Here is a 110274-nt window from a genome sequence, read left to right on the forward strand (position 1 = left end):
TCGGGTCGAGCCGGAGCCGGCCGCCCAGCTCGCGCTGGGCGGCGGCCCCGAAGTCGGCCAGCGTGGCCAGCACGGCGAACTCCCACAGGCTCAGCCCGGTCTCGTCCGCGAGCCGGGCCCCGAGAGTGCGGCGGCTGCCGGCTCCGACCTTGTGCAGCACGAAGGTGGTGGTCGCGAGGAGGGTGGGTGGCAGGTCCATGTCGCGTAAGTGTAGGTTGCTACCAATAGTTGGTAGTCACCCACTGATTTTCCAGGAGAAGCCCGATGGACGCCCTCCACCCCCGCCTGCTGGTGCGCGACTTCCCCGCCTGCGCCGCGTTCTATCAGGGCGTGCTGCGCGACCTGCTCGGCGCCGAGCCGGTGCGGGTCCTGCCCGGCTACGCCAGCTGGGACATCGCGGGGCAGACCGGGCTGGCCCTGTTCGCCCGGGACAGCCTCGCGGAAGCCGTCGGCACTGCCGACCTGCCCCAGGCCGCTCAGGACAGGGCCATGCTGGTCATGAAGGTGGACGACGTGGACAAGGCGGCCGACTGTCTCGCCCGCCACGGCGCCACGGTCGCCGCCCCGCCCCAGGACCGTCCCGACTGGGGACCGAGCCTGCGCACCGCGCACCTCCGTGACCCGGAGGGCAACCTCATCGAGGTGCAGTCATACTGAGCTCGGAACGGCCGGGGAGCTCGGTCGAGGCCGGCACCGGCACACCGGGGCAGGTGGCGGTGACCCGCCCGGTCTCGAAGTAGCCGACCACCTTCGCCAGGCAGCCCGGCACCCTGAGCGCGGAGCCGTGCACGTCGTCGTCGACGGTCACCACGTGCCCGCCGACGGCCGCCCTCGTCTCCAGCGTCCACTCGTACGGCGACGGGCTCTCGTGCAGGTGCCCCGACAGCACCAGCGAGCCGCCGGGGCGCAGGCGCGTGGCCTGCACGGGCAGCGGCCATCCGGCGCACGCCGGGAAGAACGCGGTGGCCTCGCCGGTCACCGGATAGCGCGCGAGGCGCTCGCGGTAGGCGTTCCAGGCCGAGTCGAACGTGCGCGGACCCTGGTCCTCGTTGCAGAAGAACGCGACATTGGCCGTCCGGTTCTGCCGCTCGGGCACGCCGGCGGGCGCGGGCGGCGGCCGGTCGCCGAAGATCCTCTTGATCGTCGGAGGAGCGGTGGGGCCGGTGGCGCCCACCAGCTCCTTAAGCACCTGGGCGACCTCCGGCCAGCCGGGGCTCGGCTGGCCCGCCGCGTCCGCGATCAACGGGCCGGTCACGGTGAGGTCGATGTCCGTGAAGGTCACGGGCTTGGCGTCGTACGCCTTGCGCAGCTCGGTCAGCGCCGACACCACCTGGGCCTTCGTGGTGCCGAACCCGTACACGTCGTCCCGGTCGGCGATCCACTCGGCCATCCGCTGGAAGTCGCGGTCGGTGGCCATCGCGCGTACCTCGGTGAAGACGTCCATCCGGGGGACGGGCAGCGCCACGCTGTCCAGCCACATGCGGTGCACCTTGGTGGGGAACAGGCTGCGCAGGACCGTGCCGAGCCAGGTGCCCCACGAGACGCCGAGGAAGCTGATCTTCGACTCGCCGAGCGCGGCGCGGACGCGGTCGATGTCGCGGGCCACGTTGGCGGTCGTGAGCTGGCCGATGAAGCCGGGGTCCGACCGGCCACAGGCCCGGTTGTCCTCGACCGTCTGGTCGTAGACCTTCCTGGCCAGCTCCTCGGTGACGGGACCCGGCGGCATCGGCTCCGCCTTGCCGCCTGGACACTTGGCCTTGGTGCTGTAGCCGACTCCGCGCGGGTCGAAGCCGATCAGGTCGTAGCGGGCGTTCAGCCTCGCGTCGGTCATGGCGAGCTCGATCGGCATCAGGTAGCCGCTGCCGCCCGGGCCTCCCGGGTTGACCGCCAGGCTGCCCAGGCGGTGTTCCTGGTCGGCGGCCTTGAGCCTGGTCAGGGCGATGGTGATCTGCTTTCCGCCCGGGTCGGCGTAGTTCTGGGGGACGGCGAGCGTGCCGCACTCCGTCCTGCCGAACAGCTTCCTGAACTGGGGGAGCCGCTGGTCGTCGAGGCCCATCCAGCGCAGCACGTCGTCGGAGTAGGCCGGGCATTCCTGCCAGGCGACGGCGGGCCGCTCGGCGGCGGATGCGAGTGTGGCCGCGGGTGCGGGTGTGGGTGCGGCCAGCAGGCCGAACGTGAGCAGAGTCCGTAAGATCATGCCCCTCAGGCTCGCTTCGCCCCGGCCCGGTCACATCACCCGATCGGGGGAGCCGCCGGCTCTCCTTCAGGGGAGGCTTTCAGGGGAGGCCTTCAGGCGAGGCCTTCAGGGGAGGATCGAGTCCACGTAGCCGCCGTCGACCCGCACCGCGGCGCCCGTGGTCGCGGAGGCGAAGGGCGAGCTGAGGTAGACGACCATGTTCGCGATCTCCTCGGGCTCGATCAGGCGCTGCAGCAGCGACTGCGACCGGTGCTGGATCATGAACGCCCGCTGCGCCTCCTCCCACGGCAGGTCCTTGCCTATGAGGTCGTACACGAACTTCTCGACGCCCCCGGTGTGCGTCGGCCCCGCGATCACCGAGTTGACCGTCACCCCGCTGCCCGCCGCCTCCTTGGCGAACCCCCTGGACACGGCGAGCAGCGCGGTCTTCGTCATGCCGTAATGGATCATCTCGATGGGGATGACCACGGCGGAGTCGCTCGCGATGTACTGGATCCGGCCCCAGTCGCGCTCGATCATGCCGGGCAGGTAGGCGCGCGTGAGCCGGACCGCGGCCAGCACGTTGACCTCGAAGTAGCGCCGCCACTCGTCGTCGGTGATCTCCAGCGCGGGTGTGGCGCCGAAGATGCCCAGGTTGTTGATGAGGATGTCCACCTGGGGCAGCGCGCGCAGCACCGCAGCGCAGCCCTCTTCCGTGGTGACGTCGCCGGGCGCCGGGATCAGGTCGCCGAGCTCTATCTGCTCGATGGCCATCGCGACGGAGCCCTCGCTGCGGCCGTTGATCCCGACGTGGGCCCCCGCCTGCGCCAGCCCTTCGGCGATCGCCGCCCCGATGCCCTGAGTCGACCCGGTGACCAGCGCGGTCTTGCCGCTGAGATCGATACGCACGATGTCCACCCCCTGCCGCCATTCTCCGTGGTCGATGCGCGGAGGCTCGCGTTGGGGTGGCGCTCGGTCCGCGCGGCTCGTGGACCCACGGACTCCTGCGTAGGCTGGTGGTGGCGTGGAAGGGGCGTGGGTGCACCGGATCATCCTGTGGCTGGTCGTGGCGGTCGCCTTCATGGTGAGCCTGGTCGTGCCCGACCGGCCCGAGGTCGAGGCGTGCCAGTCGCGTGACACCCGCGTCGTCGCCCCGTACGCCGTCACCGGCTACTGGGTCATGCCCCGGGCCGATCCGTGCGTGACGCGGCGCATGGTCGAGGCGATCCACGCGATCGGCGGCGACACGCTGATCACGTTCGGCCCGAGGTTCAGCGCCCGCCCGGACCCCGAGTTCGCCGACTGCCTCGTGGACGGGCGGCCGTGCGCCGAGGTCCCCGGGGTCCGCCGGGTCTACACCTACGTGACCAGCGAGGAGTTCGGGAAAGGGCTGCTGCGGTGTCCCGGGCTGGACCGGCGGATCGAGAGCCGGGGCCGGATCTTCTACCGGGTCTCGCTGGCCGCGTCCTGCCAGGACCCCGTACATGATCTCGTCCTCGTCTCCACGGACGGCGACGGGCTCGGCAACCTGATGACCGAGGCGGCCGCGTACGGGATGACGGTCTTCCCGGGGCTGCCCGCCGCGCCGCAGCTCGCGGGCAAGCCGTGGGAGCCCGACCCCGCGCACACCGCCGCGCTGACCGCCTTCACCACGCGGGTGCTCGCCGACTACCGGGAGCGGTTCGGGAGGTCTCCCGCGTTCGGAGGGGTCTACCAGTCGTTCGAGCTGGCCATGCGGACGCGGGCGGCCAAGGACCCGATCATCGGGCTGTACGCGGCCCAGCACGCGGCCGTCGCCGCCGCCCTGCCGGGGAAGAAGATCCTGGTCAGCCCGTACATCGACGCCCGGAGGGGGCGCGGGTTCCCGCCCGGGCAGGTGGCGGCGGGGTTCGCGGCCATCGCCGCGACCCGGGCGGGCGCGCCCATGGCCGTCGCCGTGCAGGACGGGCGGGGGACGGGCAAGGTGCCCGTCTACGGGGTCCACGAGGCGGAGGCCAAGGTGGCGCCGCGCCTGGTGCCGGTCGTCGGGGACGTGAGCAACGCGCAGGCATACTACGGGGCCACCCGCGACTACATCGAGGCGGCGGCGCGGCAGGTGCCGGCCGGGGTGGAGCTGTGGGTGAACGTGGAGGGGTTCGAGCCGACGCCGGTGGACGGGGAGTGCGGGAGGGTCGATCCGCTGCCGTTGCGCGGGCGGACCACGAAGAGCCGGATCGACCAGCAGGTGATGGCTGCCGGGTCATTTGCCGGAAAAATCATCTCTTACGGCTGGGACCCCTTCTTCACCTGCCAGGCCCGCTACGACACGCCCGCACTGGCGGACGACATCGTGAACGGATGGCAGCAGCCGATCATCGTCGCCGCCTCGCGCAAGGAGATGAACGGGCGGGCCGGCATCCTCGTCGAGGGCTACAACCTGCGCGGCGGCACGCTCCGTTTCGACCCGCCGGGGGTGGTGGTGAAACAGGAGTGGTACGGGAAGGGGCGGCTGGAGTCGGCGTGGGCCCCGTACGCCCCCTCGGGCCCCTGGACCTCGATCACGGCCACCAACGAGGCCGGTCTGTCCAGCTCGAGCGGCTACGTGATCCGTTAGCTGAGGGCCGACACGAGGAGGTCGGCGAGCACGGCGGCCTGCGTGCCGTCCTCGTCCAGGTCGGGGTCGAAGATCGTCACCTCCAGCCCGGCGGCCCCCGGCAGACCGACGAGCCCGCGGAGCAGCTCGACGAACTGCGCGGCGTCGAGCCCGCCGGGCGTGGGGGAGTCGACGGCGGACAGCACGGACGGGTCCAGCACGTCGGCGTCCACGTGGATCCAGAACCCGTCGAGCTCGTCACGGACGAGCACCTTCCGCGCATCGTCGAGGGAGATGTCGCTGCCGGGCACGCACGCGATGCCGGTCTCGGCGAAGTCGCGGAGATCCTCCTCGTCCCGCGCGCCCAGCACGATCACGTCCTCGTCCCTGACGTACGGCCGCAGCCCGTCGATGTCCGTCAGGTAGTCGTCACCGCGCCCGGTGGCCAGGGCCAGGTCCTCCCCGGCCGCCGCCCCGACATGGGGGGAGTTGCCGAGGTGCCGGAAGTCGGAGTGCGCGTCCAGGTACGCCACCCCGTACCGGCCGCTCCTGCGCAGGGCCAGCGCGGGCCCGAGCAGGATCGAGCAGTCGCCGCCGAGCAGCACGGGAAACCCGCCATCGCCTCTGATCGCGCTCACCCGGTCGGCCAGCCTGCGGGCGTAGGCGGCGATCGCGGGCCCGTTGCGCACGCCGCTTCCAGGTGTCCACGTGGACACGTAACGGGGCGGGACGAGCGCGCCGGCGTCGGCCGCGCCGAGCCGCTGGACGAGGCCGGCGTTCCGCAGTGCCCAGGGGGCTTTGTAGCAGCCGGGGACGGTGTCGGGGGCGGGCGGGCGCAGGCCGAGATTGGAGGGGGCGTCGAGGACGACGAGATCTCTGTCAGGAGTTATTGTGTTCATAGTCGTGACGGTAACAGAGGGGGCAGCGAATGCGCCAGTTCGTCGAGACGGGGCTTGTGGCGCTCGATCTCGCCAACACGTGGGACGAGTACCTGGCGGAGCCGGAGCGCCTGCCGGACGTGGGGGCCTTGCGCGCCTTCTGCGAGGAGCTGGCGGAGCCTTTCCCTTCGCCCTCGCCATCCCCTTCGTCTTCGTCTTCGTCTTTGCCGTCGCCGTCGCCGTCGCCGTCGCCCTCGCCGAGCCGCGTACTGGCCGGAAGGGGGCCGAGCGAGGACGACCTGGAGGCGGTCCGCGCCGTACGCGACCGGCTGCGCGCGGTGCTTTCCCGCGAGCCCGCTGAGCGGACGCGCGCCCTGGCCCGGTGGGCGGAAGAGCTGCCGATACGGGTGACCATTGACGAGGCGGACGGGGCGCCGCGACAGCGGCTCAGCGCGGCCGAGGGAGTCACCCTGGCCGAGCGGCTGGCCGTGCGATCCGTCGCCGAGCTGCTGGACATCGCCGCCTCAGGTGACTGGGACCGGCTCCGGCTCTGCGCGGCCGGTCCCTGCAAGGACGCGTTCGTGGATCGCAGCCGCCCGGGCAAGCGCCAGTTCTGCTCGACCCGCTGCGCCAACCGCGCCCACGCCGCCACCTCCCGCGCCCGCCGCCGTTGACACTCCCAGACGGCGCCTCCCGTGCCCGCTGCCGTTGGCGCTTCCGGAAGGCGCCTTTCGCGCCTGCCCCAGTTGACGTAGGGGACGCTCCCTCTCGCGCGCGCCGCGGTTGACGCCTTCGGACGTCGCCTCCCGTGGCCGCCGCGGTCGACGTGCGGACGGCGCTCGCCGTGCTACGACGGTGAAGTCGCCGGCCCGGGAATTGTCGGTCGCGGCCGATAGCTTCCGATCATCCCCCCGATGATGGAGGTTGGTCGATGTACCGACAGGGCGACATCCTGATCATGCCCGTGCCGGAGGAGTCCGCGCCGCGCACGCTACGGCCCGAGCCGCGTGACGCTCGCGGGCGGCTGATCCTGGCCCATGGCGAGGCCACCGGCCACTGCCACGCGATCCCCGGTCCCGGCACGCTCTCCGGCGGCTTCCTGCACCTGCCCGAAGGCGGGCGGCTCGTGCACGAGGAGCACGCCGCGATCTCGCTGCCGAAGGGCTGGTACCGCGTGATCCGGCAGCGCGAGTACGTGCCGGGCTCCCACCGGGTGGTGGCCGACTGATGGCGACCCTGACGTGGGAGCGGGTCGCCATGGCCACCGGGCCGGGCGAGGACCCGGAGGCCGCCGTCCGGCAGGCGTACCGCGAGGCCGGGCTGGCCGAGCCCGAACACGTGCTCGTGCTGCCGTCGCCCGCGGCCGGAGCCGTCGCGGCGGCCTGGCTGACGGGCGGCGACACAGTGCGGCGGGCACTGGAGGAAGCGGGGCTCGGAGCCTCGCAGGAGGCGCGTGACCAGGGCGCGGTCGCGTTGCGCCGGTCGGTGGGTGCGGCGCTCAGGTCATGGGAGGCGCTCGGGGATCCAGGCCGGTCGGTGCGGGACGCGGTCCGCACGGTGCCGTGGGAGCGCGCCAGGTCGGCGGCCTATGCCGAGCTCGGACCCGTCGGCTGGGCGGCGTGGTGGGAGGAGACCGGCGGGCGGCTCTGGCCGCAGGTCAACCGGCTGGTCAACGACATCCGCCGCGGCATCGCCGAGCTCGGCGGCGAGGCGTTGCGGCAGGCGACCATCGACGCGGTGCTGGGGCAGCACGACGCCCCCTGGCTGTCGGCGTTCGAGGGGCTCGACGGGCTCAAGCGGACGGCCGAGCGCGCGGGCTGGTGGTGGCCGTTCGAGCGGCTGGCGATCGTCACTGAGCGGCCCGTCGAGCTGCACCTCGACGACCTGGGGCGGCTGCACCGGGCGGACGGTCCGGCCATGTCCTACTCCGACGGCTTCACCCTGCACGCCTGGCACGGCATGCCCGTTCCCGCCGACTTCGGGGCCGCGATGAGCGACCTCACCGTCGAGCGGATCCGCGAAGAGGAGAACGCGGAGCTGCGCCGGGCCATGCTGGAGCACTTCGGCCTCGACCGCTACGTGGCCGAGTCGGGGGCCAAGCGGATGCAATCCGACGAGACGGGTGTCCTGTGGCGGGTCGAGATGCCTGATGACGAGCCGCTGGTCCTGGTGGAGGTCGTCAACTCCACGCCCGAGCCCGACGGCACCAGCCGCACCTACTTCCTGCGGGTGCCGCCGTGGGTGAGGCGGGCCCGGGAGGGGGTCGCGTGGACGTTCGGGGTCGCCGAGGAGGAGTACCGGCCCAAGCAGGAGACCTGAGGTCAGGGCCAGGCCGCCGGGATACGTTCCAGGATGCCGCCGGTGAAGACGTCGTAGAGGCCGAGCGGCTCCAGGTGGACGTAGCCGATGTGGCAGTCGCAGGCCGTGGCGGGGCAGCTGCGGGGGCGCAGCGCCGCCCGGTATGAGCCGTCGTACAGGTTGCCCAGCACCTCCGGGACGAAGTGGCAGCGGCGCACCGTGCCGTCGCCGTTCACCGAGATCACGCTGTCCCCCGTGCGGCACGGCGCGCCGGCGCTCCGATGCGGAAAGCGGCTGAAGTGGAAGAGAGGGTCGATCCCCGACCATTCGGCCGCCTCCTCATCGGTGTAGAGGCGGCCCTCCTCGGCGTTGACCCATAGGTACGTCTCCGCCGGCAGATCCGACCTCAGCCGCCGCGCGTCCGGCAGGTGCGCGGGATCGCCGACGATGCCGACGCTGTGGCGCACCGGCAGCGAGCGGATCTTGCCCAGGAAGCGGTCATACGAGACCTGCGTCGGGTGGTACGTCACCCACAGCGCGGCCCGGTCCGACGCTTCGGAGAGCCAGTCGGTACGGCAGCTCAGGTTCGTCTGGATGGCGACCTTGGCGACATTGGGCAGCCAGGAGAGCTCCACGAGGGCCCGGCGGTACCACGACCTGACCAGGCCCTCACCCCATGGCGTGAACAGGATCGACACCTCGAACGGCTGCTCGCCCACCCAGCCCGCGAACCGCGACAGCGCCTCCCGGTCCGCCCGAAGCTGCTCGGGACTGTCGCGCCGCTTGGCGAACGGGCAGTACGCGCAGTCGTAGTCGCAGCTCGCCAGGGGCCCGCGATAGAGGATGGTCAGCACGCCGCGTACTCCTCCATGAGCCGCCTGACCTCCGGCGAGAACAGCGCGGGCCCGATCGCGTCGGAATATGCCAGCCCCTCCGCCGTGAGCCGGATCGCCTCCGGGTCCGCCAGCAGCCAGTCACCGAACTCGTCCAGCGCGAAGTCGGTGAGCACGTCGGTGCCGAACCGCTCCGCGTAGAGCCGCCGCGAGAGCCCTTCTCCCTGAAGCAGCGACTGGATGAGATGCCGCCGCTTGCGCTCCTCGAGCGAGAGCGAGAAGCCCACGTTGGCCACGTCGAACTCGTCCCGCCGCACGTAGTCGTCGATGATCGAGCGCACGTGCCGGGCTCCGACGGCGTACTCGAACGAGTAGTGCAGCTCGCTCGTGTACGACCGCGCCCCGCACCCCAGCCCGACCATCCCGTCGGTCTGGCAGCAGTATTCGGTGGACGAACCCGTGCCGGGCAGCCGGAACATCCGCATCGAAACCTGCTCGTACCCGGCGGCCAGCAGGCGCTCGCGCCCCACCCAGTACAGCTCGAGCCGCTGGTCGTCCCACGCCCGCCCCTGTTTGCCGAGGCCCGTCAGCGGCCGGACGTAGAGCGGGTACAGATACAGCTCCTCGGGCCGCCACCCGAGCGCGGTGTCCAGCGAGTACAGCCACGACTGCGGCGTCTGCCCGTCGATGCCGTAGATCAGGTCGATGTTGAGCACCGGCACGCCCGAGGCCCTGATCGCGTCGAGTGCCGCGTCCACCTCCGCGCGCTGCTGCGGGCGTACGGCGGAGCGGGCCTCGGCGTCGACGAAGCTCTGCACGCCGATCGAGATCCGGGACGTGCCACGCTCGGCCAGGACGGACAGGCGGTCGGGCGTGGCGGTGGCGGGGGAGGTCTCCACCGACAGCGGGATCCGGGTGAGATCCACCCCCATCGTGCGCTCCGTCAGGTCGAACAGCCGGGTCAGCTCGCGTGCGTCGAGGTACGTCGGCGTCCCACCACCGAACGCGGCCGTGGCGAACCCGGCTGTGTCGGATCCGGTCGTGTCGGACCCGGTCGTGTCGGACCCGGCCGTGTCGGACCCGGCCGTGGCGAATCCGGCCGTGGCGGACGTGCTCTCCTCCAGCGCGTCCCGCACCTGGCGGGCCTGCCGCTCCAGGGCGTCCAGGTAAGCCGTGACCAGCTCCCCCGGGGCGCCGGTGCGGGTGAAGAGGTTGCAGAAGCCGCAGCGCATCTCGCAGAACGGGATGTGCACGTACAGCGCGCCCGGCCGTTCCCCGGCCCAGACCTCCTTCAGCCGCGGTCGCGGATCGAGCGGCCGATAGGCGGTCTTGTGCGGATAGGCGTAGACGTAACCCTCATAGGGCCGCATGGCTCTCCAGAACGAACTCGGTGTACGGAACCGTCCAGACCACCTCGTGGCCGATCCGGTGGCCGACGTGACCGCCCTCGCCGTACGCCGTGCCGTGGTCGGAGCAGACGATCACCAGGCAGGGCCGGCGGCGGCGCATCAGTGAGTAGAGGCGACCGATGTGCCGGTCGACATACCGCAGTGCCGCCGCGTGGCTCTCCAGCGAGTCGCCGGCGGCTCCGGGCAGGAAGAAATGGTTCGGCTGGTGCAGGGCCGACACGTTGACGAACAGGAAGACCGGTTGGCGCCGGTCGCGCAGCACCTCTTCGGCGCGGTCGATCTGACGCTCCAGCGACGACGGGCTGGTCACGCCGAACTCCGGCTCCCAGTGGCTCTCGGCGAACAGGCTCGGTAGCACGGACCCGAGCGGGGTCAGCTTGTTGAAGAACCCCACGCCACCGACGCACACCGTGTGGTACCCGGCCCGCGCGAGCCCGGTGGGCAGGTCGGGCGCGTCGAACACCCAGGTGCGCTCCGCCGTGGTCTCGCTGCCGGGGAACGTGGCCGCGAACAGCCGGGTATGCGGCCCCGGGGCCACGGGAGTGGGCAGGAAGCCGGCGAAGATGGCGGCATGGGCGGCGTACGTGAAGCTGCCGGGGCTGTGCCTACGCTCCCAGGACGCGCCGGGCGGCAGGAGGTTCGGCAGCGCCCCTGCCTCCTCCAGCGCGACCGCGACGTCGTAGCGGAGCGTGTCGAGCGTGACGAGGAGGATGTCGTGGCTGCCCACGATCTCGTTCATGTCGCCCGGGCTCGCCGCGCCCGCGTTCACCGCGCCCCCGCCAGGACCGCCCGCACCTGCTCGGCATACGTGTCCCGCCCGTTCCCCGTCAGATCCCCCAACCCGGGCAGCAGATCCCCGAACGCGTTCACCTCGGCCACCGCCACCGACCGCCAATCCGCCCCGACCATGATGTCCACGCCCGTACTGAGGCTCCCGGGGAAGCAGGCCGCCGCCCGAGAGCAGGCCTCCAGCACCTGCTCCCACAGGCCCGGCCGTGACCGCACCACGTCCAGATCGCCCCGCGACCCGCCGAGATGCAGGTTCGTCATCGGGCTGCGGCCGGCCCGCAGCACCGCGTGGGTCGGAACCCCGGCCACCGTCACCACCCGCAGGTCGAACGGCCTCCCACCGGTGGACGCCTTGGGAAACCACTGCTCGACGTGGAGCCCGTCAGGGGCGAGGAAGTCCACGATCCGCCGCACCTCGCCGGAGGAGGTGTACGTACGCACCCGCAGCGAGTTGCAGAGCACACCCTCGACCCAGGCCGCCGACGTGACGGCCTGCACCCGATCGCCGTGCGCCTGGAAGGCGATCACGCCGGACGCCGACGAGCCGTGCGCGGGCTTGACGAACACCCGGGACCAGCCCCGGCGCGCCATCTCCGCCCGCAGCCCGTCGTACGAGGTGGCCTCGAACGCGGGCGGCACCGGCACCCCCGCCCCGGCCAGCACGGCGTGGCAGCGCCGCTTGTCGAACATCACCGAGATCTCCCCGACGTCACCCAGCAGCCGCACCCCCGGAATGGCGGCCACCCGCGAAAGCCCCGCCGTGAACGCTGCGTACCAGGCCGCCCCGCCGCCGACGCGCGCGGGATCACCCGGCCCGCGCAGCTGCGCGTCGACATCGCCGTCCTCGCCCGGCGAGTCCACGCGCAGCAGCGCGCCCTCGGGCGCGCCGATCTCCCGCCCGGCCAGCACGTCCCGCCACGAGATCACATGTGGCTCGGCCAGCCCGGCGGCGACCGCGGCGTCGCGGAACATCGTCACCCGCCGATCCCCAGGCGTCCCCACCACGGCGAACCGCACATCACTCACTTACGGCCACATACGTCTCGTCCGGGCTGGACAGGTCGATGTCGACGCCGGGCAGCGCCGCGGTGAGGCGGGCCCTCATCGCGGCGCTGATGCCGTGATAGGAGAGGTCCAGGCGTCGCAGGTGGGTGAGCGGCTGGCCGCTGAGCAGCGCCTCCACCCCGGCGTCGGTGATGCCGCCCATCGACAGGCTCAGCGTCTCGAGCCCGGCCACGATGGGCGCGGACGCCACGGCGGCGGCGAGGTCGTCCTGGATCTCGCTGTTCTGCAGGCCCAGATGGCGCAGCCGGGGCAACCGCGCGCCGCCCAGGATCCCGGCGACGTCGCCGACCGTGGCGTCACCGCCGTACGTGCCGACCCCGAACCACAGGTCGAGGTGCTCCAGCGCGGGCAGCTCGCACGCGCCGACCCCACGGACCGCCTCTCCCGGCAGCCCTCCCGTCTCGAACCGCAGCACCTTCAGCGACTCGTGCCGGACGGGGGAGAGCCGCAGCTCGGAGCCGCCGCGCACCTCCAGCCGCTCCAGCTTCGGGTACGCCTCCAGCAGCGGCGCGATGTCCGACTGCTGGATCCAGGAGATCTCGCAGTCCTCCGGCGACATCGCGCCCAGGAAGAGCGAGCGCAGCTCGGGCAGCCTGCCGGCCTCGTCGGCCAGGCGCTGGACGATGGGGCTGCTGTCGTCCTCGTAGGAGTCCTCCCACCCGCCGATCACGATGGCCGTGACCTTCGCGGTGTCGACGTGCTCGAAGAACCAGTCGAAGCACTCGGCGATCTCGTCGGGGAGGTCGTCGTCGAAGGTGCTGGCGTTGAGGCGCCAGGCCGCGGATCCGGCCTCGGGCGGCTCCCCGTCCTCCTGCCACGGCACCTCGGCCACCGGCAGGCCGGCGTAGCGCTGGTCATAGCGCTCATATTGGCTGGGCTGCTCGTCGAACTCCCGCATCACTCATCCACCGCCACGTAACGCCACGCCTCGCCGCCGTCCTCGTCGACGTCAGCCTTCTCCTGCTCCGACACATCGACCCGCACCCCGGGCAGGGCCTGGATCACCCGCTGCACCATCGCCTCGGACAGGTAGTGGTGGTGCAGGTCGAGCGCGCGCAGGTGGGTCAGCGGCTGGCCGCTGAGCAGCGCCTCCGCCCCGGCGTCGCTGAGCGCGCCCATCGACAGGCTCAGCGTCTCGAGCCTGGCCACGATCGGCGCGGTGGCCACGGCGGCGGCGAGGTCGTCCTGGATCTCGCTGTCCTGCAGCCCCAGGTGTCGCAGCGCGGGCAGCCGCTCGCCCCGGAGGATGGGGCCGACGTCGGAGACGCCGCTGTCGCCGCCGTACTCGGGGACGCCCAGCCAGAGCTCCAGATGCTCCAGCGCGGGCAGGTCGCTCGCGGCGACGGCGCGGACCACCTCTCCCGGCAGCCCTCCGCTCTCGAACCGCAGCACCTTCAGCGACTCGTGCCGGACGGGGGAGAGCCGCAGCTCGGAGCCGCCGCGCACCTCCAGCCGCTCCAGCTTCGGGTACGCCTCCAGCAGCGGCGTGATGTCGGACTGCTGGATCCAGGAGATCTCGCACTCCTCCGGCGAGATCGCGCCGAAGAAGAGCGAGCGCAACTCGGGCAGCCGCCCGGCCTCCTCGGCCAGCCGGCGGACGACGGGCGCACTGCTCTGGGTGTCGCAGTCTTCCCACAGGCCGATAACGACGGCCGTGACCTTCGCGGTGTCGACGTGCTCGAAGAGCCAGTCGAGGTGTTCCCCGATGGCTTCGCCGTCAGGGCCGTAGGCGCTGAGCCGCCACGCCACGGACCCGGCGTCGGGTTGCGGTCCGTTCTCCTCGTCCCAGGGGACCATGGCTGTGGGCAGGCCGGCGTAGGTCCTGTGGTAGCGGTCCCAGTGGCTCGGGTAGTCGTCGTCGGTCACGGATGATCCTCGTGTCGGGGGGTTGACGCGTCCTGTCCTACCAGACCCTGGCGACACTTCCGTCACTCGTAGACCGCGAGTAAGGCACAGCCCCGCTCCTCACAGGAGCGTTTCGGCGAACGTCTCTATGATGCGGGCGACTGTCCTGCCACGGCGTGCTGCGGTCGCCGCCGAGCAGCAAGGTGAGTGAGCTGATCCGGGAGTAGGCGTCGAGGCGGACGCCCAGCCGATCCACGGCCTCGAGGTCGTCGAGGCGGACGCCCAGCCGATCCACGGCCTCGAGGTCGTCGATCCGGCACGACACGACACCAGCCTGCGGTGGCGCGGGACGAGGGCGCAGAACACGCCGGCCGCCCATGCCTGCCAGCCCGGCAGGCCGACGGAAGGCGATCGCCATTGCCTTGCCCGGCCTGCCCGCGGGCGCTCGCGGCCATGCCTGTGCGATGACCTCGCCACCGTCCTTCAGCACTGCTAAGGATGACTTAGCGCTGCTAAAGTGTCAGCCGATGTGCGCGGCCACCCGGCCTGGCCTGACCAGGCAGACGTTGATCGAGACGGCGCTACGGCTCCTGGACGAGGTCGGGCTTGAGGGGCTCACGGTGCGCCGGCTGGCCGCCGAGCTCGGCGTCCAGTCACCGGCGCTGTACTGGCACATCCGCAGCAAGCAGGAGCTCCTGGACGGCATGGCGGACGCGGTGATCCTGGCCGCCGGCATGGGCCCGCCGCACCACGGCGAGGCCTGGCAGGACTGGCTGGCCCGCCGTGCCCGCGCCTTCCGGCAGTCGCTGCTCGCCCACCGCGACGGCGCCCGCATCGTCGCCGACGCCACCTGGCTCGGCCCCGCCACGGTCAGGACGTTCAACGACGAACTGGCCGCCATGGTGGAGCGCGGCTTCACCCCCGTGCTGGCACTGCGTACCATCACCGCCGTCTCCCAGTACGTCACTGGATTCGTCCTCCAGGAGCAGGCCCGGCGGCCGGGCAGGCAGGCCGACCAGCCTTCGGACCCGCTGGCGGCGCTGACCGACCTCCTGGACGGCGACACCGACGCACCCCTGCTCGCGGCGATCCGCGACGGCGCCAGGACGACCGGCGACGATGCCTTCGAACACGGCCTCCAGGCGCTCATCGACGGCACCACCGCCGCCCTCGCCGCCCACCGCACCTGACGGCCTGGCGACCGCCGGTGCTGCTCGACCGTTGCGCCAATCGCGCCCGCTCGGGGTGCGCAGCGGCAGGGTCGGCGTCGTGAATCCCTCCACCGTAGGCCGGTTCGCAATGGTGGCTGATTGCAACAGTGCTCAGCCACGTAGCCGAAGGAGCGGGCATCGGGGATTGGCTGCCGTTGACCGATCATGACGAAAGAAGCGCCGTCCCGCACTTCGATAATGGCGACTTCTCTGCTCGAGAGGACGACGGGGACGACGTCAAACTCTTGGGCGTGTACTCCACGCCGGATCGCGTCAAACAACGCATCAGCACGGCTCGAAACCTTCCTGGATTTCGAGATGAGCCTGATTGCTTCTGGTACGCCGAATATGAAGTCGACGAAGACGCATGGGTGTCCGGTTACGTGACGGAAAGGTAGGAGACCGCCACCGGCGCCTCGTATGCGACCGTGGTGCCGAGCGTTGCCGTCGGGGTTGCCGGCGGCATTCAGCGAGGAACCACCTGAGCGCGCACGCCGGGGAGATCGTCGAACGCTGCCGACGCGTCCATCGTGATCACGGTCCTGGCGGTGGCCGCGGCCGTCGCTGCGATCAGAAGATCGTACGCACCCCGCGACTTGCCCTCTCGTCGGACATGCGCCATGAGGCGGGCATGAACCCTGGCGACGTCCGTCGTGTACTCCTCAACGGGGATCAACGCAAGAACCTCATCCACGAAGGCCTGTCGATTGGGCCGCCGGGCCGCATCGGCCAGCTCGACACCGACGAGCAACTCGGCCACAGTGATCGCCGCGATCGCACCTTGCGGCATCAGAAGTGTCAGTGGTCGCTGGCATACTCCGGCCCATGACAGTGGAGACGGTGGTCCTGACCGGTGCGGCCGGGCGGGTGGGGTCCGTCCTGCGGGAGCCGTTGCGGCGTCGGCTGCGCCGGCTGATCTCGGTTGATCGCGCACCGCTGGTCGCCGCGGGAGCCGACGAGGAGGTCCGCCAAGCCGAGTTGGCGAGCATCGAGGACGTGGCGGCCGTCATCGACGGGGCCGACGCGGTCGTGCACCTGTCCGGCGTTCCGGACGAGGCGCCGCTCGCCCTCCTCCTGGACGCCAACGTCCTGGGCGCCCACCACGTGCTGGAGGCCGCACGGCGCACGGGAGTCAAGCGCGTGGTGCTGGCCAGCAGCAATCGGCTGACCGGCTGCTACCCGGCCGCGCAGCCGGTCTCGGCCGAGCTGCCGCCCCGTCCCGACGGGCTGTACGGCGTGAGCAAGGTCGCCGTGGAGGCCCTGGGCCGGCTGTATGCGGACAAGTTCGGGCTGCAGGTGGTGTGCCTGCGCATCGGCAGCCTGGAGCCGGAGCCGAGCGAGCCGCGGCACCTGGCCACCTGGCTGAGCCCGGACGACTGTGCCGGTTTCGTCTGGGCCGCGTTGACCCAGCCTGATATCACGTTCACCGCCGCGTACGCGGTCTCGGCCAATACCCGCCGGTTCTGGGAGCTGGACGACCGGCTCGGCTACCATCCCCGCGATGACGCCGAGGCCTACGCGGACCGGATCCCTGGAGCGGCACGTTACTTCGCCGATGACCCGCTACAGGGCGGCGACTACGCCACGGCCGACTACACCCTCCGTCACGCTTTCTGACCAGCGCTCGACCGCCGCTTGGTGCTGAAGCTCATCCACCGGATCCCAATCGTCATCGCTACACGCAGGTGACGGCTGGGTTCAGGGGCGGGAGCCTCTTGCGCGCCGTAGGCGGAGGCGTTTCGTACGAACATACTGGTGGCGCGTCCACCTCGTCGCAGGGCTGGCCTGGCTCGTCCGCGAAGTCCCGCCGACCGTCGTGTGATGGAACTACGGCTGCTCGTACTTCAGCGGGTCGGCCGGTCTGGTCACCTCATCGAGAAGGCTGTCGAGCGGGACTCGGCGTTCGGTGTGGTCGTTGATCGCCATGAGAGCCACGCTCAGGTCGAGGTCGGGTACTCGGGCGTGCAGGGCGCGCAGGCCGACCCAGCCTCCTCCGTGTCGATAGACGCGGTGCCCGGCGTGTGATCGGACGCCGACGCCCCAGGCGTAGTCGATCGGCGTTCCGTCATCGAGGCGTCCTGGGGTCTGCATGAGCTCCGAGATGCCGAGTTCGTCGGCGTTGAGTGCCTGGCTCCAGCGCAGCAGATCGCTGAGAGTCGTCCATACCCCTCCGTCACCCAGGGACAGTGGAGCTGGACGGAGACGGGCGAGCGGCGCGGCGCCCGGCGGCGTAGGGTCAGGTCCGTCCCAGTAGCGGGTGTCTGCCATCCCGAGTGGGACAAAGAGGTGGCGCTGGGCGAAATCTGGCAGCGACATGTCCGCGGCGCGCTCCACCACGGCGGCCAGGCAGACGTATCCGGCGTTGGAATAGACGTGTGCGGTGCCCGGCCGGCGTTCCAGAGCCGGGAAGCAGGTGAGTGCCTGGATGATGCCTGAGGTCGTCCGGTCGGCGTCGCCGGCGAGGATGGCGTCGACCTTGGAGTCGGCAGGCAAGGCTGCTGTGTGATGGACGAGGTGCCGGAGCCGGATGGCGCCGGCCCACGCCGGTAACCGGGGCAGCCAGTGCGACAGGGGCGACTCCATGTCCAGCGTGCCACGTCGGGCGAGCAGCGCCGCGCAGGCCGCGGTCATCTGCTTCGACAGCGACGCCGCGTACGCGAGCGTCGTGGCGGTCACCGGCTCACTGGCGGAGGTCATCCCTTGGGCCAGGAGGACGGGCGGCGCGCCGCGCTGCTGTATCCCGACCATGACCGGTTCGTCACTGCGGTAGCCGGCTTCGGGGAGAAGGGCGGTCAGTCGTTGGTGCAGCTGGGACACACAATCATCCTTCCTATGCCTCGGTCGTCACCATTCCCTTGCGTTCATGGTCGTGCCGTCCCGCCGAGGGCGAGCAGCAGCGTGGTGTGCAGCGCCCGCCTCGATTCCTCCTGAGTCATGCGTCCGGAGCGGGTCTCCTCGCTCGCGGCGTGGGCGAGCTTGACGGTGACCGTGGCCAGCCAGCCGGGCGGGAGCCGGTCGTCGAACTCGCCGGCCTGCTGCCCGCGCCGGATCACCCGTGCCAGCAGCTCGCTGATCGGCTCGTGGCGCTCGCGGTCGGCTCGCGTGCCGGTGGGCAGCGATCCGGCCAGTCGTGCCAGTACGGGATAGCGCCCGACCGTGCGCTCACCGGCATCGAGCACACGCAGCAGCGCTTCGGCGGCCGAGCCCGTGTCAGGGTCCGTGGCGTTCATCGCGGCGGCAGTTTCTTCGGTGAGCCGGTCGACGACGGCCGTCAGGAGCTGATCGCGTGAGCGGAAGTGGGCGTAGACGGTCTGGCGCGTCACCTCGGCGGCAGCGGCGACGGCGTCGAGGCTGGCGTCGGGCCGGGCTTCGAGGACCTGGAGCGCCGCATCCAGGATGGCGGCCCTGCTGCGCAGCGCGTCGGCGCGAAGGTTGCGAGTCGGGGGCGGAGTCATCTCTTACACCTTGCCAAAGTTAGCGGGCGCCTCATATCTTACGGCGTGTAAGAGATATTACCGCTCTCGCACGATAGGACCCACTGTGAACCCCTTTCATGACGACGACCCGAAGCGGTTCATCGCCGACTTCTTCACCTCGTTCACCAAGGAACTGCTGCACAGCGACGACGATCCGGCCCTGATCGTCGATCGCTACCACACGCCGGACATCGTCCAGGTGGCCGACGGCAACCGCATGGACCGCGACAAGCTCATCGCGCACACCCGCCCGCTGCGCAAGACCCGGCCGGAGGGCCGCATGGACGTCCACGAGGCGGTGGCCGACGGCGATCAGCTGGCCGCCCGATACACCCTGTACGTGCACACCCGCAACCGGGATCTGGCCATGGAGGTGTGCTTCTTCGGCCGCTTCGCCCCCGATGGGCGGATGCGGCAGGCCCACATCCTCACCCGCACCGTCCCTGGAGACACCACCTCCGGCGCAAAGGTGCCGGCATGACCGAGACCACCTACGGCGTGAGCGGCATGGCCTGCGGCCACTGCGCGGCCTTCGTCACCGAGGAGATCGAGCGCATCCCCGGTGTCGGCGCCGTGGCAGTGGACGTGGAGGGCGGCACGGTCACCGTCACCAGCGACCGGGACCTCGATGTCGCGGAGGTGCGCGCGGCGGTCGAGGAGGCCGGCTACGAGCTCACCCCGTGACGCCGGGCCGGCCGAGGGAGGACCGCGGCTGAGCCGACCGGCCGAGGGCGGACCGCGGCTGAGCCGACCGGCCGAGAGCGCATAGGGGACCAAGAGTGAAGCCGCTGGTTCAGCCGGTGATCGCGGGCGCCTTCGACTTGGCCTCGCGCACGCCGCGCAGCGCGCCGGACCAGGCGATGACCTGGTCGAGCATGCCGCGGACCGCGGCGTCGAGGCCCTCCGCCGGGGCGAAGGCGCCGGTCGAGAACGCGGGGATCAGCGGGACGGCGGGCTGTGCGCGGACCGTTGCCACCTGGAGCTCGGCGAGCACCAGGCGCAGCGCCTCGGCGGCCCGGACGCCCGCGGCCCATCCGCCGTAGCTGACGATGCCGGCGGCCTTGTCGTTCCACTCGCGGTAGACGTAGTCCAGCGCGTTCTTGAGCGCGCCGGGAAAGGAGTGGTTGTACTCCGGGGTGAGGAACACGAAGCCGTCGAAGCCGTCGATCAGCGCCGACCAGTCGCGGGTGTGCGGGTGCTCGTACTGCTGGTGCGTCGGATTCCCGCCCTCGTCGAGGTTGTCGAGGCCGTGGTCGGCGAGATCGATCAGCTCGTAGTCGGCGCCGCCGTGGGCGCGCGCGGTGTCGAGCACCCAGGAGGCGATCTGCTCGCCCCGGCGGCCGGGGCGCGTGCTTCCGAGGATGATGCCGATGCGGAGTGCCATGGTGTCCCTTCGGGGGTGAGTTGTCGCGTCAACTCTAAACACAAGAGAGTTGACGCGACAACTCACCTGACCGATATGATTTCCGCCATGGCGGAGACCCGTACGCTGGAGCCCGAGGAGTGGGAGCTCTGGGACAGCTGGATGCGTGCGCAGCGCCTGCTCGTCCGGGAGCTCGAGCGTGGCCTGCAGCGCGACTGCGGCATCTCGAAGGCCGAGTTCAGCGTGCTGGTGACGCTCTGGCAGGCGCCCGGCCGCGAAATGCGCGTCGGCGAGCTCTCCGAATCGCTCGACTGGGCGAAGAGCCGCGTCTCCCACCAGCTGACGCGCATGGAGAACCGCGGCTTCGTGGAGCGGACCCCGTACGGGGCCGACGGCCGCCGCGCGGGGATCGGGCTGACCGACCAGGGGCGCCGCGCTGTGCAGAGCGCCATCCTCGTGCACGCCGGCAACATCCGCCGCTACTTCTTCGACTCGCTCACGCCCCAGCAGGCTGCGGAGTTCCGGGCGTGGAGCGGGCAGATGATCGAGCGCATCGAGCCGCGCCCCAGCGAGAGCACAGGCGACGACGCCGCCCAATAGGCCTCCCTCATCAGCAGGCGTCTCTGACCAGCGGCACGCGTACGGGTCAGCTCGCGATCAGGCAGTCGGCCGGCAGCGGAAACCAGCGCAGCCGCTCGAAGTCGTCCGGCAGGTCGGGCGGGCGCAGGTCGATCTCGTCGGAGCGGGCCGCCAGGATGGTCCGGGCCTCCTCCAGGTAGCCGGGCAGGGCGTCCTCGCCGGCGCGGACGTGGGCGACGGGCTCCGCGCCGAGGTCGTCGAAGCGCAGGTCGGACAGGTGCAGGGGTGGCTCGGCGGAGCCGCGGTGGTGCCGCCACAGCCCGGTGCGGGGGTCGAAGCGGTAATCGGGCAACAGCCGGTTGCCGTGCAGGGCGACCAGTTCGACGGCTTCGATGAGGTAGTCGCAGACGGCGTCGGAGATGAAGTAGTTGAAGTTGATGCGTACCCAGCCCGGTTTGATGCCCTGGCAGCCATGCCCGATCTCCTCCTCGAAGGCCCGCGAGTGCGCGGCGTCGATGGCCAGCAGGCGGTGACCGTAGGGGCCGGCGCAGGAGCAGCCGCCGCGCGCCTGGATGCCGAACAGGTCGTTCAGCACCGCCACCACGTAGTTGTGGTGCAGGAACAGCTCTCCGGACCGGATGCGGACCGACACGATCGACAGCCGGCGAGAGTGCCGGTCGCCGAGGATCTCGATGTTCGGATTGCTCTCCCACCGCCGCAAAGCCCGCTGCCAGAAGCGTTCCTCACGGGCCTGGATGAGGTCGGTGCCGATGGCCTGCTTGAGCCGGAAGACCAGCCCGGCGCGGATCGACTCCACGATGGCCGGTGTGCCGCCCTCCTCACGGGCGATCACGTCGTCGAGGTAACGGTGCCCGGTGGGATCCACGAACAGCACGGTGCCGCCGCCCGGCGCGGTGGGCACCCGGTTGCGGACCAGTTCGCGCTTCACCACCAGGACACCGGGCGTCTGCGGCCCGCCGACGAACTTGTGCGGCGACAGGAAGATCGCATCCTTGTGGTCGTTCGCCCCGGGCGCGCGGGCGGCCATCCGGATCGGCACGTACGGCCCGGCCGCCGCGTAGTCCCAGAACGACAGCGCGCCGTGCTCGTGGAGCAGCGCCGCGATGCGGTCGGTGTCGGACAGGATGCCGGTCACGTTCGAAGCGGCCGAGAAGCTGCCGATCAGCAGCGGCCGGTCGGCGTGGCGGGCCAGCTGGGCACGCAGGTCGTCGCAGTCGATCTGGCCGTAGCGGTCCTCGCCGATGGCGACGGTGTCGGCGATGGACTCGCGCCAGGGCAGCTCGTTGGAGTGGTGCTCGTAGGGACCGACGAACACCACCGGCCGTTCCTCCTCGGGGAGCACCGGCGCGTACCGGCCGGGGACACGCAGCTCCAGGATGCCGACGAGCTTGTTGATCGCCGAGGTCGCGCCCGAACCACAGAAGATCACCACATCGTCCGGGCCCCCGCCGACGGCGTCGTGAACGGCGCGCCGGGCCTCCTCTCGTAATCGGCTGGTCTGCAGCCCGGTCCCGGAGCTCTCGGTGTGCGTGTTGGCGTAGCGCGGCAGGACGTGGCCGCGGATGAAGTCCTCGATGAAGCCGAGCGACCTGCCGGAGGCGGTGTAGTCGGCGTAGATGATGCGGCGCAGCCCGTACGGGCCCTGCAACACCTCGTCGTCGCCGATGACGCCCTCCCGGATGCGCTCCAGCAGCGGCGAGGTGGGTAAGGCGGGGATGGATCGTTTTATCGGCATTCATCCAGGATCCCCCGCCCACCGGATCAGGCAACAGGGCGCTGGCCGCGCCGGTCGCCGAACGGGTCGTGGACAACGAGAACCTATGGTGGCCGGCGCTTACCGATGGCTGGCCATGATGACCAAGAGAGCGATGATGCCGATGATGGAGACGATGACCCCAAATGGGCCCATGTCCTCCCATGCAGTGGGCGTGTGACCCCTATCAGACCTTTCGGTTGTCCTCCGGACCATCTGCTGGTGCTCATAATCCCGCTGGCGCTTGCGCATCCTGTCGATGTCATCGAAGGGCACTGGACTGTCCCCGCTTCCGCTCGATGCCACTGGATGTAGCAACCATGGCACAGTAAGTCGTCACTTGGGGGTGATGTCACCGTTCCATTCCCCCGTCGCCCGCCGTGTGCCGCCGGAACCCGCGAACGCACTGCCATCGAACAGCTCCGTTCGAAGAGCACGCCGGGCAGCGGGCTGCGCTGCGTGCCCCGCTGGTCCGCCGGCACGCCTCAGCGGCTGGTCAGAATTCGTCGGAACCCGAGACCTGGCCGATGGGGAAGATGTGCCGGTCGGCAGCGCAAATCGGCTCGAGAACGTGGACGGGTGTGTCCTCGGTCGAGTAGCCGGCGCGGAGCACTTGGACGATCCACTCGCCGGCCGGCTCCGGGCCGACGTAGAGCATCCGGCGATCGGCCTTGGGCCCTTGCCGTTCCCCTCCGCCAGGAACAGGGACTTGGAGCCCCGTACCGCAGGCTCGGTCGGCAATGCCCGCTGCACCAGCACGCGCGGGGCTGGTGAGGCAGGCCCTTCCGGCGCGTGAGCGGCTGGTCCCTTCCTCGTTTGCGAGATTCGACCCGGCGAGACCCCCAACCGCCCGGCGATCTCCTCCAGGCTCATGCCGGATTCCCGTGCCCCGCGAAGGTGAGGCGGTCAAACTGCATGCGCAGGCGGCGCCTGAGCTCCCGTGCGCGAAGCGCCCCTTGGCGAAGACCTTGCGCGCCGGAAGGCGCCCGAGCGGTGGCGAGGACCGCTCGGGGCGGGGGCCGGCAGGCCCAGCCGGTAACCAGGCAACGGGTGGGTGCAGTGGCGTGACCTACTCGAAGAGTGAGCGGCCCCAGTAGTCTCCCGCGTCGCGGACTCCGGGCGGGCAGGCGAACAAGCCGCTCGATACATGCTTGATGTACTCGTTGAGCGAGTCGTTCTTGGCCAGGTTCATCTGGACGGGCACGAACTGCTTGCGTGGATCCCGCTGGTAGGCGATGAAGAAGAGCCCGGCGTCCAGGCGGCCGAGCCCGTCCGAGCCGTCCACGAAGTTGTAGCCGCGGCGGAGCAGGTGCGCGTTGCCGTTGGAGGTCGGGTGCGCCAGCCGCACGTGGGCGTTGGCCTTGATGTGCGGTTGCCCGTCCGCGCCCTTGGCCGCGAAGTCCACCGCGTCGAACTCCGCCTGCTTGCCCAGCGGGGCGCCCTCGCCCTTGTTCCGTCCGAAGATCTGCTCCTGCTCGGCGAGCGACGTGCGGTCCCAGGTCTCGATCGCCATGCGGATCTTCCTGGTCACCATGTACGTGCCGCCCGCCATCCAGGCGCTGCCGTCCTGCGCGGAGGCCCACAGCTGGTCGCGGAGCAGGTCGGCGTCCTCGAGCTTGAGGTTGTTGGTGCCGTCCTTGAAGCCCATCAGGTTCCGGGGGGTCGCCTGGGCCCGGGACGTGGACGACGTACGGCCGAAACCGAGCTGCGACCAGCGTACGGACACCTTGCCGAAGCCGATCCTGGCCAGGTTGCGGATGGCGTGCACGGCGACCTGGGGGTCGTGGGCGCAGGCCTGCACGCAGATGTCCCCGCCGGAAATTTCGGGAATGAGCTGCTCTCCCGGGAACTTCGGCAGGTCGGCGAGGGCCGCGGGACGCTTGCCCGCCAGCCCGAACCGCTCGTCGAACAGCGACGCCCCGAACCCGATCGTCAGCGTCAGCCCGGAGGCCGGCAGCCCGAGCGCCTCGCCCGTGTCGTCCGGCGCGGCCTCGGGCGCGCCGCCCACCGCCCCGAACGACCCCGCCTCCTTGCCCTGCGTCAGCCGCGCCGCGGCGGCCGTCCACTCCTGCAGCAGTTCGACCAGTTCGGCCCGGTTCTTCGTGATGACGTCGAACGCCACGAAGTGCAGCCGGTCCTGCGCGGGCGTGACGATGCCCGCCTGGTGCTCGCCGTAGAAGGGGAAGGGGTCGGAGATCGAGGCGGCGTGCGCGACCGGGGCCTCGTCGAGCAGCGTGTTCGCACCCACGACCCCGGCCCCGACCACCGCGGCGCCCGCCGCGCCCAGCCCGAACAGCCCCCTACGGCTCATCCGCGCGCCACGTGAAGAGCTCATCGCCGCCACCCCCTACTTCGCGATGGCCGGAGCGATCTTGCTGATCGGCTCGGCCAGCGCGTTGATCGCGTCCGACAGGGTCTTCAGCTCGGCCTTGGACAGCTCGTTGTGCAGCTTCCAGCCGTCGCCCTTCTGGTGCGCGTCGAGCGCCGCCTCGGCCGCGGCGAACTTCTGGTCCAGCGTCTCGACCAGGTCGGGAGCCCGCTCCTCCAGCACCGGCCGGAGCGCCTGCACCGCCGCCTTGGAGCCCTCGAGGTTGGCGTCGAAGTCCCACAGGTCGGTGTGCGACCAGATGTCCTCCTCGCCGGTGATCTTCCCGGTGGCCACCTCGTCGAGCAGCCCCTTGGCGCCGTTGGCGAGGTTCAGGGGGGTCAGCTGGGCGGCGTTCGCCTTGTCCACGATCGTCTTGACGTCGGCGATCAGCTTGTCGGCGATCGGGCCGTCCTTGCTGACGTCCTTCTTGATCCACAGATCCTTCTCGATCTTGTGGAAGCCGGTCCACTCCTCGCCGCCGGCCAGGTCCGCCTCGCGGGCGTCGATGGCCGGGTCGAGGTCGCCGAAGATCTCCGCCACCGGCTCGATGCGCTCCCAGTACGTCCGCGCGACCGGGTACAGCTCCTTGGCCTTGTCGACCTTCTCCGCCTTGACCGCGTCCACGAACTCCTGCGTCTTGACCAGCAGCGTGTCGCTCTGCGACTTGATGTACCGCTTGTAGCCGGCGACGGCCTCGGCGAGCTTGGCGTCCGCGTTGAGCGCCTTGTGCTCGCCGGTCACTTTGAGCGCGTTGCGGATGCCCTTGCCGATCATGCCGGGCTTGCACACCGTCTCGTACGCGCCCGCCGGCAGCTCGGCGATGAGCTCCCTGGTCAGTCCGGGCACGATGTTCTCGAGCTCGGCCATGACCCGGTCGCCGGGGGCGTACACGTAGAACTCGGTCACCTTGCTGCCGCCGTTCGTGATCGCGAACGTCGTGGTGCCCGCGCTCACCTCGGAGGCGGCGACCTTGCACTCGGTGTCGGACGCCGCCACGGTGACCTTCCCGGGCGCGGCCGATCCGGAGGGGGCGGCGGCGCCGCTCCCTCCGGACCCGCAGGCGGTCATTGTCGTGAGGGCGAGCGCGCCGAAGGACAGGCGGATTGCGGTACGCATGATGCTCCTGTTCAGGCCGCGGAGGAGGCGGGCGTCGGCGTGGTCTTCACTCGCGAGTCGCGCAGGAAGAAGAAGAGTGTCGGCACGAGGTAGCAGACCCAGGCGATGACCTCGGCGACGCTGGGCTGCGGCGTGATGTTCAGCATGCCTGACAGCAGCGCGCCGTACCAGGACGTGGGGGGCAGGACGGAGCTGATGTCGAAGGCGTACGTGCTCAGGCCCGGCAGGAGGTTCGCCTCCTGGAGGTCGTGCACCCCGTACTTGAAGATGCCCGCGGCCACCAGGATCAGCAGCAGCCCCGTCCAGGTGAAGAACCTGGTGAGGTTGATCTTCACGGCGCTGCGGTAGAGACCCCAGCCGAGGAGTACGGAGGTGAGCAGCCCCAGGCTGATGCCCTTCAGCGGGTCCGGCGAGGCGGTGGCGCCCTGCACGGAGGCGAAGAAGAGGATGGCCGTCTCCAGCCCCTCGCGGGCGACGGCGAGGAAGGCCATCACGATGACCGCGAACGAGCCCATCTCCAGCGCCTCGGAGAGCTTGCCGCGCAGCTCACCGGAGAGCGCGCGGGCCGCCCGCCGCATCCAGAAGATCATCCAGGTGACGAACACGACGGCGAGCAGCGAGGTGATGGCGTCGAACAGCTCCTGTCCGGTGTGTCCGAGGTTCGCGGCGGTGAACGTCAGCAGCGCCCCGAACCCCACGGACAGCGCGACGGCCGCACCCACTCCCGTCCAGACCTGCGGGAGCTTGTCCTTCCGGTCGCTTTTGACGAGGAATGCGACCAGGACCGAGACGACGAGTGTCGCCTCGAGACCTTCGCGCAGTCCGATGAGGTAACTGGCGAACACCGTCACTCCCGGTAGCTGATGATTTGCTGAGCTAAGCCTTACCTAAATTAGGGCAGGCGAAGCATACCTAGCGCAAGAGCTGGAAGCGACAGTGTGCGGGGTATCACGTCACAGGCGCGGTCATCCCTTCGTCGCACCCGCGGTGAGGCCACCGACCAGGTGACGTTCGGCGACGGCGTAGAACCCGAGTGCGGGCAGCATGGCCAGGACGAGGTAGGCCAGGATGCGGGCCGTGTCGGAGGCGTACTGGCCCTGGAACTGCTGGATGCCCAGCGGCAGTGTCCAGCTCGACTCCTCGTTGAAGACCACGAGCGGCAGCATGAACTGGTTCCAGCTGCCCACGAGCGCGAGGACCGAGACGGTGGCGATGGCGGGCCTGGCCATCGGCAGCAGGATCCGCCAGAAGAACCCGAACGGGCTGCATCCGTCGATGATGGCCGCCTCCTCGACCTCGCCCGGGATGCTGCGGAAGAAGCCGCGCAGAATGATGATCGTCAGTGGCAGGCCGAAGGCCGCCTGCGTGAGGATCACGCCGAACGGGTTGCCCAGCAGGCCGAACGAGCGCAGCAGCACGAAGATCGGCAGGATGGCCACCGCGAACGGGAACATCAGCCCGGCCGTGAACAACGTGAAGAACAGCTCCCTGCCGCGGAAGGCGAACCTGGCGAAGACGAACCCCGCCAGCGCCGACACCCCCACGGTCAGCACGGTCGTCAGCACCGCGATGAACGTGCTGTTCCACAGCTGCAGCCAGAACGAGTGCGAGCCGAGCACGTCGGTGTAGTTGGCCGTCATCCACGTTCTCGGCAGCCCGAGCGGGTTCTGCGAGAGCTCGTTCGTGGGCTTGAACCCGCCGATCACCGCGTAGATCACCGGGACGATGACGAACGCGCCGACGATCCACGCGACCACGTGCAGCGGCAGGGTGTTCCGCCGCGGCGTGGACTTCTTGCGGCGCATCATCGGCGGCCTCCCATCGAGGTGGTCGCGCCCGCCAGGTCGCGGCGCATCACGAGACGCTGGTAGACGAGCGCGAAGACGAGGCTGAGCAGGAACATCACGACGCTGATGGCGCTGGCGTAGCCGACCTGGGAGCGCTTGAAGCCCCAGTCCATCATGGTGACGGCCATCGTCTCGGAGGAGTGCGAAGGTCCGCCTTGGGTGAGGATCCAGACCAGGTCGAAGAGCTGGATGGTGTAGATGACGGACAGGAAGACGCTGATCCGGATCGTCGGCCCGAGCAGTGGCAGCGTGATGTGCCTGAACGTCTTCCAGCTCGTGGCGCCGTCGATCTGGGCCGCCTCGATCAGCTCGTTCGGGATGTTCTGCCGCCCGGCGAGATAGATCATCATGTGGAAGCCGAAATATTTCCACGTCATGACGAGGAACAGGGACGGCATCACGGTGGCGGGGTCGGCCAGCCACTCCGACTCGATCCCGAACACCGACAGGATGTGGTTCGCCAGGCCCGACCCGGGCGAGAGGATCAGCGAGAACAGCACGCCGGTGATGACCTCGGAGAGCACGTACGGCGCGAAGAACACCACCCGGTAGAGCGCCCGCCCCCGGATGCGCTGGTTCAGCAGCATCGCGATGGCCAGTGAGAACGGCAGCTGGACGACGACCGAGAAGAGCACGAGGACCAGCAGGTGCCACAGGTCCTGGGCGAAGATCTCGGTCTTGAACAGCCGGGTGAAGTTGTCCAGCCCGATGAAGTTGGTCGGCAGGCCGCCGAACCCGTTCCACCTGAACGCGCTGGCGTAGAACGCCACCAGGATGGGCGCGACGACCAGGAGCAGGAAGAGGACCAGGGCGGGCAGCAGGAACAGGGCGATGGTCACCCAGCGGCCGCGCCCCCTGGCAGCAGGGGCGGGGGCCGGAAGCTTGATCGCCTCCGGCCCTGTGATGAGTGTCGTCATCCTTCGCTCTTGGCCACTTCGGTGATGGCCTTGCCCACTTCCTCCGGCGTCTTCGTACCGGCGATGAGCTCGGCCACGCTGTCGTTGACCTGCTGGCCGACGGCGGGCGGGTAGGCCTGGTCCAGGTAGAGCTGGTAGCCGCCGGCCGAGGCGAGCAGGGTCGCCACCTGCTTGAGGTTGGGGTCCTTGACCGCGCTCTCCTCGCCCTTGAGCACCGGCAGCACGCCGCCGGCCTCCACGGCCTTGGAGTGGTTGCCCATCTCGGTCATGAACCTGACGAAGTCCACGGCCTCCGCGGGGGCGTCCGCGCCCACGGCCAGGCCGCCGCCACCGCCGAACGCGTCATTGATCGAGCCCTTGCCGCCCTCGACCGCGGGGAAGGGGAAGAAGCCGAGGTCGGCACCGAGTCCCTTGCCGTTGTCCTTCTGCACGGCGGGCGCCCACTGGCCCATCAGCTCCATGGCGGCCTTGCCGTTCGAGACCGTGGCGGACTGGCCGTCGGGGGTGGAGTACGCCGCACCGAGGAAGCCCTTCTGGAACGGCTGCAGGTCCGCCAGCGCCTTGACCTGCTGTCCGGCGGCGATGAAGTCGGGCTTGGTGAAGTCGTGGTCGGTCGCCGCCTGCTTGAGCGCGTCCAGGCCGGCGATGCGCATGGCGAGGTAGGCCCAGTAGTAGTGGCCGGGCCACTTCTCCTTGCCGGCCAGCGCGATCGGCGTGATGCCCGCCGCCTTGAGCTTCTTGACGTCCTCGAGATACGCCGACCACGTGGCGGGCGGCTGGGTGATGCCCGCCTTGGCGAAAAGTTTCTTGTTGTACCAGAAGCCGACCATGCCGATGTCGGTCGGCAGCCCGTACGTCTTGCCGTCGAACTGGTACGCGCTCAGCGCCGCCGGCGTGAAGGTGGGCAGGACGCCGGCGACGTCGGCGGAGATGTCCTTGACCAGCCCCGCCTCGATCTGCTGCTTGAGCACGCCGCCACCCCAGGTCGCGAAGATGTCGGGCGCCTTGCCCGACTGCGTGATCGTGGTGAGCTTGGCCTTGTACGCGTCGTTCTCCAGGACCGTGGCCTTGATGGTGACGTTGGGATGCTTGGCCATGTACTCCTTGGCCCGCTGCGCCCACAGCGACTTGAGCGGCTCGGCGGTCGACAGGTGCCACCATTCGAGCGTGACCTTGGCCGGGGAGCCGCCCTGCTGAGGGGCCGAACTGCCTCCCTTGTCGCCGCCACTGCCGCAGCCGGCTAAGAGCACTGCGGTCGCGATCAACGCCAGACTGCGTTTCATTCCGGGGTCCCTTCCTCAGAAGCGGCCCGGCGCTCGTTCACAGGTGTGAGCTTCGCCGGAAGAAAGTTTCGCAACTCCCCCGATAATTTCGCTGCCTGGATCGTAGGTAAGTGGCGCGCAAAGCGTCAACACCTCGAGTGGGAGCGATCCCAAACCGAAACTTTCGGCTAAACTCCCGAACGTGTCAGGAAAGCGGCGGGTGACGATCGCACTGATCGCGGAAGAGGCCGGAGTCTCCATCCCGACGGTGTCCAAGGTCATCAACGGACGTCCAGAGGTCGCTCCGGCGACCCGCCATCGAGTCGAACGACTCCTGCAGGAGCACGGTTACCAGCGGCGCATCAGCCAGGACGACACCCCGGCGGGCCTGGTCGACCTGGTGTTCGCCGAGATCGAGTCGCCGTGGGCCATGGAGATCGTGCGTGGCGCGGAGGGCGCGGCCCACGAGGCCGGGGCCAGCGTGGTCATCTCCGTCCTGCACACCCATGCGGGTCCGGGCCGCGACTGGCTCGAACGCCTGGCCGCCCGCAGGACCGACGGCGTGGTCATCGTCGCCTCCCGCCTGTCCACCGGCATCCAGGCGCAGCTCAGCGCGCGCTCGCTGCCGTTCGCGGTGGTGGACCCGGAGGGCGAGCCCGCCCCGGGCGTCGTCTCGGTGGGTGCCACCAACTGGAACGGCGGCCTGGCCGCCACCCGCCACCTGCTGGAGCTCGGCCACCGCCGGATCGGCATGATCAGCGGCCCGACCGACATGCTCTGCAGCCAGGCCAGGGTGGACGGCTACCGCGCGGCCCTGGAGACGGCGGGGGTGCCGATCGAGCCCGAGCTGATCCGGCGCGGCACGTTCCTGGTGGAGTCCGGCCACGACGAGGGCCACGCGCTCCTCTCGCTGGACCAGCCCCCGACGGCCATCTTCGCGGGCAGCGACCTGATGGCGTTCGGCGTGTTCGAGGCCGCCCGCCAGCGGGGGCTTCGCGTGCCGGAGGACCTGAGCGTGGTGGGCTTCGACGACCTCCCTCTGTCGAAGTCGGCCTGGCCACCCTTGACGACGGTACGCCAGCCGCTGCAGGAGATGGCGGCGCTGGCCACGCGTACGGTGCTGGCGATGGGGCGGGGAGAGGCGCCGGAGACGAAGCGCGTGGAACTGGCCACAGAACTGATCGTCCGGGACAGCACGGCCCGGTACGAGTAGGTGGGGCGGGGCTCACCCTCCCGTTGCCCTGTTACCGGCTTGGCCTGCTGGAGCCCGCCCCGAGCGGTCCTCGCTGCCGCTCGGCCCTCCTCTGACGTGGCGATTCGCTTGAGACTCAGGCCAGATGCCCCACCGGTTGCGGGACAACATCGCAATTTTCTCCGAACGTTGCCGGGCCCGAGGATCCGGGTCAGAAGTCATAGTGCTGGTAGTCGGCGGCCTTGGCCTCCTTCTCCGTGCAGAAGAACGTCCCGTCGAACGGCGTCACCGCGTAGTCCTCGTCCCCGGGGACGTTGTAGCTCATGGCGGCCGCGAAGCCGGTGGCGACGACGGGCAGGCCGCCGCACCTGATCACGTGGTACGGATAATGGCTCATCGTGCCGACCAACGGCGTGACCGACACGATCGCGTACACGGCCACGGCCGCCACCAGCGCGCGCAGCCAGTCCGGCCGGAAGCGCAGCAGGGCGAGCAGGATCAGGCCTGCGAGGTAGGCCAGCACGAACAGCACCAGGTACAGCACCGAGAACAGCACCCACGACCGCCCCCGCAACGCCACGATCACCGCGACCAAGCCCAGCGCGGGCAAGCCGATGACGAACGCGGCCAGCCACGCGCTCGCTCGTCGAAATGACCTCATGCGTGGTGTGATGATCAATTTTGTGAGTTGGTTCTCAGACCGGACCAGGATTCCCGGACCAGACAGGGGGGCGTCCTTCCGGGGATGGGCTGACGTTGTTCAGGTCTTTTTGCCAATGATGGGCTCGAACGCCCGGATTAGTGGGATCCGCCTACCGGGGCCGAGAGGCTCTGCGTGCTCGTCGCGGAACGCCTCATCACGTACAGGTAGGAGACCATGGCGCCGCCGGCGAGCGCGGTGAGCAAGGGGACGTGCCAGAGGGGCCGGATCTCGGCCGCCACCTCCGGGTACGGCCCGATTGGCCCCAGGGGGCCCGCAGTTGCGAGAATCGTCAGCCCCAGCATGTTGAACGGGGTCACCATAGCCGTAAGCACCCGCAATCGCGCGCTGCCGCGGCGCGCCGCCACGCCCATGGCAACAATCGCGGCGCTCATGACCGCCATGGTGATCGCGACAACGGGGAGCATGCTCCACGCGTCATGTACCAGGCCCTCCGGCATGCCGCCCCAGGCCACTTCGTCCGGAGTCGCGGGACGTGCCGTGACCGAGGTGAACCAGATATCGAACGAGCACACCGCGAGGTAGGCGGTATACCAGACCGGCTGCAGGAACAGCAGGCGGGCCACGTGCGGCGAGGGGGTGACCCCCAGACCGCGGGCCAGCCGCAGCACGCCCCAGATCTGTGCGATCGCCGCCGCTGCCAGGACCGCGGTGAGTGTGGGAGGGCTCCAGTCGAGGTCGAACTCCTCGGGGCGGACCTCACGGCCTGTGTAGGCATCGGGTTCGAGCCACATCAGGCGGTGCGCCGGATTGGCGTCGCCCACGAGATACAGGCCGAGCAGGTAGGGCGGCGTCAGCAGGCCCGCCACGAGCAGCACGCGGGCGGTGGGCCGAGCCGCGGCCAGGCGCCAGAAGGCGAGCGCCGACAGCGTGAAGAACACGCAGGCGAACGCGGTAGGTCCCGCCACGACCTCCGTGACGATGTTCAGGAACTCGGTGTCGTCCTCGCCCGGGAGGAACACGGTCGGAACAGTGACGAACCGCATCTGCCCGTAGCCGATCAGGTAGATGCCGACGACAGCGGCTCCGAAGACTGGAGTGAGCCTGAGCAACCTATTTCCCGCCATCGCCCCATGATCGACCATTTCTCGCGAAGCCGCCATGAGGGCGACGGGAACCGGCAGCCGAAGGCGGAATCCGACAACTCAAGCTGAACACCGACACGAGCATCGACAACAACACGCGGACACCGACAGCTTCATCTGCAACCGGTACGTCAGTAAGCGCGCGCTGATTCACGTACAAGATCGGCCGCGATGTACCTATGCATCTGCGATGTACGGGTCCGCCGAGTTGCCGAAAGATCTTGGGTTGAGGTTGGACGATCGGCAGACTTCGGTTCCGTTCTGGAGGGCCGGGCACCGAGCACGTCCAGGTCGCGAAGTTGCCGAAAGAATGCTCAGCCTCCCCGGCCCTGGCGACGCTGATGCGCTCGCCGGTCAACGACCGACTGCATCCGGGGTTGAGGAGCCTACGGACAGCCGTTGGCGGTACCCGGGAGTAACGTGGCCTCGCTTGACCTTGACACTGTGACAAGGCCTTCACTTGTGCCAAGGAGGTGGTCCCCATGGCCGCCGACGGCTATTTTCGCGAGCAGCGACCTGATGGCGTTCGGCGTGTTCGAGGCCGCCCCCAGCAGGGCTTCGGGTGCCGGAGGATCTGAGCGGGACGGGCTTTGACGAATTGCCTTGTCGAAGTCGGCCTGGCCGCGGTTGGCGACGGTACGTCAGCCGGTGCAACTTTCGCGCTTGTTGCGGCAGCATGCCCTTGGTGCGTTATCGTCGCCCGCGTCGGCCTACCCCCAAGTACGCAAACGGAGAATCCGTGGCGCAGGCACCACGTGCGGAGACGCGCCTCCACATCAGCGTCTTCCGCGTCGGGGCGGTCCTGGCCGCCTCCGCGCCGGTCATCCTGAAGACGTCCAAGATCAGTGCAGCCGAGCTGACCATCGGAGTCTGCAATGGAGTCACCGGAGCCGGCCCCTTCCTCCTGACGGTCGGCCCATGGGGGCAACTGCTGTCATGGGCCGAACTCCTGCTGCCCGCCGTACTGGCCGGCCTCCTGCTGACCGCCTCGCGCCGGACCACGACCCTGGGAGTCACGGCAATCTGCATCGTCATCGTGCTCCGGCTGTTCTCCGTCTTCTTTACGCCTGAGGCCCGCGATCCCGGGGCCGGCCAGCTCCTTCCCTTCGCTGAGCCCTGGCCGGCGATGGCTTGTTATGTGGTGGCCGTCATCGCGCTGCTCCTGACCGCACGTTCACCCCTTCGTCGGGCACGGTCAGCAGCTGTCCTCTGGGGGTTGGCCATGGCGGCGTCCGCGTGGACGGTCGGCCGACTGTCTCTCTTGAACGGCGACCCCATCTCCTTCGGATGGTCGGCCTACACGCAGTCCACGGAGTTGCTGTGGAAGCAACCCTGGGGCTGGTCATGCAAGGCTGAGGTGGACGGGGTGCTGATCGTGCTCATCGCCCTGGCCGCAGCGGCGAGCACCGTGCTGACGGACCGGATGCGGATCCTTGCCGCACTGGCCACCAGCATGCTCCTCGTCCTCGCCGCATTCGAAGGATTCCTGATGGCTCTCATCCTCTCGATCAATGATCGCCTGGAGACGGCGGTCCCGCGGATCCAGTGGCACCTGCTCGCCGCGGCAGTGCTCGTCACCGCGACCGCATGGCGCAAACGAGCACTGTCGACTACACCTGAACTGCCTCACCCGTCGTAGAGCTGGACCCAAGGATGTAGAGGTGCGCCTCAATCATGTGACGCCGTCCGGGACGATCAGGCTATGTGGACCGCTCGGTCTTGACCGGCAACCCTCGGTCGGGACACGACCGGTCCGCTATCGAGGACAGAAGCTGGCGTAACCAGTCGGACGTAGGCGGGGCAGGCTCCGGCGGCCGTGGGTATGAAGCGCAGGGACCACTCCAAGACCGGCAGCGGATAGACCGGCTTTCCGCAGAGACCTCCACCACCCTCTATGCCTCGCTGTTCCGCTACGACGACGACATCCTCGTCAACCCGCATGCGTACGGAGAACCGGCGTCGGCCAACCCCACCTTCCATTTCCGCCGCCTTGACGGTGGGACGACAGCCGACCACTACATGTCATCCTTCGAACGTGTCTGGGCCGGGGCCGCGCCCTGGTCGGGTGCGGAGATCTGAGAGGCGCCTCATGGGACGAGTCGAGTACTGGACCGACCCGGACGCCCCGAAGGCGAACAGCCTGGTGCCGGCCTGTGGCACGGTCACAGTGGACGACGCGGGGCGCATTCTCATGCAGCGCCGACGGGACACCGGCCAGTGGGCCTTGCCCATGGGCAAGATGGAGATCGGGGAGACGCCGTCCCAGTGCGCCGTGCGGGAGACCGAGGAGGAGACCGGCGTCCGCGTCGAGCCGGTGGGCATCCTGGGGATCTACTCCGACCCCGGTCACATCGTCGCCTACACCGACGGCGAGATCCGCCAGGGGTACGAGGTGATGCTGATCGCGCGCCCGATCGGCGGCCGGCCGGAGGCCAACGACGAAGCCAGCGACGTTCGCTGGGTCGACCCGGATGACCTTCGCTCTCTGGACATCCACCCCACGCAATGGCGGCAGCTCAATGACTACCTGGAGCGTACTTATCCCCACGTCGATTGACCGGACGTGGCTGTGCCGGGGCTCAGCGCAAGGCCATGATCTGCAAACGCTGCCAAAGCATGCCGGCCAGGGGATGGTGGAACTCATCCATCAGGCGGCTTAGCGCTGCAGTTCGGGGAAGCGGTCCAGCCACAGGACGCGGACCCGCGGAGGCAGGACCAACTCCGGCCAGAGGCGTCGTAGGAGTGAGGCGTTCAGGAAACGCCGCAAGTCGTCAGGCGTGGCGCTCTCCCGGATCACACGCATGTACATCAGCCGAGCCTCGGCAAGCTGTTTCAGGTCATAGCTACGCTTTGGTCCCCAGTCGAGGTGATGGGGGAGTGAGACGACACCCCTGATGGGCCCGGCGAGTTCCTCCAACGCCTCCGGCACGACGTAAGGACGGGCTGCTCCGTATCACCTGGAACCCATGTCACCAGTGTGATCCATCCGAGCCCTGATGCGCAGGTCGATCTCATTAACGGACAGAATAAGAACTACTACGGAAGTCATGAGCGGTCGCACATCGCGGCGATGAAGGCGTCGATCAGGCGCTGCCGCTTCTCAGCGGTGCCGGCGACACCGGTGACGTAGACGGTGCCCGCACGCCTGGCCCGGTCCCGCCCGCTGAGCACCGAGGCTCCCGGCATGTCGCCGCCGTGGAAATAGGCGTAGCCACAGCTCGACTTCATCCGGGCCACGCCGTAACCGTATCGAGCGCCTGCGGGCCAGCCGGCCTGCTCGACCGGCACCGTCCTGGCGATCATCTCGTCCAGCGGGGCCTTACGCCAGAACCGGTTGAGGTCTTCGGGGGTGGAGATGAGGCCGCCGCTGGGTCCGAACTCGTAGGTGGGCAGCTGGTCGGTCAGGTCCACCTCGCCGTCCCGCGGATGCCCGGGGTGCACTCCGTAGGTGTGGGCGTGCGGGCCACGGATGCCATAGTCGCCCTTGGCCGGCCAGTACGTGTCCCGCATCCCGTACGGCCTGAGGATGAGGTCACGGCTCGCCTGGCGGAAGTCCTTGCCCGTCACCGCGGTCACGATCATGCCGGCGACCAGGTAGTTGGTGTTGGCGTAGGCGAACGAGCCACGGATCGTGGGCTTGAGCGTCAGCGCAACCTGCAGATAGTCCGGGAACGGCTCCTTCCACGGGATCGCCTTGACGTACTCGGGCAGTCCGCTGGTCTGCTGCAGCAGCATCCGGACGGTGATCTTCCGGCCGTCGATCTCGGCGCCGTCGCCGGTGCCGCGCAGCACCCCGGGCAGGTAACGTTCCACCATGGCATCCAGGTCGATCTGCTTCTGGTCGACCAGCCGCAGCACGGTGGCGGCAATGATCGGCTTGCTCATGCTGGCGATCCTGAACCGGCCCTCGGGGCCGATCATCGGCTGCCCGGTGTCCCGTTCCGCAGTGCCGGAGCGCCGGGTCACGGTCGCGCCGCCCGGGCTCCGCACCTGGCTCAACGCGCCCGCCATGCCGTCCTCGGTGGTGAGCAGGTCAAGGCGGGACTGCGGCGAGGGCGTCGCGGCAGTGGCGAAGGCAGGGGCGACAGGGGCGAGTATCAGGGAGCCGGCGACAGCGGCAGCGAGCAATTTCGTCATGCCTCCACTGTCGCGAGAAGATCATTCAAGATCAGTCACGCCCGCCAGCCTGTTGGGGTGGGGTCTTCCCTACCATCGAGCCCCACCGGCGCCCCGATGAGAGGGCGTTAGGCAAATCGATGTTACCTTCCTCCAACGTGAAGACCACCAACAGCGTCCAGAGAAGCGTCAGAGCCAAAATCGCGTAGTCCCATCACATGGCCGGGGGCCGCAGGCCGAGCCACTGCTCGGCGTCCCAGGCCTGGAACCGCTCGACCTCGGTGAACCCAGCTTTGCCGCGAGGCGCATCGAGCCAACGTTGGCGCTCTGGGTGGTGAGCACCACCGGCTCGCCGGGAAGGACGCCGTCGAGTCAGTCGAGTGCCGCCCCGCACGCCTCGGCGGCGTACCCTTGCCCCCAGGCCTTCGGCAGGAACAGGTAACCGAGATCGGCCTTCCCCACAGCAGCCGGGCGCGAGTGCTCGGCTGCTCTCCTGAGCAGGATCTGGCCGATCATCGCCCCGTCGAGCTCGACGACGAAACACCCGGGCCATCGCCCAGGCACCTCGGGCATCTCACGCTCAAGCTCGGCACGCGGGCGGGGACCGCCGAGGTAGGTGTGCACCTCTGGCGAGGCGAGCAGCTCGATGAACGTTGTACGGTCCCGCGCCTCGGACTCGGGGGTTGAGCAGCATGCGAACGAAAAGTCGCGTTAGACGACCCTCAAGACTCGGGTAAGCGTGGGTGACCGTTCCGGCACGTTTGACCTGCGGAATCATGCGGTTCACCGGGTCGCCTGAGCTGGTTGCTGGATCACAATTTGATCTTGCGCCTGGTCCGCGTTGGTGGATGAGTCCTACTTTCGGGCCCCATGCCAGTTGAGTTCTTGAGCGATGATGAGGCGGCCGCCTACGGCCGCTACACAGGGGCACCGACGCGGGCCGAGCTGGAGAAGATGTTCTTCCTCGACGACGCGGACCGGAAGCTGATCGGGCGCCGCCGTGGCGATCAGCACCGGCTCGGGTTCGCCCTGCAACTGACCACGGCCCGGTTCGTGGGCCGTTTCCTGCCGGACCCGCTGGAGGCCCCGGCCGAGGTGATCGACTACCTGGCCGACCAACTCGGCGTGGCCGACGTCTCGCAGATCAAGCAGTACACCGAGCGGCGCCAGACGCAGTTCGACCACCAGGACGAGATCAAGAAGGCGTACGGGCTGCGGGACTTCTCGGCGGTCGAGGCGGAGTTCACCGCGTGGGTGGACGCGCGGGCGTGGAACACCGGGGACGGTAAGAAGAGCATCTTCACCGACGGGGTGAGCTGGCTGCGCACCAACAAGGTGCTGCTGCCAGGGGTGACCACGCTGACCCGGCTGATTGCCCGGGTGCGCGATGAGGCGACCGAGCGGCTGCATGAAACGCTGCATGCGATCTTGTCGCCGCGGCAGCAGGCGATCCTGGCCCGGCTGCTGGAGGTGCCGGAAGGGGCGCGGGCCTCGGATCTGGAGCGCTGGCGCAAGGGCCCGTCGGTGCCCTCGGGCCGGAACATGGAAAAGGCGCTGGAGCGCGCCGGGGAGATTCTCAGCGTCGGGCTTGGGTCGATGGAGCTGCCGCCGGGAGTGCCGCACCGGCGGATGGTGGATCTTGCCCGGTACGGGATGACCGCCACGGCGACCACGCTGCGCCGGCACGGCCCCTCGCGTCAGCTGACCACGTTGCTGGCCACGGTCATCTACCTGGAGGGCAAATCGGTCGACGACTGCCTGGACCTGCTAGATCTGCTGATGACGACCGAGCTGATCGGCAAGGCCGAGACCGCCACCGACAAGGAGCGCGCCCGCCAGCACCCCAAGCTCGCCCGGCATTCGGCCACGCTCGCGGTCGCGGTGGAGACGCTGCTGGAGGTCACCGAGTACGGCGAGGAGCTGCGGCTGGAACAGGTGTGGCAGGCGATCGACGCGATCGTGCCACGCCGGGAGCTGAAGGAGGCGGTGGCCGCGGTGACCGGCATGGTGCCGCCGCCAAACGCCGACGCCGATGGGCAGATGCGGGCGCTGCTGGCCGAGCGGATCGCCACCGTGTCGGGGTTTCTCAAGACGCTGACCACGGTGATCGAGTTCGGCGCGAACGCCGAAGCGCAGCGGGTGCTGGCCGCGATGAAGACGCTGCCCCGCCTGCTCGACGGCCGCAAGAAGAAGGTGACCGAGGACGACATCGATGTCGCGCTGGTGACCGGCTCGTGGAAGCGGCTGGTGTTCCGGGCCGGATCGCACGGCAGCACGGTGGACAAGAACGCCTACACCATGTGCGTGCTGACCCAGTTCCACCGCTACCTCAAGCGGCGCGACGTCTACGCCGAGGCCTCGGCCCGCTGGCGGGACCCCCGCGGCCAGCTGCTGGACGGCGCGGACTGAGCTGCGGCCAAGGGGCCGGCGTTGACGGACCTGCAGTTGCCGGAGCATCCGGAGACGCTGCTGGCCGAGCACGCGCTGGTGCTGCATCTGGCGTTGCGTGACGTGGCCGCCCGGCTCGGCACCGACGGCGTGGACGTCACCGTCGATGAGGAGGGGCGGCTGCACGTGGCCAGGCTGAAGGCGATGCCCGAGCCGCCCTCGCTGGTGGATCTGCGCAAGCGGGTGGCCGGCATGCTGCCCCGGGTGGACCTGCCCGAGCTGCTGCTGGAGGTGATGGGCCGCGTCCCCGGATTCGAGGCGGCCTTCACCTCGGTGGCGGGCGGGGTGAGCAAGCTGGCTGACTTCCACGTCTCTGTGGCGGCCTGCCTGACCGCGAGTGCGCTGAACATCGGTTACGCGCCGGTCGTCAAGGCCGGCACCGCGGCACTGGAGCGCGCCCGGCTCAGCCACGTGGCCCAGAACTACCTGTCGGCCGAGACGTTCTCCCTGGCCAACGCGCCGCTGATCGAGGAACAGGCGAAGATCGGTTTTGCCCGGCAGCTCGGCGGCGGCCTAGTCGCCGCGATCGACGGCATGCGGTTCGTGGTGCCAGTGCCGTCCATCTACACCCGGCCCAACCGGAAATTTTTCGGCGGCAAGAGGGGCCTGACCTGGCTCAATATGATCAATGATCAGGGCGCGGGGCTGGGCGCGAAGGTGGTCACCGGAACCGTCCGGGACTCGCTGCACATGATCGATGTGCTGTTTCGGCGCGACGGCGGGCAGCGGCCGGACATCATCGTCACCGACACCGGCTCCTACAGCGACGTGGTCTTCGGACTCGTGCACCTGCTGGGCATGCAGTACCGGCCGGCGCTGGCCGACCTGCCGGATCAGAAGGGCTGGCGGATCCAGGACGCCGACTACGGGCCGCTGGCACGCTTCGCCCGCGGCAAGATCGACCTGGCCAAGGTCAAACGGCACTGGGACGACATCCTGCGGGTGGTGGTGTCGATCTACACCGGCCGGATCCGCGCCTACGACGTGATGAGAATGCTGCAGCGCGACGGCAACCCCACCCCGCTCGGGGACGCGATCGCCACCTACGGCCGCATTTTCAAGACGCTCCACATCCTCACCTACGCCGTGGAGGAGCCGTATCGGCGTGACATCAAGGGCATCCGCAACCTGCAAGAATCCCGGCACGCCCTGGCCGGGAAGATCTTCCACGGCCGTAAGGGCGAGGTCTACCAGCGCTACTACAAGGGCATGGAGGATCAGCTCGGCGCCTTGGGCTTGATGCTCAACTGCGTCACGCTGTGGAACACCTTCTACGTCGACAAGGCCCTGGGCCGTTTGCGGGAAGCGGGGTACCCGCTGGCTGAGGAGGAAGTCGCCCGTTTGTCGCCGTTCGGCCGCCGGCACATCAACGTGATCGGTACCTACACCTTCGCGCTGCCCGACCTCGGCCCCGCCGGCGTGCGGGCGCTGCGCGACCCGGACGAGCCCGACTGGGAGGACTGACGGCGGCCGGGCCGGCCCCGGGCCGGCCGGTCGGCGTGGTCACCTGGGTCGTGACTTGGTGCGTTGTGCGGTGTATGTCTCGGCCACCAGTGCGGCGTCTTCGCCGACCCAGCCCAGCAGGGCCGAGCCGCGGCAACGCTGGAAGGGCAGGCCGACATAGGTGAGGCCGGGTACCGGGCTGATCCCGCCGGTGTGGCGGGGTAGACCGTCGGCCAGGGCGCCGGGGATGCGCAGCCAGCGGTAGTCGGGGCGGTAGCCGGTCGCCCAGATCACACTTCGCGGGGCGAGGGTCTGGCCGGAGGCGGTGCGGAGCAGCAGGCCGCTGGCCGTGGTGCCGGTGGTGGTGACGCGGTCGACGATGCGCACCCCGAGCCGGCGCAGGCCGCGCGGGCCCAGGCCGATGAGGGGGTCGCGGTCGCGGACGAGGCGGCCCAGCCGGCTGGTGACCGGCGCGCGTACCAAGCCGAACGCCTGTAGCCAGGTGAAGACGTCGGTGCCGGCGATGCGCTGGGGCAGGACCGGTTGCCGCGCGCCGAGGGCGAGGGTGACCGGCCGGGTCGCGGCGAGCTCGGCGGCGATCTGCACGCCGGAGTTGCCGCCGCCGACCACCAGCACGGGGCCGTCGGGCAGCTGGGCGGGGTTGCGGTAGTCGGCGCTGTGCAGGGCGACGATCTCGGGCGGGAGCGGCAGGTCGGGGAGGCGAGGCTGCTGGAAGGGCCCGGTGGCCACCACGACGCCGTCGCCGGTGTAGGCGCCGGTGTCGGTGGCCGCCTCGAAGCCTCCGCCGGGGGCGGGGCGCAGCTCGGTCACGGTGGTGCCGAGCTGGATGGGCAGCTCGAAGCGGGCCGCGTACGCCTGCAGGTAGTCGGCCACCTCGTCCTTGCCGAGGTAGCGGTCGCCGCCGGGCAGGGGCAGGCCGGGCAGCGCGCTCAGGGAAGCCGGGGTGAACAGGCGCAGGGAGTCCCAGCGGCGCCGCCAGGACTCGCCCAGCCGCGGGTGGGCCTCCAGCAGCAGCACGTCGTGGCCGGCCAGGCGTAGCGCGCGGCCTGCCGCGAGCCCGGCCTGTCCGGCGCCGATCACGAGAATCATGAGATCCAAGCCTGGCCGAGCAGGTGGCGGTGGGGCTTGAACGAACCTGCTACGTCAGCCACCGCACGCCAGCCGTGAAGGTGGAGGGGGCCTGGCCCATCATCCGGCGGACCACCCTGGTCAGATGGGCGGCGTCGGCGAACCCGGCCGCGTGCGCGGCCTCGGTCAGCAAGGCGCCGCCGGCCAGCGCCGACAGCGCCACCCGCAGCCGCATCCACAGCACATACGGCCGGAACGGCAGCCCGAGTTCGCCGGTGAACAGGTGAGACAGCCTGCTGTCGGACAGGTGCACGGCGCGGGCCACCTCGGTGAGCCGGACGCGTGCGGGCAGCAGGGCCGCGATGACCTGGGTGGCGTGCGTCAGCGCGGGATGGCGGGCGCGTGGCGGGGCCGCACCGGTCAGCCGGTCGGCCAGGGTGTGCAGCGTGGGCAGGTCCCGGCTGGCGGGAACGTCCAGCTCGATGGGCCAGCCGTCCGCCGACCAGGGGTGGGGGTGAGCACGCGCGGGCCCGGCCTGGGCCGGGTCGATGAGGGCCAGCAGGCCGTCGGCCGCGCCGCGCACAATCGCATGGGGCGCGTTCGCCGGGATGAGCGCGGCCGTCATGACGTGCTCGCTGCCGTCGGCGTCGCGCAGGACGAACCCGTCGCCGATCAGGAGCTGGGCGGCGTGATGGGCGTGCAGGCCGGTGGCGCCGATCCGGCCGCCGTAGTAGAGCCGGCCAGCTGTGATCGCCGCCCAGCCCCGCCAGTCGGCCGCCGGGCGCACGCGGGCGGTCACCGGCGCTGCCGGGCGGATGGCCGGCAGCGCTGGTGCGGCCTGCGGGGTAGCGGGCTGGTGCCGAGCCGGGACGGAGAGCAGACGCTGATCATCTGGCCGGGTGCCTCGCGACGGTCGCGCTGTTGGACGGCGAGTCGGCGGGCGAGGAGGCGGCTGCGGCTGGCGTCCCTCCTCGCTGGCCTGTTCGAACAGATGGCGCCCGCCTGGGACACCGAGCACGCCACCGGCCGGTTGGACTTCCTCACCGACACCCTGACCCGCGGCGGCCCGACGCCGTCCGGGATCTGCCTGGAGCTCGGCTCGGGCACCGGCCAGCACACCCCCTCCTGGCCGACGCCTTCAATCACGTCATCGCCGTCGACCTGGCCCGGCAGATGCGCCCCCGCGCACCCGCGCACCCGGCGGCGGCGTAGATCGGCTCTTGACAGGCCATCTCGATCACCCTCTACTCTGCTCATATGAATAGATCTTCAGATGAAAGTACTTTGGCGTTGGACGGCTGTACCGTCAAGGTGGTCGACGCCGACCGGGTCGCGGCCGTGCACGAGCGCATGCCCGCGGCCGAGGACCTGTCCGACACCGCCGACGTCTTCGGCCTGCTGTCGGACCCGAATCGGCTGCGCCTGCTGGTGGCGCTGCTGGACGGCGAGCTGTGCGTGTGCGACCTGGCGGCGGTGACCGGGCAGAGCGAGTCGGCCGTCTCCCACGCCCTGCGCCTGCTGCGCGCGCACCGCATCGTCGCCGCCCGCCGCTCGGGCCGGATGGCCTACTACCGGCTGGAGGACCAGCACGTCCGCCTTCTGCTCGACCTGGCGCTGGCCCACACCGAGCACACCGAGGCCCTGCACCCCGAGCGCGAGGGGACTACCTGATGGGCGCCGGTCACGGGCACGGTCACGGGCATGCAGGCGGGAGGCATGGGCATGCGGCCGGCAAGCACCGGTGGCGGCTGACGGTCTCCTTCGCCCTGATCGGCTCCTTCTTCGTGGTCGAGCTGACCTTCGGGCTGCTGTCGGGCTCGCTGGCGCTGCTGTCGGACGCCGGGCACATGGCCGCCGACGTCGTCACCCTCGGCGCCGCGCTGATCGCCACCAAGATCGCTACCCGCCCCGACTCCACCGGCCGCCGCAGCTACGGCTCCTACCGGGCCGAGGTGTTCGCCTCGCTGCTGGCCGTCGTGCTGATGCTGGGCGTCGCGGTCTACGTCGTGGCCGAGGCGATCGGCCGCATCGGCGGGCCGGCGGAGGTGTCCACCGGGCCGATGCTGATCGTCGGCGCCCTCGGCCTGGCCGTCAATGTGGTCGCGCTGCTCCTGCTGCGCTCCGGCGCGAGCGAGAGCCTCAATGTCAAGGGCGCCTACCTCGAAGTCGTGGCCGACACCGCCGGATCGGTCGGCGTCATCGTGGCCGGCGCTATGGTGGCCGCCACCGGGCAGCCGCTGTGGGACACGGCGGTCGCCCTGGCCATCGGAGCGTTCGTTGCCGTCCGGGCGATCTCCCTCGGCCAGCAGGTCTTCGCCGTACTCGGCCAGCACGTGCCCGAAGGCATCGACGCCGCTGCCGTCGCCGCCGACCTGGCCGCCATCAACGGCGTCCGCGACGTGCACGACCTGCACCTGTGGACGCTCACCTCCGGCATGAACGTGGCCACCGCCCACCTGGTCACCGCCGACCAGGACAACCACCACGCCGTCCTGGACCAGGCCCGCGACCTGCTGCGCCACCGGCACGGCGTCGCCCACGCCACCCTGCAGGTCGAGCCAGCCGACCACCACGGCTGCGACGAACTGAACTGGTGAGCCACCCCCAGGACCGCCACCAGTCACCCTTATCCCCGACACCGATCCGCTTCTTCGGAGAATCACCCATGCCATCCCCCCTCACAGGCCCCGCCTCCGTCCGGACCGGTCCGGCCGCACCCGGCACCTGGCCGTTCCTGCTGCCCTTCGCCGTCTACGTGCTGCACACACTGGAAGAACTGCAGGGGTTCGCCGCCTGGGCCAGCCGCCACTTCGGCCCCGAGACCACCAGCATGTTCGCCGCCTACCACATCCCGCTGATGCTCCTGGTCCTGCTGGCCTCCTGGCGGGCCACGACAGCAGGCCGGAACGGCATCTGGGTGGTACTGGCCACCGCGTTCCAGTGGCAGTTCAGCGTCAACGCCCTGTTCCACCTCAGCACCTGGATCATCTTGGGTGAGTACTCACCCGGCGCCGTCACCGCGGCCGTGGTCTCCCTCCCGGCCACCGTCTACTACCTGGCCTGGATCCGCCGCGAGGATCGCGCCAGCTCCAGGGAGATCGCCCTGGCCATCGCGCTGGGCACCGTGATCGCCGCCCTGGCGATCAGCTTTCTGTTCCTCTAAAGGACCGCGCTGGCGGCAGGCCGTCCTGCACCAGGACCCTCCTGGCCTGCCGCCGGCCTCGGCCCATCAGCTCTGGCCCTCCTGACCCAGCACGCGATAGACGCTGGCCAGGGACGGGTTGCGGCCCTTGTTCTTCCCGGCCGGGATGACCAGCTTGCGGGCGATCTCCGGCACCGGCACGCCGCGGGCGCGCAGGCTGCGGGCGTAGGCGACCATGTCGTCGTCGAACACCTTGGGACGGCCACCGTGGCGGCCGCGCTCACGTGCCGAGGCCTGGCCTTCGAGGGACTTCTCCCGGATGTACTCCCGTTCCGACTCGGCCATCCCGGCGAAGAACGCGAACAGCGCCGCCCCGTGCCCGCTCGGGTCGTACACCCCCTGCAGCGGACCGGTCAGCAACTCCAACTGGATGTCGGCCCGGCGCAGCTCTTCGGCGATGGTGAGCAGCTCGGCCGCGCCGCGGCCCAGGCGCTTCATCTCGTGCACCGTGAAAATCACCCGCTGGAGCGGGACCGCTGTCTTGATGGTGCGGGCGTACTCCATGGCCTTGGCGAACTCCGGCCGTACCTTCACGCGCGTGCTGATCTTCTCGGAGAAGATCGGCTCGCAACCCGCCGCCTCCAAGGCGTCCAGCTGACTCTGCAGCTCCTGCTGTTCGGTGGAGCACCGGGCGTAGCCGACCCGGGTGGGTCTGGCCGCGGCATCGACGACAGCGGCCTCACGCGCCGGTCCCGCCGTCCAGGCCCGGCCCGGCCCGCGATCGACGGGCGTGCGCACCTCCAGCTCCGCCCGCAGCTGCGGCACCAGCATGAAGCGCGGCGTGTGGTACTTCGGGGCAACCTTCCCGCCCCGCGTACGGCAGGCGCTGCCCGCTGACGCCTGGCACATGGGACAGTCGAACGCCTCGACCGCGGCCGCCGGATCGGCGAGATCACTCATGTCGCAAAACCTATCGCGCCCAGTGTTGTGAGAACACAGTTTTGCGAGAGGTTATGAGAACGGCGCCCGAGGACAAACCGGACACGGCCGGGTGGCGCGCCGTGGTCTGTCAGAACTCCTCATTTCTGAGAACATGACCAGCTGGCTATGAACGGGAGCGTTGGCCCCAGTTGAACGAGATCTCTGGCCCTACCTGAGGAATCGGGTGGACCCGAACGGAATGTCACGCCAAGCCGCTTCAACCCCGCCCGCTAACGCGACTTTTCGTTCGCATGCTGCTCGACCCCCGACTCACGGAGCACGAGGCGCTCGGTCCGGATCGGCTCAGGCGGCCAAGCCACATGTCCCAGATCTGACATGCGCGCAGGCTAACAACCCTGTAGAACGACGTTCAACGTGGGCGTGAACGCGTGGCTCACCGGCCGAGCTGCGGGCGCGGCTGGGTGAACGATCCCGGCTGTGAGAATCTGCTGGTAGGCGGGTGATCGGGGACAGTTGGCGGCGCGGCCGGTTATGCCGGGGTGAGGCGACATCAATGGCATGGACTCGCGAACCGCACTCTGAGAGCCGCGGACGGCAGGACCGGTGACCCTGCCGTCCTGAGCCAGCCGGCGTTATGCGTCGTTTTCGGAGGTGGCGAGCATCTGGAACTGGTCCCACTGAACCCGGGGCCGGGTCAGGCCGCGCCGTTCCAGGTAGCGCGCCGTGGAGCGGCGGGCGGTGCGCAGGGTGCGGAACGCGTCGCTGGCGCGGCCGGATCCGCCCGGCTCGACCACCTTCCGCGGGATCATGGTCCATTGGTCGCCGTCGGCGCGGAGTTCGCCGCGGATCAGTGCGTTGTGCATGGCGTTGAGCTGCTCGTCGTGCCGGTGCACGAGCAGGCTGGCCTTGCCCGGCACGATGCCATCGGCGGCGTCCGTCGCGATGGTGAAGCCGTTGGTGGTGGCTCTTGGTCGCGTGCGCATCAGCAGCGGGGCCCCAGAGGCGTCCCGGGCGCCGAGTACGGCGCTCGGGAAGCGGGCGATCAGGTCAGCGCCAAGCAAGTCGGCCCCGGGCAGGTCCGTGCCGGGCAGGTCCGTGCCGGCCGGCGTGGCGGGCCCGGGCTGTTCGGCGGCGGTCAACTCGGTGAGCGGTGATCGCACCTCGACCCGGGTGGGCGTCACGGTGATGAAGAGCCGCAGGTAGTACCAGTCCATGAACCACCGGCCGGGCGCCCGGACATAGCCTCGGCTGTGCGGCTGCCGTTCGAAGAGCATGCGCCAGTAATCGGCCGCTTCGTCCGGCCCGGTCCGGATCTCATCGGGGCAGGTCGCGGTTCCGCTGACGAAGACCTGGGGCGCGTCGGTGCGGCCGCTGCCGGTCGGGTCGGAGAAGAGCAGTGCCACGCGTCCGTCCCGGCGGACGTTGAGCGCCTTCTGCGCGAAGGCCAGGCTGGTGGTGACCAGCAGCGTGCCATCCGTCCGGCGCCAGGCCGCGGTGGGCCAGGTCAGCGGGGTGCCGTCAGCCCCGAGAGTGGCGAACTCGCAGGTCCGGTAGGCATCGATGATGGCGCCGACCTCGAGGTCGATAGGTGTCGTGGTCACAGGGCGGCTCCGGGGCGGAGGCGGTGGCGTAAGCGCATGCGCGTGATCATCTCGTCATTTCGGCAAGGAACGGTGGAAAACCGAGAAAAGCGTCACGCGGCGGACATGGCCCCGGCCAGGTCGTGTTTGACAAGGCGTTGAGAGCCACTGGCAGTGCCGCGCGGGCGGCCCCAGCCGCCTGATCGGCCGACTCCTGCGCGCCCCCGCAGCGTCCGCACACGCCTGCAACGCCGACAGGATCCAGGCCGGAACTGCGGTTTTTGGGAGTTGCGGATGTTCTTCAACAAAACGCACCCCATCCCCGTCTGTGAGATGACAGACCAGGAAGAGGGCGGAGACGACAGGTGGAAGACGACTCCCGTTTCACGGAGTTCGTCGCCGAGCGGGCCAACGCGCTCATGCGTTACGGCTACGCGCTCAGCGGCAACCCCCACGACGCGGCGGACCTGACACAGGAGGCCCTGATCAGGCTGCACCGCGCATGGGCGCGGGTGCGCAGCAAGGAGGACCCGGAGCGCTACGCCAAGGTGACCATGGCCAGGCTGCACATCAGCCGGTGGCGGCTGAGGCGGCGCGAGCACCTGTCGTGGGCCGTACCGGAGGTCCCGCTCCACGACACGCTGCCCTCCGACGGCGATAAGGATCTCTGGCACGCCTTGGCCGGGCTGCCGCGCAAGCAGCGCGCTGTTCTCGTGCTCCGCTTCTACGAGCAGCTGTCCGACGCCGAGATCGCCGACCTGCTCAAGATCTCTCAGGGCACCGTTCGCAGCCATGCCTCGCTCGGACTGGCGAGGCTGCGTTCGGAGATGGCCGCGCGTCGCGCGTCGCCCGCGAAGGCCCGTCCCACACCCGCCGGCCACGACCGCGTGACGAGCCCACAGACCCGGACCACATCTGCTGAGAGGAACGTCCCGTGACGAAGGATCTGGAAGACGATCTCCACCGGGTCATCATGCGCGGGGCCGAGGGCGCGCCGCAGGCGCCGGCTGGGTTCCCGGCGCAGATCGTCAGCCGGTCGCGCCGTCGCCGGGGGCGTACCCATGCCGTGGCTGCGGCCCTCGCCGTCGTCGTGGTGGCGGGCGGCGTCGGATGGGCGGTGCGGGGGCAGGGCGACAACGCCCCGGTGGTGCTGGACCCGGTCGCCACGCCGTCGGCGTCTGCCGCGACCACCCGCGCCACCGCTCCCAGACCCATCGAGCAGGTGTGGCCGCAGGCCGTATGGAAGATCCCGGCGAAGCTGCCCGGCATCAAGAAGTACCAGCCGCGCATCTTCATCGACGACCACACCGTCCTCCTCGAAACCTGGGAGAGCTTCGAGAAGGCGAACGCGATCTACGCCTACGACCTCACCACCGGCGGCCATCGGAAGATCGCGGACATCCGCACCCCGAAGGGCGTGTACGCCTCCAACTACGTGGCAGGCCAGGACCGCATCGTCTGGCAGGCCATCGACGACATGCGGACCACGTTCTGGTCGGTGCCCATCGCGGGTGGGGAGCCTGCGCCCATTCCCACGGACGCCCCGGTCGAGGGCCGTGCCGACACCACGGTGGTCGTCGGCGACAGGCTGGCCTTCTCCGTCATGGAAGGCGGCGTCTTCACGCTCCCGCTGACAGGCGGCGCCGTGACCCCGGTCGCCCACGCCGAACGCCATCACATCCTGCGCTGGCCGTGGGTGGGGACCCCGGGCGACTACACACCGGAGAACGAGCCCAGTTTCGAGGAGATCCGCAACGTCGAGACGGGAGAGACGAGCAAGGCGCTGGTACGTCCCGGAGACCAGCACGTCCGCTGCGGTGTGACGACGTGCGTGGGCATGGCCGCGGACGGCAAGCCCTTCTATCGCCTGCGCGACGGCTCACACGAACGGGAGCTCCAGCAGCCGGCCATGACTGGCGTCGCCTTCGACCGCTTCCTGACCGTGCGGACTCTGGACGAGTCCGTACGACGGCAGCTGCTGCTGGACCTGGACACAGGCAAGTCCGGGGACCTGGGCCTGCACCTGACCCCCAACGGGAAGAGCGGTCGCAGCGTGGAGCCGGGCATCAGCGCGAACAATCTGGTCGCCTATCCCCTGGGCGACGACTACGTGATCATCGATCTCACCCGGATCACCTAGAGCGATGAAGATCTATGGCCAGTGGTGTCAGGTCGCATCCTGCCGGAGTTCCTTGGTGGCCGATCGGTATGCCCCCGCGACGCGGGCGAACATGTCCAGCAGCAGCGGCACCTGCTCCGCCCCGTAATGCATGGCGAGCGCGTCCAGGTGCCGCCTGGACGCCGCGCAGGCGGCGTCGTAGTCGTCCATCCCGCCCTCCACCAGCTCCACCGTGACCGTGCGCCGATCGCGTTCGCCACGCACCCGCCGGACATATCCGGCTTTCTCCAGCCTGTCGATCAGCCGGGTGGTCGAGGCGGACGGCAGGCCGAGCTCCTCGGAGATCGCGCCCACGGCGAGGGGCCCACGCGTCTCCAGCAGGATGGTGGCGGCGACGTCGACGGGTTGCAGGCCGAGCCGGTCGGCGACCGCCTCGTTGTGCAGCAGGATCGCCACCAGGAACTCGCGGAAAATCGCCTCTTCCGGATGCTTGTGGGCCACTTTCCTAACCTACTCCATCGCGATGTATCTTCGAATCGAAGACACTCCGCTTTGGAGGGGAAATGGACATTCTCGTCATCGGCGCCGGAGTGGGCGGACTGGCTGTCGCGCGCGGGTTACTGGCCGCCGGTCACCGGGTGCGGCTTTACGATCAGGCTCCAGCCAGGCGGACAGGCGGTAAGGCGCTGCTCGTCTGGAGCAACGGCAACGCCGTACTGAAGGATCTGGGCGTCAGCCTGGAGGGTGTCGGTGCCCGCATCGACCGGATCGACGCGCTGACCTCCGGCGGCCGGCTGCGTACCAGCATGGACATCGCCCACGCGGCCGACCGGTACGGCTTCCCGACCCAGGCGATTCCGCGCCGTTCCCTGCTGGAACGCCTGGCCGACGGGCTCCCCGGCGACATCGTCCACTACGGTCTGGCCTGCCGGAGTGTCGCACAGGACGGTGGCAAGGTGACGGCGACGTTCGCCGACGGGTCGACGGCCACGGGTGACGTGCTCATCGGAGCCGACGGTCACCACTCGGTCGTACGGCGCGCCCTGTGGGGCGACGGGACCGTGCGACCGGCCACCTTCGGCACCTGGCAGGGCCTGAGCCCGATCGACATCGAGATCACCGACACGACCCGGCATCTCATGATCAGCGGGCGGGAGGGAGCGTGCGGGCTCATGCCGGCGGGGGAGGGCCTGCTGCAGTGGTGGTTCGACGTGCGCTGGTCGCCCGGCGACCCGCGTCCCGCCGCGCCGCTGGCCGAGCTGCGGCGGCGCTTCGGGCACTGGGCCTCGCCCGTCCCCGAGGTGCTCGCCGCCGCCTCCGAGGAGGACCTCGAGTTCTTCGGCCACCACTGGAACAAGGTCCGCCAGGTGTGGGGCGAGGGCCGCATCACGCTGGTCGGCGACGCCGCCCACACCATGCCGCCCACCCTGGGGCAGGGCGCGAACCAGACCCTCGAGGACGCGTGGGTGCTGGGGCGCGAGCTCGCCGAGGAAGGAGACGATCCGGCGGTACGGCTGCGCGCCTACGAGGAGGCCCGCTACCCGCACATCTCCCTGGTCTCCCGGCTGGCCAGGCGCAATCCCGCCAACTGGCGAGTCCCGCCGCTGATCGCCCGGTTGGTCCCGGAAACGTACCAGACCGTCATGCTCGCCCGCTTCAGCAACCGCCTCACCGCGACCGCCGGATGATCCTTCTCGTAGGAGCCGCTCAGGCGAAGTCGCCCGCGTGATCGACCGCCCACTCGGCGAACGTGCGCGCGGCACGCCCCGTCACCTTCTCCACCACCGCCGACGTCTCCGCGGGGACGCCGTCGCGGGCCGCCCACTGCTTCATGATCACCTCGACGCCGATCGGCGGCATCGTACGGCCCAGCTCCTCCCGCGCCTCCTCGGCCGAGATCACCTCGATCGCTATCGTGCGGCCGATCGCCTCCCCAATCAGCTCGACCTGCCGCCGCAGCGTGAGCGACTCGGGCCCGTACACGGTGTAGGCCTGCCGCTCGTGCCCCGGCCCGCGCAGCGCCGTCACCGCGAGCGCCGCCAGGTCCTTCTCGTGCACGGGAGCGGTCTGCGACTCCGGGTACGGCAGGCGCACCGCCCCCTTGCCCCGGATCGGCTCACGCCACCACCACAGCGTGTTCGTCGCGAACATCCCCGGCCGGATGAACGTCCAGGCCGGCCCTGACTCCTCCAGGGCCGTCTCGACGGCGCGATGCTGCAGGGCGATCGGATTGTGCTCGGCGCCCTCGGCCACGACCGACGCCGACGACAGCAGCACCACCTGCCGCACCCCGGCCGACCTGGCCGCCTCGGCGAACCCCGCGACCCCGGCCGGCTTGGCGTACACGAACACCTTCTCGGCGCCCTCCAACGCGGCCGGCAACGTCTCGGGATGCTCCAGGTCGGCCGCCACGACCTCCGCGCCCGCCGGCAGGCCGCCCTGCTCCGGATCCCGGCTCGTCACCCTGACCCGCTCACCGGCCGCCAGCAGGCCGGCGGCGACATGGCGCCCCACATTGCCCCGCGCCCCGAAGACCACCATCACCATCGCGACAACACCCTCCCTCAGTCCTCGGCCTCGCCGAGGAGCTCGACCAGCTCGCCGTGCAGCCGGCGCCGCACCTCCGGCGACGGCGGATCGTCGCCGAAGACGTTCCGTACGCACACAAGCATCATTCAATTGGATGATCGATACGGGTGCGACGGCCCAGGGCAGGTCCCGGGCTGTGCCGGGGCGGTGATTCGGCTCGCTGCCGGCGTCGTCGGCGTCGTCGGCGTCGAACCGGTGGGCCGGCAGGGTGAGGACCCGCTCCAGGGTTGAACGCGCGACGACAGCGGGCTGCAAGCCTGACGACAGCCCCTTCTGCCAAGCTGGCGGAACATCGATCAAAAACGGGGGATCTGATGACTTTCTCTCCTCGGGATGCATGATTGCGGCCGATATCGCGTATCGCCTTGGTGTCCCTCGGGGGGTTCACGCTGGGAGCGTCAGCGGCATTCGGCGTCCTTGCCGTCCAGGCCGCCGGCGTCGTCGACGCGGAACTCCACGCAACGGCCAGGGCCATGGCCACGGTCCGGTTCATCGAGTTCGACGGCCAGGGCAATCCGGAGATGTTCCACCTGGACTGGTCCGACGGCAGGAACAGCCATCAGACGGTGATCCAGGCCGAGTCCGAGCGTTTCGTGCAAGGGTCGGTGCTCTCCATCCGCTACGACCCGGCGGACCCCGGCGGTCTGGTGTTCCCGGCAGAGGACGACGGCATACCGCCTCCCGGCGACATGCTCAGGCGGGCACCGTTCGTCGTCGCGGGCCTCTACGGGCTGGGGCTCGTCCTGGCGCTGGCCCGTTCTCTGCTCAACCGTCGGGCGGCCGGAGCGGCCGACGTGCGGTGGCGGGCCAGGTCGCTGACTCTGGGGTCCAGCAGGCGGGGGATTGTCTGGTTCAGTCAGTACCTGGAACTCATCCCAGAGCGCGGAGCGAGGCCGTACTACCAGCGCGTCTACTGGGATCCTGCCTTCGACCAGTTGGCAAAGGGCCCCAAGGCCCAGGTACGGATCGGCGGATGGCCGTTCAGGCGCGCCGTGGTGATCGCCGGTGACGGCACACGATTGTGGCCGGCGGCGCGGCTCAGGCGGCGTACGCCGAAGGGCTGGAAGAAGTGGGACAGGCCCATGGGCAGACCGTACTGGCACGGGCCGAGCCGGGTGCTGCTCGTGTCGATCATGGGGGTGACCGCCTCCGGCCTGTTCCGCCTCGACGCACTGCTCTACCTGCTGCCGGTCCTGGCCTTGCTCGCGGGATTCGTCTGTTTGCTGTGGGGCTGGTACGGAGGCCAGCCCTTGTACCGCTCGGACGTCGAGCCCAGGCGCGGCCCGCCGCCGCAGAACCTGCGCGGGTCGGGTGCACGACGCCCCCCTAGGAAGAAGACGCCCCCGCGGAACGGGTGAGGGCACGTCGCCCGCGTGGTCGCCTCAGGCGTCACGGGGACGTGGGAACGAACCGCTTCAGCGCCTCCTTGCCGTACTCGACCGCCGCGTTCCCGCGTGCCAGCATGTCCTCCTGGTATTCGGCCAGCGCCGAGCGGAGGTCCCGCTCGCCCCGATGGACCTCGGCCAGCCGGTCACTCAGCCGCAGGGCGTCCTGGATGGCGGTGTTGGCGCCGTTCCCCCCGCTGGCGAGGGTCAGGTGGGCGGCGTCGCCCAGGAGCGTGATGCGGCCCGCCGGCCAGGGCGGCACGGGACGGTCGTAGACCTGGGCGCGGCCCACGGCGCTCATGTCGGCCGAGCTCACCAGGTCCCGCAGGTCAGGGTGCCAGCCGTCGATGAGCTCCAGGACGAGCTCGCGGGCGTCCGGGAGAGCCTGCCGCGACCCCGGGTGCTCCGGCGGCACGAGCAGCACCCACCGTACGTAGCTCTCCCGGTACGGCATGTCGAGGCCGGGAACAAGCTCGGCGGCGGCCACGGAGGGCTCCCTGCCGAACTGCATGCGGCCCAGCATCAGCGTGATCCCCGGCCCCTTGACCATGGTGCCCCGGCCAGGCACCAACTCCAGGAAGCGGTCGGTGATCGGCGTGCGGCCCATCGCGCCGCACAGGTCGGTGTCGACGTAGCCCACCTCGGGGGCCAGGTGGCGGCGGACGACCGAGTTGCTGCCCTCGGCGCCCACCAGCACGGCCCCCGTGGCCTGCGTGCCGTCGGCGAACCGGGCCGTGACGGTCCCGTCGGACTCGTCGACGCCGGTCAGGCGCTTGCCATGGGTGACCCGGTCGCCGAGGCCGCTGAGCAGGATCCGCCGCAGCACCTGCCGGTCGACCGCCCTTGCCTCGTCAGGTCCGGGCAGGGCGCGGCTGAGCAGGGTGAGCTGCTCGTCGAAGAGCAGCCCCGGCCCGTCCAGGCCGCCGCTGGTCACCTCCGCCAGCTCGTACATCCGCTCCGGCAGGCATGCGCGCAGCCCTTCCCATCCGACCGGTGAGAGCCCGATCCGGTACCCCTGGAAGCGCTCGCCGCTGCCGTCGTCGGCCTCGTACACGTGTACGTCGATGCCCGCGCGTAAGAGCCCGTGCGCGAGCGTCAGCCCGCCGAGGCCCGCCCCCGCGATCAGCACCCGTTGTCGGTCCATGTCCATCCTCCCGTTCCGACGTGAACAACGTTCACGTGTACATTGTTCACGTATGCGGAGCCGGGTTGTCAAGGAGTTCTCATGGGGGAGCGGCGCGGGCAGGTCCTGCAGGCGGCGATCGAGCTGCTCGACGAGGTCGGCCTGGACGGGCTGACCATGCGCCGCCTGGCCGGCAGGCTCGGGGTGCAGGCCGGCGCGCTGTATCGGCATTACCCCAGCAAGCAGGCCCTGCTGGACGCCATGGTCACGCACCTGGTGACTCCGCCGGAGGGTGCCGCCCCGCCGCTCGAAGGCCCCTGGGACGATCGGCTGCGCATGATCGCCATCGGCGTCCGCGAGCTCATGCTGGCCCACCGGGACGGCGCGCGCCTGCTGTCGACGTTCCAGCAGCCGGGGGAGGAGGCCGTGGCCGCCTTCCACGGGCTCATCGCCGCCCTGGCCGCCGCGGGCATCCCGGCGGAGCTGGCTCCGGTGGCCGTGGACACCGTCATGGCCTACGTCAACGGCTACACGACCGAGGAGCAGGCCCGCAAGGTCGGCCACTGGCCCAAGGAGCAGCGCGACGCCGCCTTCCGCGCGGGCCTGGAGTTGATCATCGCTGGGATCGGCAGCTCGTCAGGGGCCCGGACGGCGGGGTAGCCCACTTCACCCCACGGACGAGGTCACCGTGTCCACGCCCGCCTGGGTGACGGCGCGGCCGGAGACCAGGACCAGCGCGAGGTTGCGCAGGTCGGCCAGGCGGGTGAGCGGGTCGCCCGCGACCGCGATGAGGTCGGCCCGCTTGCCCGCCTCCAGGCTGCCGGTCACCGCGCCCACCCCGCAGGCGTCGGCGGCGCGCACGGTGGCCAGCTCGACGATCTCCGCGTTGCCGTAGCCGACCTGCGCGAACACCTCCAGACCCCCGACGTACCCGTCGGTGGGATTGGCCACGCCGGCCGTGGCGAACCCGGCGTCGGTCCCCGCGATGAGCCGGATCCCGGCCTCCCGCATGGCGGCCACGCTGTGCAGCCAGGCGTCGAGCATCTCGGGGCCATGGCTCTCGCGCATCCGCCAGAGCACGCCGTGCACCGTGGGGCACACGTACGTGCCGCTCTCCGCGACCAGATCGGCCAGCTCGGCGTCGAACTCGTGCCCCGACGGCGTGAAGAACGTGCAGTGCTCGATGGTCGTCACGCCCGCCTCGACGCAGCCGCGGATCGACGCGTGCGCGTGGGCGTGCGCCGCGACGCCCTTGCCGCGTGACGCGGCCTCCTCCACGACGACCCTGAGCAGGTCGGTGCCGTACTGCTGCGTCCAGCTCGGCGGCGCGCCCGGCGTCATCAGCCCGCCGGAGGCCATCACCTTCAGGCAGTCGGCGCCCGCCCGGAGGTTCTCCCTGGCGACGCGGCGGATGGCGGGCTCGTCGTCGGCCTCGCCGCCCATGTACCAGCAGTGGCCGCCGGTGATGGTGATCGGCCTGGTCGCGGCCACGATGTGCGGGCCGACGGCCAGGCCCTCCTCGATGGCGTCGCGCAACGCCAGGTCGAGAAAGCCGCGCGAGCCGAGGTCGCGGCAGGTCGTGACGCCCGCCGAGACGAGCTTGCGCGCGTTCTCCGCCATGCGTAACAGCAGGTGGTGGTCGCTCTCGGGGCTGCGCCGCGTCACCGGGTCCACCTTGGCGTCGAACCCCAGGTGCACGTGCGCGTCGATCAGACCGGGCAGGACCGTGTGGCCCGGCAGGTCGACGACCTCGGCGGCGTCACCCCCGCTGCCGCGCGGCCCCACGGAGACGATCGTGGAGCCGTCGATGAGGACCTCGCCGTCCGCGATCACCTCCCCGGGACGCCCGGTGAGCACTTTCGTGGCGCGAACGATCCTCATGCGCCGACCTTAAGACCATGAGAAGAGGATCTGAAGACCGTTCCCGCACTCTGGGGACATGACGACACAGACCGCAGAGTACGAGATCACCCGCCACTTCGACGCCCCCCGCGAGCTGGTGTGGGCCGCCTGGACCGAGCCCGAGCGCTTCTCGCGGTGGTTCGGCCCCCGGATGCTGACCACGCCGGTCGGCCGGATCACCCTGGACGCCCGTCCGGGCGGCGTCTGGCAGGCCACGCTGGTCGGGGAAGAGGGGTTCGAGGCGACGCTGAACGGCACCTACCGCGAGGTGAAAGGGCCGGAGCGGCTGGTGTTCACCACGGGCGACCCGGACAATCCGGGCGACGGGCCGGCGTCGGTGGTCACGATCGACCTCACCGAGACGGACGGCAGGACGGAGATGCGCTTCCACCAGTACGGCGTCAACACCGACCCCCAGCACGCCGAGCAGGCCAAGGCCGGCTGGGTCGAGTTCTTCGACCGGCTGGCCGAGCACCTTGCGGCGTAGCCGTCACAGCAGGTCCGCGGCCTGGTCGAGCTTGAGGGCGGCGCCTTCCCGGTACGCGGCCGCGAAGGCGTCCTCGCCGAGCGCGTCGCGTACCCTCGCCGACACCCGCTCGATGTCCGCCCGCTCGGCCGCCCCCGCGGGAGTCTGGTTGCGCTCCCTGGCCGCGGCCGCCAGCCCCAGCAGCATGGCCGCCTTCTCGGTCGGCCCGGCGGCGGCGGCCACGCCCTCGACGGCCCACGCCATCGTCCTGGGGTCGCCGATCCTGTGGGCCGCGGCCAGCGCCTCGACGTGCAGGTCCATGGCCGCCTCCGGGTCGCCGCGCAGCTCCAGCAGGAAGCCCAGCTCGATGAGCGTGTCCGGCAGGTGCACGGCGGGCTCCACGTCCGGGCCGCGCGGCACCGCTTCGACCAGGAGGCGCAGGTGGGTCTCGGCCAGGTCCAGCCGGCCGGCCCGGCGCGCGGCGAAGGCGAGGCCCATCTGGCCCATGATCGTGCCCTCCATGTAGCCCTGGCTCTCGGCCAGCTTCATGGCCCGCTCGCAGAACTCCATGCCGCGCTCGTACTCGCCGCTCTGCAGCGCGATCCAGCCGAGCCAGGCGATGCGCGTGGAGACCTCCGGCCAGAGCCCCAGGTCCTCGGCCATCCGCAGCCCCTCGCCGAACAGCCGGGTGGCCCGCTCCGCGTCGGTCGCCATCTCGGCCAGCGACGCCAGCCACGCCGTGGCCTGCAGCAGCCCCCAGCGGTCGCCCAGCTCGGTGAAGAGCCGCGCGCTCTCCTCGCCGATCCGCTCCAGCGCCTCGATGTCCCGCGTCGTGAACGCGTCCCTGGCCTGTCTGGCGAGCGCCGCCGCGACGCCCCACCGGTCGCCGACCTCCCTGAACGTGACCAGCGCCCGGCGCGTCAGCTCCTGAGCCGCCGGCATGTCCGGTACGTGCATGCTCACGAACAGCTCGGCCCTGGCCCGTTCGCGCGGGTCCTCGACCGCCTTCAGCACGTGCTCCCACTCGACCTGCTCGCCCACCATGAGCGCGAACCCGGCCTCCCACGCCGCCGCCCTGGCCCTGACGGGGGAGGGGTCGCCCGGGACGGACAGGGCGGTCGCCATCGACCGCCTGCCCTCGGCCAGCCTGCCGCGCAGGAACCAGTACCAGGCGAGCGCGTTGACCAGCCGTGCCGCGCTGTCGGCGTCCTGGCGGGCGACCGCCGTGTCGAGCGCGGCCCGCATGTTCGCGGCCTCAGCGTCCAGGCGCAGCAGCCATTCGCGCTGCTCGTGCCCGTACAGCTCCGGCTCGGCCCGTACGGCCAGCGCCAGGTAGTGGTGGAGGTGCGCGAGGCGTACCCGATCGAGCTCGCCCGCGTCGGAGAGCCGGCCCCGGCAGTACTCGGAGACCGATTCGAGCAGCCGGTACCTGACGCCCGCGTGGGCGTCGGCGACGACCACGAGCGAGCGGTCGACCAGGCGGGCCAGCACATCGAGCACGTCGAGCTCGGACGCGTCGCACACGGACTCGGCGGCCTCCAGGGTGCAGCCGTCGGCGTGTACGGCGAGGCGGCGCAGGACGCGGCGCTCCTCGTCGGAGAGCAGGTCCCAGCTCCAGTCGATCACCGCGGTGAGCGTCTGCTGGCGGGCGGGCGCACCGCGCTGCCCCGAGGCCAGCAGCCGGAACCGGTCGTCCAGCCGTGCCACCACGCCGTGCACGCCCAGGGCCCGCACCCGGGTCGCGGCCAGCTCCAGCGCCAGCGGGATGCCGTCGAGCCGCCTGCAGAGCTGCGCGACGGCCTGCGCGTTGCCCGCGTCGAGCGCGAACCCGCGGGCGGAGGCGGCGGCCCTGGTCACGAAGAGCCTGACCGCGTCCGAACGCGCCATCACCGACAGGTCGGCGCTGCCCGGCACGTCGAGCGGGGGCACGCTCCACAGCACCTCGCCGGCCACGGCCAGCGGCTCCCTGCTCGTGGCCAGGATCCGCAGCTCGGGACAGGCCCGCAGCAGCGTCTCGGCCAGCTCGGCGACCTGCTCGACCACGTGCTCGCAGTTGTCCAGCACGAGCAGCATCCGCCTGGCCCTGAGCACCGCGGCGAGCCGCTCCGCGAGGGCGCGGTCGGCGTCGCCGGGGGAGGCCGTCGCGGTGGCGTCCTCGCGGATGTCCAACGCGGCCATGACGGCCTCCGCGGGGGAGCGGGACGCCTGGTCGAGCGCGACCAGCCAGGCGCCGTCCGCGAACCCGTCCACCAGCCTGTTCGCGGCCTCCAGTGCCAGCCTGGTCTTGCCCACCCCGCCGCTGCCGGTGAGCGTCACCAGCCGCTCCTCGTCCACCAGCGCGCACACCTCGGCCAGCGCCTCGTCCCTGCCGATGAGCTTGCTGACGGAGGCGGGCAGGTTCGTGACGGGGCGGCCGGCGGGCACGCTCAGTGCGGGGTCCTGCCCGAGTATCGCCTGGTGGAGCGCGACCAGCTCGGGGCCGGGATCGAGGCCGAGCTCGTCGGCCAGCCGCTCCCGCAGCTCGGCGTAGGAGGCCAGCGCCTCGCTCTGGCGGCCCGCGCGGTAGAGGGCACGCATGTGGACGGCGCGCAGCCGTTCCCTGAGCGGATGCCGGGCCACCAGGTCGCCCAGCTCGCCCACGAGCAGCCCGTGCTCGCCCAGCTCCAGGCGCGCCTCGGCGTGCTGCTCCAGCGCCGACAGCCGCTGCTCCTCCAGGCGGAGCACGGCCGACCTGGTGTACTCCTCGTCGGCGAAGTCGGCGTACGCCGGCCCCCGCCACAGTGCCAGCGCGTCGGCCAGCAGCCCCGCTCTGGTCCGCGGGCTGTCGGCGGCCTCGGCCCGGGCCAGCAGGGCGGTGAAGCGCGCGGCGTCCACGGCGCCGTCCTCGTTGCGCAGCAGGTAGCCGGGGGCCCGGGAGACGACGAGGTTCTTGCCGCCGGGCTCGGCGTCCTCGAACGCCTTGCGCAGCTGGGAGACCCGCACCTGCAGCGCGCCGGCCGGATTGCCCGGCGGCTCCGCGCCCCAGAGATCGTCGACCAGCCGGTCCACGGACACCGGGTGGCCCTCGTGGACGAGCAGGTCCACGAGGAGCGCGCGTACCTTGAGCCCCGGAATCGTGACGCTCTCGCCCGCATCCGTCCACACGGCCAGCGGGCCCAGCACCCCAAAACGCATGTTCGTCACCTTATGCGCGGCCTTAAGTCCGCGGAAAGAACACCGGAAGCCCCTCACCGCACTGTGGAGGCAACTGAAAGGGGAACGAGATGAACACCAGCACACTCACAGGCCCGCTCGCGGGCCGCCGGGAATGGACCGGTCTGGCCGTACTCGCCTCCGTGGCCCTGCTGCTCTCCATCGACGTCAGCGTGCTCTTCCTGGCGCTTCCGCACCTCAGCGCCGACCTCGGCGCCAGCGCGCCGCAGCAGCTCTGGATCATGGACGTCTACTCGTTCATGCTGGCCGGGTTCCTGGTCACCATGGGGACGCTGGGCGACAGGATCGGGCGGCGGAAGCTGCTGATGATCGGGGCGGCGGCCTTCGGGACCGCCTCCGTGGTGGCCGCGTACTCGGTCAGCGCCGAGATGCTGATCGCCGCGCGGGCCCTCCTCGGCATCGCCGGGGCCACGCTGCTGCCGTCGTCGATGGCGCTGATCAGGAACATGTTCCGGGACGGCAAGCAGATGGGGAGCGCGATCGCCCTCTGGTACGGCTGCTTCATGCTGGGCATGGCGGTCGGGCCGCTGGTGGGCGGGGTGCTGCTCGAGCACTTCTGGTGGGGGTCGGCGTTCCTGATGGGGGTGCCGTTCATGGTGCTGGTGCTGGTGGCCGCGCGGGCGCTGCTGCCCGAGTACCGCGACCCCGCCGCCGGGCGGCTGGACCTGGCCAGCGTGGCGCTGTCGCTCGCGACCATCCTGCCGGTCGTGTACGGGCTCAAGGAGATCGCCAGGAGCGGCTGGCACGTGCTGCCCGTGGCGGCGATCGTGGTGGGGGCCGCGTTCGGCGTGGTGTTCGTACGGCGGCAGCGCCGCCTCGCCGACCCCCTGCTGGACCTGCGGCTCTTCGCCAACCGGGCCTTCGCGACCACGCTCGGGACCATGCTGCTCGCCGGCGTCGTGATGGCCGGGACGACGTTGATGACCACCCAGTACCTGCAGACCGTCCAGGCGCTGTCCCCGTTGGAGGCCGGGCTCTGGCTCGTGCCGCAGAACCTGGCCATGATCGTCGCCCTGTCGCTGGCCCCGGCCCTCGCCCGCCGCCTCGGCGCGACGTACGTGATGGCCGGCGGGTTCGTGGTGGGCGCGGCCGGGCTGTTCCTGCACACGCAGGTGCCGAGCGTCGGAGGCACCGGGCTGGTCGTGGCCGGACTGGTGCTCGCCTCCGCGGGCGTCGCGCTGCCGATGGGCGTGGGCAACGGCGTCATCATGACGGCCGCGCCCGCGGAGAAGGCCGGCTCGGCGGCCTCGCTGTCGGAGACCAGCGGCGAGTTCGGCGTCGCGGTGGGCGTGGCCGCGCTGGGCAGCCTCGGCACCGCCATCTACCGTGGGCAGCTTCCCGAGCACCTGCCGGCGGAGGCGGCGCGGGAGAGCATCACCGCCGCGGTGACGGCCGCCAAGGACCTGCCCGACCTGCTCGACCTGGCGCGTGCCGCGTTCACCACGGGGCTCAACACGGTGGCGGCGATCAGCGCGGTCACCTTCCTCGGCCTGGCCGCCATCACGCTGGTGGCCCTCAGGCGGCACAACCCGACGACGTGACCCACTCAGACGCCATCGCCGGACCGGCCCCCACGGCCGGTCCGGCGGCGTTCGCGTGCACGGCGGGCGGTCTGCCCCGTCGCCCTTCAGTGACGGGCGTCTCCGGTCCGGCCCTCGTGCGGGAACGGCGGCGCCTTCTCGGCCGAGCCGCGGTAGCGGTCGGCGTCGTAGCGGCGGTCGTTCTCCTCCAGCTTGGCCTGCGCCGCCTCCACCAGGTCCACGCCGAGCACGTCGGCCAGCCGGATCAGGTAGAGGGTCACGTCCCCCAGCTCGGTACGCATCCTGGCGAGCGCGTCGGGGCCGGGGCTCCTCGACTCGTCGGCCGTCAGCCACTGGAACTCCGCCACCAGCTCCCCGACCTCGCCCGCGAGCGCCATCGCCAGGTTCTTCGGCGTGTGGAACTGCTCCCAGTCCCTGACCCTGGCGAACTCGCGCAGGCGTACGGCAAGGCGCTCCAACTCGGTCGTCACGTCGAACGACCTTACCGACGCCCGCCGGTATGTTGCTGCTCGTGAATGGGGTCGAGCTGTTCCTGTTGGGCCGGACACTGATGAAGATCGGCGAGGAGGCGATGCCGACCGAGGGCATCGGTGAGCACTCCACGAGCGTGCGTACCGTGCTGATCGTCGCGAGCGACCTGCGTGGGCACCCGGACACCACCGTGGGCGAGATCGCCGCCCGTACCGGCCTGCCGCAGAGCGCCGTGTCGGCGGCCGTCGCGCGGCTGCGCACCGCCGGCGCGGTGATCACCGAGACGGATCCCGCGGACCGGCGGCGGACGATCATCCGTGAGGCCCCCAAGGTGTCCGAGCGGGTGGCCGAGGTCCGGGACACCCCGATCGACGCCGCGCTGGCCGCCGCCTTGGGCACGGACGATCCCGAGCGCGTGAGCGCGACCGTGGCGATGCTGGAGGAGCTGGCCGGGCGGCTGATCCCGGAAATAATGCATCGAACTTGATGCATCTAATTTGATGGATTATTGTGGTCCGCATGAACGCAGACCTCCTGCACGTGCCGGGCGCCGAGCTCTACTACGAGACACGCGGCACCGGGCCGCTCCTGCTGATCTCCCAGAGCGGCGAGGGTGACGCGGGCCGCAGCGTCGACCTGGTCGATCGGCTGGTGGACGAGTACACGGTGATCACGTACGACCGGCGCGGGCTCAGCCGCAGCACGCTCCACGATCCGGCGGCGGGAGTGAGCGTCCGGCAGCACGCCGATGACGTGCACCGGCTCCTGGCCCACCTCACCGACCAGCCCGTGATCATGCTGGGCCAGAGCCTGGGCGCCTCCATCGGGCTCCACCTGGCCGTCGAGCACCCTGAGCAGCTCGGCCTGCTCATCGCGCACGAGCCCGTCTCGCCCTGGCTGCTGCCCGAGACCGAACGCGCCGAACACCGGGCGGAGCTGACCGAGCTCCAGGAGCTCTACCTCGAAGGCGGCCTGCCCGCCGCGATCGGCCAGGTCAAGCGGGTGCTCGGCATCACCGAGGACGCCGAGACCGACCTGACCCCGCAGCCCATGACGGCCCAGCGGCAGGCGAACTTCGACTTCTTCATCCGCCGCGACTTCACGGCCGTCGTGCAGGACGAGCTGGACCTGAGCGGCTGCCGCACGCGCATCCTGCCCGCGACCGGCCGCACCACCCCGCACCACGTCTTCGACCACCGGTGCGCGGTCGAGCTGGCCAAGCTGCTCGGCACCGAGCTGGTGGAGTTCCCGGGCGGCCACAACGGCAACACCAGCCACCCACGCGCGTACGCCGCCCGGCTCCGCGAGGTGCTCCAGGGCGTCAGCTGACGCTTCCCTCTGAAGGCCGGACTCCCGAACCTGTACGCTTCCGCGCGTGTCCGAATTAACGGTGCCCGGCTACGAGATCAAGGGCATTCTCGGCCAGGGCGGCTTCGGTGTGGTCTACCTCGCGCTGCAGTCGGCCGTGGGCCGCGAGGTCGCGCTCAAGGTCGACAACCGGGTGCTGCTGTCCGACCGCGACAAGCGCCGCTTCATGCGCGAGGTCACGGCCGCCGGAGCCCTGTCCGCCCATCCGCACGTGGTGCCCGTCTACGACGCGGGGCTGCTGCCGGACGGGCGGCCGTACATGGTGCTGGAGCTGTGCCCCGGCGGGTCGCTCGCGGGGCGGCGGCTCTCCCCGGCCGAGGCACGCGACGTGGGCGTGCGCATCGCCGACGCGCTGGCCGCCGCGCACGCGCAAGGGGTGCTCCACCGCGACGTGAAGCCGGGCAACATCCTGGTCAACCGGTACGGCCAGGTCGCACTGTCCGACTTCGGCCTGGCCACCATGCCCGCGTCCGGGCCCGAGGCCTCGGTGACCCGCGAGTCCCTGACGCCCTCGTACGCCCCGCCGGAGGCGTTCGAGCTGGCCGGGCCGACCCCGGCCGCTGATGTGTACGCACTGGCGGCCACCGTCTACGCGCTGCTGTCCGGCCGCCCGCCGCGCTTCCCGGAGAGCGGCGTGCCGAACCTGGCGATGATCCTGGCCCTGCACCGCCTGCCCGTTCCGGAGATCCCCGGCGTGCCGCCCGAGCTGACCGACGTGCTGCGCCGGGCGCTGGCGAGCGATCCGCGCGAGCGCACGCCCACCGCGGCGGCCTTCCGCGACGCCCTCGCCGCCGTCCCGCTCGGCCCTTCCTCGGTGCCGACGCCGCACGCGCTGTCGGGCCCTCCGGCCTCGGTGCCGCCGCCTCGCGTCCTGTCGGGCCCTCCGGCCTCGGCCGGCCCCATGGGGGACACGGGAGGCCGCCCGCCGTCGCACGCTCATCCGGACACCCGGCCGTCCGGCGGCGGCACCTCGAAGGCGCTGGTCGCGATCGTCGCCGCGCTGGCCCTGGCCATCTCGGTGGGCGTCGGCGTGGTCGTCTACACGTACGTCACCAAGGGGCCGGCCACCCACGACGAGGCCGCACCCGGCGCCACGACCACCACCCAGGCCACGGACCAACCGGCCAAGACGGTGTTCGGGAAGCTCGACACGTACACGGAGAACTGCCCGGCCGCCAAGGTGCGCGGCGCCGAGGCGGCCTGCGTGCGGGAGCCGGAGTGCTGGGGCGGCCTGGTCATCATCGTGGGCGACACGAAGGCCAGACGGCTCGGGTGCGAGGAGGAGCACTCATGGGAGACGTTCGCGGTGGCCCCGATCCCGTCCGACGCCGACACGTACGTGCAGCAGGACCTGGCCAGGCACCCGACGGTGAAGCGGGTCTGCAGCCGGGCGGTGCTCCTGCTCAGCAGGGCTGGCACGGCCAAGACCATCGCGGCCGCCAGGTGGCGGGCCGACGTCATGCCGCCGTCCCAGGCGCAGTTCGAGCAGGGCGTGCGCTTCTACCGCTGCATCGGCAGCCTGTCCGGTCAGGGGCCGCGCAGGTCGTTCTTCCATTAAGGGCGATTCGGGGTGATGATCTGCCCCAGATTTGAGCTCGCCGACGCCTGGTGGCGGCGCGATGCGTGGTCGCACCGGCGTTAGGCTTCCCCAATGGAGTTGAAGGATCAGGTGCGTGAGCTGCGGGCTCAGGGCCGCTCTCCGAAGGAGATCGCCAAGGCGCTGAAGGTGGCGCCGTCCGTGGTGGCGCCGCTCGTGCGGGCCATCGCCGCGGAGAGCCCCACCGTCGACCCCGAGGTGGTCGGGTGCTGGATCAACGTCGGCTGGAGCGAGGGGCTCACCGTCGATCCCGCCCGCGGGTGGGTGGACGAGGCGCCGGAGTCGGGCACGGGCGGCATGGTCTGCGTGCTGGTCGCCCGACGGCACACCTGGGACAAGATGACCGTCTGCGGCTATCTCGCCGACGTCTACTGCCTCGGGCTGAAGAACGCCATCGGCCCCGACGTCCTCGACGAGCGGGAGCTCGCGCGCTTCCGCCAGTACTTCTTCGGCGAGTACGCGGGCTGGCAGGAGGCGCCGCTCGAGCTGGCCAAGAACATCGTGTTCGGGTCGATCGACTACGCCCGCACGCTCGGGTTCGAGGCGCACGAGGACTTCGCGCCCCTGGCCGACGACATGCTGGGCAAGTGGGAGGGCGACTCGGCGATCACCTTCGGCCGCAACGGCAAGCCGTTCTACGTGCAGGGGCCGGACGACAAGCCCCAGCGGGTCCTGCAGATCCTGCGCCGCAAGCTCACCGACGACGAGTTCGACTACGTCATCGTAGACCCGTGACCCGCATCGTGATGTCGAGGCGGCCGGAGGCCGGCCCGGTGGCGGGATCGCCGGTGCCCGGATAGACCTTCGGCACGCCGTGGTAGGCGAAGCGCGACGGCCCCCCGGTGTGCCGGATCGGCACCGGACCCATGGCCCACTCGCGGCATGCCTGGACGAGGTGTCGCTGCTCGTCCAGCGTGAGCCACCCGGGCACGTGCACCGCGCCGGGCGCTGTCTCCCGCATCGTCCTCCCCTCACGGTCAGCGGGCGTCGTGGAAGACGAGCCCCAGCGTATGCCGCAGCCCCGACCGCACGGTGCTCACGCCGTGCCGCACAGGGGAGGCCGACCAGCCCCGCGACGACCGTACGGGCCGGTCGCGAGTGGTGAAGATCAGCCCGTGTCCCTGCGGCAACAGGGTGACCGTGCCCCGCGACTGGGCTCGCGGCCGCTGCTCCACCAGCAGGAACTCGCCCCCGGTGTAGTCCTCGCCCGGCCGGTCGAGCCCGATCACGACCTGCAACGGGAAGACCAGGTCGCCGTAGAGGTCGCGGTGCAGCGCGTTCCAGTCGTCCTGCCCGTACCGCAGCAGGATGGGTGTCGGCTTGGTCTGCCCGGCTCTGTGGCACATGTCGAGCCACTCGCCGAAGTCGTCCGGCCATGGCGCGGGCCGTCCCAGTTTGGCCGCCCAGTCGCGGGCGATCGGCAGCAGCCGCGGGTAGAGCTCCGCCCGCAGCCTCTCCACCAGCGGCGGGAACGGCCGGGCGAAGTACCGGTACTGCCCGGCCCCGAACCGGAACCGCTCCATGTCGATGGTGGACCGGAACAGCCCCACCTCGTCGTACAGGCCGGCGATCTCCTTGCACTCCTGCGGGGTGAGCAGCGGCGGCGTGAGGGCGCACCCGTAGGCGTTGACCTCCTCCGTCAGCTTCTCCCAGGTCATGCGCCCACGCTCCAGAGCTGCGGCTGCAGGGCGCCTTCGAGGGTGAGCAGCTCGTGCTTGCGCTCGAGGCCGCCCGCGTACCCGGTCAGCGTGCCGTCCGCGCCGACGACGCGGTGGCAGGGGCGGACGATGAGCAGCGGGTTCGCGCCGACGGCCGCGCCGACCGCGCGGACTCGGTCACGTGGCGCGCCGATGCCCGCGGCGAGCGCGCCGTAGGTCGTCGTGGTCCCGTACGGCAGCGCCGCCACCTCCGCCCACACCCGCTCCTGGAACGGGGTCCCGTGGGAGGCGAGCGGCAGGTCGAACGTCGTCCGCTCGCCCGCGAAGTACTCGGCGAACTGCCGCTCGGCCTCGGCGAACGCGGCCGGATCCCGCCGCAGGCCCTCTCGCGTGCCCACCTTGAACGACACGCGCGTCAGCGCCGAGCCGTCACCGGCGAGCAGGATCTCACCCAGCGGGCTGTCGATCGTGGTGTAGATGTCCATACCCTTTACAACACCGACGGGCGCCCGAAAGTCAGCGGTTTTCGGACATCGCAGCAGCGCCGTCCCCGTGGACGGCGTAGCCTCGGTGACCATGGCGGAGTCGCGCGAGCACACCTTCACCGGCACCAAGGGCCTCAACACGGTCCGCGAATGGCCCCATGACCGCCCCCGATACGTCGCCGTCCTCATCCACGGGTACGGCGAGCACATCGGCCGCTACGAGTACGTCGCCGACCGGCTCGTCCGGCACGGCGCCGCCGTCTACGGCCTCGACCACATGGGCCACGGCAGGTCGGCAGGGGACCGGGTGCTCGTCGCGGACTTCGAGGACGTGGTCACGGACGTGCACACCGTCGAGGAGCGCGCCAGGGCCGACCACCCCGGCCTCCCCGTCGTGGTGATCGGCCACTCCATGGGCGGCATGATCGCCGCCCGCCACGCCCAGCGTTACGGTGACGGCCTGGCCGCTCTTGTGCTGTCTGGGCCGGTGATCGGCGAATGGGAGGTCGTCCCGACGCTGCTGGCCTACGGCGAGCCGCCGGACACCCCCATCGACCCGGCCACCCTCTCCCGCGACCTCTCGGTGGGGGCCGCGTACGCCGCCGACCCGCTCGTGTGGCACGGTCCGTTCAAGCGGGCCACGCTGGAGGCGTTCGCCACGACGCTGGCCACGATCGCCAAGGGCGGCGGCCTCGGGTCGCTGCCCACGCTCTGGGTGCACGGGGCCGACGACGAGCTCGTCCCGCTGAGCGGCAGCCGTCCCGGCATCGAGGCGATCAAGGGTACGGACCTGACCGAGCGGATCTACGAGGGCGCCAGGCACGAGGTCTTCAACGAGACCAACAAGGACGAGGTCCTGGACGACGTGACGGCCTTCATCGACCGGGCCGTTCGACGGGCTATTTGACGGAGAGCCATACGTATCCTGAGCCCCGCGTGCGGGTGAGCTCGATCTTCCAGCAGCCGGGCCTGGGGAACACGAACCCCGTGCCCCATTCCTGGCCCGGCCGCTGCCAGTTGGATCCGCTGTGCTCCTCGGGGCCCCAGGCGAGCTTGGCCGGCGTGCCGTCGGCAAGCGACGCCCTGACCCGCAGCGGTCCCTCGCCGGTCATCCGCCACACGATCTTGATCTCTTCGCCGCTGGCGAGCGGTGGTCCGGGGGCGAACAGCAACCCCCACAGCTCCGCGTTCCGCGCCGTCCCGCGCACCTCCGGGAACCCGCCACCGAGGATCACCGAGGTCTCGTTGCACACCGCCCTGGTCGCCGTCGGACTCGGGGTGATGGCCGGGATATCAGAGCTCGGGACGGGGGACCTCGCCACGGGGGCAGAGGCAGAGGTGGGGGCAGGGGCGCCGGTCCCGGCCGAGCACCCGGCGACCAGCAGGAGCATCGCCACCATCAGCTGTTTCATCAAACCTCCTCGCTCTCTCTACTCGGGATCAGCGCAGGAGGTTCCGGCCGATGAGTTTTCTCCGGCAGCGGGGTCTGCATGGGGTGAGGAGGCGATATGTGCGAGCAGACATCGGCATCGGTCGCGGGGGTGGCACTGCTGGAGCGGGCGATCGACTACGCGCTGGGCAGCCTGCGCCTGGTCACGACGGCGACCCTCTGCCGGGCGACACCCTGCGCGGACTGGAACCTCCAGCGCCTGCTCGACCACATGGCCGACTCGCTCCAAACCCTGAACGACGCCGCCACCGGCCACATCGCCCTGTCACCGGTGGACGAGGTGTCAGAGGGCAGCTGCCACAACCCGGCGCTCCGCCTCCGGGACGGCGCCACCGAAGTGCTGGCCCTGTGGACGGGCACTCTCGCGAGCAACCGGATCGCGGGCACCCCTTCGGGCAACCAGCTGATCGCCATAGCCGACCACCATCTCACGAGCCCGGTGGTGGCCGCGGCGGGCGCGATCGAGATCACCGTGCACGGCTGGGACGTGGCCAGATCCTGCGGCGAGCACCGCCCGATCCCGTCCCTGATGGCCGACGAACTGCTGGACCTGGCCCAGCTGTTCGTCACCGGGCGGGACCGGCCGCACAGGTTCGCCCCGCGGGTGCCCGTGCCCCCGCACGCCCCCGCCGAGGACCGCCTCCTGGCCTACCTCGGCCGCGATCCGAATTGATCAACGAGCCCCTGACCAGCGCGGTCACCCCATCCTGAAGGACAGAACACCCAGCCCCGGGCACCATTTCCCGCTCACACGCCGTACGATCATCTTGTACGGCAAGTCAAAGGCGCTCGTCATCGCGAGCCCGACACGCGTCCGGCCGGTTGTCAGCGGGGCGGCGAGCTGATCGCCGCGACCAGGCCGACAACGTGGTGGCGACGACCGTTCTTCGTGCGGCCGTCGCCACCACCACGCCCGCCCTTATGCGCAGCAGAGGCGCGCCGCGCCCGCTCAGGTGTCCTCGCCGAGGACCTCAAGCAGCTGCTCCCCGTATTTCGCCAGCTTGTTCTCGCCGACTCCGTTGATCCCGCTCAGCTCGGCGACCGAGGACGGCCGGACGGTGGCGATCTCCCTCAACGTCGCGTCGTGGAAGATGACATAGGCGGGCACCCCCTGCTCCTTCGCGGTGGCGGCCCGCCACGAGCGGAGCCGTTCGAAGAGCGGGGCGGCCTCGGCGGACAGCTCGGCCACCGCCCTGTCCTTGGAAGAGGACGCCACCTTGGCCCGGGCCGGGCGCAGGGTGTCGCGGCGCAGCAGCACCTCGCGCTGCCCCCGCAGCACCGCCGTGCTGGCGTCGGTCAGCACCAGCGCCCCGTAGTCGGACTCCACCGCCAGCAGCCCCTGCGCGAGCAGCTGCCGCACCACGCCGTGCCACTCCGCGTTGCCCAGGTCCGCGCCCACCCCGAACACGGAGAGCGTCTCGTGGCCGTGCTGCAGCACCTTGGCGGTCTTCTTCCCGAGCAGGATGTCGACCACCTGCCCCACCCCGAACTTCTGCCGCCGCTCCCGCGCCAGCCGCAGCACCGTCGAGAGTACCTTCTGGGCGGCGATCGTGCCGTCCCACGACTCCGGCGCCGTCTGGCAGGTGTCGCAGTTTCCGCACGGCTCGGCGCCCTTCTGCCCGAAGTAGTCGAGCAGCATCACCCGGCGGCAGCCCACGGTCTCGCAGAGCGCCAGCATGGCGTCGAGATGGAGCACCTGGCGGCGACGGTGTGCCTCGTCGCCCTCCATGGCCATCCGGCGGTGCTGGACGACGTCCTGGAGGCCGTACGCCATCCACGCCGTGGCGGGCAGGCCGTCGCGCCCCGCGCGCCCGGTCTCCTGGTAGTAGCCCTCGACCGACTTCGGCAGGTCGAGGTGGGCGACGAAGCGCACGTCGGGCTTGTCGATGCCCATGCCGAACGCGATCGTGGCCACCACGATCAGCCCGTCCTCCCGCAGGAACCGGGCCTGGTGGGCGGCGCGGGTGCGGGCGTCGAGACCCGCGTGGTACGGCACCGCGGCGATGCCGTTGTCCGCCAGGAACTCGGCGATCTTCTCGACCGAGGAGCGCGACAGGCAGTAGACGATGCCCGACTCGCCGGGGTGCTCGGTGCGCAGGAACTCCAGCAGCTGCCGCTTGGGCTCGCTCTTGGGCGTGATGCGGTAGTGGATGTTGGGCCGGTCGAAGCCGGCGACGAAATGGCGGGCCTGGTCGAGGCCGAGCCGGGAGGAGATCTCGGCGTGGGTGGCCGGGGTGGCGGTGGCGGTCAGCGCGATGCGCGGCACCTCCGGCCAGCGCTCGCGCAGCGTGGACAGCTCGAGGTAGTCGGGGCGGAAGTCGTGTCCCCACTGCGCCACGCAGTGCGCCTCGTCGATGGCGAACACCGAGATCTCGCCCTTGGCCAGCAGCCGCTGCGTGGCGTCGACCCGCAGCCGCTCGGGGGCGAGGTAGAGCAGGTCGAGCTCGCCGGCCAGGAACTCGGACTCGACCAGCTGCCGTTCGTCGAAGTCCTGCGTCGAGTTGAGGAACCCCGCCCGCACGCCGAGTGCGCGCAGCGCGTCGACCTGGTCCTGCATCAACGCGATCAGTGGGGAGATGACCACGCCCACGCCACGCCGCACCAGCGCGGGGATCTGGTAGCAGAGCGATTTGCCGCCGCCGGTGGGCATGAGGACGAGCGCGTCGCCGCCGGCCACGACATGGTCGATGATCTCCTGCTGTCCCGCCCTGAACGAGTCGTAGCCGAACACGCGGTGCAGAACCTCGATGGGGGTATCCATGCGGCTACCTTACGTGTTCGGGGGAGGACGTTTCGTGAGTTCCGCCCACGGCGATCGGACCCGCCGGCGGCCTCCGGACGGCGTCCCACCAGTCTGCCCGACGATCCCGGTGACCGTGCCACCGCCGCGTTCCCCGCTCCACCCACTCCGGCCGTGTACTGCGAGGTCTTTGGCGCTTTCACCCTTACAGTGCGCGCCCCTGCCGGGCGTCGGCATGACGCGCGGCTGCGCAGAGGCGTGGACCTTCAAGGGGGCGGTCAGGCGGGGGCAGGACCCGGGCGGACGCCGCGGTCGTAGGCCACCAGGGAGAGGGCGCCGAGCGCGCACGCCGCCGCCACCGCCCCCATGACCGCGGGGTACCCGGCGAACTGGGCGATCCCCGCCGCCAGCAGCGGCGCGACCGCCTTGGCCACCGTGACGGGCAGCGCGAGCGCCCCGCTCAGCGACGCGTACGCTCCCGTGCCGTACCGGTCGGCCAGCAGCGCGGGCCGGGCGATGGTGGCCACCCCGAACCCCAGCCCGAACAGCACGACGGAGGCCACGGCCCCTGGCAGGCTCCGCCCCACCAGGGGCAGGAGCACCGCCGCCAGCCCCTGCAGCCCGAACATGACGGCAGTGATCAAGGCCACCGACCACCGCCCCTGCAGCCCCGTGGTGACGAGCCGCCCGGTCACCGACAGCACCCCGAGCAGCCCCGCCACACCGGCCGCGAACACGGGTGGATGCCCGAGGGCGATCAGGTACGTGACCAGCAGCATCCCCATGACCCCCACCGCGCCCGTCTGAGAGAGGAAGGCCGTCGCCAGCAGCCAGAAGGGCCGCTCGCGCAGCGCCGCCCCGACGATCTCGCGCCGGTCGGCGCGCGGCGGCGCCCCCCGGCTCCGCACGGCCAGGGCGTGCAGCGGGACCGAGGTCAACGCGTATCCGACGGCCAGGATGACCAGCGCCTGCCGCCATCCGTACAGCTCGACGAGAAGGCCCGTCAGCGGCAGGAAGATGCTGGAGGCGAAGCCCGCCACGACCGTCACCGCGAGTAACGCGCGCGCCCGCCTGGTCGCGTCGAACCAGGCCACGATCACCGCGAACGCCGCCTCGTACAGCACCATCGCCGACGCCACGCCCAGCACCCCGCACACCAGGTACAGCTGCGTGACAGAGCGCACCTGGGACCAGGCCAGCACCGCCAGGCCGCCGAGCACCGAGCCCACGGTCATCAGCCCGCGGCCGCCGTGGCGGTCCAGCCAGCGGCCGATGACCGGCGCCGCCACCCCCGACACCAGCACGGCCAGCGTGATGGCCCCGGTGAGCTGCGCGACGCCCGCGTGCAGTTCGCGGGACATCGGCGGGATGAACACAGAGAAAGCGTAATAGAGCACGCCGTAACCGGCGGTCTGCGTGATGGAGAGAGCGGCGACCATCCAAACATGGGACTTCGATCCGGCTGCGTGGATCACGCCGAGAATAGTTCCCGTTCACCGAGAGGAAATACGGTGATAAAAGTCACTTCATCTGACTTGTGCCAACGCATTGTGAAATCGGAATAACGTCGAGTCATGAGTTTTTCCTACGTGGTGACCGGTGGCGGACGCGGAATTGGAAAGGCTGTGGTGGAACGGCTGCTCGGCGGGGACGGGAAGGACACCGTCGTGGCCGTCGAACGCGACCCCGACGCGCTCTCCTGGGCCGGCCCCCGAGTCGTCCCCGTGATCGGTGACGCGGCCGACGAGGAGGTCGCCGCCTGGGCCGCCGACCTGGCCCAGGAGTCGGGCACTCTGCGCGGCTGGGTCAACAACGCGGCCGTGTTCCGGGACGCGTCCGTTCACTCCGATCCGATCTCCGAGGTCAGGGCTCTGATCGCGGCGAACCTCGACCTCGCCGTCGTCGGCTGCGCCACCGCCGTGCGCCACTTCCTCGCGGCCGGTACGCCCGGCGCCATCGTCAACGTCACCTCGCACCAGGCCACCAGGGCCGTGCCCGGCAGCCTCCCGTACGCGACCGCCAAGGCCGCCACGGAGGGCCTGACGAGGTCGCTGGCCGTCGAGTACGGCAGGCACGGCATCAGGGTCAACGCCGTGGCCCCCGGCTCGGTGGCCACGGAGCGGTACGAGGCGTTCCTGGCCTCCCGGACGCCCGAGGAGCGCCGGGCGGTCGAGGAGCAGCTCGCCAGGCTGCACCCCTTGGGCCGGGTGGCCACCCCGGCGGAGGTGGCCTCCGTCGTGGCGCACCTCCTGTCGGACGAGGCCGCGTTCGTCAACGGCGCCACCATCCCCGTGGACGGCGGGCGTACGGTGCTCGGACTCGACCCGGAAGCGCGGGAATGAAAACCGTTGTCGCCCGGTTGAGAGGGGCATGAAGAAGAACCTGCACCCCGCGTACCGGCCCGTCGTCTTCCGTGACCCCAGCGTCGGGTACGCCTTCCTCACCCGCTCCACCCTGGCCTCCGACCAGACCGTCGAGTGGGAGGACGGCGGCACGTACCCCGTCGTCGACGTGGACGTGTCGTCCGCCAGCCACCCCTTCTACACCGGTCGCGGCCGCATTCTCGATTCGGCCGGCCGCGTCGAGCGTTTCAACCAGCGTTATGGGAGGAAGTGACGTCTGTCCGGAACGGGCGGGCATGCCTGCGCTACTGGTGGGTAAAAGGGGGTCACCGGCATCGGAGCAGTGGTGATGGCGATGAGTCTCTCTGGAAAGGAACGCCGCATTCTCGCTGAGATCGAGCAGGCCCTTGAGCGAGAGGACCCCGAGCTGGCCAAGCGCGTCGCGGCGATCAACAAGATCGAGTCCGACGGGGACATCTTCCCCCAGGCGTACGGTGATCGCCTGCGCATGTGGGCGCTGGCACACGTCTGGATGATCTTCGCGGTCGGGGCTCTGATGATCGTGCTGCTCCTGCTGGCCGTGCTGACCACCTGAGCCCCGCCGCCCCGTGCCTGACCCCCGTTCCTCCGGTGGTCAGGCGAGGCACCTCAGGGCCGCGACGATGCGCGGCTCGATCCCGTGCGAGGCCGGCAGGCGTCCGACCGTGGCCTCCACGAACTCCGGATACGACAGCGAGGCGGTGACCCCGTTCACGGCGCCCCAGATCTCGTCGGCCGTCTGCTCCACCTGCACCTTGGCCTCCTGCTCCGCCAGCACGAACCGCCCCACGGCGACCCGCCAGAACGTCCTGTCGTCGGCCTCGGCGTCGGAGACGGGCGCGCCGACGTCGTCGGCGTGGGTGGCGTACTCGGAGGCGTAGTGGAAGGCCTGCAGGCCGCACGGATAGGGCCCGGCCATCGTGTCGATCAACGCGTCGGGCCCGAGCTCTCGCATGCGCCGCCGCGTCTCGCCGTTCTTGGCGCGCCACTCCTCCAGCACGTCCTCCACGGGCAGGTCGCGGCGCTGCCGCACGGACCACTCGTTGAAGTCGTTGTACCCGGCCACGCCGGACGTGGAGAGCCGGGTCAGCAGATCCTCTACGGTCCCGTCGAGACAGGCGTGGTTGTAGAGCTCCTCGCCGGCCAGGTGCGCCAGCACGTCCCGTACCGACCAGCCCTCGCAGCGGGACGGCCGCCGCCACCCGGCCTCGTCGAGCCCGCCGAAGAACCGGTCGAGCCGCGCCGCCTCGGCGTCGAAGATGTCGAACGGATTGAAGTCTTTGAGCAGGTCGTCGGCCATACTCGGACGCTACCCGCTATGTGCCTGCTTTCACGGCCATGGAACCGATGGCGGACCTGACCCGGTCGTACTCGTCCACGCACGAAGGCGCCCGCTCGGGCGGCACCCACCCGCCCTCGGCGATGCGGCGGTACTTGCCGGGGTCGGCGCCGTACAGCAGGCAGGCGAACGTGGCGGACTCGGCCGGCCCGGACAGCCCCTCGATGCCGGTGTGGCCGGCGAGCAGGTGACGGGCCTCGGCGGCGGCCACCACGCGCTCGGGCGCGTCGGCGAGGAGCGTCAGCGCCGCGAACCGGTCGGCCTGCCCGTCGCTCTCGGGCAGGCCGTTGAGCGTGGTCAGGGCCTGGCCGAGCTCGTGGTGGAAGAGCACGGACAGCGCCGCATCCACGCGGGCGGACCCGGTGCCGGCGTCGGCCTCCTCGGTCTCGGAGATGCCGTCCAGCACGCGCCGGGCCTGGTCGGCCAGCTGGTAGCAGATGGTGATCCGGCGCTCCTCGTGCTCCCAGGTGGCCCGCGCCGCGTCGCAGTCACGCGCGACCACCTCGACCGGCGCGGGCAGCCGGATCCCGGTCTCCAGTGCGCCGCTCTCCTCGAGGAGCTTCCTGGCCTGCTCGGCCCGGGGCGAGCCCGGCTGCTCGTAGCTCACCGACAGCTCCGGCGAGGGGGCCGCTCCCAGCGTGCTCGTCATGCTCAGGACGAGAGCGATGAGGGGATGCGGCATGCGGAGCTCCTTCGGGGGACGGTCGACACAATGCGACAGTCCATGCGCGGGACAGGAGATCGCTAAACCTGCATGCCGGTTCGGAAAAGCCGAAGGCCCGGCCCCGTGACGGGGCCGGGCCTCGGTGTCATGGACTAGCGACGCCACCAGGGGCCGTAGACCCGCACGTAGTCCGTGCGGCTCGTGGCGCCCTGCAGCTCGTCGTCACCGTCGAAGACGGCCCGGAACGTGCCGCTCTTGTAGGCGCGCGTCGAGGCGTAGAACTTGCCGCCCCACTTGGTCCTGGCGGAGGCGACCCACTTCCAGCCGCTGGAGCCGTTCGCGCGGAAGAAGACGTTCACCTTCTCGCCGCGGACGCCCTCCCAGCCCTCGTCATCCACCTGGAGACGGCCGGAGAACTCGATCCGCTTGCCCTTGCGGACCTTGTACGGGTCGGCGCTGAAGCCCGAGATGCGCGTCTCGGCCTTGCCCTTCTCGACCTCGACCGAGAAGTACGCCGTGTCCTTGGCGATCTGCTTGCCGGCGCCGTCGAAGGCCACGGCGGTGGCGCTCCACTTGCCGGTGGCGTCGCCCTCGGTGAAGCCGACGGCGAAACGCCAGCCCTCGAGGTCCCTGACGTCCTTGGCGCGCAGCGTCTGGACGCTCTCGGGCGAAACGCTGAGCTCGACCTTCTTGACGTCGGAGCTGGCGCCGATGTCGAAGTAGGCGGTCGTCTCGGCTCCGGCCTTGACCACGACCGGGTTGGGCGTGATGTCACGGATCTTGAGCTGCGTGTCGGTCTTGGTGGCGGCCGAGGCGGCCCCCGCGCCCGACAGCAGCATGGCTCCACCGACAATGGCGGAGGCGATACCCAGTGCGATCTTTCTCATGAGGGTGCTGATTCCTCTCCCCGTATTGACTCGGAGCCGGCTCGGGGTGGCCGGCTCCCCGTACTACTTTGAGCCACGGGATGGGGAAAAGGTTGGCTAAAATTTGAAAAAATATTTGATCACGGCGTTATCCAGCGGTTATGGGTAAAAAATCGGTCCAGAACCACCCGACCAAGTACAGTCTGGCCCATGACCGACGTCTACACGCTCGGCGAGCCCCTCGGCGTCGTCTCCAGCGGCCGGGTCCGCCACGAGAGCGAGGCCCGGCTGGACGTGTGCGGGCCCGAGTTCACGCTGGCCGTCGCGCTGGCCAGACTCGGACACCGGTCCGCTTACCTGGGCAAGGTGGGCGACGACGAGCTGGGCGCCAGGGTGCTCACCGCGCTCAAGGGCGAGGGCGTGGACGTCGCGGACATGCGCGTGTCCGAAGGGCTGCGTACGGGACTCATTCTCCGGGAGATCCGCGTCGGCCGCGAACTGAGAGTGACGCAGTACCGCGCCGGCTCGGCGGGCTCGCGGCTCGCGGCGGGCAACGTGCCCATCGACCGGATCGCCGCGTCGAAGATGCTCCACGTCACCGGCCTCACGGCGGGCCTCGGCCGGGACGCGCTGGAGGCGGTGCGCACCGCCGTGAGCGCCGCCCGGAACGCCGAGGTGATGATCTCCTTCTCCGTCGACTACGTCCCCGAGCTGTGGCCGTCCGTACGCGAGGCCGAGGACGTGCTCAGCGAGCTGGCCTGCGCCTCGCACCTGCTCTTCCTCCGCCAGGACGAGCTCGACCTGGTCAAGCCCGCGCTCACGCCGGAGCGCGAGGTCGTGGTGGACCGCGGCGCGAAGGGCGCGAGCGTGCGCGCCGACAGGATGCGGTACGACGTGCCGGGCTGGCAGGTGCCCATCGTGGACACGGCGGGCGCGGGGGAGGCGTTCGCGGCCGGCTACATCAGCGCCGCGCTCGACGGCCTCATCCCCCAGGAACGCCTGCACCGCGGGGCGCTGCTGAGCGCCGCCGCGGTGACCAGCGTGAGCGACTGGCAGGGGCTGCCCACCAGGTCGGAGCTCTAATTCGTGGTCAGGGTGAAGGTCGAGGTCGTGTTCCTGATGTTCTGGTAGTTGCCGCCGAACCTCAGGTTGTTCATCGTGGCCGACCCGACGGCCGGGCCCTGCCCCGGCTCGGGCAGCTCGTTGACCCAGATGCCGAACCCGGACTTGGCGTCGAACGCGTCGCCGCTCTTCTGCGCCCCGCTGATCGACACGTTCGTCATGACCGTGTCCTTGACGGGGTTCAGCGGCGCGCCGCCGGAGTAGCCGGTCTGGAACATGATCCCGCTGTACGTCGGGTCCACGATGTCCAGGTTGCTGACGCGGATGCCCTGGAACACCTTGGAGGAGGAGAACAGCCAGAGCGCCGGGAACGTCTGCTGCCCCCAGAAGTGCCCGCCGGCCCTGACCAGCGAGATGTTGTCGAAGGTCGTCGGCGGGCTGGCGCCGAACCCGTTCATCGGGATGCCGAAGTCCAGCGAGCTGATCGTGACGCCCGGGTACGTCAGCGTGTCGGCGACGTAGATGTTCCTGAACGTGTTGTCGTAGCCGCCGTACACGGCCACCCCTGATGCCCGCCAGGTGAGCAGCGAGGTCAGGTTCTCGAAGACGTTGCCGGTCTGCTCGCCGGGGTTGTTGTCGGTCGCCGAGAACAGCGCGAAGCTGTCGTCGCCGGTGGCCCTGGCCTCGACGTTGGTCACGTGGTTGCCGGTGCTGCCGTTGGTCATGTTCAGGCCGTCGGCGAACAGGTTGCGGATCCGCGAGTTCTTGATCGTGATGTTGTCCGTGTTCGAGCCCCAGTACAGGCACACCTGGTGCTCGGCCCAGACGTTGTCGATCGTCATGTTCGCCACGTTCGAGAAGTCGAACACCTTGCCCGGGCCGTCGATGCGCGAGGTGTAGTTGCCGAAGTAGGCGAAGTTCGCGAACGTCGAGCCGTTGGCCGAGGACTCCGTGCGGAAGCCCACGTCGGTGTTCTCCTGCCCGCTGGGGGAGCGGAACCGGGTGAACCAGGGCCCGGCGCCGACGATCCTGACGGGCTTGCCGTACACCTGGAACTTGCCGGACGTCTGGTAGTCGCCCTGAGGCAGGTAGACGCCGGCCAGGCCGGCGTCCATGCGGGCCTTGTCGAGCGCGTTCTGGACGTCCTGATGGGTGAATCCGGCCGGTACGGCGTACTTCGCCGGGTCCGGGTTGGCGATCGGGGTCGCCTGCTCGAAGTCCACGAAGTCGATCGCGTACGTCTGGCCGTTGGCCGCGTCCTTCTGCAGCCTGATCTTGCTGCCCTTCGGCACGGTGGTGCCGAGCAGCACGTTCGCCTCGTCATAGATGTGCCTGGGCGGGCCCGAGCCGGGCGAGTTGTTCGGGCTCGCCTCGGCGCCGTAGAGCCAGGCGTAGCGGGAGGTCAGGTTGACGGCCTTGAGGAAGGTGCCGTCCACGTAGACGTTCAGGGTCGAGTCGAGACCGCCGCCGCCCGCGGCGTCGGGCATCGAGAAGCGGGTGACCAGGGTGTTCGTGTCCGCCCTGGTGGTGAACTCGACGTACGCGCCGGTCTGGTTGAGCGTCACCGCGCGCCGCCCGGAGGCCTCGCCGGCGATCGTGCCGATCTCCCTGCTCGGGCCGACGCGGGCCGCGCCGCCGCCGATCACGGCGTCCTCGGCCTCGTACGTGTCGTACGGCATGTTCGCGCCGCGGCCGACGAAGAGCGGCGACTCGCTGGTGTTGTTGGCCCGCTTGACCGGCAGCTCGTTGGGATCGTCGGCGAGCACGGTCCTGACCGTGTACCTGCCGTTGGCGGCCGTCCAGGTGCCCAGGCTGACCGGGCCCGTGGTGGCGCCCGGGGCGATGGCGCCGCCGGCCGAGCCGGTCAGCGTCTTGACGACGGTGCCCGAGTCGTTGGCGACGGTGAGCGTGATGCCGTGGGAGCCGCCGCTGGAGGCGACCGTGCCCTGGTTCCTGATCGCCACGGAGAACGTCACCGTGTTGCCCGCGGCGGGGTTGCCGGGCGTCCACGCGACGGAGGAGGCGATCAGGTCGGCCGTGTCGACCGGTTTCACGGTCAGCGTGCCGGTGGCGGTGTTGTTCGCCTCGTTCAGCTCGACGACCTTGTTCTCCTCGTCCACCTTGGCGGAGAGCTGGTAGGTCCCGGCGTCCCTGGTCCCGATATCTGCGGACACGGTGGTAGACGCCCCCGCGGCCAGCGCACCCACGCCGGCGCTGCCGACCTTGGTCGTGCCCGCGTAGAAGTTCACGGAGGTGGCGGCCGAGCCCGCGGTCCCGGCGTTCCTGACCGTGGCGGAGAGCGTGACCGCGTCGGTCTCGACCGGTGCCGCCGGGCTCGAGGTGAGGTTGCCCGCCGTCAGGTCGGGGTTGGCCGACGGCGTGCCGAAGATCTGGAACTCGGCCACCTGCCCGCCCGGGGCGCCGGAGTTGGCGGTGATCTGCAGCCGGACGTCGGCGACCTTGGCGGTCACCGGGATGGTCACCGAGTTCCCCGTGGCCGGGTCGAAGGTGTACGTGGCCGAGGAGACGAGGTTGGTGAAGCCGGTGGCGCTCTGCTCACGGCCGAGGACCTGGATGGTCTGGGTGCGCCTGGCCCAGGCGGGGTCGGGGTTGAGCTTGAGCGTGATCGAGGTCAGGTCGGCGTTGCCGCCGAGCTGCACGGTGAGGGTGTTGGGGTAGGCGGCGCCTTCCCAGTAGGTCTGCAGGTTGCCGTCGTTGGCGTTGGCGGCCACGTACGTGTGGGTGTGCGAGGACTCGGTGATCGGCTTGCCGGCGGCGAGATCGGCGCCCGGGTTCTCCGTCGTGGCCCCCCAGACCTCGAGCTCCGAGATCTGGCCCGCCGGCCAGCCGGTGTTCGCGGTGATCTGCAGCCGGACGTAGCGGGTGGTCGTGGCGGCGAAGGTGATCGTCGCGGCCGGGTTGAACGTGTAGGTCGCCGAGGCGACGATCGTGCCGAAGGTCGAGCCGTTCGCGCTGCCCTGGACGGTCAGCGTCTGGGTACGGCTCGGCCAGCCGGACGGCAGCTTGAGCACGAGCTTGTTGATGCTCGCGCCGGCACCGAGATCGACCTGCACCCACTGCGGGAGGGCGTTGTTGGCCGACTCCCAGTAGGTGACCTGGTTGCCGTCGGTGACATTGGCGGCGGTGTAGACGTCGGTGAAGCTGCTGGCGGTGGCGGGCTTGCCGGCCGCGAGGTTGGCGTCGGCCGCCGCGTACGCGGGTGCGGCCAGGAGTCCGATGAGTAACGAAAGGGCGGCTAAGAGTGCTCTCATGGGGGATGGCCCTTCGGCTAAGGCGGATGGCCGAACCATAGGATGTCGAGCAGATCACCGCAATATTTCGACGAAATTTCGCAAGCAATTGACTGACAGGGATCGCGAAATGGGGCGCCTCCCCGCTGGTCAGGGTGCAGCCGGACGTGGGAAGTACGCCGTTCCAACCGTGCAAGTCCCGACGTCCGGTCCACGTAAGCCGTTGCAAGCGTTTGCGTTGAAGGCCGTATAGTTTGCGCATGACGCGACGACTCGCAGAGGTGGCCAAGAAGGTCGGAGTGAGCGAGGCGACCGTGAGCCGCGTGCTCAACGGCAAGCCCGGGGTGTCCGACGCGACTCGCGAGGCCGTGCTGACCGCTCTCGACGTGCTCGGCTACGAGCGCCCGACGCAGCTGCGCGGCGACCGGGCCCGGCTGGTCGGCCTCGTGCTCCCCGAGCTGCAGAACCCGATCTTCCCCGCCTTCGCGGAAGTAGTCGGCGGGGCGCTGGCCCAGCAGGGGTTCACCTCGGTGCTGTGCACCCGCACGGTCGGCGGAGTCTCCGAGGCCGACTACGTCGATCTGCTGCTCCAGCAGCAGGTCAGCGGCGTCGTCTTCGCCGGTGGCCTCTACGCCCAGGCCGACGCCTCGCACGGGCACTACGAGCTGCTGCACGAGCGCAAGCTGCCCACCGTGCTGGTGAACGCGGCCGTCCGGCACCTCGACTTCCCGCAGGTCTCGTGCGACGATGCGGTGGCCGCCGAGATGGCCCTGGCCCACCTGCGCGCGCTCGGCCACGAGCGGGTCGGCATGGTGCTCGGGCCCAAGGACCACATGCCGTCGCGGCGCAAGCTGGAGACGTTCCAGGCGGAGGGCGGGGACCCGGAGCTGGTCGAGCACACCATGTTCTCGCTGGAGGGCGGGCACGCGGCCGCCGCCCGCCTGGTCAGGCGGGGGGTGACCGGCGTCATCTGCGCCAGCGACCTGCTCGCGCTCGGCACCATAAGGGCGGCCCGCCGCGCGGGGCTCGCCGTGCCCGGGGACATCTCGGTCATCGGCTTCGACGACTCCGCGCTGATGAACTGCACCGAGCCCCCGCTGACCACTGTCCGCCAGCCCATCGACGCCATGGGCCGGGCCGCCGTGGACCTGCTGGTCGCGCAGATCGACAAGGCGGTGGTGCCGGCGGACGAGCTCCTCTTCGAGCCGGAGCTCGTGGTCCGCGCCTCCACGGCCCGCGCGCGTACGTGATGTAGTCGTTATCTTGCAATAGTCAGTCGAAATCTTGCGCGCCTTCGTTCGCGATCCTATGGTGTGGGCACCTCGCATCAGAAGGGTCAGACCATGCGGAGATCCACTGGGCTCTTGCTCGTATCCGTGCTCGGCATCTCGGCCACCGCCTGTGGCTCCGGCGAGCCCGCCACCCCGTCGGCGGGCGGCGCCAAGGCCGTGACGATCACGGTGGCGTGCCAGCCCGCCAGGTCCGCGCCGAAGGAACGGCAGGCCTGGGACGACGACGTGGCCACGTTCATGAAGGCGCACCCCGGCGTGACGGTCAAGAGCACCGACCAGCAGCCGTGCTTCGACCCCAAGACGTTCGGCCCCAAGCTGGCCGGCGGCCAGATGGAGACCGTCTTCGTGGTCCCGGTGACCAACTACGCCGACGTCATCGCCCAGGGCCAGGCGCTCGACATCACGCCGTACACCGGCGCCGTCAAGAACTGGAACGACCTGCGCGCCGACGTCCGCGAGCTGGTCACCAAGGACGGCAAGGTGTACGGCGTGCCGAACGTCCACTACAGCGTCGGCCTGGTCTACAACCGCGCCCTGTTCACCAAGGCCGGACTCGACCCCGACACCCCGCCTAAGACGTGGGCCGAGGTCCGCGAGGCGGCCAAGAAGATCGCCGCGCTCGGCCCCGGCTACGTCGGCTACGGCGAGTACTCCGGCGGCAACACCGGCGGCTGGCACTTCACCCAGGCCATCTACGGCCGCGGCGGCGCCATCCTGACCCCCGACAACAAGAAGGCCGCGTTCAACTCGCCCGAGGGCAAGGCCGTGCTGCAGAACCTGCACGACATGCGCTGGGTGGACAACAGCATGGGCAACAAGCTCCTGGTCGGCTGGGAGTCGCTGATGATGGCGATGGGCAGCGGCAAGGTCGGCATGATGCTGGGCGCGCCCGACGTGGTCACCGACGTGGTCAACAAGTTCAAGGGCAACGTCGCCGACTACGGCATCACCGGCTTCCCCGAGGCCAAGGCGTCGCTGAGCGGCGGCGAAGCGTTCATGATCAACCCGAAGGCCACCCCCGAGGAGGCCAGGGCGGGCCTGGAGTGGGTCGACTTCCGCTACAACACCGTCGGCAAGGGCCGCTTCGACTTCGCCCGGGGCAAGGCCAACGGCAACCCGGTCGGCGTGCCCGACAACGACGTCTACGGCGACTCGGCCACCGGCAAGGCCATCCAGGCCGACCGCGTGAAGAACGCCTCGCTGCCGGTCCAGAACTACGAGCCGTACGTGCAGGCCGCCGCGACCGTCCCGCCGAAGGCCGAGCCGGTCCACGCGCAGGAGCTGTACGCCATCCTCGACGTGGTCATGTCGGGCGTGCTGAGCCGCAAGGACGCCGGCATCGACCAGCTCCTGGCCGACGCCGAGACCAAGGCCAACTCCATGCTGGCGGCCAAGGGCTGACCTTATGGGGATCTTGAGGCGCAATCTGACGGCCTACGGGTTCCTCTGCGCGGCGCTGTTCTGCTTCACGGTGTTCGCCTGGTATCCGATGGTCAGGGAGTTCGTCCTGAGCTTCCAGAAGACCGACCTGATCAACCCGCCGACCTGGGTGGGGCTGGACAACTTCAAGGCGGCCGTCCAGGACCCGGCTTTCGGCGAGGCCTGGCTGAACACCGTGGAGTTCACGCTCCTCGCCCTGCTGTGCGGCTATGCCGTGCCGTTCGTCGTCGCGCTCGTGCTCAACGAGCTGCGTCACGCCCGGGCCTACCTGCGGTTCGTGGTCTACCTGCCGGTCATGCTGCCGCCGATCGTGGCGGTGCTGCTGTTCAGGTGGTTCTACGATCCCGGGCCCGGGCTGTTCAACCAGATCCTGGACCTCCTCCACCTGCCGCCGCTGGCCTGGCTGGACTCGTCGTCGACCGCCCTGATCTCCCTCGTCCTCGTCTCGACCTGGATGAACATGGGCAGCGCGACGCTCATCTACCTGGCGGCGCTGCAGAACATCGCGCCCGAGCTGTACGAGGCCGCCGAGCTCGACGGGGCCGGGATCCTCAAGCGGATCAGGCACGTCACGATCCCGCAGACCCGGCTGATCCTGCTGCTCATGCTGATGCTGCAGATCGTGGCGACCATGCAGGTGTTCATCGAGCCGTACATGCTGACCGGCGGCGGCCCGGAGAACGCCACGGTCTCCGTCGCGTACCTGATGTACCAGTTCGCCTTCTCGCAGATGAACTACGGCCAGGCGGGCGCGCTCGGCATGCTGCTCATGCTCGCGCTCCTCGTCTTCGCGGCCCTCCAGCTCAGGACGACCCGTGAGGACAGGGCATGATCGCCATTGATGCGCAGACGGCTACCAGACGGCGCAGCACGAAAAGGACGCCCAAGCCGATCCAGGTGCAGTTCCGTACGATCGTCTCGCCGCACCAGCTCAACAGCACGTGGGGCAGGCGGATCTACTGGCTCGTGCTCGTCGCGGTCATCGTCACCTTCACCCTGGCCTTCGTCTTCCCGCTCTACTGGATGGTCACCGGCGCCATGAAGACGCCGGAGGAGATCGCCCAGATGCCGCCGACGCTCGTCCCCGCCGACCCGACGCTCAGCGCGTTCCTCGAGGCGTGGGACCTGTTCGACATCGGCACGCTGCTGGCGAACACCGCGTACTACGCGCTGGGCGCCTGGCTGTTCTCCATGGCGGTGGACGTCACGGCGGCGTACGCGCTGTCGAAGCTCCGCCCGATGTTCGGCAACGTGATCCTCGGCGCGATGCTGGCCACGCTGATGATCCCGCCGATGGTCATCCTCATCCCGCTCTACGTCACGATCGTGGACCTGGGGCTGCTCAACAACGCCTGGGGCCTGTGGTTCCCCGCGGCGGCGAACGGCTTCAACATCTTCCTGCTCAAGCGGTTCTTCGACTCCATCCCGCGGGAGCTGATCGAGGCGGCGCAGATCGACGGCGCGGGCCCGCTGCGGGTGCTGTGGTCGGTCGTGCTGCCGGTCTCCAGGCCGATCCTGGGCGTGGTCTCCATCTTCACGATCGTCACCGCGTTCAAGGACTTCGTCCTGCCGCTGCTGGTCATGACGGACAGCGACAAGATGACGATCAGCGTGGGCCTGTCGCAGACGGCCGGAGCGGTGACCCAGAACCAGATCATGGGCGGCCTGGTCATCGCCGGCATCCCCATGATCATCGTCTTCTTCATCTTCCAACGGCACATCATGGCGGGGCTCACCGCCGGAAGCATCAAGGGATAAGCGCATGTCGCAAACGTGGTGGCGGGGGGCCGCGATCTACCAGGTCTACCTGCGTAGCTTCGCCGACGGCAACGGTGACGGCGTCGGCGACCTCGCCGGCCTGCGCTCCCGCCTGACGTACCTGAAGGATCTCGGGATCGACGCCATCTGGCTGAACCCGTGGTATCCGTCGCCGATGGCCGACGGCGGCTACGACGTGGCCGACTACCGCGACATCGAGCCGGTCTTCGGCACGCTCGCCGAGGCGGAGCGCTTCATCGAGGAGGCGCACGAACTCGGCATCAGGGTCATCATCGACGTGGTGCCGAACCACAGCTCCACGGAGAGCGCCTGGTTCAAGGAGGCACTGGCGAACCCGGCAGCCAGGGAGCGCTTCTGGTTCAGCGACGAGCCGCTCAACGACTGGCAGTCGATCTTCGGCGGCTCGGCCTGGACGCAGGTGCCGGACGGCCAGTGGTACCTGCACCTGTTCGCCCCTGAACAACCGGATTTCAACTGGGGCAATCCGGAGGTGCACCAGGAGTTCGAGGACGTGCTGCGCTTCTGGCTCGACCGGGGCGTGGACGGCGTGCGCATCGACTCCGCGGCCCTGCTGATCAAGTCGGACACGGGTTACGAAGACCTCGACGAGGTCCACGACGTCTACCGTCGGTGGCGCGAGGTGGCCGACGAGTACGGCGAGCGCGTCCTGATCGGGGAGGTCTGGCTCCCCGATCAGGAGCGTTTCGCGCGTTACCTCCGCCCCGACGAGCTCCACACGGCCTTCAACTTCGACTTCCTGTCCTGCCCGTGGGAGCCGGCGGAGCTGCGCAGGGTCATCGACCTGACCCTCGCCACCCACACGCCCATCGGCGCCCCGCCGACGTGGGTCCTGTCGAACCACGACGTGACGCGCCCGGTCACCCGGTACGGCCGCGAGGACACCGCGTTCGAGCACGGCGGCCGGCTCCACGGCACCCCGTCCGACCTGGAGCTGGGCTACCCTCGTGCGAGGGCCGCGGCCCTGCTCGCCATGGCGCTCCCCGGCTCGGTCTACGTCTACCAGGGCGAGGAGCTGGGCCTGCCGGAGGTGGAGGACCTCCCGGACGAGCTCCGCCAGGACCCGATGTACGTCCGGTCGGGCGGGACGAACCCGGGCAGGGACGGCTGCCGCATCCCGCTGCCGTGGTCCGGCGACGAGCCCCCGTTCGGCTTCGGCACGGGCACGCCGTGGCTGCCGCAGCCGGAGAGCTGGCGCAAGCTGACGGCCGAGGCGCAGCGCACGGACCTGGGCTCGATGCTCAACCTCTACCGCGACGCCCTGCGCCTGCGCCGTGACCTGCTGGGGGACGGCACCCTGACCTGGCTCCCACTGGGAGAGAAGGTCCTGGCGTTCACCCGCGACTCGGGCCTGACCTGTGTCACCAACCTGGCCCCCGACCCGGTGCCGCTACCTCCGGGACGGCTCCTCCTGGCCAGCGGCCCGCTGGAGGACGGGACCCTGCCCACCGACACCACGGCCTGGCTCACGCGGGACTGATGGCGGCGCGACGAGCTCGGCGCCGGCTGCCCCACCGCGCCGCCCACGTCACCGCGCCGCCCACGTCACCGCGCCGCCCACGTCACCGCGAGCCGTCCATGCATGTCACGAACGCCTCCACCAGCGTCCGCACGGCCTGCCGCCGGTCGCTCCGCCGCCAGACAATGGCGAGCCGGCTCGGCGGCAGCCCCGCCACCGGCCTGCTCACCACGTCGTCGCGCCGGTAGAGCTCGGCGTTCCCGGCCGAGACCAGCGCCACGGCCCGTGCGGACGCGACCAGCTCGAACGCCTCCTCGGCCGTCTCCGCCTCCGCCCCCACGATCGCCGGTTTCGAGCGCTGGTCGCCGGCGAGCCAGAAGTCCCGCATGGGCCCGGCCGAGACCGGCAGCGCCACGAACGGCTCCTCGGCCAGGTCGGAGAGCGCGACCTCGGGGCGTGCCGCCAGCGGATGGCCCGCGGGCAGGGCCACCCAACGCTCCTCCGTGCTCACCACAGTCCAGTCGTACTCGCCGTGGCCGGGCATGGGCAGCCACGCGACAGCCACGTCGACCTGGGCGTCACCCAGTCCCACGGTGGGATCGCTCCAGGGAATCTGCCGGAAGCGCAGGTCCCAGCCGGGCAGCGCGGACGAGATGGACGGTACGAGCCCGCGCCCGATCCGCGTCTGGAACCCGACGACCAGCGTCCGCTCCTCGCGCGCCGCCGCCACCGCCCGCTGCGCGCGCTCCCACTGCTCGATGATCCGCCGGGCCTCGGGCAGCAGCGCCGCCCCCGCCGCCGTCAACGTCACGGTACGGCGGTCGCGCTCGAACAGCCTGGCCCGCAGGGACAGCTCCAGCTGCCTGATCTGCCTGCTCAACGAGGGCTGCGAGATGAACAGCCGCTCAGCCGCCGCCCGGGTGAAGCTCAGCTCCTCGGCGACCGCCACGAAATACCGCAGATCTCGAATATGGGCATCCATAGCAAGAAGCTATAACGGCAGGTCTTGGACGGACAGAAGCGCCGAGGCTGACGATGAGCGCATGAGAGATCTGGCAGGAAAGACCGCACTGGTAACCGGAGCCTCGCGCGGGATCGGGCGGGCCATCGCCGAGCGCCTGGCCGCCGGCGGAGCACGAGTGATCGTCCACTACGCCAGGAACGACGAGCTGGCCAAGGAGACGGTGGCCGCCATCGAGGGCGCGGGCGGGCAGGCGTACGCGGTGCGGGCCGCGTTCGAGGAGGGCGTGGACGCGCTGTTCGAGGGCATCGCGGGGGAGCGGCTGGACATCCTGGTCAACAACGCCGCCATCCTGGGCGGCGTGCTGGGCACGGTGACCGAGGAGCAGTTCGACCGGGTCTTCGCCGTGAACGTGCGGGCGCCGTACTTCATCATCGAGCGCGCCCTCCCGCTGCTGAACGACGGCGGCCGGATCATCAACATCTCCTCCGCCGTCGTCCGCATCGCCCTCCCCGACCTCGTCTACTCGATGACCAAGGGAGCCCTCGACACGCTGGGCTTCAGCCTGGCCCCTCTCCTCGGCGAGCGGAACATCACCGTGAACACCGTCTCGCCGGGGGTCACCGAGACGGACATGAACGCCTGGCTCCGCGCGGACGACGGCACCGGCGAGCGCGCGGTGACCGACGTCACCGCGCTGGGCCGCATCGGCCGCCCGCAGGACATCGCGGACGCCGTGGCGCTGATCGCAAGCGAGGAGTCCCGGTGGATCACCGGCCACGTCCTGGACGTCACCGGCGGCTACTTCCTCGGCCCGCGTGGGGGCGTGGTCCCGGTGTGACGCCCCTCCTCCTCGGCCCGCGTGGCGGCGTGGCCCCGGTGTGACGCCCCTCCTCCTCGGTCCGCGCGGCGGCATGGGCCGGTGTGACGGCCGCCCTTAGCGGCTCGCACCGCTGGGGTCGCGGAGCCACGCTTGCAGCGCCGCGTCGGCGGCCCCGGAGGGCAGCCGCAGCCCCCTGACGAGCATCCACAGGGTCCCCTGCAGTGCGCGTGCCGCCAGGAAGTCACCGAGCGCCGGATCATCGGGATCACGCCCGTAGGCGCGCACGGCCGCCCGCCCGTCGAGCCGCCTGGTGCGCAGCAGGCAGGCCAGATCCCATTCCACGGGCCCGGCCATGCTCTCCTCGAAGTCGTTCCAGAGCAGCCCGGCGGGAGCGGCGAGGAGGTTGCCGGGATGCGCGTCCCCGTGCAGGGCCTGCGCCGGCCGGCCCGCCAGCCGTTCGGCCAGGCCCGCGTGCGTGTCCCGCAGTCGTTCGGCCCGGCCCGCGTGCGCGTCGCCCAGCCGTTCGGCCAGGCCCGCGTGCGTGTCCCGCAGTCGTTCGGCCAGGCCGCGGTGTGCCTCCCGCAGTCGCGCCAGCACGTCGGGCGCGACCTCACCGTCGAGCAGCTCCAGCAGCCGCAGCGGCTCCTCGAGCACCGGCCCGAGATAGGGCAGCTCGCCGGGGAAGCCCCGCAGCGCCTCGTGCAGCTCGGCGAGCGCCCGCCCGGCCGTCTCCGGGCTCGTTTGGAAGCCGGGATCGTGCTCGACGTGCGTCCAGAAGGAGATCGCGAACCCGTCACGCAGATGCGGTCCGGCAGGCAGCAGGTCGCTCGGCGGCACCACCGGCACGCCCTGCCCGTGCAGGTAGGACACGACCTCCAGCTCGCGCCGCAGGGCGTCGGCGGGTCGTGCCCGCCCCCACGCGGTCACGGTCGGCACCCGTGCCACGACCGGCGCCGGACGCAGGTGGATCCGGAGGTTGAACGAGTCGTTGAGCACCACCGGCTCCCGCACCTCGACGCCGTGCTCCTGGGCCACCGAGACGGCGGCGGACACAGCGGCGGACACAGCGGCGGACACAGCGGCGGACACAGCGGAGACAGCGGCGGCCGAGGTGGCGGACGCGGCGGCGGCCGGGGTGGCGGACTGGGCGGTGCTGTCGGCGGTCATCTAGGCAGACTCCCTGATCACGAGCTCCGTGGGCATGATCACCGGCTCCGCCGGCCCGCCCTCGAACAGGTTGAGCAGGAGCCGGACCATGGCCGCCGCCTGCTCGGCCACCGGGTGCCTGAGCGTCGTCAGCGGCGGCTCGGTGTACTTCGCCGCCTCGATGTCGTCGAAGCCCACCACGGCCACGTCGTCCGGCACCCGGCGCCCGGCCTGGCGGAGCGACTGCAGGGCGCCGACCGCCATCAGGTCGTTGGCCACGAACACGGCGTCCAGGCCGGGATCGTCGCTCAGGAGCCGGCGCATCGCGACCGCGCCCGACTCCCGCGTGAAGTCGCCGACCGCGACGGCAGAGGGGAGGTCGGAGTCGCGCAGCACGTTGCGGTAGCCGGTCAGCCGGTCCTGGCCCCCGATCATGTCTTGCGGGCCCGCGATCGTGGCGATCCTCCGGCGCCCTGACCCCACCAGGTGCCGGACCCCGGCCTCCGCCCCGCCCACGTTGTCGTTGTCGACGTACGGGATGTCCACCGGGACGGCGGGCCGCCCGTACGAGACCACGGGGAAGGGAAGGCGGGACAGCGCGGACGGCAGCGGGTCGGCACCGTGCATGGAGATCAGCATGACGCCGTCGACGTGCCCGCCCGCGATGTAACGCTCCACGCGGGCGTGGCTCTCGGCGGAGGCGGCCAGCATCAGCACGACCTGCTTGTTCACCGTTTCGAGCTCCATCGACGCCGACCTGATCGCCGTGGAGAACATCGGGTCCTCGGAGAAGACCCGGGTGCCCGGCTCGCTGACGACCAGGGCGATCGAGTCGGTGCGCTGGGTGACCAGGCTCCGCGCGGCCGGGTTGGGCACGTAGCCCAGCTCGTCGATCGCGCGCTGCACGGCGTCGCGGATGTGGGGCGCCACTGTCGTCTGCCCGTTGACGACGCGGGACGCGGTGGCGCGCGAGACCCCGGCCCGGGCGGCGACCGCCTCGAGGGTCGGGCGTCTCATGGGAGCACCAGGACGGAGAGCACGGCAGAAATCTACAGTCCCCGCACCAGAGAGGGCCCTCAGGCGTTGAGCGCGCGGCCCGCCATGCGGGCGTACATGCGTCCGGGGCTCGGGGCCGTGGTGAGGAAGCCGGGCAGCACGGGCAGCTTCACCGCGAACGGGTCGAGCCGATCGTAGAGCTCGTTCGCGCTGGCGGGCCGGTCGTCCGGCCGCTTCTCCAGCAGCTGCGACAGCAGCGCGCCCAGCTCCGGCGGCAGCCCCGGGATGGCCGGCGGGCGCTCCTTGACCTGCTTCTCGAAGACCATGTAGTCGGTGGGGCCGGTGAAGAGCTGGCGGCCTGTCAGCATCTCGTGCAGGACGCAGCCCAGCGAGTACAGGTCGCTGCGCGGCTCTGCGACGCCGTGCTGGATCTGCTCCGGAGCCATGTACGCCGGCGTGCCCAGGATCTGCCCGATCCTCGTGAACGTGGTGACGTCGGTGTCACGCAGCATCGCCAGGCCGAAGTCGAGCACCTTCACGCTGCCGTCGGGGCAGAGCATGAGGTTCGTCGGCTTGAGGTCGCGGTGGCAGATCGCCAGCGCGTGGGCGGCCGACAGCACCGCGCACGCCTGGGCGGCGATCGCGGCGGCCCACGACACGGGCAGCGGGCCGTGCTCGCTCACCACGTCGGCCACCGTGACGCCCTCGATGAACTGCATCACCTGGTAGAGCCGCTGCTCGTACGTGCCGAAGTCGTAGAGCACCGGGGCGCCCGGATGCTCCAGCCTGGCCAGGATGCGCGCCTCGCGGATGAACCTGCGCTCCAGCTCGTGATCCGGCCCGCTGGGCACCCTGAGCAGCTTCACCGCCACCCGCCGGTCGAGGTGGCGGTCGTGGCCCGCGTAGACGGCGCCCATGCCGCCTTGCCCGAGAGGGAGGTCGTCGAGCTCATAGCGGTCACCGATGACCATTCCGCCCCTCCCAGCAGCCTTCGGGAAAAAACTACACCGTCAGGCGAGGGCGCGCCGTCGCCTGGACTGAGGAACGCAGGGAGCGTAGCGACCGGAGTGACGAGGGAAGGCGGCGGCTCGGAAGCGACCGAGCCGCCTCTGCGGAGCAGAGGCCATGAGCAGAGCGGCGGCTCCCCAGCGACCGAGCCCGCCTCACGGAGTGAGGCCATGAGCAGGCGGGTGCAGGTGGCCGTCGGTGAGGCCATCCAGGCCCAGTCTGATCAACGTCTGCCCCAGCGTCGAGGTCTCGCGGATGGCGTCCTCCAGCACGGCGAGCTGCCGGAAGGCCTCGCCGTACGCCTTCTGCTCCTTCAGCGACAGGCGCGGCAGCCGGGTGCGGCGCACGTCGAACCTGCTGGAGCCGGTGGTCACCCGGCCGCCCGCGGCCCGCAGGAAGCCGGCCAGGAAGTCGGGGTCCAGCCGGTGCGCGTCCACCCGGTAGAGGGTCAGGTGGGGGCCGAGCATCGCGCCTCCGTCGGCCATCACCCGCACGCTCGAGTAGGAGGCCACCACGTCGCCGGGGCGGATCGGGACCAGGCCCTGCTGCATCGTGGTGAAGCCGGACGGCGGGGTGCCGTTGAGGACGTCGTCGGTGGTGAGCACCGGCACGTCACCGCCGTCGGCGGCCATCTTGGGCGGCGCCTGCGACGTGGTCACCAGGCCCTCCTTGATGAGGTCGCCCAGCGTGGTGGCGGGCTGGCCGAGCGGCTGCTCCAGGATCTTCAGGTCGGGCGGCGCCGCAGCGGCGGCCAGGAAGCGGTCGCGGGCCTCGGCGTACGCCTTGCCGACGTCGTCGCGCCGCTGGTGGCGGGCCGGGGTCATGTCGACCTCGTCGGCCAGCAGGTCGATGATGCGTACGGTCTGGTCGGAACGGTCCTCCAGGTATGCCTGCCAGGCCGGCTCGACGCTCCCGAGGTCCTCCGTGGCGTCGAGGATGAGCACGTCGGACGGCGGGCGCTCGCCGGCCGCCGGGCGGCGCAGCAGCCAGAGGTCCGAGCCAGGCAGCGCGATGACGGCACGCAGGGCGCCCGCGCGCAGGAGGTTGGCGCGGATGCGGCGGCCCGCCTTGCGGCTGGCCGCGGCCGGCGGCATGAGGATGGCGACCAGGCCGCGCGGCCTGACGTGGGTGAGGCAGTGCTGCACCCAGGCCAGCTCCGGCTCGCCGCGCGGCGGCAGGCCGTACTCCCAGCGTGGGTCGCCGGTCAGCTCCTCGTAGCCCCAGGCCCGCTCGTTGAACGGCGGATCGCACACCACGGCGTCGGCCTTCTCGCCGGGGAACGCGTCGTGGCGCATCGAGTCGCCGGACACGACCCGGGCCTCGACGCCCCGCAGCCGGAGCCTGGCGGCGGTGAGGGCCGCCGAGGTCTCGCTGAGCTCCTGCCCGAGCACCCTGACCGTGCCCGGCTCGTCCGGCTCGTCCGGCTCCGTTCTGGCAGGGGAGAGGGTGACGGGCGTTCTGGCGGGGGAGAGGAGCAGCGTGCCGACACCGCAGGCGGGGTCGAGGATCGTGGCGCCGTCCGTGCGTACGAGCCGGACCATGAGCGCGGCCACGTCCTCGCGGGTCACGGAGAGCTGCCGCGAGTGCGCCTCGAGATAGCGCTCGCACAGGAACTCGTACGCGGTCAGCGCGCCATGCTGCTCGGCCAGCTCCAGCACGAGCTCTGCCAGCTCCGGCTCCAGCCCCTCCGGCTCGAGGCCCTGCCCGGCCGCCGCCACGCCTTCGCCCGGCTCGTCCCCGCGCCCGGTCCGCTGCGCGCCCGGCTCGTGCCCGCGCCCGGTCCGCTGCGCGTCCGGCTCGTCCCCGCCACCGCCCCGCGCCACGCCCGGGGCGCCGCCACTGTCCGGTCGCGCGTCCGCGCCGGCCGGACCGCTGGTCAGGGTGGCCGCCTGGCTGGTCAGCAGGGCTCCTGCCCGCGCCACCAGCTCGCCCAGGCGCAAATCGCCCGCGGCTTTCATGCGCTGCCACACCCGATCTCCCAGGGAGACCTGGTAGGACTTCCCATAGCGGCGCAGCCAGGACTCGACCTGTCGCAGTGAGAAGAGCGGCTGGTTGGCCGTGCCGCCGATGGGATCGGGGAAGTCGTCGTGGCGACGGCGCCAGTTGCTCACCGCGGCACGCCCGACGCCTGCGAGCCGGGCGATGTCCCCGGCGTTGACGGTCGGGTCGTGGCTCATGGAGCCCACATTAGTTCACAAGAGTCTTCAGCGCATCTGCTTGTGAAGTCTTTCAACCAATGATTTACTGCAAGGTATGAAGCACAACATCCGCTATGCCGCCGGATCAGATGTGGGCCGCCGCAGGGAGCAGAACGAGGATTCGGGCTATGCGAGTGGCCGGTTGCTCGTGGTGGCTGACGGGATGGGCGGACACGCCGCGGGCGAGCTGGCGAGCTCGGCGGCGATCGCCGTCATGCGCGAGCTGGATGCCACGCTTCCCGAGACGGGCGCGGACCTCGAGGGGGCGCTGGAGGGCGCCGTGCACGAGGCGGCGCGCCGGCTGGTCGAGCTGGCCGACATCGACCCCGCGCGCAGGGGGATGGGGACCACGGTGACCGCCATGCTGTGGGACGGCTACCGGTTCGCCCTGGCTCATCTCGGTGACTCCCGCGGATATCTGCTTCGCGACGGTGCTCTTTACCAGATGACCAAGGATCACACACTTGTGCAGTCGATGGTGGACGAAGGGCGCATAACGGAGGATCAAGCCGCCGTGCACCCGCGCCGCTCGATGGTGCTGCGCGTGCTGGGCAGCGAGGGCAGGGCCGAGCCTGACATGGCGCTGCGCGAAGCCGAGCCTGATGACCGCTACCTCCTCTGCTCCGACGGCCTCACGACCGTGCTCGGTCCCGAGGTCCTGCACGAGGTCCTGACCACCGTGGCAGACCCGGGCGCGGCCGTCCAGAGGCTGATCGATCTTGCCAACGAGGGCGGCTCGCCCGACAACGTGACCGTGATCGTGGCCGACGTCGTCGCGCCGGGCGCGGGCGAGGTGACGGTCTACCGGGTCGGCGCCGGCTCCTAACAGGTGTAGTAGTCAACCTCAGAAGCCTCACCAGCCACAAACCCGAAATTTCGGCTCATACCGCGACACTTTTCGAGTGAATCGCGCAAATCCGCAATGGCGCTACTACAGTCCATCGTGATTTGGCGGTTTTCTGGGAGGAGTCACCCTGGACCCGATCGCGGACGAGCTGCTGAAGACGGTGCGGCAGGAACTCGGCTACAAGGAGAAGAGCGGCCAGTTCACCAAGTTCGGCCAGTGGTACGCGGATCGCGTCCAAGACACCCAGTACCGCGACGCGCCGTGGTGCGACATGTTCATCGCCTGGGCCGCGGACAAGGCCGGCATCAGTCAGTACGTCGGCCAGTTCGCCTGGACGCCCTCCCATGCCGCCTGGTTCATGAGGCAGGGGGCGTGGACCCAGAAGCCCGAGCCGGGAGCGCTGGTCTTCTTCGACTGGCGCGGCGGCAAGAGCTACAAGGGCATCGACCACGTGGGGATCGTGGAGAGCGTCAAGGGCTCGAAGATCCACACCATCGAGGCGAACGTGGACGGGATCTGGCTCAAGCGCAAGACCAGGGAGACCGACAAGGTCGTGGGGTACGGCGTACCGCGCCTGGTCAAGGCCACCGCCGACCAGCCGGTGGAGATCCGCCTGACCGAACGCCCCTTCGTGCCGGCGTCGCGCTCGGGGTCGGGATCGCCGCTGGACTTCTTAGGCACGCCGCCCGCGCTGCTGACCGCCATGGTGCTGATGACGGTCGTCCTCTCCCTCCGCTTCTCGGGCCGCCGCCGCGGCACCCACCGCCGCTTCACCTGGCCCTGGAACGCACCAACCCACCCGCACCCCTCCGCCACGCCACCCTCCGTGAAGAAGCCGCCGGTGGCCAAGGCCCCGCCCTCCGAGAACGCCCGGGTCAAGGCGCCGCCCTCCGAGAACGCCCGGGTCAAGGCGCCGTCCTCCGAGAATGTCCGGGCCAAGCCGCACGCCACCCCGGCACCCGCGCCCCGCCCCGCCAGACCCCGCGTCCCGGTGGGCTCTGCCACCACGGCGGCCAGGAACCCGACACCCACGCGACGCAAGCCCTACGAGCTCGACTGAGGCAGGTCAGGCCGTGAGGTCGATGACGACCTTGACGTCGTCGCCGGGCTCGAACGCGTCCAGGGCATGTGACAGCGGCACCCGGCGCGTGATGAGCCGCTCCAGCCACCCGAGGTCGGCCTTCTCCAGGGCGGCGGCGGCGTCCCGGTAGTGCCGCAGGTTCGCGTTCACGGTGCCGAAGACCACGTCGTTCTCCAGCACGATGTCCCGGTTGATCACCCCCGCGTCCACCCGGTGCGTACGCCCGCCGGGCGCGAGACCGGCCAGGCAGACGATGCCCGCGGCAGCCGTGCTGATCATGGCGTCCATGACGAGGGCCCCGGCTCCCGTGCACTCGATGATGATGTCGGGCCTGTCGGTGGCGAACGCCTTGAGCGACGTCGCCGAGTGATAGGTCGCCCCGAGCTCCTCCACCAGCCGGGACTTGAGCCCTTCCGGGGCGCGGTCGAGCACGTGTACCTCGAGCCCCCGCTGCCGCCCCATCAGCGCCGCCAGCAGCCCGATCGGCCCGGCGCCGGTGACGAGCAGTCTCTGGGGCTCGAACCAGGTCCGCGCCCCGATCCGGTCGATCTGCTCCCACGCCTTGGCGACCACCGAGGCGGGCTCGACCAGCATGCCGACGCTCTCCAGCGAACGGTCCAGCCGCACGGCGTACCCGGCCTCGACCGTCCAGCGCTCGGAGCCGTACCCGTCGAGCTGCTTGATGCCGCGCTCGGTGTAGCGGCCGTTGCGGCACATGTCGAACTCGCCCCGCAGGCACGCCCCGCACGGCACCGGGTCCGGCCGGCGCACCACGCCCACCACCAGGTCGCCCGGCGAGTACGCCGACCCCTCGGGCACCTCGAGCACCCGGCCGAGCGATTCGTGCCCGATGACCATCCGCTCCCGGCCGGGCGGCGGCCAGCCGTAGTCAGCCGTCGACAGCTCCCGGTCGGTCCCGCAGACGCCCAGCGCCAGCCCCTGCACGAGCAGCTGGCCCTTGCCCGGCGCCGGATCGGGCACCTCCTCGACGGCCAGCGTCCCTTTCCTCCCCGGTGCGAACGTCAGCGCGCGCATGCGGCCTCACCCCCTGGGGCACGTCTACCCCAGGCGACCGCGGCAAATACCAGGACGTCGTACTGTCGAAATAGTAGGACGTCCTAGTATCTTCGAGGGGAGAGCCCTCACGAAGGAGTGAAAAGGCGTGCACGTCCCGGAACACCCAGTGCGCTTCGTGACCGCGGCGGCCCTGTTCGACGGCCACGACGCGGCGATCAACATCATGCGGCGCATCCTCCAGTCGCAGGGCGCCGAGGTCATCCATCTCGGCCACAACCGCTCGGTCGACGAGATCGTCACCGCCGCCATCCAGGAGGACGTCCAGGGCGTGGCGATCAGCTCGTACCAGGGCGGGCACGTGGAGTTCTTCACGTACCTGGTGGAGCTGCTGCACGAGCGCGGGGCCGGGCACGTCAAGGTGTACGGCGGCGGCGGGGGAGTGATCGTCCCCGAGGAGATCGAGCTGCTGCACTCGCGCGGCGTCACCCGCATCTTCTCGCCCGAGGACGGCCAGAAGTACGGGCTCCCCGGCATGATCAACAAGCTGATCGAGGACTGCGATGCCGAGCTGGGCGACCCGCCGTCCGTGGAGGCCGTGGTCTCAGGTGACCAGGCGGCGCTGGCCCGCGCGATCACGCTCCTCGAGTCGGGCCGTGCCCCGGCCGAGCTGGTCGAGGGCCTCAAGGCCGCCGGGGCGGAGAAGCGCGCCCCCGTGCTCGGCATCACGGGCACGGGCGGCTCGGGCAAGTCCTCGCTGACCGACGAGCTCGTACGCAGGTTCCGCGTCGACAACGACGACAAGCTGCGCATCGCGATCATCGCCATCGACCCCACGCGCAGGCGCGGCGGCGGCGCGCTGCTCGGCGACCGCATCAGGATGAACAGCCTGAGCCCCCAGACCTACTTCCGCTCCCTGGCCACCAGGGGCGCCGCCAGCGAGGTGCCCGCCTGCCTCGACGACGTGATCACCGCCTGCCGCGCGGCGGGCCACGACCTGGTGATCGTCGAGACGCCCGGCATCGGCCAGGGCGACGCCGGGATCGTCCCGCACGTGGACGTGCCCGTGTACGTGATGACGCCCGAGTTCGGCGCGGCCTCGCAGCTCGAGAAGATCGACATGCTGGACTTCGCCGAGGCCGTGGTGATCAACAAGTACGAGCGGCGCGGCGCGGAGGACGCCCTGCGTGACGTCCGCCGCCAGCTCGTACGCAACCGCGAGGCGTTCGGTGTCAGGCCGGAGGACATGCCGGTCTTCGGCACCATCGCCGCCCGCTACAACGACGCCGGGGTCACGGCCCTCTACCAGCACCTCAAGCCCCTCCTGCTGGCCGACGCGGGGGCCGGGCTGCTGCCCGAGGTGTCCGGGCGCACCTCGCAGGCCTCCGCCGCCATCGTCCCGCCCGCCAGGGTCCGCTACCTGGCCGACATCGCCGAGACCGTGCGCGCGTACCACGCGGAGACCCTCGCCCAGGCCGAGGTCGCCCGCCGCCGCCAGCAGCTCGCCGCCGTGCGGGCACTCCTGGACGACGACGATCCGCGGCTCGGGGAGCTGGAGGCCCAGGCGGAGCGAGAGCTCACCGACGAGAGCCGGGCGCTGCTCGACGGCTGGCCGGCCGTCAAGGAGCGCTACACCGCCGACGAGCTGGTGGTGAAGGTCCGCGACCGCGAGATCCACACCCCGCTCTGGCGCGAGACCCTCTCGGGCAACCGCATCCCGCGCGTGGCCCTGCCCCGCTACAGCGACCACGGCGACCTGCTGCGCTTCCTGCGCGGCGAGAACCTGCCGGGCACGTTCCCGTTCACCGCCGGGGTCTTCCCGTTCAAGCGCGAGGACGAGGACCCGACCAGGATGTTCGCGGGCGAGGGCGACCCGTTCCGCACCAACAGGCGCTTCAAGCTGCTGTCGGAGGGCCAGCCCGCGACGCGGCTGTCCACGGCGTTCGACTCGGTGACGCTGTACGGCCACGACCCGGACCCGCGGCCCGACATCTACGGGAAGGTCGGCACCTCGGGGGTCTCCATCGCGACGCTCGACGACATGAAGGTGCTCTACGACGGCTTCGACCTGTCGGCGCCCAACACGTCCGTGTCGATGACGATCAACGGCCCCGCGCCCACGATCCTGGCCTTCTACCTCAACACCGCCATCGACCAGGCCCTCGACCGCTTCCAGGCCGAGCACGGTCGCGCGCCGTCGGCCGAGGAGGCCGCCGAGCTGCGCGCGAGGACGCTGGCCACGGTCAGGGGCACGGTCCAGGCCGACATCCTCAAGGAGGACCAGGGCCAGAACACCTGCATCTTCTCCACCGAGTTCTCGCTCAGGATGATGGCCGACATCCAGGAGTGGTTCATCAGGAACGGCGTGCGCAACTTCTACTCGGTCTCGATCTCCGGCTATCACATCGCCGAGGCCGGGGCCAACCCGATCAGCCAGCTCGCCTTCACCCTGGCCAACGGCTTCACGTACGTGGAGGCGTACCTGGCCAGGGGCATGAAGATCGACGACTTCGCGCCCAACCTGTCGTTCTTCTTCTCCAACGGCATGGACCCGGAGTACAGCGTGCTCGGGCGCGTGGCCCGCCGCATCTGGGCGGTGGCCATGAGGGAGCGGTACGGCGCCGCCGAGCGCTCGCAGAAGCTGAAGTACCACATCCAGACCTCGGGCCGCTCCCTGCACGCCCAGGAGATGAACTTCAACGACATCCGCACCACCCTCCAGGCCCTGATCGCCATCTACGACAACTGCAACAGCCTGCACACCAACGCCTTCGACGAGGCCGTGACCACCCCGTCGGCCGACTCGGTCCGCAGGGCCATGGCGATCCAGCTCATCATCAACCGCGAATGGGGCCTGGCGAAGAACGAGAACCCGCTGCAGGGCTCGTTCATCGTCGAGGAGCTGACGGACCTGGTGGAGGAGGCGGTGCTCGCCGAGTTCGAGCGGCTGTCCGACCGGGGCGGCGTGCTGGGCGCGATGGAGACCGGCTACCAGCGCGGCAAGATCCAGGACGAGTCCATGCTGTACGAGATGCGCAAGCACGACGGCTCGCTGCCCATCATCGGCGTGAACACGTTCCGCAACGGGGACGAGCAGCCGCCGGAGCACAAGCTGGAGCTGGCCAGGGGCACGGAGGAGGAGAAGCGCTCCCAGCTGGACCGGCTGCGCGCCTTCCACGAGCGCAACCGCTCCGAGGGTCCGGCCCAGCTCGCCCGGCTGCGCGAGGTGGCGATGTCGGACGGGAACGCGTTCGAGGTGCTGATGGAGGCGGCCCGGCACTGCTCGCTCGGCCAGATCACGGATGCCCTGTTCGAGGCGGGCGGCCAGTACCGCCGCAACGTCTGAGCCCGCGTGGGTGATGAGGGTGTCCTGGAGCGGCGCGGATAGGATCACCGTGCGGGAACATCGCTAACCAGAGAGGCTTTCATGTCCGACGTCACTTTCAAGGGCAACCCCATCACCGTAGGCGGCACCTTCCCGAAGCCCGGCGACAGCGCGCCCGCGTTCAAGCTGGTGGGCGGAGACCTCGCCGAGCAGACGCTGGCGGACTTCGGCCAGAAGACCAAGGTGCTCAACATCTTCCCGAGCGTCGACACCGGCGTCTGCGCCGCCTCCGTGCGCCGCTTCAACCAGGTGGCCGCCGAGCACCCCGAGGTGGCCGTGCTCTGCGTCTCCGCCGACCTGCCCTTCGCGCAGAAGCGGTTCTGCGGCGCCGAGGGGATCGACAACGTGACCATGCTCTCGCTCATGCGGGGCCGCGAGTTCCTGAGCGACTACGGCGTGGCGCAGGAGTCGGGGCCGCTGGCCGGGCTCGCCGCGCGGGCCGTGGTCGTGCTCGACGGCGAGAACAACGTGGTCTACTCCGAGCTGGTGCCGGAGATCACGCAGGAGCCCGACTACGAGGCCGCGCTCTCCGCGCTCAAGTGACGTCAGGGCCCAGCCGGGCCCTGACGTCACCGGCGAGATCCAGCAGGTGCTGATCGCTCATGGCGGTGTGCTGGAGGTCCAGGACGACCTCGTGGACCCCGGCCTCCGCCGCGGTGGCGAGGTAGGCGCTGATCTGGGCGACCGTGCCGCTCAGCGGCGGAACGCCCCGATCGGTGATGACCGGGTTGGCGCGCAGCACCATGTGCAGTGCGGCCGGATCGCGCCCGGCCTCCCGCGCCACCCGCAGCACGCTGGGCAGCGCGGCGAACCTGCCGAACTGGGGAACGGCCAGCCCGATGTCCAAGAGCTCAGCCCTTCCTGCCGACGCCGCCGAGGAGCAGCGACGACTCGGGGCCGTCGGCGAAGTCGATCGTGTCGGCCTGGTCAGGCCGCCATTCGGGCAGCCAGACGAGGCCCGGGTCGACCAGCTCGAACCCCTCGAACAGCTCCGCGATCCGCTCGCGGCTCCTCGGCGTGAGCGGGGCGTCGGTGCTCTCGTAGACCGCGGTGACCGTGTCCACCGCCTCGGCGCGGGCCTCGCTGGTGGCGTGGGACAGGACGAGGTGGCTGCCGGGGGCCACGGCGTCGCGCAGGCTCGCGACGATCTCCTGGGGCCGGTCGGAGTCGCCGAGGTAGTGCATGATCGCCGTCAGCAGCACGCCGACGGGCCGGTCGAAGTCGATCGCCTCCATCACCTCCGGATTCTTCAGGATCTCGTCGGGCTTGCGCAGGTCGCCGTAGGCCGCCGTCGTGCCGGCCCGACCGGCCAGCAGCGCCCTGGCGTGCACCAGCACCACGGGATCACGATCGACGTAGACCACCCTGGCGCCAGGGGCGACCTTCCCGGCCACCTCGTGCACGTTCTCCTGGGCCGGCAGTCCCGTGCCGATGTCGAGGAACTGCGTGATCCCCGACTCGGCGAGGAACCGCACCGCCCGCCTCAGGAACGCCCGGTTGGCGCGGACCGCCGCCCGTAACTCCGGAGCCACCGCGAGGATCTTCGCCGCCGCCGCCCGATCGGCCGGGAAGTGATCCTTGCCGCCGAGGAAGTAGTCGTAGAGCCGGGCAACGTTGGGCGTGTGCGGATCGAAGGCTGGTGACTCTCTCTCCAACCGGACTTCCCCCGATCAAGTTCTGCGATCTTCGGCCTGGATTCTACGGACCCAGGCCGACATTCGATTGAATCTAGCTGTGGACGACACCGGCGTGCCCGTGAAGATTCCCGACACCGTGCGGCGGATCGTGTCCCTGGTGCCCTCGCTGACCGAGTCGGTGGCCGCGACCGTCCCCGAGGCGCTGGTCGGGGCGACCGACTGGTGTTCGCACCCGGCGGATCTGGACGTGGCCAGGGTGAGGGGCACCAAGAACCCCGACCTCGACGCGATCAGGCGGCTCAGGCCCGACGTGGTCCTGGCCAACGCCGAGGAGAACCGCGCGGCCGACATCCAGGCCCTGCGCGAGTCGGGCGTCGCGGTCTGGGTGACGCGGATCGAGACCCTCCAGGAGGCGTTCGACTCGCTGGACCGCATGTTCGGGCAGGCGTGCCGTACCGGCCGCCCGGCGTGGCTGGACGCGGCGGAGGAGGCGTGGCGCGTGCCCGCGGAAGGGCCGAGGAGGACGGCGGTCGTCCCGATCTGGCGGCGGCCGTGGATGGTGGTGGGGCGCGACACGTTCACCGGCGACGTGCTCAGGCATCTCGGCGTGGACAACCTCTACGCGGGCCACGAGGAGCGCTACCCCAGGATCCCGCTGCCCGAGCTGGTCGGGCGCCGGCCCGACCTGGTGGTCCTGCCCGACGAGCCCTACGCGTTCTCGGAGACGGACGGCCCCGAGTGCTTCCCCGGGCTCACCTGCGCGCTGGTCAGCGGGCGGCTGCTCACCTGGTACGGCCCCTCGCTCGTGGGAGCGCCCGAGGCACTGCGGCGCGCGCTCGGCTGACCGGTCAGCTCGCCTGGTCCGTACGGGCGGCCAGGGCCGCGTCCACGGAGGCGGGGGAGAGCACGTGCTCCATGACGATCACCGCCATCCCCACGATCCCCGCCTGGTCCCCGAGCGAGGTGGGGACGATCTCCAGGTTCCGGGTCGTGTACGGCAGGCTGCGGCGGTAGACGATCTCCCTGATGCCCGTCAGGTAGTGCTCCCTGGTCTCCGCCATGTCCCCGGCCAGCACCAGCACGCCGGGGTTGAGCAGGCTGACCGCCGTGGCCAGCACGATGCCCAGCGTGCGGCCCGCCTCCTGGGTGCGCGCGATGGCCTCCGGGTCACCCGCCTGCACGAGGCGCACCACGTCGCGGCTGGACTCCTGGCCCAGGTCGACGGCGAGTGCGTGGCCGCTGGCCAGCGAGGCCACGCAGCCGCGGGAGCCGCACGTGCACACCCGGCCGTCGGCCTCACGCAGCCGCACGTGCCCGATGTTGCCGGCGGCGTCCTCGACTCCCCGGTAGATCTGCCCGTCGAGCACGATGCCGGTGCCGATGCCGGTCGACACCTTGATGAGGACCAGCGAGTCCGTGTCCCGCCACGACGACCACCACTCGCCCAGCGCCATGGCGTTCGCGTCGTTCTCGACCAGGATGGGCACGTCGTACAGCTCCCCGATGGCCCCGCCCACCGGATAGTCGTCCCATCCCGGCATGAGGAACGACCTGATCATCCGCCCGGTGGTGTGGTCCACCGAGCCCGGCACGTCGAGCCCGATGCCGTACACGTCCCCCGCCGGCCGGCCGGTCCTGTCGAGCATCCGCTGGAACGCCTGCCGCACCCACGACAGGACGGCCTCGGGCCCGAGCTCGATCCGCATCTCGGTGCTCTCCTCGGCCAGGGGCCGCGCGGCCAGATCGGTGAGCGCGACCCTGGCATGGGTGGCCCCCAGATCGGCCACCAGCAGCAGGCGCCTGGCGGCGTCCACGGCGAGCACCGAGGGCGGTCGCCCGCCCCCGGAGGCGCCGACGCCGGACTCGTGGATGTATCCGGCGTCGATGAGCCGGTCGACCCGGTCGGTGATCGTCGATCGGGACAGCCCGGTGTACTCGATGAGTTCCTTGCGCGTACGGCAGGTGCCATTGCGGATGAGCTGGAGGATCTGCCCTGCCGTCAGCATGGTTTATCCCTTCTCTGCTCCTGCGGTGAGGCCCTCCGTCAGCAGGCGTTCACTGGCGAAGAACACGATCACGATGGGCAGCGTCAGCACCACCGATCCTGCCATCAGGACCGTCGTGGGGATCTCGATGCTGCCCGCCAGCTGAGAGAGCCCCAGCGAGACCGTCCATCTCTCGCGCCTGTCCACGAGGAAGAGCAGGGCGAACAGGAACTCGTTCCACGCGATCATGAACGCGTAGAGGCCGGTGGCCATCAGCGCGGGCTTGGACAGCGGCAGCACCACGCGCCAGATGGTCGACAGCCTCGTGCACCCGTCGATCGCGGCCGCCTCCTCCACGCTCTGCGGCACGGTCTCGAAGTAGTTGCGGAGCATGTATACCGTGACCGGGACGGTTTGCGCGATATACACGGCGATCAGCCCGAAAAGGGACCCCCGCAGCCCCAGCATCGTGAACAGCACGAACAGCGGGATGGCCAGCACGATCGCCGGAAACAGGTACACCGCCAGGAAGAGGAAGTGCACCTGCCGCCGCCCGAAGAACCGCAGCCGCGCGACCGCGTACGCGCCCGGGATCGAGATCAGCAGCGTGAAGGCCACCGAGGCGACCGCCACGATCGCGCTGTTGCGCAGGAAGCTCAGGAAGCCCTGCTTGGTCAGCACGTCGACGTACGTGTCCAGGGTGAAGCTGCGCGGCCAGAGCGAGCCGGGGTCCAGGATGAGCTCCTGGATGTCGCGTACGGAGAGCATCACCATGTAGAAGAACGGGAACGCGGTCACCAGGAAGAGCACCAGGATGACCAGCGGCTTGAGGACCCGCAAGAGCCCCCGCTCGAACCTATCGCGGCTCATTTTCACCCCCGCCGAAGAACCGCAGGTAGATGGCCAGGAACAGGACCAGGAAGACCGCCAGCACGATCGCCTGCGCGGCCGAGGCGCCGATATCGTCGCGTGCGGTCAGGAAGTTGTAGACCCGCACGCTGACTACCTCGGTCCCGGCCCCGCCGCCGGTCAGCAGGTAGACGTCGTCGAACTTGGTGAACGTGAAGACGAACCGCAGCACCGACAGCAGCGCGATGATCCGCCAGAGCTGCGGCATGATCACGTACCGGAACCGCTGGGTGGGCGTGGCCCCGTCCACCACCGCCGCCTCGTCCAGCTCGGCGGGCAGCGCCTGCAGCCTGGCCAGGATGAACAGGAACGCGAACGGGAAATACCGCCACGCCTCGAACGCGATCACCGTGAACAGCGCCACCGGCACCCGCACGCCGAGGAACTCGCCCTTCGCCTGGGTGAGGAAGGCGATGGGCTCGTGGAGCCAGGTGTTGACGATGCCGTACTGGGGGTTGAGCATCGTCTCCCACAGGAACGCCACGGCCACGACCGGCGCCACGTACGGGATCAGGATCGAGGCCCTGACCAGGGTCCGGCCCTTGAATTTGTCCCGGAGGGCCAGCGCCGCCACCAGCCCGATCGCGATCGACAGGGCCGTTCCCGCGACGGTGTAGATGAGCGTGTTGACCAGGGAGGACCAGAAGCCGGGCTCGGAGACGACGTACGAGAAGTTCTCCAGCGTGTAGTGGCCGAAGATGCCCGCCCGCCGGATGTTGATCAGCCGCACGTCCTGGAACGCCAGCATGATCGCCCACAGCAGCGGCAGCACGACCACGACCAGGGTGATGATCAGCGTGGGCGAGATGAGCGCGAGCCCGGCCCGCCCTTCCTGCTGCCGCAGAGTGCCCTGCCGGAGAGTGCGGGTCACTGGCGGATCCCGCGCTTGATGGTCTCCACGTCCGTCTTGGCCTGCGTGGCGGCGGCCTGCGGGGTCAGCGAGCCGTCCACGACCGCGCTCAGCGCCTTGGGCACGGGCAGCTCGCCCATGATGGCGCCGACCAGCTTGCCCTGGCCCTGCGGGATGCCCCAGCGGGCGAACGTGTCAGGGCTCTTGCGCAGGGCGTCGAGCACGTCGGCCGGGTAGATGTCGGCCAGCGGCTTCTTGGAGTCGACCCCGGCGGGCAGCTTGTTCCACTTGTCCTCGAAGCCCTTGCGGGTCGGGAACTTGCCCTCCGGCGCCATGCCGATCCAGCGCTCGTAACCCTCGTTCATCATGAAGGCCACGAACTTGGCGGCGGAGTCCTTGGCGGCGTCACGGGTGATCGCCCACGAGACGATCTCGCCGTACTGCGCGGGCGCGCTCCCGTCGGGCCCCTTCAGTGCCGTGACCACCCCGGTGTTCTTGGCCAGCCACTCGGGATCGGAGCGGCACTCCTGGCAGCTCGGCAGCGCGTCCTTACGGAGCCCGGCCAGCTCGTCGAGGATGAACGACGACCAGATCGTCATGGCCGCCTTGCCCGAGAAGTAGGTGGCCCTGGTGGAGTCGACGTCCTGCTTGCCCTTGACGGAGTAGTTCTTCGCCAGCTTCGCGTAGAAGTCGAACGCCCTCACGCACTGTGGTGCGGCAAGGGCCACATTTCCGGAATTGTCGACCAGCTGGCAGCCGTTCGCCAGCGCGACGTGCTCGAAGCTCTGCGCGGTGAACGAGTCCTTGGGCGCGATCGCCAGCGTGATGCCCGCGACCCCGCCCGTGTTGAGCTTGGCGGCCGCCGCCTCGAGCCGTTCGTACGTGTCGGGTGGCTGCAGTCCCGCCTTCTCGAACAGGTCCTTGCGGTAGAGGATGAGCTGCGCCCACCCGTCGCTGGGCACCGCGAGCAGCTTGCCCCCCGAGCTGTCGAGCTCCAGGGCCCGCGGCGAGAACGAGTCCCGGCCGAGCTGATCGGCGACCTTGCCCGGCGTCTCGGTGTCGAGCAGGTCGTTGGCCTCCAGCTCGCGCACGGCCGCCAGCGGCAGCGCGCCGATCACGTCCGGCAGGTCCCCGGCCGCGGCGGCGGCCGTCATGGTCTGGCTGAACTGGTCCTCGGCCACGCCGACCAGCTTGACCTTGATCCCGGTCTTCTTGGTGAACTCGGCGACGATCTGGTTCTGCACACCCATCCGGTCGTTGAGGTTCTCCTCGGTCCAGACGGTGATCTGGTTGCTCGTGGACGGCTCGCCACCGTCGTCGCCGCAGGCCGCCAGCGAAGCGGCTGCCAGCAGTGCGACGGAGAGGACGGCGGTTACCTTCTTCGGCATGGCACGCTCCTCCGGTAGGGGATATGCCGCCCTTACCCTCGCCGTGATCCCGGCAACGTGCGGTAGTCGATACGAGACCGGTCTGTACCCACTCCGTGCCTAGGAGTACACATCGGGATCTTCTATCGCAAAAGATCTACGTTCGTGTGATTTCGGTCATCCCAAGGTCGCCTCACACCCTAGAAATCCCAGGTGTGGGGCTAAGTCCGCTTTGCCGATAAGGTCGCGTTCCGGAAGACACGCTGGCGAAAACCCCAATTTCATCGGCGTTAACTGGCGGAAGTCGTAGACTTAAGAGTGTTCTGAGCGCAACTATCGTATGCAAACAAGCACTAAATCTTTGACTTTTGTTTGATCAATAAGCGTAAGTGTGGGGCAGTGCGCGTCATCACCTTTGAAGAGCCAGGCCGTGTCCGCGTCAGCCTGGAGTCGCCCGCCGACCTGGTGCCGGGTTCCGTACGAGTCCGTACGATCTATTCCGGCGTGTCCGCGGGCACTGAGCTCACCGCCTATCGCGGGACAAATCCATATCTCAACCGCCACTGGGACACCGAGCGCCGGCTCTTCGTCGACGGCCAGACGCACGCCTACCCGCTGACCGGCTGGGGCTACCAGGAGGTCGGCGAGGTGGTGGAGGCCGCGCCCGACGTCGCTGATCCCCCCGTCGGCAGCATCGTGTGGGGCATCTGGGGCCACCGCGCCGAGGCCGTCGTCCCGGCGGAGAAACTCGTCGGCCACGTCATGCCGCCCGGCGCCGACCCGCTGACCGGGGTGTTCGCCCGCGTGGGCGCCATCGCGCTCAACGCCGTGCACGCCGCAGACGTGCACCTCGGCGACCAGATCGCGATCTTCGGCCAGGGCGTCATCGGGCTGCTGGCCACCCGGCTGGCCGTGCTGAGCGGCGCCAGGGTGCTCGCGGCCGACGCGATCCCCGACCGGCTGGAGCTGGCCAGGACGTTCGGCGCGGCCGAGGTGATCGACGTGCGCGCGGGCTCCGTGGCCGAGTACATGCGCAAGCGCGTCGAGGGCGCGGACACGGTCATCGAGCTGAGCGGCACCCACCAGGGCCTGCACGAGGCCATCAGGACCGTGCGCAAGGGCGGCCGGGTCGTCGCCGCCGGGTTCTACCAGGGCGACGGCATCGGGCTGCGGCTGGGCGAGGAGTTCCACCACAACCAGGTGCAGCTCGTCTCCTCCCAGATCGGCGGCGTGGCCTCGTGGCTGGCGCACCGGTGGGACGTCGAGCGCCTGCAGCGCACGTTCATGGCTCTCGTGCACGAGGGCCAGGTCGAGGTCGGCGAGCTGATCAGCCACGTCGTCCCCGTCGAGAGGGCCGCCGAGGCCTTCGACCTGATCGACAAGCACCAGTCCGAGGTGCTCCAGCTCGTCTTCACCTTCGAGGAGTGACAGTGAAGCTCGCCGTACAGGAGCAGCTTCTGCCCGGCCGCACGCTGCAGGAGAAGTTCGCGTTCGCGGTCGATGCCGGCTTCGACGCCATCGAGCTGCGCGGCAAGGGCGATTTCCACTTCGCCGGCCGCCTGACCGAGCTCAAGCGGGCCAAGGCCGACGGCGTGGTCATGCCGACGGTCTGCGTGGACATGCCGCACTTCATCGGCGACTTCGACGCGGCCAAGCGCAAGGACGCCATCCAGCAGCTCAGGTCGCAGCTCACGGTGATCGCCGAGCTGGGCGGCATCGGCGTCATGACGCCCGCCTCGTGGGGCCAGTTCTCGCGCCGGCTCCCCCCGTTCGAGCCGCCGCGCAGCCCCGAGGAGGACCGCGAGGTGCTGACCGAGGCGCTGGGCGTCCTCGGCGAGCACGCGCAGCGCAACGGCGTGCTGATCATGCTCGAGCCGCTCAACCGGTACGAGAACCACATGGTCAACTCGCTGGCCGAGGCCGTCTCCTACTGCTCCATGGACTCGATCAGGGTCGTCGGCGACACGTACCACATGAACATCGAGGAGGACGACCCCTGCCGCTCGCTGGCCGAGGCCGCCCCCTACCTCGCGCACATGCAGATCAGCGAGTCCAACCGGAACCAGCCGGGCACCGGCCACCTCGACTGGGGCGCGCAGCTGGCCACGCTGGACGCCGTCGGCTACGACGGCTACCTCGCCCTCGAATGCCGCCTGCGGGGCGAGCCCGAGATCGTCCTCCCCCAGACCGCAGCCTTCGTCAGGAAATACCTATGATCCTTCGCGACGCCGTGCGCGTCCTGGTGACGAACTGGGACGGCAGCTACACGGTCCCCTCGCGGCGGCTGTACCCGCACCAGTGGAGCTGGGACTCCGCCTTCATCGCGATCGGAAACGCCCGGTGGTCTCCGCGACGGGCCAGGGTGGAGCTGCTCTCCCTGTTCGGCGCGCAGTGGCGCGACGGCAGGGTGCCGCACATCGTGTTCAACCCCGAGGTGCCGGAGGGCGCCTACTTCCCGGGGCCGGAGTTCTGGGAGTCACGGGCTCCCTCCGGGACCGCGACCTCCGGCATCATCCAGCCGCCGGTCCACGCGCTGGCCGCGTGGAAGACGCACCTGGCCGAGCCGGACACCGCGTTCCTGCGCCGGATCTACCCGCGGCTCGTGGCGCAGCAGGAGTTCCTGCGCGCGGCCAGGCGCTCGCCCGAGGGGCTGATCTCGATCGTGCACCCCTGGGAGTCGGGCATGGACAACAGCCCGGCCTGGGACCTGCCGCTGCAGGCGGTCCGGCCCGCCACCGCGGGCTTCGTCCGCAGGGACCTCGCCACGGTCAGCGCCGACGAGCGGCCCACCGACCGCGACTACGAGCGGTACGTCTCGCTCGCCCGCGCCTACCGCGACTCCGGCTACCGCAGGGCGGGGGAGTTCCAGGTCG

Annotated in this window: 107 protein-coding genes and 1 pseudogene; 50 read left to right on the forward strand and 58 right to left on the reverse strand. The window is 70.4% G+C overall.

The features are described from left to right. Positions 1 to 199: pseudogene (locus AB0H84_RS32025) on the reverse strand (MarR family transcriptional regulator); the annotation flags it as partial. A 65-nt stretch (positions 200 to 264) separates the two neighbouring features. Between AB0H84_RS32025 and AB0H84_RS32030 the strand changes: the two are divergent. Then, a complete protein-coding gene (locus AB0H84_RS32030) occupies positions 265 to 657 on the forward strand; it encodes a VOC family protein (RefSeq protein WP_357612407.1) in 393 nt (130 codons plus the stop codon). Here AB0H84_RS32030 and AB0H84_RS32035 read toward each other — a convergent pair. Both AB0H84_RS32035 and AB0H84_RS32040 read right to left on the reverse strand, forming a co-directional pair. After that, a complete protein-coding gene (locus AB0H84_RS32035; RefSeq protein WP_357612410.1) occupies positions 635 to 2197 on the reverse strand; it encodes an alpha/beta fold hydrolase in 1563 nt (520 codons plus the stop codon). The genes AB0H84_RS32030 and AB0H84_RS32035 overlap by 23 nt on opposite strands. A 105-nt stretch (positions 2198 to 2302) precedes the next feature. Then, on the reverse strand, positions 2303 to 3085 hold the full coding sequence (locus AB0H84_RS32040) for an SDR family oxidoreductase (protein WP_357612413.1): 783 nt from the start codon (positions 3083 to 3085) through the stop codon (positions 2303 to 2305). A 130-nt stretch (positions 3086 to 3215) separates the two neighbouring features. On the opposite strand from AB0H84_RS32040, the gene AB0H84_RS32045 reads away from it, so the two are divergent. After that, entirely contained in the window at positions 3216 to 4769 is a 1554-nt protein-coding gene (locus tag AB0H84_RS32045) for a DUF4434 domain-containing protein (protein WP_357612415.1), read from the forward strand. Here AB0H84_RS32045 and AB0H84_RS32050 read toward each other — a convergent pair. Then, positions 4766 to 5647, reverse strand: coding sequence for an arginase family protein (locus AB0H84_RS32050; RefSeq protein ID WP_357612418.1), 882 nt, complete (start codon positions 5645 to 5647; stop codon positions 4766 to 4768). The genes AB0H84_RS32045 and AB0H84_RS32050 overlap by 4 nt on opposite strands. Before the next feature lie 29 nt (positions 5648 to 5676). Between AB0H84_RS32050 and AB0H84_RS32055 the strand changes: the two genes are divergently transcribed. From AB0H84_RS32055 to AB0H84_RS32065, 3 genes are all read left to right on the forward strand, one after another. Beyond that, on the forward strand, positions 5677 to 6300 hold the full coding sequence (locus AB0H84_RS32055) for a CGNR zinc finger domain-containing protein (protein WP_357612421.1): 624 nt from the start codon (positions 5677 to 5679) through the stop codon (positions 6298 to 6300). A gap of 257 nt (positions 6301 to 6557) precedes the next feature. Further along, positions 6558 to 6854 carry a hypothetical protein gene (locus tag AB0H84_RS32060; protein WP_344987285.1) on the forward strand — a complete coding sequence of 99 codons (297 nt, stop codon included), beginning with the start codon at positions 6558 to 6560 and terminating at the stop codon, positions 6852 to 6854. After that, positions 6854 to 7945 (forward strand): DUF6745 domain-containing protein, encoded by a 1092-nt coding sequence (locus tag AB0H84_RS32065; RefSeq protein ID WP_357612424.1) that lies wholly within the window; start codon positions 6854 to 6856, stop codon positions 7943 to 7945. Before AB0H84_RS32060 ends, AB0H84_RS32065 begins: the two co-directional genes overlap by 1 nt. 2 nt (positions 7946 to 7947) lie before the next feature. On the opposite strand, the gene AB0H84_RS32070 is transcribed toward AB0H84_RS32065, so the two are convergent. The 6 genes from AB0H84_RS32070 to AB0H84_RS32095 are packed head-to-tail and all read right to left on the reverse strand — an operon-like array spanning position 7948 to position 13886. Next, positions 7948 to 8778 (reverse strand): STM4011 family radical SAM protein, encoded by an 831-nt coding sequence (locus tag AB0H84_RS32070; RefSeq protein ID WP_357612427.1) that lies wholly within the window; start codon positions 8776 to 8778, stop codon positions 7948 to 7950. Beyond that, on the reverse strand, positions 8772 to 10127 hold the full coding sequence (locus tag AB0H84_RS32075) for an STM4012 family radical SAM protein (protein WP_357612430.1): 1356 nt from the start codon (positions 10125 to 10127) through the stop codon (positions 8772 to 8774). The genes AB0H84_RS32070 and AB0H84_RS32075 overlap by 7 nt, the downstream gene beginning before the upstream one ends. After that, a complete protein-coding gene (locus AB0H84_RS32080) occupies positions 10114 to 10905 on the reverse strand; it encodes an STM4013/SEN3800 family hydrolase (protein WP_357612433.1) in 792 nt (263 codons plus the stop codon). Before AB0H84_RS32080 ends, AB0H84_RS32075 begins: the two co-directional genes overlap by 14 nt. A 26-nt stretch (positions 10906 to 10931) precedes the next feature. Beyond that, complete coding sequence (locus AB0H84_RS32085) at positions 10932 to 11981, reverse strand: STM4014 family protein (protein WP_357612436.1); 1050 nt, start codon at positions 11979 to 11981, stop codon at positions 10932 to 10934. After that, a complete protein-coding gene (locus AB0H84_RS32090; RefSeq protein WP_357612438.1) occupies positions 11974 to 12918 on the reverse strand; it encodes an STM4015 family protein in 945 nt (314 codons plus the stop codon). Before AB0H84_RS32090 ends, AB0H84_RS32085 begins: the two co-directional genes overlap by 8 nt. After that, a complete protein-coding gene (locus AB0H84_RS32095; RefSeq protein ID WP_357612441.1) occupies positions 12918 to 13886 on the reverse strand; it encodes an STM4015 family protein in 969 nt (322 codons plus the stop codon). Before AB0H84_RS32095 ends, AB0H84_RS32090 begins: the two co-directional genes overlap by 1 nt. Positions 13887 to 14392: 506 nt before the next feature. Here AB0H84_RS32095 and AB0H84_RS32100 point away from each other — a divergent pair. Together AB0H84_RS32100 and AB0H84_RS32105 are read left to right on the forward strand one after the other, a co-directional pair. Further along, complete coding sequence (locus tag AB0H84_RS32100) at positions 14393 to 15055, forward strand: TetR/AcrR family transcriptional regulator C-terminal domain-containing protein (protein ID WP_357612444.1); 663 nt, start codon at positions 14393 to 14395, stop codon at positions 15053 to 15055. 176 nt (positions 15056 to 15231) lie between these two features. Then, complete coding sequence (locus tag AB0H84_RS32105; RefSeq protein ID WP_357612447.1) at positions 15232 to 15474, forward strand: hypothetical protein; 243 nt, start codon at positions 15232 to 15234, stop codon at positions 15472 to 15474. Positions 15475 to 15542: 68 nt separating this feature from the next. Here the strand turns inward: AB0H84_RS32105 and AB0H84_RS32110 are convergent, their stop codons facing one another. Then, the gene (locus AB0H84_RS32110; protein ID WP_357612450.1) at positions 15543 to 15866 is read right to left on the reverse strand and encodes a PIN domain-containing protein; all 324 of its coding nucleotides are present in this window, start codon (positions 15864 to 15866) and stop codon (positions 15543 to 15545) included. A gap of 35 nt (positions 15867 to 15901) precedes the next feature. On the opposite strand from AB0H84_RS32110, the gene AB0H84_RS32115 reads away from it, so the two are divergent. Then, complete coding sequence (locus AB0H84_RS32115) at positions 15902 to 16693, forward strand: NAD(P)-dependent oxidoreductase (protein WP_357612453.1); 792 nt, start codon at positions 15902 to 15904, stop codon at positions 16691 to 16693. A 210-nt stretch (positions 16694 to 16903) separates the two neighbouring features. On the opposite strand, the gene AB0H84_RS32120 is transcribed toward AB0H84_RS32115, so the two are convergent. After that, positions 16904 to 17893 (reverse strand): serine hydrolase domain-containing protein, encoded by a 990-nt coding sequence (locus tag AB0H84_RS32120; RefSeq protein WP_357612456.1) that lies wholly within the window; start codon positions 17891 to 17893, stop codon positions 16904 to 16906. 44 nt (positions 17894 to 17937) lie between these two features. Beyond that, the gene (locus AB0H84_RS32125; protein WP_357612459.1) at positions 17938 to 18531 is read right to left on the reverse strand and encodes a TetR/AcrR family transcriptional regulator; all 594 of its coding nucleotides are present in this window, start codon (positions 18529 to 18531) and stop codon (positions 17938 to 17940) included. An 85-nt stretch (positions 18532 to 18616) separates the two neighbouring features. On the opposite strand from AB0H84_RS32125, the gene AB0H84_RS32130 reads away from it, so the two are divergent. Continuing rightward, positions 18617 to 19033 carry a nuclear transport factor 2 family protein gene (locus tag AB0H84_RS32130; RefSeq protein WP_357612462.1) on the forward strand — a complete coding sequence of 139 codons (417 nt, stop codon included), beginning with the start codon at positions 18617 to 18619 and terminating at the stop codon, positions 19031 to 19033. Beyond that, positions 19030 to 19236 carry a heavy-metal-associated domain-containing protein gene (locus tag AB0H84_RS32135; protein ID WP_357612465.1) on the forward strand — a complete coding sequence of 69 codons (207 nt, stop codon included), beginning with the start codon at positions 19030 to 19032 and terminating at the stop codon, positions 19234 to 19236. Before AB0H84_RS32130 ends, AB0H84_RS32135 begins: the two co-directional genes overlap by 4 nt. 109 nt (positions 19237 to 19345) lie before the next feature. Here the strand turns inward: AB0H84_RS32135 and AB0H84_RS32140 are convergent, their stop codons facing one another. Continuing rightward, on the reverse strand, positions 19346 to 19936 hold the full coding sequence (locus AB0H84_RS32140; protein WP_357612467.1) for an NAD(P)H-dependent oxidoreductase: 591 nt from the start codon (positions 19934 to 19936) through the stop codon (positions 19346 to 19348). Positions 19937 to 20023: 87 nt separating this feature from the next. Between AB0H84_RS32140 and AB0H84_RS32145 the strand changes: the two genes are divergently transcribed. Continuing rightward, positions 20024 to 20515 (forward strand): MarR family winged helix-turn-helix transcriptional regulator, encoded by a 492-nt coding sequence (locus AB0H84_RS32145; RefSeq protein WP_357612470.1) that lies wholly within the window; start codon positions 20024 to 20026, stop codon positions 20513 to 20515. Positions 20516 to 20561: 46 nt separating this feature from the next. On the opposite strand, the gene AB0H84_RS32150 is transcribed toward AB0H84_RS32145, so the two are convergent. The 8 genes from AB0H84_RS32150 to AB0H84_RS32185 all read right to left on the reverse strand — a co-directional run bounded on the left by AB0H84_RS32150 (position 20562) and on the right by AB0H84_RS32185 (position 29799). Further along, positions 20562 to 22250 carry an aminotransferase class V-fold PLP-dependent enzyme gene (locus tag AB0H84_RS32150; protein WP_357612474.1) on the reverse strand — a complete coding sequence of 563 codons (1689 nt, stop codon included), beginning with the start codon at positions 22248 to 22250 and terminating at the stop codon, positions 20562 to 20564. A gap of 514 nt (positions 22251 to 22764) precedes the next feature. Continuing rightward, a complete protein-coding gene (locus tag AB0H84_RS32155) occupies positions 22765 to 22926 on the reverse strand; it encodes a hypothetical protein (RefSeq protein ID WP_357612477.1) in 162 nt (53 codons plus the stop codon). A gap of 411 nt (positions 22927 to 23337) precedes the next feature. After that, entirely contained in the window at positions 23338 to 24603 is a 1266-nt protein-coding gene (gene efeB, locus AB0H84_RS32160; RefSeq protein WP_357612480.1) for an iron uptake transporter deferrochelatase/peroxidase subunit, read from the reverse strand. A gap of 12 nt (positions 24604 to 24615) precedes the next feature. Next, positions 24616 to 25752 (reverse strand): iron uptake system protein EfeO, encoded by a 1137-nt coding sequence (gene efeO / locus AB0H84_RS32165; RefSeq protein WP_357612483.1) that lies wholly within the window; start codon positions 25750 to 25752, stop codon positions 24616 to 24618. 11 nt (positions 25753 to 25763) lie between these two features. Next, positions 25764 to 26597, reverse strand: a complete 834-nt coding sequence (gene efeU, locus AB0H84_RS32170) for an iron uptake transporter permease EfeU (RefSeq protein ID WP_357612486.1) — start codon at positions 26595 to 26597, stop codon at positions 25764 to 25766. A gap of 120 nt (positions 26598 to 26717) precedes the next feature. Continuing rightward, complete coding sequence (locus tag AB0H84_RS32175) at positions 26718 to 27560, reverse strand: carbohydrate ABC transporter permease (RefSeq protein ID WP_357612489.1); 843 nt, start codon at positions 27558 to 27560, stop codon at positions 26718 to 26720. Further along, the gene (locus AB0H84_RS32180) at positions 27557 to 28516 is read right to left on the reverse strand and encodes a sugar ABC transporter permease (protein WP_357612492.1); all 960 of its coding nucleotides are present in this window, start codon (positions 28514 to 28516) and stop codon (positions 27557 to 27559) included. Before AB0H84_RS32180 ends, AB0H84_RS32175 begins: the two co-directional genes overlap by 4 nt. Beyond that, positions 28513 to 29799 carry an extracellular solute-binding protein gene (locus AB0H84_RS32185; RefSeq protein ID WP_357612495.1) on the reverse strand — a complete coding sequence of 429 codons (1287 nt, stop codon included), beginning with the start codon at positions 29797 to 29799 and terminating at the stop codon, positions 28513 to 28515. Before AB0H84_RS32185 ends, AB0H84_RS32180 begins: the two co-directional genes overlap by 4 nt. A 181-nt stretch (positions 29800 to 29980) precedes the next feature. On the opposite strand from AB0H84_RS32185, the gene AB0H84_RS32190 reads away from it, so the two are divergent. Beyond that, on the forward strand, positions 29981 to 30991 hold the full coding sequence (locus AB0H84_RS32190; RefSeq protein WP_357612498.1) for a LacI family DNA-binding transcriptional regulator: 1011 nt from the start codon (positions 29981 to 29983) through the stop codon (positions 30989 to 30991). A gap of 190 nt (positions 30992 to 31181) precedes the next feature. Here AB0H84_RS32190 and AB0H84_RS32195 read toward each other — a convergent pair whose 3' ends face one another. Beyond that, positions 31182 to 31631 carry a hypothetical protein gene (locus AB0H84_RS32195; RefSeq protein ID WP_357612501.1) on the reverse strand — a complete coding sequence of 150 codons (450 nt, stop codon included), beginning with the start codon at positions 31629 to 31631 and terminating at the stop codon, positions 31182 to 31184. Between the two features lie 137 nt (positions 31632 to 31768). Next, complete coding sequence (locus AB0H84_RS32200) at positions 31769 to 32758, reverse strand: hypothetical protein (protein ID WP_357612504.1); 990 nt, start codon at positions 32756 to 32758, stop codon at positions 31769 to 31771. 694 nt (positions 32759 to 33452) lie between these two features. On the opposite strand from AB0H84_RS32200, the gene AB0H84_RS32205 reads away from it, so the two are divergent. The 3 genes from AB0H84_RS32205 to AB0H84_RS32215 all read left to right on the forward strand — a co-directional run bounded on the left by AB0H84_RS32205 (position 33453) and on the right by AB0H84_RS32215 (position 35333). Then, on the forward strand, positions 33453 to 34415 hold the full coding sequence (locus tag AB0H84_RS32205) for a hypothetical protein (RefSeq protein ID WP_357612506.1): 963 nt from the start codon (positions 33453 to 33455) through the stop codon (positions 34413 to 34415). A gap of 65 nt (positions 34416 to 34480) precedes the next feature. After that, positions 34481 to 34855, forward strand: a complete 375-nt coding sequence (locus AB0H84_RS32210; protein ID WP_357612509.1) for a hypothetical protein — start codon at positions 34481 to 34483, stop codon at positions 34853 to 34855. Between the two features lie 10 nt (positions 34856 to 34865). After that, positions 34866 to 35333, forward strand: coding sequence for an NUDIX domain-containing protein (locus tag AB0H84_RS32215; protein ID WP_357612512.1), 468 nt, complete (start codon positions 34866 to 34868; stop codon positions 35331 to 35333). Between the two features lie 488 nt (positions 35334 to 35821). Here AB0H84_RS32215 and AB0H84_RS32220 read toward each other — a convergent pair whose 3' ends face one another. Next, positions 35822 to 36913 (reverse strand): serine hydrolase domain-containing protein, encoded by a 1092-nt coding sequence (locus AB0H84_RS32220; protein ID WP_357612515.1) that lies wholly within the window; start codon positions 36911 to 36913, stop codon positions 35822 to 35824. A gap of 351 nt (positions 36914 to 37264) precedes the next feature. Continuing rightward, positions 37265 to 37516, reverse strand: a complete 252-nt coding sequence (locus AB0H84_RS32225) for a GNAT family N-acetyltransferase (protein WP_357612518.1) — start codon at positions 37514 to 37516, stop codon at positions 37265 to 37267. A gap of 246 nt (positions 37517 to 37762) precedes the next feature. On the opposite strand from AB0H84_RS32225, the gene AB0H84_RS32230 reads away from it, so the two are divergent. Further along, positions 37763 to 39301: a DUF4158 domain-containing protein gene (locus AB0H84_RS32230; RefSeq protein ID WP_357612521.1), complete on the forward strand. Its 1539-nt coding sequence runs from the start codon at positions 37763 to 37765 to the stop codon at positions 39299 to 39301. A 21-nt stretch (positions 39302 to 39322) separates the two neighbouring features. Continuing rightward, positions 39323 to 40804, forward strand: a complete 1482-nt coding sequence (locus tag AB0H84_RS32235; protein ID WP_357612524.1) for a transposase — start codon at positions 39323 to 39325, stop codon at positions 40802 to 40804. Between the two features lie 39 nt (positions 40805 to 40843). Here the strand turns inward: AB0H84_RS32235 and AB0H84_RS32240 are convergent, their stop codons facing one another. Together AB0H84_RS32240 and AB0H84_RS32245 are read right to left on the reverse strand one after the other, a co-directional pair. Continuing rightward, entirely contained in the window at positions 40844 to 41893 is a 1050-nt protein-coding gene (locus AB0H84_RS32240; RefSeq protein WP_357612527.1) for an NAD(P)/FAD-dependent oxidoreductase, read from the reverse strand. Positions 41894 to 41942: 49 nt separating this feature from the next. After that, on the reverse strand, positions 41943 to 42671 hold the full coding sequence (locus tag AB0H84_RS32245) for an AraC family transcriptional regulator (RefSeq protein ID WP_357612530.1): 729 nt from the start codon (positions 42669 to 42671) through the stop codon (positions 41943 to 41945). Positions 42672 to 43129: 458 nt separating this feature from the next. On the opposite strand from AB0H84_RS32245, the gene AB0H84_RS32250 reads away from it, so the two are divergent. The 3 genes from AB0H84_RS32250 to AB0H84_RS32260 all read left to right on the forward strand — a co-directional run bounded on the left by AB0H84_RS32250 (position 43130) and on the right by AB0H84_RS32260 (position 45035). Then, the gene (locus tag AB0H84_RS32250) at positions 43130 to 43543 is read left to right on the forward strand and encodes a metalloregulator ArsR/SmtB family transcription factor (RefSeq protein ID WP_357612533.1); all 414 of its coding nucleotides are present in this window, start codon (positions 43130 to 43132) and stop codon (positions 43541 to 43543) included. Continuing rightward, positions 43543 to 44469, forward strand: coding sequence for a cation diffusion facilitator family transporter (locus AB0H84_RS32255; protein WP_357612536.1), 927 nt, complete (start codon positions 43543 to 43545; stop codon positions 44467 to 44469). The genes AB0H84_RS32250 and AB0H84_RS32255 overlap by 1 nt, the downstream gene beginning before the upstream one ends. Before the next feature lie 68 nt (positions 44470 to 44537). Further along, positions 44538 to 45035 (forward strand): HXXEE domain-containing protein, encoded by a 498-nt coding sequence (locus AB0H84_RS32260; protein ID WP_357612539.1) that lies wholly within the window; start codon positions 44538 to 44540, stop codon positions 45033 to 45035. Between the two features lie 66 nt (positions 45036 to 45101). Here the strand turns inward: AB0H84_RS32260 and AB0H84_RS32265 are convergent, their stop codons facing one another. Then, positions 45102 to 45974, reverse strand: a complete 873-nt coding sequence (locus tag AB0H84_RS32265) for a recombinase family protein (RefSeq protein WP_357612542.1) — start codon at positions 45972 to 45974, stop codon at positions 45102 to 45104. Positions 45975 to 46588: 614 nt separating this feature from the next. After that, complete coding sequence (locus AB0H84_RS32270; protein WP_357612546.1) at positions 46589 to 47557, reverse strand: pyridoxamine 5'-phosphate oxidase family protein; 969 nt, start codon at positions 47555 to 47557, stop codon at positions 46589 to 46591. A gap of 344 nt (positions 47558 to 47901) precedes the next feature. Between AB0H84_RS32270 and AB0H84_RS32275 the strand changes: the two genes are divergently transcribed. Then, positions 47902 to 48474, forward strand: coding sequence for a SigE family RNA polymerase sigma factor (locus AB0H84_RS32275; RefSeq protein WP_357612549.1), 573 nt, complete (start codon positions 47902 to 47904; stop codon positions 48472 to 48474). Then, the gene (locus AB0H84_RS32280; protein ID WP_357612552.1) at positions 48471 to 49676 is read left to right on the forward strand and encodes a hypothetical protein; all 1206 of its coding nucleotides are present in this window, start codon (positions 48471 to 48473) and stop codon (positions 49674 to 49676) included. Before AB0H84_RS32275 ends, AB0H84_RS32280 begins: the two co-directional genes overlap by 4 nt. 27 nt (positions 49677 to 49703) lie before the next feature. On the opposite strand, the gene AB0H84_RS32285 is transcribed toward AB0H84_RS32280, so the two are convergent. Further along, positions 49704 to 50156, reverse strand: coding sequence for a MarR family transcriptional regulator (locus tag AB0H84_RS32285; protein WP_357612555.1), 453 nt, complete (start codon positions 50154 to 50156; stop codon positions 49704 to 49706). 62 nt (positions 50157 to 50218) lie between these two features. On the opposite strand from AB0H84_RS32285, the gene AB0H84_RS32290 reads away from it, so the two are divergent. After that, a complete protein-coding gene (locus tag AB0H84_RS32290; RefSeq protein ID WP_357612558.1) occupies positions 50219 to 51343 on the forward strand; it encodes an FAD-dependent monooxygenase in 1125 nt (374 codons plus the stop codon). 19 nt (positions 51344 to 51362) lie between these two features. Here the strand turns inward: AB0H84_RS32290 and AB0H84_RS32295 are convergent, their stop codons facing one another. Then, positions 51363 to 52202, reverse strand: a complete 840-nt coding sequence (locus tag AB0H84_RS32295; RefSeq protein WP_357612561.1) for an NAD(P)H-binding protein — start codon at positions 52200 to 52202, stop codon at positions 51363 to 51365. Positions 52203 to 52609: 407 nt separating this feature from the next. On the opposite strand from AB0H84_RS32295, the gene AB0H84_RS32300 reads away from it, so the two are divergent. Continuing rightward, positions 52610 to 53602 carry a hypothetical protein gene (locus AB0H84_RS32300; protein WP_357612564.1) on the forward strand — a complete coding sequence of 331 codons (993 nt, stop codon included), beginning with the start codon at positions 52610 to 52612 and terminating at the stop codon, positions 53600 to 53602. 31 nt (positions 53603 to 53633) lie between these two features. Here the strand turns inward: AB0H84_RS32300 and AB0H84_RS32305 are convergent, their stop codons facing one another. Then, positions 53634 to 54773, reverse strand: a complete 1140-nt coding sequence (locus AB0H84_RS32305; RefSeq protein WP_357612566.1) for an NAD(P)/FAD-dependent oxidoreductase — start codon at positions 54771 to 54773, stop codon at positions 53634 to 53636. An 81-nt stretch (positions 54774 to 54854) separates the two neighbouring features. Here AB0H84_RS32305 and AB0H84_RS32310 point away from each other — a divergent pair, with 81 nt between their 5' ends. Beyond that, positions 54855 to 55412: a TetR/AcrR family transcriptional regulator C-terminal domain-containing protein gene (locus AB0H84_RS32310; RefSeq protein ID WP_357612569.1), complete on the forward strand. Its 558-nt coding sequence runs from the start codon at positions 54855 to 54857 to the stop codon at positions 55410 to 55412. Positions 55413 to 55418: 6 nt separating this feature from the next. Here the strand turns inward: AB0H84_RS32310 and AB0H84_RS32315 are convergent, their stop codons facing one another. Next, positions 55419 to 56633 carry an amidohydrolase family protein gene (locus AB0H84_RS32315; RefSeq protein ID WP_357612572.1) on the reverse strand — a complete coding sequence of 405 codons (1215 nt, stop codon included), beginning with the start codon at positions 56631 to 56633 and terminating at the stop codon, positions 55419 to 55421. 58 nt (positions 56634 to 56691) lie between these two features. Here AB0H84_RS32315 and AB0H84_RS32320 point away from each other — a divergent pair, with 58 nt between their 5' ends. Beyond that, entirely contained in the window at positions 56692 to 57141 is a 450-nt protein-coding gene (locus AB0H84_RS32320; RefSeq protein WP_357612575.1) for an SRPBCC domain-containing protein, read from the forward strand. A gap of 3 nt (positions 57142 to 57144) precedes the next feature. On the opposite strand, the gene AB0H84_RS32325 is transcribed toward AB0H84_RS32320, so the two are convergent. Then, positions 57145 to 60294, reverse strand: coding sequence for a BTAD domain-containing putative transcriptional regulator (locus tag AB0H84_RS32325; RefSeq protein ID WP_357612578.1), 3150 nt, complete (start codon positions 60292 to 60294; stop codon positions 57145 to 57147). Positions 60295 to 60383: 89 nt separating this feature from the next. On the opposite strand from AB0H84_RS32325, the gene AB0H84_RS32330 reads away from it, so the two are divergent. Continuing rightward, entirely contained in the window at positions 60384 to 61874 is a 1491-nt protein-coding gene (locus AB0H84_RS32330; RefSeq protein ID WP_357612581.1) for an MFS transporter, read from the forward strand. Positions 61875 to 61960: 86 nt separating this feature from the next. Here the strand turns inward: AB0H84_RS32330 and AB0H84_RS32335 are convergent, their stop codons facing one another. Continuing rightward, positions 61961 to 62344 carry a nucleotide pyrophosphohydrolase gene (locus AB0H84_RS32335; RefSeq protein WP_357612583.1) on the reverse strand — a complete coding sequence of 128 codons (384 nt, stop codon included), beginning with the start codon at positions 62342 to 62344 and terminating at the stop codon, positions 61961 to 61963. A 41-nt stretch (positions 62345 to 62385) separates the two neighbouring features. Between AB0H84_RS32335 and AB0H84_RS32340 the strand changes: the two genes are divergently transcribed. The 4 genes from AB0H84_RS32340 to AB0H84_RS32355 all read left to right on the forward strand — a co-directional run bounded on the left by AB0H84_RS32340 (position 62386) and on the right by AB0H84_RS32355 (position 66045). Next, complete coding sequence (locus AB0H84_RS32340) at positions 62386 to 62832, forward strand: MarR family transcriptional regulator (RefSeq protein ID WP_357612586.1); 447 nt, start codon at positions 62386 to 62388, stop codon at positions 62830 to 62832. Between the two features lie 32 nt (positions 62833 to 62864). Beyond that, complete coding sequence (locus AB0H84_RS32345; protein ID WP_357612588.1) at positions 62865 to 63674, forward strand: alpha/beta hydrolase; 810 nt, start codon at positions 62865 to 62867, stop codon at positions 63672 to 63674. A gap of 46 nt (positions 63675 to 63720) precedes the next feature. Then, positions 63721 to 65271 (forward strand): serine/threonine-protein kinase, encoded by a 1551-nt coding sequence (locus AB0H84_RS32350; protein ID WP_357612590.1) that lies wholly within the window; start codon positions 63721 to 63723, stop codon positions 65269 to 65271. A 93-nt stretch (positions 65272 to 65364) separates the two neighbouring features. After that, positions 65365 to 66045 carry a helix-turn-helix domain-containing protein gene (locus tag AB0H84_RS32355; RefSeq protein WP_357612593.1) on the forward strand — a complete coding sequence of 227 codons (681 nt, stop codon included), beginning with the start codon at positions 65365 to 65367 and terminating at the stop codon, positions 66043 to 66045. Here the strand turns inward: AB0H84_RS32355 and AB0H84_RS32360 are convergent. The 3 genes from AB0H84_RS32360 to AB0H84_RS32370 are packed head-to-tail and all read right to left on the reverse strand — an operon-like array spanning position 66029 to position 67453. Then, the gene (locus AB0H84_RS32360; RefSeq protein WP_357612595.1) at positions 66029 to 66271 is read right to left on the reverse strand and encodes a hypothetical protein; all 243 of its coding nucleotides are present in this window, start codon (positions 66269 to 66271) and stop codon (positions 66029 to 66031) included. The genes AB0H84_RS32355 and AB0H84_RS32360 overlap by 17 nt on opposite strands. 16 nt (positions 66272 to 66287) lie before the next feature. Next, positions 66288 to 66968 (reverse strand): 2OG-Fe(II) oxygenase, encoded by a 681-nt coding sequence (locus tag AB0H84_RS32365; protein WP_357612598.1) that lies wholly within the window; start codon positions 66966 to 66968, stop codon positions 66288 to 66290. Then, positions 66965 to 67453, reverse strand: a complete 489-nt coding sequence (locus tag AB0H84_RS32370) for a methylated-DNA--[protein]-cysteine S-methyltransferase (RefSeq protein WP_357612601.1) — start codon at positions 67451 to 67453, stop codon at positions 66965 to 66967. The genes AB0H84_RS32365 and AB0H84_RS32370 overlap by 4 nt, the downstream gene beginning before the upstream one ends. Positions 67454 to 67520: 67 nt before the next feature. Between AB0H84_RS32370 and AB0H84_RS32375 the strand changes: the two genes are divergently transcribed. Then, complete coding sequence (locus tag AB0H84_RS32375; RefSeq protein WP_357612604.1) at positions 67521 to 68360, forward strand: lysophospholipase; 840 nt, start codon at positions 67521 to 67523, stop codon at positions 68358 to 68360. Here AB0H84_RS32375 and AB0H84_RS32380 read toward each other — a convergent pair. Then, entirely contained in the window at positions 68353 to 68865 is a 513-nt protein-coding gene (locus AB0H84_RS32380) for a hypothetical protein (protein WP_357612607.1), read from the reverse strand. The genes AB0H84_RS32375 and AB0H84_RS32380 overlap by 8 nt on opposite strands. A 96-nt stretch (positions 68866 to 68961) precedes the next feature. On the opposite strand from AB0H84_RS32380, the gene AB0H84_RS32385 reads away from it, so the two are divergent. Continuing rightward, positions 68962 to 69576, forward strand: coding sequence for a TIGR03086 family metal-binding protein (locus AB0H84_RS32385; RefSeq protein ID WP_357612609.1), 615 nt, complete (start codon positions 68962 to 68964; stop codon positions 69574 to 69576). Between the two features lie 276 nt (positions 69577 to 69852). Here the strand turns inward: AB0H84_RS32385 and recQ are convergent, their stop codons facing one another. Further along, positions 69853 to 71664 carry a DNA helicase RecQ gene (gene recQ / locus AB0H84_RS32390; protein WP_357612612.1) on the reverse strand — a complete coding sequence of 604 codons (1812 nt, stop codon included), beginning with the start codon at positions 71662 to 71664 and terminating at the stop codon, positions 69853 to 69855. A gap of 257 nt (positions 71665 to 71921) precedes the next feature. Then, positions 71922 to 73082: an MFS transporter gene (locus tag AB0H84_RS32395; protein ID WP_357612615.1), complete on the reverse strand. Its 1161-nt coding sequence runs from the start codon at positions 73080 to 73082 to the stop codon at positions 71922 to 71924. A 135-nt stretch (positions 73083 to 73217) separates the two neighbouring features. On the opposite strand from AB0H84_RS32395, the gene AB0H84_RS32400 reads away from it, so the two are divergent. The 3 genes from AB0H84_RS32400 to AB0H84_RS32410 all read left to right on the forward strand — a co-directional run bounded on the left by AB0H84_RS32400 (position 73218) and on the right by AB0H84_RS32410 (position 74580). Next, positions 73218 to 73985 (forward strand): SDR family oxidoreductase, encoded by a 768-nt coding sequence (locus AB0H84_RS32400; RefSeq protein ID WP_357612618.1) that lies wholly within the window; start codon positions 73218 to 73220, stop codon positions 73983 to 73985. A gap of 28 nt (positions 73986 to 74013) precedes the next feature. Continuing rightward, the gene (locus tag AB0H84_RS32405) at positions 74014 to 74259 is read left to right on the forward strand and encodes a type B 50S ribosomal protein L31 (RefSeq protein WP_357612620.1); all 246 of its coding nucleotides are present in this window, start codon (positions 74014 to 74016) and stop codon (positions 74257 to 74259) included. A gap of 81 nt (positions 74260 to 74340) precedes the next feature. Next, positions 74341 to 74580 (forward strand): DUF3040 domain-containing protein, encoded by a 240-nt coding sequence (locus AB0H84_RS32410; protein ID WP_344987182.1) that lies wholly within the window; start codon positions 74341 to 74343, stop codon positions 74578 to 74580. 39 nt (positions 74581 to 74619) lie between these two features. On the opposite strand, the gene AB0H84_RS32415 is transcribed toward AB0H84_RS32410, so the two are convergent. The 3 genes from AB0H84_RS32415 to AB0H84_RS32425 all read right to left on the reverse strand — a co-directional run bounded on the left by AB0H84_RS32415 (position 74620) and on the right by AB0H84_RS32425 (position 76914). Next, a complete protein-coding gene (locus AB0H84_RS32415; RefSeq protein WP_357612623.1) occupies positions 74620 to 75324 on the reverse strand; it encodes a maleylpyruvate isomerase N-terminal domain-containing protein in 705 nt (234 codons plus the stop codon). A 16-nt stretch (positions 75325 to 75340) separates the two neighbouring features. Beyond that, a complete protein-coding gene (locus tag AB0H84_RS32420) occupies positions 75341 to 76045 on the reverse strand; it encodes a DUF4344 domain-containing metallopeptidase (protein ID WP_357612625.1) in 705 nt (234 codons plus the stop codon). Between the two features lie 134 nt (positions 76046 to 76179). Next, positions 76180 to 76914: a hypothetical protein gene (locus AB0H84_RS32425; protein WP_357612628.1), complete on the reverse strand. Its 735-nt coding sequence runs from the start codon at positions 76912 to 76914 to the stop codon at positions 76180 to 76182. A 189-nt stretch (positions 76915 to 77103) separates the two neighbouring features. On the opposite strand from AB0H84_RS32425, the gene AB0H84_RS32430 reads away from it, so the two are divergent. Further along, on the forward strand, positions 77104 to 77976 hold the full coding sequence (locus AB0H84_RS32430) for a sugar kinase (RefSeq protein WP_357612631.1): 873 nt from the start codon (positions 77104 to 77106) through the stop codon (positions 77974 to 77976). Here AB0H84_RS32430 and AB0H84_RS32435 read toward each other — a convergent pair. Beyond that, positions 77973 to 81227, reverse strand: coding sequence for a discoidin domain-containing protein (locus tag AB0H84_RS32435; protein ID WP_357612634.1), 3255 nt, complete (start codon positions 81225 to 81227; stop codon positions 77973 to 77975). The genes AB0H84_RS32430 and AB0H84_RS32435 overlap by 4 nt on opposite strands. A gap of 239 nt (positions 81228 to 81466) precedes the next feature. On the opposite strand from AB0H84_RS32435, the gene AB0H84_RS32440 reads away from it, so the two are divergent. The 5 genes from AB0H84_RS32440 to AB0H84_RS32460 all read left to right on the forward strand — a co-directional run bounded on the left by AB0H84_RS32440 (position 81467) and on the right by AB0H84_RS32460 (position 87215). After that, entirely contained in the window at positions 81467 to 82456 is a 990-nt protein-coding gene (locus AB0H84_RS32440) for a LacI family DNA-binding transcriptional regulator (RefSeq protein WP_357612636.1), read from the forward strand. A gap of 93 nt (positions 82457 to 82549) precedes the next feature. Next, positions 82550 to 83899, forward strand: coding sequence for an extracellular solute-binding protein (locus tag AB0H84_RS32445; protein WP_357612639.1), 1350 nt, complete (start codon positions 82550 to 82552; stop codon positions 83897 to 83899). Positions 83900 to 83903: 4 nt separating this feature from the next. Beyond that, entirely contained in the window at positions 83904 to 84770 is an 867-nt protein-coding gene (locus AB0H84_RS32450) for a sugar ABC transporter permease (protein ID WP_357612642.1), read from the forward strand. Continuing rightward, positions 84767 to 85696 carry a carbohydrate ABC transporter permease gene (locus AB0H84_RS32455; RefSeq protein ID WP_357612645.1) on the forward strand — a complete coding sequence of 310 codons (930 nt, stop codon included), beginning with the start codon at positions 84767 to 84769 and terminating at the stop codon, positions 85694 to 85696. The genes AB0H84_RS32450 and AB0H84_RS32455 overlap by 4 nt, the downstream gene beginning before the upstream one ends. Positions 85697 to 85700: 4 nt before the next feature. Further along, positions 85701 to 87215 carry a glycoside hydrolase family 13 protein gene (locus tag AB0H84_RS32460; RefSeq protein ID WP_357612648.1) on the forward strand — a complete coding sequence of 505 codons (1515 nt, stop codon included), beginning with the start codon at positions 85701 to 85703 and terminating at the stop codon, positions 87213 to 87215. 82 nt (positions 87216 to 87297) lie between these two features. On the opposite strand, the gene AB0H84_RS32465 is transcribed toward AB0H84_RS32460, so the two are convergent. Next, a complete protein-coding gene (locus AB0H84_RS32465; RefSeq protein WP_357612651.1) occupies positions 87298 to 88176 on the reverse strand; it encodes a LysR family transcriptional regulator in 879 nt (292 codons plus the stop codon). A 61-nt stretch (positions 88177 to 88237) separates the two neighbouring features. On the opposite strand from AB0H84_RS32465, the gene AB0H84_RS32470 reads away from it, so the two are divergent. Next, positions 88238 to 88996: an SDR family oxidoreductase gene (locus tag AB0H84_RS32470; RefSeq protein ID WP_357612654.1), complete on the forward strand. Its 759-nt coding sequence runs from the start codon at positions 88238 to 88240 to the stop codon at positions 88994 to 88996. Between the two features lie 96 nt (positions 88997 to 89092). Here the strand turns inward: AB0H84_RS32470 and AB0H84_RS32475 are convergent, their stop codons facing one another. The 4 genes from AB0H84_RS32475 to AB0H84_RS32490 all read right to left on the reverse strand — a co-directional run bounded on the left by AB0H84_RS32475 (position 89093) and on the right by AB0H84_RS32490 (position 94305). Next, positions 89093 to 90145, reverse strand: coding sequence for an aminoglycoside phosphotransferase family protein (locus AB0H84_RS32475; RefSeq protein ID WP_357612657.1), 1053 nt, complete (start codon positions 90143 to 90145; stop codon positions 89093 to 89095). After that, positions 90146 to 91141, reverse strand: a complete 996-nt coding sequence (locus AB0H84_RS32480) for a LacI family DNA-binding transcriptional regulator (protein WP_357612660.1) — start codon at positions 91139 to 91141, stop codon at positions 90146 to 90148. It lies immediately after the preceding gene. 59 nt (positions 91142 to 91200) lie between these two features. Continuing rightward, positions 91201 to 92091, reverse strand: coding sequence for a serine/threonine-protein kinase (locus AB0H84_RS32485; RefSeq protein WP_357612663.1), 891 nt, complete (start codon positions 92089 to 92091; stop codon positions 91201 to 91203). Positions 92092 to 92283: 192 nt separating this feature from the next. After that, positions 92284 to 94305 carry an N-6 DNA methylase gene (locus AB0H84_RS32490; RefSeq protein WP_357612666.1) on the reverse strand — a complete coding sequence of 674 codons (2022 nt, stop codon included), beginning with the start codon at positions 94303 to 94305 and terminating at the stop codon, positions 92284 to 92286. Positions 94306 to 94381: 76 nt separating this feature from the next. On the opposite strand from AB0H84_RS32490, the gene AB0H84_RS32495 reads away from it, so the two are divergent. Then, positions 94382 to 95152, forward strand: a complete 771-nt coding sequence (locus AB0H84_RS32495) for a protein phosphatase 2C domain-containing protein (protein ID WP_357612669.1) — start codon at positions 94382 to 94384, stop codon at positions 95150 to 95152. Between the two features lie 181 nt (positions 95153 to 95333). Continuing rightward, a complete protein-coding gene (locus AB0H84_RS32500; protein WP_357612671.1) occupies positions 95334 to 96233 on the forward strand; it encodes a CHAP domain-containing protein in 900 nt (299 codons plus the stop codon). A gap of 6 nt (positions 96234 to 96239) precedes the next feature. On the opposite strand, the gene AB0H84_RS32505 is transcribed toward AB0H84_RS32500, so the two are convergent. Then, entirely contained in the window at positions 96240 to 97289 is a 1050-nt protein-coding gene (locus AB0H84_RS32505; RefSeq protein WP_357612674.1) for a glucose 1-dehydrogenase, read from the reverse strand. A gap of 127 nt (positions 97290 to 97416) precedes the next feature. Here AB0H84_RS32505 and icmF point away from each other — a divergent pair, with 127 nt between their 5' ends. Both icmF and tpx read left to right on the forward strand, forming a co-directional pair. Continuing rightward, positions 97417 to 100614 carry a fused isobutyryl-CoA mutase/GTPase IcmF gene (icmF, locus tag AB0H84_RS32510; RefSeq protein WP_357612677.1) on the forward strand — a complete coding sequence of 1066 codons (3198 nt, stop codon included), beginning with the start codon at positions 97417 to 97419 and terminating at the stop codon, positions 100612 to 100614. Between the two features lie 81 nt (positions 100615 to 100695). Continuing rightward, a complete protein-coding gene (tpx, locus tag AB0H84_RS32515) occupies positions 100696 to 101196 on the forward strand; it encodes a thiol peroxidase (protein ID WP_357612680.1) in 501 nt (166 codons plus the stop codon). Here tpx and AB0H84_RS32520 read toward each other — a convergent pair. Together AB0H84_RS32520 and AB0H84_RS32525 are read right to left on the reverse strand one after the other, a co-directional pair. Beyond that, a complete protein-coding gene (locus AB0H84_RS32520) occupies positions 101189 to 101500 on the reverse strand; it encodes a hypothetical protein (protein ID WP_357612683.1) in 312 nt (103 codons plus the stop codon). The two genes, tpx and AB0H84_RS32520, sit on opposite strands and share 8 nt — an antisense overlap. Before the next feature lie 4 nt (positions 101501 to 101504). Then, positions 101505 to 102308 (reverse strand): SAM-dependent methyltransferase, encoded by an 804-nt coding sequence (locus AB0H84_RS32525; RefSeq protein ID WP_357612686.1) that lies wholly within the window; start codon positions 102306 to 102308, stop codon positions 101505 to 101507. A 79-nt stretch (positions 102309 to 102387) separates the two neighbouring features. On the opposite strand from AB0H84_RS32525, the gene AB0H84_RS32530 reads away from it, so the two are divergent. Then, entirely contained in the window at positions 102388 to 103134 is a 747-nt protein-coding gene (locus AB0H84_RS32530) for a helical backbone metal receptor (RefSeq protein WP_357612688.1), read from the forward strand. A 4-nt stretch (positions 103135 to 103138) separates the two neighbouring features. On the opposite strand, the gene AB0H84_RS32535 is transcribed toward AB0H84_RS32530, so the two are convergent. Genes AB0H84_RS32535 through AB0H84_RS32550 form a run of 4 tightly spaced genes read right to left on the reverse strand, consistent with a single transcriptional unit; the run spans position 103139 to position 107422 of the window. Continuing rightward, complete coding sequence (locus AB0H84_RS32535) at positions 103139 to 104296, reverse strand: ROK family transcriptional regulator (protein WP_357612691.1); 1158 nt, start codon at positions 104294 to 104296, stop codon at positions 103139 to 103141. A 3-nt stretch (positions 104297 to 104299) separates the two neighbouring features. Further along, positions 104300 to 105145, reverse strand: a complete 846-nt coding sequence (locus tag AB0H84_RS32540) for a carbohydrate ABC transporter permease (RefSeq protein WP_357612694.1) — start codon at positions 105143 to 105145, stop codon at positions 104300 to 104302. Next, complete coding sequence (locus AB0H84_RS32545; RefSeq protein ID WP_357612697.1) at positions 105132 to 106055, reverse strand: sugar ABC transporter permease; 924 nt, start codon at positions 106053 to 106055, stop codon at positions 105132 to 105134. Before AB0H84_RS32545 ends, AB0H84_RS32540 begins: the two co-directional genes overlap by 14 nt. Beyond that, complete coding sequence (locus AB0H84_RS32550) at positions 106052 to 107422, reverse strand: extracellular solute-binding protein (protein ID WP_357612700.1); 1371 nt, start codon at positions 107420 to 107422, stop codon at positions 106052 to 106054. The genes AB0H84_RS32545 and AB0H84_RS32550 overlap by 4 nt, the downstream gene beginning before the upstream one ends. A 378-nt stretch (positions 107423 to 107800) precedes the next feature. Between AB0H84_RS32550 and AB0H84_RS32555 the strand changes: the two genes are divergently transcribed. Further along, the gene (locus AB0H84_RS32555; protein ID WP_357612702.1) at positions 107801 to 108829 is read left to right on the forward strand and encodes a zinc-binding alcohol dehydrogenase; all 1029 of its coding nucleotides are present in this window, start codon (positions 107801 to 107803) and stop codon (positions 108827 to 108829) included. Next, complete coding sequence (locus AB0H84_RS32560) at positions 108826 to 109617, forward strand: sugar phosphate isomerase/epimerase family protein (protein WP_357612705.1); 792 nt, start codon at positions 108826 to 108828, stop codon at positions 109615 to 109617. Before AB0H84_RS32555 ends, AB0H84_RS32560 begins: the two co-directional genes overlap by 4 nt. The last annotated feature ends 657 nt before the right edge of the window (positions 109618 to 110274 follow it).

It is taken from the genome of Nonomuraea sp. NPDC050786 (genome assembly GCF_040654115.1).
GTDB lineage: Bacteria > Actinomycetota > Actinomycetes > Streptosporangiales > Streptosporangiaceae > Nonomuraea.

What these genes read in the sequence shown, in the direction of transcription:
- AB0H84_RS32030 (WP_357612407.1), top strand. Translation starts at nt 265, where the DNA reads ATGGACGCCCTCCACCCCCGCCTGCTGGTGCGCGACTTCCCCGCCTGC.
- AB0H84_RS32035 (WP_357612410.1), bottom strand. Translation starts at nt 2,197, where the DNA reads ATGATCTTACGGACTCTGCTCACGTTCGGCCTGCTGGCCGCACCCACA.
- AB0H84_RS32050 (WP_357612418.1), bottom strand. Translation starts at nt 5,647, where the DNA reads ATGAACACAATAACTCCTGACAGAGATCTCGTCGTCCTCGACGCCCCC.
- AB0H84_RS32055 (WP_357612421.1), top strand. Translation starts at nt 5,677, where the DNA reads ATGCGCCAGTTCGTCGAGACGGGGCTTGTGGCGCTCGATCTCGCCAAC.
- AB0H84_RS32060 (WP_344987285.1), top strand. Translation starts at nt 6,558, where the DNA reads ATGTACCGACAGGGCGACATCCTGATCATGCCCGTGCCGGAGGAGTCC.
- AB0H84_RS32065 (WP_357612424.1), top strand. Translation starts at nt 6,854, where the DNA reads ATGGCGACCCTGACGTGGGAGCGGGTCGCCATGGCCACCGGGCCGGGC.
- AB0H84_RS32075 (WP_357612430.1), bottom strand. Translation starts at nt 10,127, where the DNA reads ATGCGGCCCTATGAGGGTTACGTCTACGCCTATCCGCACAAGACCGCC.
- AB0H84_RS32080 (WP_357612433.1), bottom strand. Translation starts at nt 10,905, where the DNA reads ATGAACGAGATCGTGGGCAGCCACGACATCCTCCTCGTCACGCTCGAC.
- AB0H84_RS32090 (WP_357612438.1), bottom strand. Translation starts at nt 12,918, where the DNA reads ATGCGGGAGTTCGACGAGCAGCCCAGCCAATATGAGCGCTATGACCAG.
- AB0H84_RS32100 (WP_357612444.1), top strand. Translation starts at nt 14,393, where the DNA reads ATGTGCGCGGCCACCCGGCCTGGCCTGACCAGGCAGACGTTGATCGAG.
- AB0H84_RS32110 (WP_357612450.1), bottom strand. Translation starts at nt 15,866, where the DNA reads ATGCCGCAAGGTGCGATCGCGGCGATCACTGTGGCCGAGTTGCTCGTC.
- AB0H84_RS32115 (WP_357612453.1), top strand. Translation starts at nt 15,902, where the DNA reads ATGACAGTGGAGACGGTGGTCCTGACCGGTGCGGCCGGGCGGGTGGGG.
- AB0H84_RS32125 (WP_357612459.1), bottom strand. Translation starts at nt 18,531, where the DNA reads ATGACTCCGCCCCCGACTCGCAACCTTCGCGCCGACGCGCTGCGCAGC.
- AB0H84_RS32135 (WP_357612465.1), top strand. Translation starts at nt 19,030, where the DNA reads ATGACCGAGACCACCTACGGCGTGAGCGGCATGGCCTGCGGCCACTGC.
- AB0H84_RS32140 (WP_357612467.1), bottom strand. Translation starts at nt 19,936, where the DNA reads ATGGCACTCCGCATCGGCATCATCCTCGGAAGCACGCGCCCCGGCCGC.
- AB0H84_RS32145 (WP_357612470.1), top strand. Translation starts at nt 20,024, where the DNA reads ATGGCGGAGACCCGTACGCTGGAGCCCGAGGAGTGGGAGCTCTGGGAC.
- AB0H84_RS32150 (WP_357612474.1), bottom strand. Translation starts at nt 22,250, where the DNA reads ATGCCGATAAAACGATCCATCCCCGCCTTACCCACCTCGCCGCTGCTG.
- AB0H84_RS32155 (WP_357612477.1), bottom strand. Translation starts at nt 22,926, where the DNA reads ATGCTCTACGTCGGCCCGGAGCCGGCCGGCGAGTGGATCGTCCAAGTG.
- efeB (WP_357612480.1), bottom strand. Translation starts at nt 24,603, where the DNA reads ATGAGCTCTTCACGTGGCGCGCGGATGAGCCGTAGGGGGCTGTTCGGG.
- efeO (WP_357612483.1), bottom strand. Translation starts at nt 25,752, where the DNA reads ATGCGTACCGCAATCCGCCTGTCCTTCGGCGCGCTCGCCCTCACGACA.
- AB0H84_RS32175 (WP_357612489.1), bottom strand. Translation starts at nt 27,560, where the DNA reads ATGATGCGCCGCAAGAAGTCCACGCCGCGGCGGAACACCCTGCCGCTG.
- AB0H84_RS32180 (WP_357612492.1), bottom strand. Translation starts at nt 28,516, where the DNA reads ATGACGACACTCATCACAGGGCCGGAGGCGATCAAGCTTCCGGCCCCC.
- AB0H84_RS32185 (WP_357612495.1), bottom strand. Translation starts at nt 29,799, where the DNA reads ATGAAACGCAGTCTGGCGTTGATCGCGACCGCAGTGCTCTTAGCCGGC.
- AB0H84_RS32195 (WP_357612501.1), bottom strand. Translation starts at nt 31,631, where the DNA reads ATGAGGTCATTTCGACGAGCGAGCGCGTGGCTGGCCGCGTTCGTCATC.
- AB0H84_RS32200 (WP_357612504.1), bottom strand. Translation starts at nt 32,758, where the DNA reads ATGGCGGGAAATAGGTTGCTCAGGCTCACTCCAGTCTTCGGAGCCGCT.
- AB0H84_RS32205 (WP_357612506.1), top strand. Translation starts at nt 33,453, where the DNA reads ATGCCCTTGGTGCGTTATCGTCGCCCGCGTCGGCCTACCCCCAAGTAC.
- AB0H84_RS32215 (WP_357612512.1), top strand. Translation starts at nt 34,866, where the DNA reads ATGGGACGAGTCGAGTACTGGACCGACCCGGACGCCCCGAAGGCGAAC.
- AB0H84_RS32220 (WP_357612515.1), bottom strand. Translation starts at nt 36,913, where the DNA reads ATGACGAAATTGCTCGCTGCCGCTGTCGCCGGCTCCCTGATACTCGCC.
- AB0H84_RS32230 (WP_357612521.1), top strand. Translation starts at nt 37,763, where the DNA reads ATGCCAGTTGAGTTCTTGAGCGATGATGAGGCGGCCGCCTACGGCCGC.
- AB0H84_RS32240 (WP_357612527.1), bottom strand. Translation starts at nt 41,893, where the DNA reads ATGATTCTCGTGATCGGCGCCGGACAGGCCGGGCTCGCGGCAGGCCGC.
- AB0H84_RS32250 (WP_357612533.1), top strand. Translation starts at nt 43,130, where the DNA reads ATGAATAGATCTTCAGATGAAAGTACTTTGGCGTTGGACGGCTGTACC.
- AB0H84_RS32255 (WP_357612536.1), top strand. Translation starts at nt 43,543, where the DNA reads ATGGGCGCCGGTCACGGGCACGGTCACGGGCATGCAGGCGGGAGGCAT.
- AB0H84_RS32260 (WP_357612539.1), top strand. Translation starts at nt 44,538, where the DNA reads ATGCCATCCCCCCTCACAGGCCCCGCCTCCGTCCGGACCGGTCCGGCC.
- AB0H84_RS32265 (WP_357612542.1), bottom strand. Translation starts at nt 45,974, where the DNA reads ATGAGTGATCTCGCCGATCCGGCGGCCGCGGTCGAGGCGTTCGACTGT.
- AB0H84_RS32290 (WP_357612558.1), top strand. Translation starts at nt 50,219, where the DNA reads ATGGACATTCTCGTCATCGGCGCCGGAGTGGGCGGACTGGCTGTCGCG.
- AB0H84_RS32295 (WP_357612561.1), bottom strand. Translation starts at nt 52,202, where the DNA reads ATGGTGATGGTGGTCTTCGGGGCGCGGGGCAATGTGGGGCGCCATGTC.
- AB0H84_RS32305 (WP_357612566.1), bottom strand. Translation starts at nt 54,773, where the DNA reads ATGGACCGACAACGGGTGCTGATCGCGGGGGCGGGCCTCGGCGGGCTG.
- AB0H84_RS32310 (WP_357612569.1), top strand. Translation starts at nt 54,855, where the DNA reads ATGGGGGAGCGGCGCGGGCAGGTCCTGCAGGCGGCGATCGAGCTGCTC.
- AB0H84_RS32315 (WP_357612572.1), bottom strand. Translation starts at nt 56,633, where the DNA reads ATGAGGATCGTTCGCGCCACGAAAGTGCTCACCGGGCGTCCCGGGGAG.
- AB0H84_RS32320 (WP_357612575.1), top strand. Translation starts at nt 56,692, where the DNA reads ATGACGACACAGACCGCAGAGTACGAGATCACCCGCCACTTCGACGCC.
- AB0H84_RS32325 (WP_357612578.1), bottom strand. Translation starts at nt 60,294, where the DNA reads ATGCGTTTTGGGGTGCTGGGCCCGCTGGCCGTGTGGACGGATGCGGGC.
- AB0H84_RS32330 (WP_357612581.1), top strand. Translation starts at nt 60,384, where the DNA reads ATGAACACCAGCACACTCACAGGCCCGCTCGCGGGCCGCCGGGAATGG.
- AB0H84_RS32345 (WP_357612588.1), top strand. Translation starts at nt 62,865, where the DNA reads ATGAACGCAGACCTCCTGCACGTGCCGGGCGCCGAGCTCTACTACGAG.
- AB0H84_RS32355 (WP_357612593.1), top strand. Translation starts at nt 65,365, where the DNA reads ATGGAGTTGAAGGATCAGGTGCGTGAGCTGCGGGCTCAGGGCCGCTCT.
- AB0H84_RS32360 (WP_357612595.1), bottom strand. Translation starts at nt 66,271, where the DNA reads ATGCGGGAGACAGCGCCCGGCGCGGTGCACGTGCCCGGGTGGCTCACG.
- AB0H84_RS32365 (WP_357612598.1), bottom strand. Translation starts at nt 66,968, where the DNA reads ATGACCTGGGAGAAGCTGACGGAGGAGGTCAACGCCTACGGGTGCGCC.
- AB0H84_RS32370 (WP_357612601.1), bottom strand. Translation starts at nt 67,453, where the DNA reads ATGGACATCTACACCACGATCGACAGCCCGCTGGGTGAGATCCTGCTC.
- AB0H84_RS32380 (WP_357612607.1), bottom strand. Translation starts at nt 68,865, where the DNA reads ATGAAACAGCTGATGGTGGCGATGCTCCTGCTGGTCGCCGGGTGCTCG.
- AB0H84_RS32385 (WP_357612609.1), top strand. Translation starts at nt 68,962, where the DNA reads ATGTGCGAGCAGACATCGGCATCGGTCGCGGGGGTGGCACTGCTGGAG.
- recQ (WP_357612612.1), bottom strand. Translation starts at nt 71,664, where the DNA reads ATGGATACCCCCATCGAGGTTCTGCACCGCGTGTTCGGCTACGACTCG.
- AB0H84_RS32395 (WP_357612615.1), bottom strand. Translation starts at nt 73,082, where the DNA reads ATGGTCGCCGCTCTCTCCATCACGCAGACCGCCGGTTACGGCGTGCTC.
- AB0H84_RS32400 (WP_357612618.1), top strand. Translation starts at nt 73,218, where the DNA reads ATGAGTTTTTCCTACGTGGTGACCGGTGGCGGACGCGGAATTGGAAAG.
- AB0H84_RS32405 (WP_357612620.1), top strand. Translation starts at nt 74,014, where the DNA reads ATGAAGAAGAACCTGCACCCCGCGTACCGGCCCGTCGTCTTCCGTGAC.
- AB0H84_RS32410 (WP_344987182.1), top strand. Translation starts at nt 74,341, where the DNA reads ATGAGTCTCTCTGGAAAGGAACGCCGCATTCTCGCTGAGATCGAGCAG.
- AB0H84_RS32415 (WP_357612623.1), bottom strand. Translation starts at nt 75,324, where the DNA reads ATGGCCGACGACCTGCTCAAAGACTTCAATCCGTTCGACATCTTCGAC.
- AB0H84_RS32420 (WP_357612625.1), bottom strand. Translation starts at nt 76,045, where the DNA reads ATGCCGCATCCCCTCATCGCTCTCGTCCTGAGCATGACGAGCACGCTG.
- AB0H84_RS32425 (WP_357612628.1), bottom strand. Translation starts at nt 76,914, where the DNA reads ATGAGAAAGATCGCACTGGGTATCGCCTCCGCCATTGTCGGTGGAGCC.
- AB0H84_RS32430 (WP_357612631.1), top strand. Translation starts at nt 77,104, where the DNA reads ATGACCGACGTCTACACGCTCGGCGAGCCCCTCGGCGTCGTCTCCAGC.
- AB0H84_RS32435 (WP_357612634.1), bottom strand. Translation starts at nt 81,227, where the DNA reads ATGAGAGCACTCTTAGCCGCCCTTTCGTTACTCATCGGACTCCTGGCC.
- AB0H84_RS32440 (WP_357612636.1), top strand. Translation starts at nt 81,467, where the DNA reads ATGACGCGACGACTCGCAGAGGTGGCCAAGAAGGTCGGAGTGAGCGAG.
- AB0H84_RS32445 (WP_357612639.1), top strand. Translation starts at nt 82,550, where the DNA reads ATGCGGAGATCCACTGGGCTCTTGCTCGTATCCGTGCTCGGCATCTCG.
- AB0H84_RS32450 (WP_357612642.1), top strand. Translation starts at nt 83,904, where the DNA reads ATGGGGATCTTGAGGCGCAATCTGACGGCCTACGGGTTCCTCTGCGCG.
- AB0H84_RS32455 (WP_357612645.1), top strand. Translation starts at nt 84,767, where the DNA reads ATGATCGCCATTGATGCGCAGACGGCTACCAGACGGCGCAGCACGAAA.
- AB0H84_RS32460 (WP_357612648.1), top strand. Translation starts at nt 85,701, where the DNA reads ATGTCGCAAACGTGGTGGCGGGGGGCCGCGATCTACCAGGTCTACCTG.
- AB0H84_RS32465 (WP_357612651.1), bottom strand. Translation starts at nt 88,176, where the DNA reads ATGGATGCCCATATTCGAGATCTGCGGTATTTCGTGGCGGTCGCCGAG.
- AB0H84_RS32470 (WP_357612654.1), top strand. Translation starts at nt 88,238, where the DNA reads ATGAGAGATCTGGCAGGAAAGACCGCACTGGTAACCGGAGCCTCGCGC.
- AB0H84_RS32475 (WP_357612657.1), bottom strand. Translation starts at nt 90,145, where the DNA reads ATGACCGCCGACAGCACCGCCCAGTCCGCCACCCCGGCCGCCGCCGCG.
- AB0H84_RS32480 (WP_357612660.1), bottom strand. Translation starts at nt 91,141, where the DNA reads ATGAGACGCCCGACCCTCGAGGCGGTCGCCGCCCGGGCCGGGGTCTCG.
- AB0H84_RS32485 (WP_357612663.1), bottom strand. Translation starts at nt 92,091, where the DNA reads ATGGTCATCGGTGACCGCTATGAGCTCGACGACCTCCCTCTCGGGCAA.
- AB0H84_RS32490 (WP_357612666.1), bottom strand. Translation starts at nt 94,305, where the DNA reads ATGAGCCACGACCCGACCGTCAACGCCGGGGACATCGCCCGGCTCGCA.
- AB0H84_RS32495 (WP_357612669.1), top strand. Translation starts at nt 94,382, where the DNA reads ATGAAGCACAACATCCGCTATGCCGCCGGATCAGATGTGGGCCGCCGC.
- AB0H84_RS32505 (WP_357612674.1), bottom strand. Translation starts at nt 97,289, where the DNA reads ATGCGCGCGCTGACGTTCGCACCGGGGAGGAAAGGGACGCTGGCCGTC.
- tpx (WP_357612680.1), top strand. Translation starts at nt 100,696, where the DNA reads ATGTCCGACGTCACTTTCAAGGGCAACCCCATCACCGTAGGCGGCACC.
- AB0H84_RS32535 (WP_357612691.1), bottom strand. Translation starts at nt 104,296, where the DNA reads ATGCTGACGGCAGGGCAGATCCTCCAGCTCATCCGCAATGGCACCTGC.
- AB0H84_RS32540 (WP_357612694.1), bottom strand. Translation starts at nt 105,145, where the DNA reads ATGAGCCGCGATAGGTTCGAGCGGGGGCTCTTGCGGGTCCTCAAGCCG.
- AB0H84_RS32550 (WP_357612700.1), bottom strand. Translation starts at nt 107,422, where the DNA reads ATGCCGAAGAAGGTAACCGCCGTCCTCTCCGTCGCACTGCTGGCAGCC.